The sequence below is a fragment of the Saccharothrix syringae genome (genome assembly GCF_009498035.1).
GTDB classification, from domain to species: Bacteria; Actinomycetota; Actinomycetes; order Mycobacteriales; family Pseudonocardiaceae; genus Actinosynnema; species Actinosynnema syringae.
The window spans coordinates 627,716-740,264 of record NZ_CP034550.1; the positions used below are offsets into that span (position 1 = coordinate 627,716).

Genomic DNA, 112,549 nt, shown 5'->3' on the forward strand with positions numbered 1-112,549 from the left:
TGGCGGTGATCGAGGACCCGGCGACGGCCGAGGTCACGCTGGACCCGGTGCGGATGAGGCTGCTGGCCGAACTCGCCGAGCCGGGTTCGGCGACGACGCTGGCGGCCAAGGTGGGGCTGCCGCGGCAGAAGGTGAACTACCACCTGCGCCTGCTGGAGCAGCACGGCCTCGTCGAACTGGCCGAGGAGCGCCGCAGGGGCAACATGACCGAACGGGTCATGCGCGCCACCGCCGCGTCCTACGTCATCTCGCCCGTCGCGCTGTCCGCCGTGCAGCCGGACCCGGCCCGCGCGCCCGACCGGCTGTCCGCGCGCTGGCTGCTGGCCGTGGCCGCGCGACTGGTCCGGGACGTCGGCAACCTCATCACCGGCGCGTCCAAAGCCGGTAAGCGCGTCGCCACCTTCGCCGTCGACGGCGAGGTCCGCTTCGCCTCCGCGGCCGACCGGGCGGCGTTCGCCGAAGAGCTCGCGACCACCGTCGCCGGCCTGGTCGCCAAGTACCACGACGAGTCGGCCGCGGGCGGGCGGGCGCACCGCGTCGTCGTCGCCGTCCACCCCAGCATCCCCGAGGAGTGACGATGGGTCACGCGTTCGAAGAGAGTGCCGAGGCCGAGCTGGACGGCGTGACCCCGGAGCAGGTCTGGGACGCCATCGCCACCGGCCCCGGCATCGACTCCTGGTTCATGGGCCGCAACGAGGTCGAGCCCGGCGCCGCGGTGCGGCAGGCGTTCGGCGAGTACCGGCCCGAGCACCCGGTCACCGCCTGGGAACCCGGCCGGCGCCTGGCCTTCGGCGGCGAGAAGGCCCCGGACGGCCGGTTCGTCGCCTACGAGTACCTGATCGAGGGCAGGGCCGGCGGCAGCACGGTCGTCCGCATGGTCACCAGCGGCTTCCTGCCCGGCGACGACTGGGAGGAGGAGTTCGAGGCCATGCTGGCGGGCGGCGCGATGTTCTGGCACACCCTCGTCACCTACCTGCGCCACTACGCCGGCCGCACCGCGCGCCCGGTCACCGCCTTCGGCCCGCCGATCACCGACTGGCCCGCGACGTGGACGCGCCTCGGCCACCGGCTGGGCCTGTACCGCGCGCCGCGCACCGGCGACGAGGTCACCCTCGACGGCACCCCGGGGGTCGTCTACCACGCCAACTCGCAGACCGCCGGCATCCGCACCGCCGACGCCGTGTACCGCTTCTTCCAGGGCATGGGCGGCACGCTGACCGCGATGCACCACGTCTTCACCGACGACGGCCGCGACGAGCGGGCGTGGATCGCCTGGATGGCGGACCTGGCATGACCGCGCTCCAGGGCACCCGGACGGGCACCACCAGGCTGCTCCTGGCCTGCGGCGTGCTCGCCGGCCCGCTCTACCTGGTCACCGGCTTCGCCCTGGCGCTCACCCGCGAGGGCTTCGACCTGACCCGGCACCCGTTCAGCATGCTGTCGCTGGGCGAGGGCGGCGGGCTCCAGATCGCCAACTTCGTCGTCACCGGCCTCCTCTTCCTCGCCGGCGCGGCAGGCGCGCGCCGCAGCGGCCGCGCCGGCAGGTGGGCGCCGCTCCTCCTGGGCGTGTTCGCGCTGGGCATGATCGGCGGCGGCGTGTTCACCGCGGACCCGGCCTTCGGCTTCCCGGCCGGTGCCCCCGAAGGGCAACCCGAAACCCTGTCCTGGCACGGCGTGCTCCACGGCGTCGCGTTCTTCACGGCCTTCCCGGCACTGGTCGCGGCGTTCTTCGTGCTGGCACGCCACCTCGACGGCCGCTGGTCCCGGGGAAGCGTGCTGGCCGGGGTCCTGTCACTGTCCCCACTGCCCTTCGCGGGCACCGGGTCCGGCACGGTCCTGCTCTACTGCGCGGCCGTGGTGGCCTGGCTGTGGGTGTCCGCCGTCCTGGCGAAACTGCGTTCCGAGAGCTGAGGGAGAAACACCATGGCGCACACGACGTCCAAGGACGGCACCAAGATCGCCTACAGCAAGACGGGCTCCGGCCCGGCACTGGTCATCGTCGACGGCGCCCTGTGCCACCGCGGCTTCGGCCCCGCCCCCGACCTGGCGAAGGCCCTCGCGGCGAACTTCACCGTCTACACCTACGACCGGAGGGGCCGAGGCGAGAGCGGCACCACCGGCGCGCCCGACGTCGACCGCGAGGTCGAGGACATCGCGGCACTGGTCGAAGAAGCCGGCGGCACGGCCAACCTGTTCGGCATGTCGTCCGGCGGGGCCCTGGTGGCCGAGGCGGCACACCGGGGGGTGGCGGCGGAGCGCATCGCGATCTACGAAGCACCCATGGTCGTCGACGACACCCACAGCCCCATGGCCCCTGATTTCGTGGCACGCGTCTCCCGGGCCGTGGCCGAGGACCGCCGCGGTGACGTGGTCAAGATGTTCATGCGCTACGTGGGGACGCCCGCTTTCGCCGTCGTGATGATGCAGCTCACGCCGGTCTGGAAGAAGCTCAAGCAGGTGGCCCACACCCTGCCCAACGACCTGGCCGTGGTGGGCGAGTTCCAGCACGGCACCCTGCCGCCGGCGAACCGCTGGGCGGGCGCGGAAATGTCCGCCCTGGTGATCGCGGGCGAGAAGAGCCCGGTGTACATGCGCAATGCCCAGCAGTGCCTCGCCTCGGCGCTGCCGAACGGGAAGCTGGTCGTCCTTCCCGGACAGACGCACATGGTGAAAGCCGCGGTAACGGCCCGGGTCCTGGTCGACTTCTTCACCGAGTAATTGTCCAAAGTGGACTAAATAGTCGCCCGTAATCCGACGAAAATCAAGGGTGAATTCAGATTCCTCGTATATAGTCCACAAAGGACATAGATGCAAACCGGGCCCTCGGTTCCGATTGCTCCGAATCACGCGCAATCGGGCCAGGTCGTGTCGGACTGGTTGGGCCGGGCTGCATCGCGTGCCGGGTCGGGGGCCCGCCCACGGGTGTCGGCCCCCGTGGGCGGGGCAGCCCCTGCGCGGGCGCATCCCGCGCGGGTCGGCAAGACCCGGGTCTTTCTCAAGACCCGGGTTTCCTCAAGTGCGGGCCGGGCCGGTTGACGGCGATCACCCGCCAACCGCCAGTCGGTCGTTCGCGGTCGATCGCAGCCTGACTGGTCGGCTGGTCGCCGCCCTGCCCGGCTTGCACCCGGCTCGCGTGGGCTCCCGCGTGGCTCGCGTGGCTCGCCCGCCCTGCCTGGTCCGCGCCCGGCTCGCGCCCGGCTCGCCCGCCCTGCCCGGCTCGCGTCCGGCCCGCCGGACCCGCACCCGGCCCGTCCGTCGGGGACTCGTCCGCAGACTGGTCCGCCGGCTGGTCCGCCTGCCGGGTGGCCGCTCACCACCCGACGGGAGCGGCCGGGTCGCACCGGGCCGGGCCGTCGGGTCGCCGGGCCGCTCAACCCCCTCCCGCGTTCACCGCCCCGTAAGCGCAGCAGGGGGTTGGTCGCTCGGCCCTCGATCTCATGATCTACCGATGATCGAGCACGCCGTTTTCGTACATGTTCCGGCGATGTTCACCCGATCGTGTAGCCACGAGCCCTCCGGTCCACCTCACGGCCCCCGTGATCCCCCGACCCTATCGAAGATCATCACGGCTTGCGCCCCACCGCCCCGGCGATGCAGTAGCTCACCGCGTCCAGCTCCTTCAACCGCGGCCCGTCCGGCCACCAGTCCGCGCAGATCACCAACCCGGGCTCCACCAGCTCCAACCCGTTGAACAGCTCCAGCAGCTCGGACTTCGTCGCGAACCGCCCGCTGCCCATCGGCGAGTGCAGGAACGTCTGCTCCATCCGCCGCGCGATGGCCGAGTGCTCCTCGGTCTCCGGGTCGAAGAAGTGCGAGATCCCCACGTACGACCCGGACGGCAGCGCGTCGATGTACTCCGCCATGATCTCGGCCGTCGTCGGCGAGGTGCCGTTGTAGTGGTGCAGCGTCCCCATCTGGAACAGCGCCAGCGGCTCGGAGAAGTCGATGTGCTTGCGCACCACCTCGTCGTTCAGGATCTCCTGCGGCTTGAAGATGTCCGCCGCCGAGAAGTGGGTCTGGTCGTTCTCCTCCAGCAGCGCCCGGCCGTGCGCCAGGACCACCGGGTCGTTGTCCACGTAGACGACTCGGACGTCCGGGTTGATCCGCTGGGCCACCTGGTGGGTGTTCTCGGCGGTGGGCAGGCCCGAGCCGCAGTCGAGGAACTGGGTGATACCCGTCTGGCTGGCGACGAAACGAGTGGCGCGGATCAGGAAGCTGCGGTTGTCCACGGCCAGCGTCGCCGCCTCCGGGGCGACCTGCTGCACCTGTCGCAGCACCTCGCGGTCGATCTCGTAGTTGTCCTTGCCGTTGAGGAACGCATCGTAAACCCTGGCGATGCTGGCCTTGGTGGTGTCGATGTAGACGGGGACGGCAGCGTCCGAGGACGTACCCGACATTGTGATGACCTCGCATAACGGGGAAGAAGGGGCGATGATTCGTGCACCGCATCACAGTCCACTCAGCGTAAGCGTATGGGCTCAATGCGTGAGTGAGACGCGTACGTCTGACGCGGCATGATCGGGGGTGTACGTTCAGTGACGATGCGAGTTGGCCCCGTCCGGGCGCAACCGCTGTTCGGGTGGCCTGAGCCGAACGGCCGCAGACCGGCAGTGGGCCAGGGGGGATCAGGAGCATGACGGTCGGGAGGTTCCGCGATGGCCACGAGTGAGCCGGCACCCGAGCGGGAGAGCGGTCCCACGGCGCTGCGGATCGTGCTCGGCGCCCAGTTGCGCCGGCTGCGCGAGGCGGCCGAGATCGGTCGGGCGGACGCCGGTTACGCGATCCGCGGCTCGGAGTCGAAGATCAGCCGCATGGAGCTGGGGCGCGTCGGGCTCAAGGAGCGCGACGTGAAAGACCTGCTCACGATGTACGGGGTCACCGAGGAGGAGACCCGCGACAAGTTTCTGGAGATGGTCCGCCGGTCGAACTCGCCGGGCTGGTGGCACCGCTACAGCGACCTGATGCCGGACTGGTTCCAGGACTTCGTGGGCCTGGAGGAGGCCGCCTCGCGCATCCTCACCTACGAGACCCAGTTCGTGCCGGGCCTGCTCCAGACCGAGGACTACGCCATGGCGATCATGAGCCACGGCAGACCGGAGCTGGCCGGTCCGGCGGTCAAGCGCCGGGTCGCGCTGTGGGTGCAGCGCCAGAAGATCCTGTACCGGCCGGGTGCGCCGCGGTTCTGGGCGGTGATCGACGAGTCGGTGCTGCACCGCCCCATCGGGGGTCGGCGGGTGCTGCTCGCGCAGATCGACCACTTGCTCAGCGTGACCAAGAACGGGCCCGTCACACTGCAGATCGTCCCCTACCCGTTGAGCGGCTACGCGGCCGAGGGGTCGTTCACCATGCTGCGCTTCGGCGAGCCCGACCTGCCGGACATCGTCTACCTCGAACACCTCGCCGGCGCCCTCTACCTGGACAAACTCGAGGAACTGGAAATCTACAGCCGGGTGTTCGACCGGTTGACCGTGGACGCGGAGACGCCGGACCGCAGTCGGCAGATGCTGGCCAAGATCCGAGCGGACCTGTAGGGCTTCGTCCCTTCGGGGGAAACTCACGCTCTGCATCTGCACGTGCATTTACCCCCGCTCGGGCCGGTGCTACGGTCCGTGCACAGTCAGATGCACGTGCAGATGCATCACTGGGCTTGGGAGGGTGATGTGGATGGCCATCGAGGCCCACAACGGCATGTCAGCGGCTGAGCTTGTCGGCGTCACGTGGCGCAAGAGCGCCCGCAGCGGCGCCAACGGCAACTGCGTCGAGGTCGCCGAACTCGCCGACGGCGCGGTCGCGGTGCGCAATTCCCGTTTCCCCGACGGCCCGGCGCTCGTCTACACGAGGGCGGAGATCGCGGCCTTCGTGGCCGGTGCCCGGGACGGTGAGTTCGATGACCTCCTCCATTGACCAGGTCACCACTACGACGACCACCCAGTTGCGCGAGCTGATCGCGCGGGGGTTCCAGTTCCTCCACCCCCGGGATGCCCGGGGTGAGCTCGCGGCCGTCGTCGGCGTGCGGGCGCACGACGCGGTGATCGACGTCGTGCGGCTGCACACCCCCGACGACGCGCTCGCGATGCGCATGCCCGCCGACGAGGTGAACGTCCTGGCGCCCAGCCGGTTCTCCTGGCGCCGGCACGGCCCGGCGACGAGCGTGCTCGAAGAGCTGCTGGACCTGCCGGACGACCGCATCGCCTGACGAGGCTTCCCGTCCGTGTCAGCGGTGGCGGACGGGCGAGGGGCGCCCCACCCCTCACCGACGAACCTGACCTGGAGGCGCAGCGGGAGTCGGCCGCGCCAACGTCGACGCCACGCTCGGAGCGCAACTCCGTGTTCGTCGCGTTCGGCGCGGGGGTCGAGGTCGGCTTCGACCCCCGCGCCAAACCACGAGAGCCCGGCACCCGAAGGCCGCGCGGCGCTCAAGAGCGGCACCGCGTTCAAGCACGGCGCCACCCTCAAGGGCGGCGGAGGCCGCGCAGCACCACGCCCAGACCCCGGCGGAACTCGTCGTCCGCGTCGATCCCCCTTGCCGCGGCGGCGGTTTCGGCCATCAGCGGGAACTCCGCGCCCAGTTCGGCCATCGCGGCGGTGCCCGCCCCGGACAGCGGGCTGCCGTGCTCCAGCTCGATCGCGCCGATCACGTGGCTGAGCAGGGCCCGCAACGCGATCGCCCGCTCCGTCCCGGTGAAACCGGCCCGGGTCAGCACCGCCAGCACGGCCTCGCCCCAGCGCAGCAGGCCCTGGCTGCGGTGCCGGTGCGCCATGGTCAGCGGCACCGCGTTGGGGTGCTTGCCGACCGCCGCGCGCACCCGCTCGGCCAGCACCGCGAGCTGCTTGTCCCACAACGCGTGCCGCGGCGTCGTGACGTCCACTTCGGACAGCATCAGCTCGACCGCGAGCGCTTCCAGCTCCTCGCGGTCGGCCACGTAGCGGTAGAGCGACATCGTGCCCACGCCCAGTTCCGCGGCGACCGCGCGCATGGACAGCGCGGCCAGGCCGTCGCGGTCGACCACGGCGAGCGCGGCGGCGGCGAGGGCGGTCGTGGTCAGGGATTTCGGGCGGGGCACGGCTTGACAGCGTACAAGATACGCGCATAACGTCCGTTTAAGCGTACAGTGCACGCCTAAGGGGGACGTCATGAAAGCTCGGGAGTGGCAGACCGCGACGGGTGGGACGGTGCGGGTGCCCGACCCGGAACGGTTGGTGCACCTGCAGTTCCGCCGCTTCGCCGGCTGCCCGGTCTGCAACCTGCACCTGCGCTCGATCGTGCTCCGGCACGACGAGATCACCGCGCGCGGCATCACCGAGGTGGTCGTGTTCCACTCCTCGGCCGAGGACCTGCGCCCGCACGTCGCCGACCTCCCCTTCGCCGTCGTCGGCGACCCGGAAAAGGCGCTGTACCGGGATTTCGGCGTCGAGTCCGCGCCGCGCGCCCTGCTCGACCCCCGCGCCTGGGGCGCGATCGCGCGGGGCGTCGCGCGCGACCTCGGCCCCGTGCTGCGCGGCCGCCGACCGCTGCCCCGCCCGACCGGCGGCCGCCTCGGCCTGCCTGCCGACTTCCTCATCGCCCCCGACGGCCGGATCGTCGCGGAGAAGCGCGGGCAGCACGCCGACGACCAGTGGACCGTGGATGAACTGCTCGCCCACGCACAGGCGTTGACCAGCAAGAACTGAGTTGTCCACAGGGTTGTCCCCAGATGTGGAAAGTTCGAACAGGCGTTCGATGTCATGTCCGGTGCCCCGAACGGGCGAAGGGGCCCCGCTGACGAGCAGGGCCCCTTGCCGCAACCGGGTTCAGCCGATCGGCGCCGCAATGAACCGGTCGAAGTCCTTACAGGTGCCGGACAGCAGCGCCTCGTGCGCGGACCGCGTGTCCAGGTCCACGCCGTGACCGGCCGCGGGCGTCGGGCCCGGGTGCGCTCAGCCGACCAGGCGCCGCAGCCGGTCGGGGTCGCGCAGCGGGCGGCCGTGGCCGAACAGCACCAGCTTCGGCCGCAGCTGCGCGAGCCGGCGCATCGACTCGCGGTTGCGCTCGTCGTCCTGGGTGAGGAACCTCGGCGGCGCGCTCGGCCGCAGCACGTTGAAGAACACGTCGCCGCACAGGAGCACGCCGTCGTGGTCGCGCCACAGGGCGATGTGGCCGGGGGAGTGGCCGGGCACGTCCAGCACGGTGAACCCGGCGACCTCGTCCCCCTCGACCAGGCCGCGCGCGACCGGGTGCGGGTCGGGCATCGGCATCTTCGCCAGCAGGGCGGGCAGCAGGCCCGGCGCGGGCACCGGCCGCGCGGTCTCGATGGCCTCGACGTCCCGGCGCCCGGCCCACAGCGGCACGTCGTACCGCTCGCACAGGGCGTGGCTGGAGCCGAAGTGGTCGGGGTGGGCGTGCGTCACCACGTGGGCGGACAGCGCGCGCCCGTCGAGCTGGCGGGTGATCCGCCTGCGCGCGGCCGGGGTGCCCGCGTCCACCAGCACGTCCTCGACCAGGTAGGCGTTCATGAAGTGCGGAGGCCGACCGAGCAGCTGGTGGACTCCGGGAGCCAGGGGACGCACCCGGCGATCGTAGCTCTTCCCGCAGCTCAGCGGGACGGGTCGCGGTTGAACAGGGCCCGCGACCAGGCGTACCCGACGACTGCGGGCAGCACGCACCGGCCGACCGTCCGGTAGCCGCTGTCGCCGATGGGCGTGCTGATCAGCGGTCCGCGCAGGATGTCGGTGACCGGCGTGAAGGAGGTCGTGGCCCGCGACGACCGCCTCCCGGCGTCCGGCGCGATGAGCGTGGACAGGATCCGCACGGCCGTGGTCTCCCCCTAGCGGGTCAGCAGGTGCAGGGACCGCACGCCGGTCAGGTTCGGCGAGGGCAGGAAGGTCGGCTCGCGGTCCGGGTCCACGCGCAGCCGCGGGAAGCGGTCCAGCAGCACGTTCAGCGCCACCCGGCCCTCCAGGCGGGCCAGCGGCGCGCCGAGGCAGAAGTGCACGCCGCGGCCCAGGCCCAGGTGCGGGTTGGGGTCGCGGCCGACGTCGAAGGAGTCGGCGTCGGGGAACGCCCGGTGGTCGCGGTTGGCGGCGGCGAGCCAGATCATCAGCAGCTGGTCGGCCGGGATCTCCACGCCGCCCAGCACCTGCGGCGCGGCGGTGGCGCGGGCCAGGGCGGCGAACGGGGTGAGGAAGCGCAGCGACTCCTCCACGGCCGCGGGCACGCGGTCGCGCTCCCGGCGCACCAGCTCGAACTGGTCGGGGTGCGCGTCCAGGCACAGCACGGTGTTGCCCAGCAGCATGGTGGTGGTGATGTGGCCGGCCAGCAGCAGCACGCTCGCGAAGTTGACCACCTCGACGTCGGACAGGCGCTGACCGTCCACCTCGGCCTCGACCAGGGAGGTGAGCAGGTCCTCGCGCGGCGCGCGGCGGCGTTCGGCGGCGTGCCCGCCCAGGTAGTCGAACATCTCGCTGAGGGCTTCGCCCTGGTTCTCGAACTCCGCGAGGATGCGCTCGTCGTCCTTGAGGGAGAACTGGTTGGCGTTCTCGAACAGCCGGTCGCCCCAGCTCTTGAACAGCTCCCGGTCGCCGCTCGGGACGCCGAGCAGGTCCGCGATCACGATCACCGGCAGCGGGTAAGCCAGGTCGCGCACCAGCTCGAAGTCGTCGCCCACCCCGTCGAGCAGTTCGCCGGTGAGCGCCGCGATGCGGGGTTCGAGGTCGGCGACCACCTTGGGCGTGAACGCCCTGCCGACCAGGTTGCGCAGCTTGCGGTGGTCCGGCGGGTCCATCTGGATCAGGTTGCCCTCCCGCATCGTCGCCGCCTCCGGCAGCGCGGGGAACAGCCGGGCGGTGTCCGAGGAGAACCGGGCCCAGTCGCCCAGCACCTCGGTGGCCTCGGGGTGGCCGTAGACGTTCCAGTAGCCCAGCTCCTCGTCGTAGGCGACGGGCTGCCCGGGCCGCTCGCCGCGCAGCCAGAACTGCTGCGGGTGCGTGTTCCACATGTCGTTGTCCCCCAATGTATTCGTCGTGTCAGGCGCGTCGGATGACGATGTCGCCCAGGGAAGTGCGGCCGCGCACCTCGACCCGCTCGTCGCCCTCGGCGGGCAGGTCGGTGGCGGTCAGCCGGTTGTGCACGCGGCCCGCCTGCGAGCGGACGTCCAGCCAGGCGGCCGTGCCCTCGCGGATGCCCACCTCCAGCTCGCCGGCGCGGCTCTCCAGCACCACCGAGCCGCGCACCACGTCGCCGAGCCGGATGTGGCCGGTGGAGGTCCTGGCGTGGACGTCGCCCAGCGCGGTGCCCACCCGGATGCCGCCGTTGGCGGCGTTGACCCGGACGTCACCGGTGACCTCGCCGATGTGGGTGGCGCCGTTGGAGTTCTTCACCGCGCCGGACCCGTCGAGCCTGCCGATGCGCACCTCGCCCGTCCCGGTGGTCACCTCGGTGCGGCCGGTGGTGTGGGCGACGACGACGTCGCCGATGGAGGTCTGGGCGCGCAGGGCGCCGGTGCGGTGCAGCTCGATGTGGCCGGCGGAGGTGGTGACGCGGCACTCGCCCAGCGGGCCGTCGCCGCGGAAGTCGGCCAGCGAGCCGCGGGCGACCACCGAGGAACCGGCGGGCAGCGCGACCGCCACGTCGACCGAGCCGGGGCGGCCGAACAGGACGGGGGTGCGGGGCGTGCGGACGACGAGGCGGCCGTCGGTGAAGTCGACGGTGGTGGCCTCGGCGGCCCGGACGTCCTTGTCGTTGGCAGCGTCGGTGGGCCGGACCTCGACCTCGGTGTCCGCGCGCTCGGCGGCGGTGATCCGCGCGCCGCCGACGTGCACGGTCAGGTCGAGGGTGATCGGTCGCGGCGTGTCGAAAACGGGCATGGGTGTCCCCTGGGGTCGAGTCGGTCGGCTGTCCGCGCTGCTAGCGGACCCAGCCGGTGAAGTGGCCGGTGGTGGCGGAACGGCCGGTGGACCGGCCCGCGGGTCGGTCGGGGCGGCGGGTCAGCCCGGCCGCCGCGGCGCGGACGAGCCACGCGTTGACCGAGATCCCCTCCGCGCTCGCGGCCTCCTCGACCCGCTGCTTGAGCTGGTCGGGCAGGCGCAGGTTGATCCGGGTGACCGAGCCCTCGTCGACGACCACCGGTGGTGCCACCGTGGCACTATCGTGGCTCTCGGTGGCGTCATCGGGTGCGGAGACCACGAACTCGGGGTCCCGGCCGCGCAGCCGCACGTCCACCGAGCCCGGCGCCAGGTCCCTGGTGATCTCGTCGGCGGCCGCGGACAGGGCTTCCAGCAGCGTCAACCGCACGGAGGACTCCAGCGGGGCCACCAGGCGCTCGGCCAACGCCCGGGCCTCCGCCCCGCCCGCCTCGGCGGCGGCGGCGAACTCCCGGCGGAGGTTGTCGACGTACGGCGTCAAGTCCATGGCACCACTATGGCATCACCGTGGCACCACTGCAATCCCTTGGTGGTGCCACGCGGTGTGGCGGCTCGTCGACCGGCGTGGCGCGGGTGGCGCCGGTGGGGTTGGTGTGGACCGCCGGTCTATTTCCGGAACCCGTCGAGTGGAATAGTCCAGGTCCCTGAGCTGCTTCTTCGGCAATTGATCGACGCCTCGGTGCGGGACCAGTGGGGCGACCTGTGACCAGCGACGATGCTTTGCCGCAGTTCTGCGGAATGCAAGACTTAAGTAGCTACCCGAACGGTCCAGCGCGGTCCTGCCGGTCCTGTGTGGTGGTTGAGAAGAGAACTACCCATATTGTTCCGTCGAGCGTTTTTTCGTATATCGTGTTCGCCGTGTCACAACCACCTTCGGGCGCTTCGGCCCTGCCCCCCGGGCAGTGGGTGCCGGTGCCCGACACCACCGGACCGGCCGGCGTGCCGCGGGCGTTGCGCCGCGAGGGCGCCTACCTGCCGCCGCCGCTGCCGTCGGACCTGGTGCTGCCGCCCGCGACCTACCGGGTCTGCGCCGAGGCCGAGCACGCCCTCGGCCGGCTCGACGAGGCGGTCCGCCGGTCCGAGCGGGGGCCGGGCCTGGTCCGCGCCACCCGGATCCGCGACGCGGTGGCGTCGGCGGGCATGTCCGGCACGGCGACGACCCTGCGCGAGGCGTTCGCGGCCGAGCTGTTGTCGGCGAGGGGGGCGCCCAGGCGCGACGCGCTCGGCCGCGACCTGGAGCCCTACCTGCGCGCCTACGAACTCGGGCTGGCCCGGGTCCGCGCGGGCGCCCCCGCGGACACCGCGCTGGTGGGGGAGATGAGCGCGTGCATGACCGGCCGCGACGAGCGCGGCGCCGAGGACGCGCTCCGGCGGGCCCCCGGCTGGCTCGGCGTCACCCCCAGGCGCGCCTACCTGCTCACCGCCACCGGCGCGCACCTGGTCGGGGCGCTGGAGCAGTGGAACACCTGGGTGCGCGAGGAGGACGCGCAACCACGCGTCGCCAAGGCCGCCCTGGCCCACTACCAGCTGGAGGTCCTGCAACCGTTCCCCACGGCCAACGGCCACGTCGCCCGCGCCTTCACCGCGGTCGAGCTGGTGCGGTGCGGCCTGCTGCACGACCAGGTGCTGCCGCTGTCGGTGTGGCTGCCCGGCGCGCTGCCCGAGTACCAGCGGCGGATCCGGGCGGTCGTGGACACCCGCCTGGTCCACCCGTGGGTCGAGTTCTACGCGGGCGTGATCCGCGACCAGGCGCTGGCGCAGCTGAACCTGGTGGCGGCGCTGGAGGCGCTGGCCGCCGAGCACGCCCGCCTGCTGCCCCTCAAGGGCACCCGGCCGCGGGTGGCCGTCGACCTGATCGACTGGCCCGTGGTGGACCACCAGGCGATCTGCGACCGGTACGGGGTGACCCGGCGGGCCGCGTCCGGGTACACCGCCGAGCTGGTGCGCAAGAAGATCCTCGTCCAGTGGAAGCTCAAGGGCCACCGGTCGCTGTTCGTGTGCTGGAAGGTGCTGCGCCTGCTCAGCCGGAACCCCGCCACCAGCGCCATGCCCTGAGGCCCCGACCACCCGATCCCCGAACGGGAGCGCGCCATGAACCCCTCCTCCGCGCCGCGAACGACCGGCCGCCACCAGCGCCGCCACCACCACCGCCGACCCGACCGGTCCCGATCAGGGCTGCTGCCGTGGGTCCTGCTCGGGATCGGGCTGGTCCAGGTCGCCCTGCTCGTCCGGCTCCTGCTCGTCCGGTTCCTCCCGCGGCAGTGACCGCAGCCGGGTGACCAGGTCGCGCACCCGCCGCGCCTCGCCGTCGTCCAGCCCGATCAGCGCGCCCAGGGCCCGGTTGAACGCGCGGTCCGCCGCGGCCTGGTCCCCCGACCGCGCCCAGGCCCGGCCCAGCAGGGCCCGGCACGCCGCGTGCCGCACGGGGTCCGGTGCCTCGTCGAACGCCCGGTCCGCCCGGACCAGGTGGTCGAGCGCCGCGTCCAGCCGACCGGCCTCCAGCAGCACCGCGCCCAGGTCGGCGAGCGTCCGCGCGACCCCGGCCGGGTGGTCGTGGCGCAGGTAGGTCTCCAGGGCCTCGTCCAGGCAGTCGGCGACCTCGTGCAGCAGGCCCTGGGCCCGGTAGGTGGCCGCGAGGTCGGCGAGGTTGGCGGCGGTGGCGTCCGGGTCGTCGTCGCGGCGGCGGTGGATCGCCAGCTCGAAGACGCCCAGCGCGACGGCGAGCCGATGGCTGCCGCGGGCGCGCAGGGTCTCCGCGCCCCGGCGCAGTGCCGCCGCGAGCGGAAGCGACTCGGGCAGCACGGCGGCGAGGCCGACGCCCACGTCGTACAGCCGGCGGCACCAGGCGTCGTCGGTGTCCCGCGGCACCACGGGCCACGCGTCGGCGAGCAGGTCGGCCGCGGTGCCCGGGTCGGCCTCCCGCAGGGTCGCGAGCAGGCGGTCCCGGTTGGCGGCGAACCAGGTGCGCACGTCCTCGGCGTCCCGGAACGGCGAGGGCCGCGGTCCCGCCGTGCCGGGTGCCGGTACTTGGGGCGTGTCGGTGCCTTGAGGCGTTGCGCTCGAACCCCGAGGCGTTGCGTCCACGCCTTGGGGTGTCGCGTCGGCGTGCGTCGAAGTCCCCTGCGGCGTCACCTCACCACGCGCCAACGCCTCCCGCGCCACCACCTCCCGCGCGGACCGCAGGTACCGGGACAGCTCCGGGGCCGCGTCCCGTGACTCGTCGCTCACCTGGCGCCACCCTCCCGCCCCCGACCTTCGCGCGTTGGCCACTGGTCACATCGAGTCAGCCTGCTCCCGTGCTTCTCGGAAATTCGAGTGTCACGCATTCGGGCGATCATCTACACCGCCGATCCTGGGCAACGAACCCACCCCTCCGACACGGACAGTCATCGCCGTGTCACGGGGACGACCTCGAACAGGTCGTCGAACTGCATCGGCGCGAGCGCGATCAGCGCGCCCCCGATGAACGCGGGGCCGGGTTGGAGCATGCCGCTGAGGACGCGGGTCACCGTGGAGCGGTTGACGCCCATCGCCCGGGCCAGGGCGTAGTCGGACTGGAACCCGGCCAACTGCACGGCTTTGGTGAAGGCGGTGGTGCGGAGCTTGATGGTGTGGGGCATGGCGTGCCTCGGGATCTGTCGTGTGCGCACAAAACTTGTGTGTTGGCACAACAGTAGCTCGCGCGCTCTGGCGCAACGCCTGTTTTCCTTGTGCCCCAACAACTTCCCACTTCACCGAACCGTTCGCGCGTGGCGCGTGTTGCGTCGGCACACGTACCATCGCGGCGTGACCACGCGCTGGTGGGAGTACGTCGAGACCAATCTCCGCAACCGCGGGCTGAGTCCGGGCGACCTGTCCGAGATGGCCAACGTCGACCGCAGCCGCATCAGCGAGTGGAAGAGGGGCAAGGGCGTCTCCCTGGAGACGGCCCGCGCGGTGGCCCGCGTGTTCGAGGTGAGCCCCCTGGAGGCGTGGGTCGCCGCCGAGCTGATCACCGACGAGGAGGCGCGGCTCCAGCGGGCCCGCCCCGACCCGGCGGACTTCAGCGACCAGGAGCTGATCACCGAGCTGACCCGTCGGCTCAAGCGCGCCTCCGGCTGATCCTCGTGGACCGACCGCCGTTCGGGGCGGTGGCCCTGCGCGGCCTTCGAAATAGTTGACATCAACTAGCCCGGCCTGGATAGTCAGTCCTGACTAGGAGGTGGCCGTGGCCAAGCGCAAGGTCGGGAACCTGCTCGGACTGGCGGTGCTCGGGTACCTGGTCCAACGACCCATGCACCCCTACGAGCTGAGCCGGTCCATGCGCGAGCACGGGGACGACCGCAGCATCAAGTTCACCCACGGCTCGCTCTACATGGTGTTCGGGCAGCTCGCGAAGGCCGGGTTCATCACCGAGCACGAGACGTCCCGGGAGGGGCAGCGGCCCGAGCGCACGGTGTACGCGCTGACCGACGCCGGTCGGGCGGAGCTGAAGGACTGGATGCGGGAGCTGGTCGCCGAACCGGCGCACGAGCGCCCGCACTTCGTGGCGGCGCTGTCGATGATCGGCGCGCTGCACCCGGACGAGGTCACCGGCCTCCTGAACGACCGGTTGAGCGCGTTGGGCAGGCAGCGCGACGAGGCGAGGGCGATCGTCGAGGGCGCCGACGCCCACCCGCTGTTCCTCGTGGAGGAGGAGTACCGCGTCGCGCTGCTCGACGCCGAGATCGCGTTCGTCCACGGCTTCCTGGCGCGCATCGGGGACTGGCGCGCGCTGTGGGCGGGCTTCCACGACAAGGACTTGCACGACAAGGACTTCCACGACAAGGACTTCCCGGGCAGGGACTCGCACGACAAGGACTTCCACGACGAGGGGGACTGATGAGGGTGACCGTGATCGGCGGTGGCATCGGGGGACCGGTCGCCGCCATGGCGTTGCGGCGGGCCGGGTTCGAGGCGACCGTCCACGAGCGGTACGACCGCGTGGCCGACGGGACCGGCGGGGCGTTGAGCATCGCGCCCAACGGCCTGCAGGCCCTGGACGTGATCGGGGTGGCGGACGCCGTGCGCGACATCGGCACGCCGATGACCGCCATGGCCGTGCAGAGCTGGACCGGCCGGACGCTGGCCGCGTTCGGCAGCGAACCGCCCCAGCTCCTGGTGTGGCGCGGCGACCTCCACCGCGTGCTGCGCGAGACCGCCCTGGCCCGCGGGATTGCCTTCGAGCACGGCAGGGAACTCGTCGACGTCGCGGACCGCGGCACGCACGTCACCGCGCGCTTCGCCGACGGCACCGGGGTCGACGCCGACCTGCTGGTGGGCGCCGACGGCATCCGGTCGACGGTGCGCCGGCTGATCGACCCGGCCGCGCCCGCACCGCGCTACGCGGGCCTGCTCGGGTTCGGCGCCCGCATGGCGCGCACCGGCGAGCCCCCGACCGGCGGCACCATGCGCCTGGTCTTCGGCAAGCGCGCGTTCTTCGGCTACCAGGTCCACGACGACGGCTCCGGCGGCTGGTTCGCCAACCTGCCGCGCGAGGAACCGCTGTCCACCGCCGAAGCCCGCGCCACCGATCCCGCGCGGTGGCTGGCCGTGCTGCGCGAGGTCTTCGCCGACGACCGCACCCCCGCCTGCCGGATGATCGACCGGCTCGACCCGGCCGACCTGGTGGTGACCGGCGCGCTGGAGGACGTGCCGACCGTGCCGACGTGGAGCCGGGGCCGGGTGGTCCTGGTCGGCGACGCGGCGCACGCCACCTCGCCCAGCTCCGGCCAGGGCGCGTCCCTGGCGTTCGAGAGCGCGGTGCAGCTGGCCCGCTGCCTGCGCGACCTGCCGCACGAGGAGGCGTTCCGCGCCTACGAACGGCTGCGCCGCACCAGGGTCGAGCGGATCATCGCCCAGGCCGCCCGCACGAACGGCAGCAAGGCCGCCGGTCCGGTCGCGCGCGTCCTGCGGGACCTGCTGATGCCCCTGGCGGTGAAGTTCGCCGACCCCAGGAGGTTCACCTGGCAGTTCGACCACCGGATCGACTGGGACGACGTGGTCACCGCCGCCGGGGGCGGGGTGGCCGCGGCCGGTCGCGCGGTGCGGTCGTGATCGACCGGGTCACACGGTGATCACCACCTTCGCGCGGGCGTGCTCGGTCTCCACGTGGTGGATGGCGTCGGGCACCCCGCTCAGCGGGTAGGTGCGCTCGACCACCGGCGTGACCGCACCGGACGAGACGAGTTCGCCCAACGCCACCAGGTTCTCCGCGCTGGGCTTCGCGATGACCTGCAGCAACCGGTGGTCGCGGGCGAAGCGGGCCGCCACCTGCCCCCTGACCGACAGGCCCATCGGCCCGATGAGGCTCCCGCCCGTCGACACGCCGCCGCCGGAGAGCAGCAGCGTCCCGCCGGGGGCCAACACCCGCCGCAGGTCGGTCAGGGACCGGTTGCCCACCAGGTCGAACACCACGTCGTACCGCGCGCCGCCACGCGTGAAGTCCTCCTTCCGGTAGTCGACGACGCGGGCCGCGCCCAGCGACCGCACCAGTTCCGCGTTCCGCTCGCCGCACACGCCGGTCACCTCGGCGCCGAGCGACTTCGCGATCTGCACGGCGAACGTGCCCACGCCGCCGGAGGCGCCGTTGACCAGGACCCGCTGCCCCGGCCGCACCCGGCCCAGGTCGCGTAAGCCCAGCAGCGCGGTGTTGCCCGCCAGCGGCAGCGCGGCCGCCTGCTCGAAGGTCAGGTCCGCGGGCTTGGGCGCGACCACCTCCTGCGGGGCGCACACGTACTCCGCGAACGCGCCGTTGACCTCGCCGTACACCTCGTCGCCCGGCGCGAACCGGGTGACGCCCGGACCCACCGCCTCGACGAGGCCGGCGAAGTCGGTGCCCCGTATTCGGACCTTGGGCGCGGTCAGGCCCATGCCGGACATCAGGAGGCGCGCGACGTACGGGTCGCCGCGCATGACGTGCCAGTCGCGGGCGTTCACCGACGCGGCGCGCACCCGCACCAGCACCTCCCGCCCCGCCGGCGCGGGCTTGTCGACCTCGCTCAACCGCAGCACTTCCGGCGAGCCGTACCTGTCCTGGGTGATCGCTTTCATCATGGGTCGATCCTGGCCGGGCGGACCGGACTTCCGCATCGGACCAGGGGCCGGACTTCCGGGTCGGACCAGGGTCCGATGGCGCCTCGTACTTATGGCCGGCTTATGGCCGGGAAGCGTTGCGCACGCGGTTGGTCTCGTAGGCCCACATGGCGATCTCGACCCGGTTCCGGGCGCCCAGCTTCGCCATCAGGCCGGCGATGTGCGACTTGACCGTGCTGAGCGTGATGTGGAACTGGTCGGCGATCTCGCCGTTGGTGCGGCCGCGCGCGACCGCGGCCAGCACCTGCTCCTCCCGCGCGGTCAGCGGTTCCACGGGCTGCCTCGGCGGCCCGTCGGGCCGGGCGTCGGCGAACGCCGCGAGCAGCCGCGCGGTGACGCTCGGGGCGATCAGCGCGTCGCCGTCGGCCGCGGCGCGGACCGCCTGGGCGAGCAGGGCCGGTCCCGCGTCCTTGAGCAGGAACCCCCGCGCACCCGCCCGCAACGCGCCGTAGACGTAGTCGTCCAGGTCGAACGTGGTGATCACGACCACCGCCATGGGGTCGGCCACGCCCGGCCCGGCCAGGGCGCGGGTGGCCTCGATGCCGTCGAGGACCGGCATCCGGACGTCGAACAGGCACACGTCGGGGCGCAGCCGCCGGGCCAGCTCGACCGCCCGCCGCCCGTCCCCGGCCTCACCGACGACCTCCACGCCCGGCTGGGCGCCGAGGATCATGGCCAGGCCGGTGCGGACGATCTCCTGGTCGTCGGCGACCAGCACCCGGGTGCTCACCGCCCGGCCCCGCCCCGGGGCAGCACCGCGGTCACGGTCCAGCCCCCGCCGGGACCCGGCCCGGCCTCGCAGGTGCCGCCGAGCAGGCCGGCGCGCTCGGTCATGCCGTGCAGCCCGTAACCCGACGGCGACACGGGCCCGGCCTCGCCGTCGTCGGTCACGCGCAGGCGCACCGAGGTGTCGTCGGCGGTGACCCGGACCTCGACGCGGGTCGCGCGCCGGGCGTGCCTGAGGGCGTTGGTGACCGACTCCTGGGCGAGCCGGTAGACGGCGGTGCCGACCGGCGCGGGCAGGTCGTCGACGTCCCCGTCGACCCGCACGTCGACCACCGGACCGGCCCGGTGGCCGTCCGCGAGCCGTACCAGGTCGGCCACGGTCGGGTTGGGCGACAGCTCCGCGGGCCGGTCGTCGCGCAGGACGCGGACGATGGCGCGCATCTCGGTGAGGGCGCGCGACGCCTCGGCCTCGATCACGCGCAGCGCCTCCGACGCGGCGTCGGGGCGCGTCGCGGCGACCGCCAGCCCCGCCTGGGCGCGGATGGCCATCGCCGAGACGTGGTGGGCGACGGTGTCGTGCAGGTCGCGGGCCAGCCGCTCCCGTTCGAGCAGCTTGGCCCGCTCCAGCTCGCGCGACCGCGCCCCGGACCGGTACCGGGAGGCCGCGGCGAGCGCGCCGACCGCGCCCAGCACCACCAGCCCACCCAGAGCGTCGGTCGGCTCCAGGCGCCCCAGGACTGCGGAGAGGCCGATCCTGGCCAGGACGACCGCCAGGCCCAGGACGATCTCGCGGCCCGCGCCCCAGCGGACCAGGGCGTGCACCAGGAGCAGCATGAAGGCCGTCGAGTTCAGCTCGGGCTCGACGCCCAGCAGCACCGAGACCAGGGCGCACCCGCCGAAGGCGACCACGACGACGGGCAACGGCCTGGTGCGGCGCCACAGCAGCGTGGGCGCCAGCGCGACCGTGAGCAGGACCGGGACGAGCCGCCACGGCAGGTCCGGCCGGAACAGCCCTTCGAGCACCGCGCCCGCGACGAGCGCGCACACGAGCGCCACGTCCGTCCGGGACCTCGGTGGCGGTCCGGGTGGGCGGGGTTCGTCCCACACCGACTTGAGCAGGGCGCGCACCCGGACCATGGTAGGAGTCCGAGGGCTCCGGCGGATCAGCCTGAAGTACGAGTCGCCAGGCGAAGCGGAACGCGTACCGGTCGCCTTCGAAGCGGGTGGAGCGGTAGCCGTCGGCGTGCGCGGGGACGCCGCGCCTGACGTCCTCGACCGCGTCGCCGGACGCGAGACCCCGGGTCTCGGCGAAGGTGAGGGACACCAGGGACAGCGGCCACAGCCGTGCCGGGTGCTCCCTCCTGGGGGCAGCGCCATGACCGCCCGCGCGGTCACGGCCGACCAGAGCCCCCGGACGACCAGCCACCGGGCACCAGGACGCCCGGCCGCGGATCGGTTGCGACCGGTGGGCCGGGCGCGGGTCCGCGACGGGTGGGCCGTGCGGAAACGCGCCGCCGCTCCTCGGCGGTTCAACCCCCGGACGGGAACCGCCGGGGGAGAGAAGTGCGCTCCGGTACCGGTGAAGGACATGTGGTCTGGTTGATGCTCGCGGCCGGCGACGACCGGGAACACGGCGGCGACGACGGTTACGACGCTGTGCCATCGCCCGGGTCGACCTCTCGGGCCGGTTGACCGGGGATGGACTGCAGTCGCCTGTTGAAGGTCTACGGCGACGAGTGCGCTTTCACCGCCTGTTCGACCGCGGCCACCTGGCCGGTGAGGCGTTACGAGGCGTACGGGCGCCTTCAAGAGCAGTCGCCGAGGGTCCGGCTGACCGGTCAACCACCGTGGTGGATCTCCCGGCACTGGGAGATCCACCACGGTGGTTGACGACCGGGGTCCGTGGCCGGCCCGCTCTCAGAACTCCTGCCGCAGCTCCTCGATCACGTCCCCGGCCGCGTTCCGGACGACGAGCCGCACCACCGTCGGGTGCTGCGCGTTCAGCGTCACCCCCGGCAGGACGACGGAACCGGCCACCGGGGCGGCCGTCACGGCCGGGTCGTTGGGGCTCTCCAGGGTCACCTCCGCCACGCGCGGATCGGTGACCACGGCGACCACGGCGACGGTGTTCGAGCTCAGGTAGGGCGTGCCGCCCTCGCCCGCGGACTTGGTGAAGCGGTGGGCCACCCGCACGCCGCGCAGGGTGTCGCCGGAGATCATCATCCCTGCCCACTGCGGTGCGTCGGGCCGTGCCAGGTCGACGATCTGGACGGTCCGGTCCTGGTAGCAGAGCAGCAGGAGGTCCCGCTGGTAGTGGCCCAGCTGCAAGGACCGGTCCGGGTCGAGCCCGACCGCCTGCCCGGCCCGCCACGCGGTCGCGTCCGGCACCGGCGGCGACTGGTCGGCCAGGCACTCGCCCAGCCTGTGCCCCTCGGGGCTGGTGCGCTCCTCGACGACGGGCCGCCCGTCGACCACCCCGGCGGTGGGCGTCGGCGCGGCCAGCTCGAACCGCTGGACGACCTCGGACGAGCGGGTCGCCTCCGGCTGGGCGAAGACGGGTCCCACGGGCACGAAACCGTTGGGCGCCAGGAAGACCCGGCCGGACCTCGCGGCGAGGGCGCGGTCGCCCGGCATGGTCGGGTCCGGCTTCCTGACGAGGGTGAAGGGGCGCTGGTCGTCCCCGGTGAACCCCGCCAGCGAGCCCGTGGTCGTGGTGAACGACAGGGCGAGGCCGCCGGGGTCCGCCTGCGGCGCGGACACGGTGACGGAGGCCGGGGTCGTCTCGCAGAACACGATCCCCGCGGGGGTGGTGAACGCCGTCAGGTCCACCCCGTTGCGGGTGGCGGTGGCGATCGGGGTCCACTGCCCGGAAACCGCGCCGCAGCGCAGCGCCGCGCCGTCCGGGGCGGACCCCTCGCGCACGTCGTAGTACCGGGCCGCGTCGAGCAGGGGCAGTTCCGGGATGTCGGAGGGGGGCGCCGCGGCCGGGTCCTCCGGGCCGGACCACCGCACGGCCAGCGTCGCCGCGGTCGCCACGACCACCGCGACGGCGGCGACCTTCAGCGGGCGGCGACGCGGCGGTGGCGCGTCGAAACCGGCGCGCAGGCGCACGAGCGCGGCGGCGCGCACCCCGTCGGGCAGCGGGCTGCCGGGCGGCAAATCCAGGTCAGTCAAGGGGATCCTCCTCGATCAGCTCGCGCAGCCGGGCGCGGGCGCGGGACGTCCGCGCGCGCACGCTGGGCTCGGTGATGCCGAGCAGCCGGGCGGCGTCGGCGGTGGTGACCTCGCCGAGCAGGCACAGGCGGACGACCTCCCGCTCGGCCCGCGGCAGGCGGTCGACGGCGGCCAGCACGCGCCGCAGGCGGCGTTCGGCGAAGTCGCCCTCCGCGACCGCGTCGGCGTGGTCGCGTTCGGTGGTGCTGCGGGAGAGCCGCTGCACCAGGGCGGCCAGGCGCGCGCCCGCGCGCCGTTCGTCACGGGCCAGCCTGGCGGTGACGGTGAACAGCCACGGGCGGGCCGAGTCCCTGGTCAGCACGGCCTTCCCGCGGGTGCGCCAGGCGGCGAGGAACGCGGTCGACAGCAGGTCGTCGGCCTGCGCCCACGACGCGGTCAGCCGGTAGGCGTAGTTCCACACCGCCTCGGCGTGCCGCTGGAACAGCTCGGTGAACGCGGCGTGCGCGTCCGGCCCGTCCCCGGCGATGCCGCGCCAGAGATCGGCGTCCGACCCGGGTGGTGGGCCGACACCGGGGGCGTCGTCCAACGCCAACACCCCGATCAACTCCGTTGAAGCTTCCTCCATGCACTGTATGAGGGCCGGGCGGCGCGGGTGCTGCGTCCCGGGCCTGTGGTCGGTGTCACACGCCCCGATCGGGGAAGATCTTTTTTCCGGATTCGGCGCCGAATCAATTTCCGGACCCGTTCCCGCAGGATTGCGGAAGCTGCGGAATGTTTTGTGCGCATCATTGGGCCTACCGCGACGGGAATGAGCCGCCGAAAACCCCGTCCGCGCCGGGAGGGCCCTTTGTCGCTGGTCGAGCACTGCGTCGTGGGGGTCGACGTCGAGGGGTTCTCGGCCCGGGTGGCACGCCAGCAGGTCCTGGTCCAGAAGGAGCTCGACCGGATCCTCGACGAGGCGTCCGGCGCGGCGGGGCTGCCCCGTGCGCGGTGGGAGCGCCAGCCCGCGGGCGACGGCGAGCTGGCCGTGCTGCCCGCGGGCGTCGACCTGGTCGCCCTGGTGTCGGTGTTCGTCGCCGAGCTGGAGCGCCGGCTCGCCGACCACAACGAGGACCACGACGCCGGCACCCGCATCCGGCTCCGGGTGGCCATGCACACCGACGTGGTGACGCCCGGCGCGTTCGGCTACGGCGGTCCGGGCCTGGTGGTGCTGAGCCGCCTGCTGGACTCCGACGTGCTCCGGCGGGCGCTGCGGGACTCGCCCGGCGAGAGCACCGCCCTGGTCCTCTCCGAGCCGCTGTACCGCCGGGCGGTGCTGCCGGAGCTGGGCGGCCTGCGCCCCCGGCAGTTCGGCCGGGTGCGGATCAGCCTGCCCGGCAAGGACTTCCACGAGGACGCCTACCTGCGCCTGCGCCCCGGCGCCCGGCCGGAACCGCCGCCCGCTTCGACGGCGGGGCTGCTGACCGACCTCGTCCGGAGCGCGCCCGCACCGCCCGTCCGCCGGGTCGTCGAACCGGTGGCGAGGCCGGCGCCCGCCCAGCCGCCGCTCGCGCCCGGCGTGCGGGACCTCGTGGCGGCTGTCGGCGCCGCGCTCGCCGAGGGGGACCTGGTCACCGCGGACCGGTGCACCACGCTCGCGCTGCTCGGGCAGGCCGGCCGGGTCGGGTTCCTGCGCCGCGTGGACGTGGCCAAGCTCGGCGACGGGCTGCTGGCCGAGCTGGACGACGCGTGGGCGGGCGCGTCCGGCGGCCGGTGGGGGTTCCGCGCGCAACGCGCCCGGCTCGCCGGGGTCGTGCTGTCGGGGCGGCCGTTCCTGCAGATCTCGATGGCGCTGGGCTGGCGGGAGGCGGGTGACGTGGTCCCGCTCTACGCGCGATTCGCGACCCGCGCCGGGAACGGCGACACGCCGTTCTACCCGACGCTGCGCAACCCCGACCGGGAAGCGGAACCGCTGTGGCGTGACGAATGGACGTCCACGGTGGTGGCCGCGCATGCCAGACTGCGCGACTGGGAGGCATGACCGTGGAATACGCGTTGCTCGCCGTGCTGCTCGTGGGCGCGTTCGCGGGGTGGCGGGGCCTGCACCGGGTCCCTCCCCACCACGTCGGGATCGTCACCAAGAACATCGGCCTCAGGCGCAGGCCCGGCGACGACCCGCGGGTCAGCCACCTGGGGTCGCGGGGCGTGCAGGCCGAGGTGCTGCGGGCCGACACCACGACCTGGCTGGCCCCGTTCGCCTACTCGGTGCGGACGGTCCCCGTGGTCACCGTGCCGAACGGCACCGTCGGCGTCGTCGTCGCCAGGGCGGGCCGCAACCGCGAGCCGGGCGTGCCGGTCGCCGAGGACGTCGAGTGCGACTCCTACCAGGACGGCGTGCTGTTCCTGCGCGGGGGCGGTGTGGTCGGGCGGCAGCAGCGGCCGCTGGTCGGCGGGTCGTACTCGATCAACACCGAGCTGTTCGACGTGCTCACCGTGGACAGCCCCGAGGACGCGCTGGAGCGGGAGGAGCTGACGCCCGCGTCGCTGCGCGAGGTGGAGGTGGCCGTCGGCGAGACCGGCGTGGTCGTCGCGCACCACGGTGCGAGGCCCGTGCCCGGCCGGCTCGGCCCGCCGGTCGAGGGGCACGCCGACTTCCAGCGCCCGTGGGACTTCCTCCGCAACGGCGGGTGGATGGGCGTGCAGCAGGACACGCTCGCCGAGGCGGGCCGGTACGCGATCAACCCGTGGTTCGCCAAGGTGGTCAAGGTGCCCACCCGCGTGCTGGTGCTGGAGTGGAACGCCGAGGACAAGTCGGAGTCCAACCTGGACGCCGCGCTCGACCAGGTGGTGCTGGAGGTCCAGGGGCACCGGGTGTGGCTGGACATGAAGCAGACCGTGGAGATCCCGCCGGAGGCCGCGCCCCGGCTCGTGCAGCGCTACGGCGCCGACGGGCAGGACGGGCGCGAGTCGGTGCAGCGGTTCGTGGACAAGGACCTCGCGCCCAGGGTCACCGGCTACTTCCGCCGGATCTCCGCGCACTACCGCATCCAGCAGTTCATCACCGAGTACGACGCGGTGTGCAACGAGCTGGCCGACGAGGTGCGGCAGGCGCTCGTCCCGTTCGGCGTGCGGGCGCTGGCCACCACGCTGGAGGAATTCCGGTGCGACGACGACGAGATCAACGCGATCCGCCGCAAGATCGCCCACCAGCAGGAGCTCGCCAAGCTGGAGCAGGAGAAGCTGGCCGAGCTGGAGGCGACCCTCGCGAACGAGGAGGTGCGGACCCTGATCGGCCTGCAACGGGTGAAGGTCGACGAGGCCCGCAAGAAGCTGGAGCTGATCAAGCTCACCACGATGGTGGAGCTGCTGGGCGCGCAGAACGTGGCGCTGGAGCGGATGCTGCGCGAGTGGGTCAAGGCGAACGTGCCGCAGTTCATCGGCGGCGGCGACGCGGGCACGGCCCAGGCGCTGCTCCAGGCCATGCCGTTCAGCCAGGCCAAGGACATGCTGCTGGCCATGGCCGGTGGCGTGCAGCGGCGGCTGCCGGGGGCGGCGGAGGAGCCGGGTCAGGCGGGCTGACGGACCCGCCGCAGCGCCAGGGGCAGGCCGCAGGCCGCGAGCAGGGCCGCGACGGCGAAGGTCCAGTGCGTCGCGCGCGCCACGTCCGCCGGTGAGGCGGTGGTGAGGTCGCCGGCGGTCGCGGCGAAGACGGCACCGAGGGCCGAGGCCCCGGTGACCAGCCCCAGGTTGCGGGACAGGGTCAGCAGCCCCGAGACCACCCCGCGCCGGTCCGCGGGCACGTCCCCCATGACCGCGGTGTTGTTGGCCGCCTGGAACAGCGCGTAGCCGGCGGTGAGGACGACCAGGGGCAGGGCGTAGCCGAGGACACCGGAGGACGCGGGCGTCACGGACAGCGCCGCGGTGCCGCAGACGACGCCGCCCAGCCCGACGAGCACCGGCCCCCGGGTGCCGAAGCGGTCGGTGGCGCGCCCCGCCGGGACGCCGGCGAGGGCGGCGACCGCGGGACCCGCCGACATCACCAGGCCGACCGCGGCCGGGGCGAGGCCGAGCGCCAGGGACAGGTGGAAGGGCCCCACGACCAGGGTGGTCATCACGACGGTGGAGACCAGCGCGCTCGTCACCAGCCCGGGGTCGCGGAACGCCGAGGGCGCCACCAACGGGGAGGGAACCCGCTTCTCGACGACGACGAACGTGGCCGCGCCCGCCGCCGCGACGACGAGCAACCACGGACCGGCCGCGGTCGTGGCCAGCGTGTAGGCGCCCAGGGTCAGGGCGAGCAGCACCGTGCCCGGGGTGTCGAACCGCCGGGGCGAGGGGGCGGGGTCGGGCAGCACCCGGATCACCAGGACCAGCGCGACGAGGCCGAGCGGCACGCCCACCAGGAAGACCGCGCGCCACCCGGAGGCGGCGACCAGGACCCCGCCGAGCGCGGGTCCCAGCGCCGTGCCCACCGCCGACATCGTGCCGAGCAGCCCCATGGCGCTGCCGGTGCGTTCCACCGGCACGCTCTCACGGACGAAAGCCATGGTCAGCCCCATCATGCAGGCGGCGCCGGCGCCTTGGAGCGCCCTGGCCGCGACCAGCAGCGGCAGGTCCGGCGCGAGGCCGCACAGCAGCGTGGCGAGGGTGAACGCGGCGGTGCCGGCGACCAGCAGGCGGCGCCGCCCCGCGAGGTCACCGAGCCGGCCCGCCCCGACGACCAGCGTCGTGACGGCCAGGAGGTAGGCGATCACGACCCACTGGACGTCGGCGAAGGGGGCGCCGAGACCCGAGGCCACGTCGGGCAGGGCGACGTTGGCGATGCTGGTGGCCAACGACGGCAGGAGCACGGACAACGACAACGCGATCAGCCTGGGGTTCAAGTGGGTGCTCCTCCTCGTCGAGCGATTGCACCGAAACGCTATGAACCCCTCGACCCTGCCGGAAGGCGCAAAGATGTAAACCCACTTGTGCACCAGACGCCATGTCAGCTGCTGTGCGATCCTGCCCGCATGGCCCGCCCCGACCTGAACCTGCTGATCACCCTGGACGTGCTGCTGGACGAGGGCAGCGTGACGCGGGCCGGCGAACGCCTGGCGCTCAGCCCGTCCGCGATGAGCCGGGCCCTGGCAAGGCTGCGCCGGGCCACCGGCGACCCGCTGCTGGTGAGGTCGGGCCGCGGCCTCGTGCCGACACCGCGGGCCCTGGACCTCCGCGACCGCGTGCGCCGCCTGGTGGCGGAAGCCGAGGAGGTGCTGCGGCCCGCCGCCGAGCTCGACCTGGCGACGTTGACGAGGACCTTCGCGCTGCGCGGCAGCGACGGTTTCGTGGAGCGGTTCGGTCCTGCGCTGGTGGCCTCGGTCGGCCGCGAGGCACCGGGCGTGCGGTTGCTGTTCTCGCGCAAGGAGAAGAAGAGCCTGGGGCCGCTGCGCGACGGTGTCGACCTGGAGACGGGGGTCGTGGAGCGGCAACTCCCACCGGATGTGGTGGGCGTGCCCCTGTTCACCGACCGTTTCGTCGGTGTGGTGCGCGACGGGCATCCCCTGGCCACCGGCAAGGTGACAGCGACCCGGTACACCACCGCGCGACACGTGCACGTCTCTCGGCGTGGCCTGACCGATGGGTTGGTGGACGAGGCTTTGCGCCCGGCGGTGCGCGAGGTCGTGACGGTCGTGGACGGGTTCGGCGCCGCGCTGGCGCTGGCACGGGCGACCGACCTGGTGGCCACGGTGCCCGAGCGCCATACTGCGGACCTTCGAGAGGGGATGCGCTCCTTTGAGTTGCCGTTCCGCGCCCCCTCGGTGACCGTGTCACTGCTGTGGCACGTTCGGCTTGACGCGGACCAGGCCCACCGGTGGTTGCGCGATCGGGTGATCGACGTGTGTCGGCGGGAGGTCGGGGAGGTCTAGCCGAGTTGCGGTGGTGGCTGGGAGGGCTTGAGGAGTCGAGTCCCGGGTGGACAGGTGTGGTGTCGGAGGGGCAGACGAGTGCGCTTCTGCTGGCCGGGGCCTGATCCCGCCAGTGGGTGGTGAGCGTCCCCGGCAGAACTTGAACCTGCGGCACACGGTTTAGGAAGGCGCGTGGCCCAAGGTGCGTCGCGCGTACCCTGACCTGCTGAGACCTGGACCTGATGCCTACTGCGCCGCGTCCCCAGTCCGCGAGGAGCCCGCAGATCGTGTGCCGTCTTCCAGTGACCCTCTCGTCAATGTGCCCAAGATCCGATGGCAAGACGGCGAAGCCGTCGCGGCAGCCGATCGCCGCGCCCAGCCCACCCCGGCTGCGTGACCGCGCGATCGTCCCGACCGTGACCGCGGGACTCCCCGGCTCCAACTCCGTTGCGCCCAGACGGCGTTGTCCCGATGCATCGTCATGCCCGTTGCCTCTGCGCGCCGCCTCCGGACCGGGTGCACCGACTCCGTGCACGGTCGCCGGGCGGAGCGGAGCGGGAGCCCGGCGTGCCGTGATGCGGGGAGTTGGTGCCACCGTGCCGACCGCCCGGCCGCGCGTTGCCCGCAGGCGGCGCGCCTTGATCCCATAGAGCGCAATTCGGCAGATAACCATTACTGGCTTGGTGGCACCTCCAGCATACTGCTCAGGTACTTGAGGACTGGGGGTCGGTAACGGATTACGCGCGGCATGGCGGCATGCAACCACAGCATCATAAGACTTAGAATCGTCAAATCGTCCAGTTTGAGCCAGCCGTTCATGAGAGGGAAATCGGTTCTCATCGCACCGTCGTTTCTTCAGTAGTTAAGTACGCTGTATTCGTCCAAGATGAATATTGCGTCCAGCGGTGGCAATGCTGAATCGTTTGTTGTGTCGATATGGCTTCCTGGGGCGGGAGGGACATAGGCGGCTTCGCCAAGCAGCTCTTCCAGTGCGCTTTCACTGATTGACGACGAGTAAGCGAATAGAAAGAACGGTGGGCAAGCGCCGAACCTTCTGGGGTCACTTCCAACGGCGAGCATGGACGACCCGGGTTCTTCTCTTACGCGCAAACGTTTTAGCTTTCTTCCCTTATTAATTGTGTCTGCAAGGGCGTCTTTGGTGAGCACTGACTTGACCTCTCCGACCGCCGATACGCCTTCAACTATGTATAGTCCGGAGGACGAATTTGCCATGTTGGCTGGCTGGTCTTCGTTCAGTATGAGTACGTCGGCTTGTGCACTCCTATTTCCTGCGACATCAATTACCTCTCCTTGGCTTACCGTCAAGCGCCGTGGCAGTTGACGCTCCAGGAAACTTCTGAAAAATTCTTCAACGTGTCCACCCCGTTCTCCGAGGTGATTGAAAGTCGATCTAGCTAGGTTTAATGTGTTGCGAAACTCTGCTTCATTGGCATTGAAAAGCGCCTGAAGACTGGGGTTTCTCATCTCGTTCCTTCTTGAACTCTTCTGCGTAAATGTTTTCAATCGCGCAGAGTGGAGGCGCTGGATCCTGTACCTACGCGGGCAAGCTCGTATAATCTCGTAGCATGGACTACCAGGCATCTGCGAGGCTTGCGGCTTCGCTTCTTGCTACTGAACTGCCGCGTCGCTGGAGTCACGTCCAAGGTGTGGCGAAGCGTGCTGTGAGTATATCGTCAATGTTCGAAGCAATGGATGCGGAAGTGCTGGCCTCGGCTGCCATTCTTCACGATATTGGATACTCTCGGAGAATTTCGAAAACAAATTTTCATCCACTTGATGGAGCGCTTTATCTTGCATCTATTGGAACTTCCCGGCGTTTGTGCTCTCTGGTTGCCAACCACACTTGTGCATATCGAGAGGCTGACCTGAGAGGGCTCTCGGCCGAATTGGCGGAATGGGACGACGAGAAGACGGCAGTTCGTGATGCGCTCTGGTGGGCTGATATGACTACAACGCCAGATGGACTGGTTACGAACGTTCGTGAGCGGATCGAAGAGATTCAGGCGAGATACGGGCCGGGCGACCTAGTTTCGACCTTTATACAACGGGCAACCTCTGAATTGGTGGATGCAGTGGATCGAACTGAGGAGCGGCTGAGGGCAGCTGGGCTAGGTCACTTGGCGAAGTAGGGCGTGGTGCGGGCTTGGAAGCCGTGATCGATGCGGAGGCGGATTGATGGGTGGATGTTGAGGGCGTCTAGGTCTTCGCGGGCTACCCAGTGGACTTCGCTGGATTCGTTGCTTGTGCGCAGCTCGCCTCCGGTGGGTGTGGCGCGGAAGCAGATGGAGAACTGTTGGCGGACTTCGCCGTCGGTGTAGGCGATGACGTGGGCTGGGTCGGAGTAGACGCCGATGATGTCGGTGGGGTCTACGTCGATGCCGGTCTCTTCCTTGACCTCTCGGATGACGGTGTGGCCGATGGTCTCGCCTACGTCTTGGGCGCCGCCGGGGATGGAGTAGAGGTCGTTGTCGGTGCGGCGGATCATCAGTAGGCGGCCCTGGTCGTCTTGGACGAACGCGGTCACGGCTACGACGATGTTGGTTGCGGTGGGGGCGTTGGGGTCGTGGTAGTGATCGGTGCGTGCCATGTGTCTCTGCCTACCACTTGGGTGGCTTGGCGTCGTCCCAGACGCCTTGGAAGCTCTCGGCGTAGGTCTCGAACAGGTCGCCTCCGGAGAGGCGGCGGATGTGCAGGACCGGGGCATGGGCTGCCATGAAGCCGTGGACGTGGGTGTTGACCAGTAGTTCGTCGTCAAAGCGGTAGATCGAGTTGTAGAGCGTGGTGCGGTGGCAGCGGATCTCGGCGTGGCCGGTCTCTGCCAAGGGCCTGAAGTAAGCGAGGGCGTTGCGGACCTTGGCGGCCAGGGTGCCGCGGCCGATGCCCTCTTCCTCGCTGCGGCGGGCTACCTCTCGGCTGGCGGGGTCGCCCAAGAGTAGGCGGATCTTGACGCCTGCTTCGGCCTTGCTGCGGAGGGTTTTGATCAGGCTTGGGTTGTCGGTGAGGAAGATGCCCGAGTAGATCAGGATGGAGATGTTCATGCGGGCCTGGTCGATGAGCTGGGCCCATAGCTCTTGGGGCACCGAGTGGCGGTGCGGGTAGACCTGCACGACCTCGGACTTGGTGATCTCCTTCTTGGCGTCCGGGGCGATCGCGTCCGGCCAGAGGTAGGTCTCGGACTCCCTGACCATGGCTGCGATGGCTCGGCGGTGCCTGGGGTACGGGGTCCGGTTGAGGTTGATCCAGCGTTCGACCGTCTTGGGGTCTACGCCGGTGGCCCTGGCTACTTGGGTGAGGTCGAAACCGTTGCGCAGCAACGAGTCTCGTAGGCGTTGGTTGGGCATGTGCACCCCCGCGGCACGAGTCGGGACGACTCGACGGTATCAAGGACGTCTCTAGTTGTCCCGCTGTGTGGTGCTGACGTCCCCGTTTTTCGCCGAAAGTGATCGGTGTCAAGGTGCCGGACAGCAGGTCCGGCCGATGCCGAGGCAGGAGTACGGCTGTGGTGATCACGGGTGGGAGCAGGCTCCCGGTGACTCATGACTTCGTCTTCCCGCGTGGGGCTCTGGTGATGGGGGTGGAGCCCGTCCTCAGGTTCCAGTCGGCGGAGGAGCGGGTCAAGGGGTTGCCGCCCCAGCAGGAGACGGACAAGGAGTCCGGGCTGTTGGTGTGGTCGGTGTTGGTGATCGACCAGGCGGCGGAGCGCAGGGCCGATGCGGTGGTGACGGTGAAGATCGCCGCCCCGCACCAGCCGGTGCCGCCGGAGGCGATTCCTGGGACCGATGTGCGGCCGGTGGTGTTCGAGGGGCTGACGGTGACGCCGTGGATCGATGACAAGGCGTGCTGGGGTGCTCATGTTGGTGAGCGGCATCGGTGTCGGGCGAAGCTCGGGTACAGCCTGCGTGCCTCGGGCATGGCGTCGGTGGTCACCAAGTCGGCCAAGGCCGCGTGAGGTTGGTGGGTGACCTGGTTCGCCTGCACGTCACGGCTCATCTGCCCATCAGGGTCGAGCCGTTGGCTTACGCGGGGCGGGTGGAGCTGCGTTTCGGCAACGCGTTCCCGGCGGTGTTGGTGGTGGATCACGACGCATTGCCGCGGCTGGCCGCTGCCATCGAGGAGGGGCGCGCTGCGCTTGACGGTGCTGCGGGTAAAGGGCGAGACGGTGCTGGTGGTGCCTGATGGCGTACACGGTGAAGCTTCGTTTCGATGCGTTCGACAAAGCCGTTCAGTTGGCGGGGTTCCCGTCCGATTATGCGCTTGCGCGTGCGATGAAGGTCAATCGTTCGACGGTGGTGCGGGTGAGGGCTGGGGATCTTCGGCCTGGTGCGGTGTTCATCGGTAGCGCGTTGACCGCGCTGGCTCCGATGGCCTTTGACGACTTGTTCGAGATCGTCGAGTTTCCGCGCTGACGGTGGCTCGGCTGACCGTGGGGATCGTTGTGGCTGATGTCGATGATTTGCGGTCGGAGACGACCGTGAGGAGCAGGATGTTGGGTGCCGAATTGAGGGAGGCCCGACGTCGTGCGGGGATGAAGGTTGGCGCCTTGTTGGAGGTGCTGGGTTTCTCGGCGCGGTGGTTGTCGAAACTGGAGTCCGGGCATCGGCAGACCGATGCGCGTAACGTTGCTCGTCTGCTTGGTGCCTACCACGTCGACTCTGAGACCTTCAAGCGTGTCATGGATTTGTGTCGTGATGTTGACGGCGGATATCTGATCCAGGGGCATGGCGTGGGCGGGGCCGATGAGGTGTCGGCGGTGCGTCGGCATGAGGCGGCGGCCCGGCAACTCTTCTCTTACGAGGCGGTGGGGGTTCCGGCGCTCGTGCAGTCAGAGGACTATATGCGCGAGCTGTTCGGGCGGAGTGTCCATCTGTCGGCGGACGAGGTCGAGCGGTGCGTAGCTGCGCGGAAGGCACGGCAGAAGGTGTTGAACGTCGGTGTGCCGGTCAAGCGCACGTTCGTGGTTCGGGAGTTGACCTTGCGGCACCTGAGTGGTGATCGTGAGGTGGCGTGGGGTCAGTTGATGCATCTGTTCTGGCTCGGCAACACCAGGAAAGTGGATGTTCGGGTTGTCGGGCAGGATGCGTCATTCGGCTACTGGGATCTGTACTCGTTCACGCTGATGCGGTCGCCGCAGTTTCGGCCGGTAGTGCATATTGGTGCTACGCCGTACAGTCTGCTCTTCGACGAGCCGCGAGACACTGGCTTCTACGAGGAGTCGGCTCGGTTGCTGCTGGCCAATGCGATGGGCGTGGAGGAGTCACGGGCGTTCATCGCGCACTTGGCTGAACACGTGGGCGAATCAGTGAGTGCATGACTCTCAACTGATCTTCTCTCGCTGGTTGGTGTGAGTCGCCGGAAACTGTCCGACAGTCTTGGCGGGCCTTGGACTGTTCCCGGCGACTCACGTGACCGGCACACATTGGCTGATCAAAGGGGTCCGGTCGTGTCGAGGGTATCTGGCGTCGGGGGACGTGCGTCAAGTCCTGCGGTTACCCTGAATGTGTGGAAGTTGCGTAATGGCCGCCCCTGTGGGGCGTGCGAGAAGTTCGGTGTCTATGCGCCTAACCAGCTTGTTTGCTGTGCGTGTCCGGGATGGCTGCCGTTGATTTCCACCCCCGCCGGGGGTGCGTGATGAGCGGCGGGGAGTAGGTGGATCCGGCTCCGTTCGTGGGCGCTCGGCCGGGTAGGGCGAAGTGGATCGCTGCCGTGGTGGCGCTGGTGTGGCTGCTGGTGCCGGCGTCGGCGGCCTGCTCATGCGGCTGCGGACGTGGCCAAGTATGACCGGCTCCGCCGATGCCCTCGCAGTCCTATATGGACATGAAGTGGTCGGAGGCGGCTGCGACGACGCGGAGGAGCACTGTGGATGCTCTGGCGACGGCTGGGGCTGTGTTCGGACGGCTGCGAAACGTTGATGCTCGGGAAGTCTAAGGTCGGCGGCGGGCAAGTGGTGGACGGACTCCGAGAGGGGCACGACCGGCGCGGGGCCTGCAGCACCGGGGCCAGGGGGCCGGTGCCCGTCCAGTCGGTCCTGATCGGCCCCCTGCGGGACCACGTCGACCGGTGGGGCACCGCGCCTGACAGCGGGGTGTTCGCTTGCCGGGTAGCCGTATGACGTGCGTCACGTCGCGGTCTCGCCATGGCTCGGAAGTACGTAGGCGGGCGACGGTGAACAAGACCATCGAAGGATTGTTCGACGAGTGACCCGCCAAGGCCCTCGGACCCCGTTCGAAGCTCGGAGCAGTCCGGAACCCCGGGGAACAGGGGCCGATCACAGCCCGCAACCCACGGAAAAGATCAGGCCCCGAGCGCAAAGATGCAGCTCAGGGCCTGATTCACCCGGCGAAAGGTGAGTGCCCCCGGCAGGATTCGAACCTGCGACACACGGTTTAGGAAACCGATGCTCTATCCCCTGAGCTACGAGGGCGCGACACGCAGCCTACCCGGTCCCCCACCCCCGCAGCACCGAAGGGGGTGTCACCCGCCCGGCCGCAGCTTCGTGCACCCCCGGTGAGATCCGGCCCCACCACCCGTGGGCTGTCCGGGCGAAGTGGCCCCGCCCGTCTTCTCCCCGCGCGCCCCCGTGAGGTACAGAGGGGGCACCTCCCCTCTGACGAAAGCCATCGCATGAGCAGTCGACCCTGGCCCGACTTCCGCCCCGGCCCCCTCGGCTCCGCCCGCGCCTGGTGGCGCCGCGTGCGCACCAAGCCGGACGAGTACACGTTCGTGCCCGCTGCCACGACCCACCAGCACCCGTTCGAGTCGCCGTTGCCCAGCGCGGTCTACGGGCTCGACTTCCACGTCAAGATGACGATCCACTGGCGGGTCGACCTGACGACCGGCGTGCGGCACAACTCGCCGCGCAACGCGGCCGTCAACGACGTGATCCAGCGGGCCCGGGCGTTGACCGAGCGGACGATGCTCGTGCACCACGTGCCGCTCCAGCACCAGCTCGGGGACGAGCTCGCGGCCGAGCGGCAGGTGGAGGGCACGCACGTGTGGGCCCGCGCCGACGGGGTGTCGCTGACCGTCAACGACTCCGACCTGGCCATGGCGCGCAAGCACATCGAGCTGCTGCAGACCACCACGATGCGCCAGGCCGAGCGGGACGCGGAGCGGGCCGAGATCAAGTACCTGCGCGACGAGGTGCTGACCGACCTGTCCAGCGCGACCATCTGGTGGCTCATGCGCAACGGCTACCAGGTCGAGCAGGCCGTCTCGTTGAGCAGGCACCTCGCCGAGCTGGTCGAGATCGCCGCCGACCGCCGGGACCGGCACTGGGCGGACACGCTGGTGACCAGCTTCGAGAGCGCCCTGCCGCGCCTGGACGACGGCCACCGCACCGACGTGCGCCTCCACCTGGCCAAGGCGCTGGGCATCTACGGCGGTTCGACCGTGGCCGCCGAGTTCGCCGAGCAGGTGGGGTTGCCCGGGCAGAGCTACGAGCTGCCGCCCAACCACCACGAGCTGCCGCCGCGCGTCAACGGGGCCCACCACGCGAACGGGGCCAGGCCGCTGCCGTAGCGCCGCCGGGCACCGGTCCACAGCGGACGGTGCCCGGCACCGCCACCGGCCCGAAAAGGTGGAAGACCCCGGTCCCTGGGGGTGGACCGGGGTCTTCCTGCGGACCGGCCTACGAGACGTAGACCTCAAGCTCGTAAACCGAGTATCCGTAACTCGTCGCCCTTTGGATACCCGTCATTCGTACGAATCGTGCCGGCTGGGGTGTGAACGCCACGACGTCCTGCCCGCCGTCGCCCGCGGTCGTCTCGTGCACCGTCCGCCACTGCGCCCCGTCGACCGACAGCTCGACCCGGTAGGCCCTGGCGTGCGCGGCTTCCCACGACAGCACCACGCGCCCCACCGTGCGCTCCCCGCCCAGGTCGACGCGCAGCCACTGGCCGTCCGACCAGTCGCTGGCCCACCGGGTGTCCGCCCTGCCGTCCACCGCGTTGGCGGGCGGCGACTCGTACCACCCGCGTTCATGGCTGCTCGCGGTGGCGGTGGCGCCGGTGGCCAGGTTGCGCACCTCCATCCCGCGGCGGGACGGGAACTGCACGACCTGCTGGTAGGTGGGCCGGTTCTGCCAGTTCACCTTGTCGTGCGTGATGCCGCCCATGGCGCGGTGGATGATGCTGTCGGCGCACCACTGGTCACCGGCCGCGCACGAGGAGTCGCCGGGGTACACCGCCGTGGCGGGCACGGCCGCCGCCGCGCGCAGGCTGTCGAGCAGCACCTGGCGGCACGCCGCCAGCGCCCCGCCGCCGCAGTAGCGCTCGCCCAGCGGCCCCTGGACGTCCTCGCCGAGCACGGACCGCAGGTCCTTGTGCACGTAGCTCCACCACCCGTTCTGGAACGAGGAGCCCTTGTGCGGCGCGGTGCCGTGCGCGTCCGACGGCGGTTCGTCGACCTGGAGGGCCCGGGTGAGCTGCCCGTACAGCGCGTCGCCGAGCCCCGGCTTGAACTCGGCCTCGACCAGCCTCGGCCACCACGCGTCGAGCACCCTGATGGCTGCGGCGTGCGCGTACGCCTTGCTGCCGCGCGAGGTCTCCTTGCGCAACGACCCCGAGCGCTGCCAGTCGCGCAGCTGCGTGACGACGGCGGCCAGCGCCGGGTCGGTGACCGGGGCGCTGTCGATGACCCGCAGCGCCAGCGGCAGCACCTGCTCGGCCCGCAGGTCGGCCACGCCCGCCTCGGCCATCACGCGGGTCAGTGACGCCCGCGTCACCGGGCCGCGCGCGATCAGCGCCCGCACCCGGTCGTCGAGCAGGTCGCCGCGGTGCACCGAGCCCATGCCGTAGCCCGACGCCGAGTAGTCCAGCGCCTGCTTGTTGTTCCAGCTGATGTAGTAGTCCTGGTTCACCGACTGCGGGTGCTGCGCGAACGGCGTGTAGCTCGCCGTGTTGCGGTCGGCGTCCCAGCCCTCCCACTCGTACGCGGGCTCGGCCTTCACCGGCAGGTGCGGGTCCACGGCGGCCTTGCGCACCGGGTTCGCGCCCGAGTTGAAGTACGCGGTGTCGCGCGAGTCCACATAGAACCAGTTGAACGCGTAGCCGATGCGCTCGGCGGCGCGCTGGAAGTCCTGCGCCGACCGGATCGCGCCGGGGTCGTTGAACTCCTGGAACCCCAGGATCGAGTCGACCTCGTGCTGGTAGGTGGACCGCAGGGAGGTGTAGGCGACGAACCTGCCGCCCACCCGCGCGCGGCTCTGCACCAGCCCGTACTTCGTCCGGTACACCACCAGGGTGTACGAGCCGGCGGGCGTCGGGTCGGCGACCGTCGGCTTCCACGCGTTCCTGCGCTCCAGCCGCTCCATCGGCAGGCACTGGCCGTGGAAGAGGTAGTGCTTCGAGGACGCCGTGGGCGCCGCGCCGCCGGGCTCGCACAGCTCCACCGCGTAGGTGTCGGTGATGTCCTGGCCGGCGGAGGTGGCGCTCCACGAGTAGTCGACGCCCCGGCCCAGCTGCACGTACATCGACACGCCCGCGAACGACACGCCGCGCGCCCGCAGGCCCGGTCCGTTGAGCTCCTGGAGCATCAGCAGCTGCGGCGCGAAGTAGCCGGTCTGCGGGCCCCACACGGCGATCGGGTTGCCGGAGTCGGTGTGCGCGCCGGACACCGCCAGCGCGTTGGACATGCCCTGCTTGCGGGTCAGCAGGTCGCGCGGCAGCACGCCGTCGGCGAACAAGCCCTCCAACGCCTTCAGGTCGTCCGGCACGTCCACAGTGGACTGTCCTGCTGCGACCTGGTCGTAGACCATGGGTTCCGGCGTCACCGCGCCGCCGTCGGGCAGCGCCACGCCCTGCGGCGCGGCGGGCGTGGTCGCGTACGGGAAGCGCTGCCCGGCGTGCAGGGTCAGCACGGCCTCCGGGTCGTTCTGCTCCCGGAACGACCGCCACACCCGGTCGCCGGCCTCGGCGCCGTAGCGGTTCTGCGCGGCGAGCTTCACCAGCGCGTTCTGCACCTCGCCGCCGCCGCCCGCGCCGAACAGGCCGCCGACCACGGCGGCGATGGCGACCATGTCCGTCGGCTGGAACGGCTGGATGTCGTTCCAGTTGGTGATGGCGTCGGCGTGCCCGGTCAGCACGTACTCGCCGGGGAAGTACCGCCCGTTGACCGCGGCGGTGATGTAGGCGTTGATGCCCGCGACGTAGTCGCGCACGTCCTGCAGCGCCTGCGCGCCGCGCGGGCCCTGGGTCGCCACCTGGTCGATCTGCCGCTGCAGGTCGGCCTCGGTGTAGGGGATCTGGCTGAAGAAGCTCTGCTCCAGCGCCCGGTTGCCCTCGGCGCCGCCGGCGAACCCGGTCAGCTGCCCGCGCCCGAGGTGGCGGAACAGGTCCATCAGCCACAGCCGGTCCTGCGCGGCGGCGTACCCGGCGCCGAACTCGGTGCCGGACCGGGTGGTGCCGTAGACGTGCGGCATCCCGATGGCCTTGTCGCGGACGATGGTCACGTCCTCGCGCGGCCGGATGGTGCTCTCCACCTGGTCGGCGGGCACGCCGAAGGAGGCGTCGTTGAAGAACGCGCCCAGCTGCTCGTTGGTCAGGCCGCCGTAGCCCGACGGCAGGGCGTCGTACTTGCCGAGCTGGTCCGCGGCGTGCGCGGGCCGGGTGCCGAACACCTGGTGGGCGAGGATGTCGGTGAGGGTGGCGTTGCCGTTCTGGCCCGGCGGCAGCACGTCGTTGCACTGGCCCAGGCAGTAGTCGTCGGGGGTGAAGGCTGTGGTCCGGATCGGCTCGGCCCGCGCCACCGGTGGTGCGGTGACGGCGGCGGCGGCGAGTAAGCACACGACGGCGAGCGATCGGGCGGCTCTCCGCATGACGCGAAGCTCCTTCCAGGCAGGGATCGTGTGATGCACGTTACTCATCCGTAAACAATCGCGAAAGACCTTCGCGTTTGACCTGCGACCACTACGCCCGGTAGCCGGTTGACCTCGGAATTCGCCTGGCAACTGTCAACGGCCTCGACGTCGTCTTTCCGTGGTGAGATAACGGTGAATTAACGTCAGCTTGCGTGTTCGTGCGCGATGCTGAACGGGTACGAACACGAAACGCCAACGCGGGGAGGCGTCGTGATCAAGGTGATGCTGGCCGACGACGAAGACCTCGTCCGGTCCGGCCTTCGCATGATCCTCAGCAGCGCCGGCGACATCGAGGTCGTGGCCGAGTGCGACGACGGGCACCTGGTGGCCGACCTGGCGCGCCAGCACCGCCCGCACGTCCTGCTGCTGGACATCCGGATGCGGTCCTCCGACGGGTTGATGGCGCTGCGCAAGCTGCGCGCCGTGCCGGACCCGCCGCGGATCGCCATGCTGACCACGTTCGACGTGGACGAGTACGTCTCGGAGGCCCTGCGCCTGGGCGCCTCGGGCTTCCTGCTCAAGGACACCGAACCCGAGCAGCTGGTCCGGGCGGTGCGCGACCTCGCCTCGGGCGGCGCCGTGCTCGACCCCGGCGTGGCGGCCAGGGTGCTGGCCGCGGTGGCGGACGGCGAGCGGGCCGCGGAACCCGCGCGGCGCCTGCTGGCCTCGCTGTCCGAGCGCGAGCGCGAGGTGCTGGTGCTGATCGGGCAGGGCATGTCCAACGCCGAGATCGGCGGCACCCTGCACCTGTCCGAGGCGACCGTGAAGGGCTACGTCTCCTCGGTGCTGGGCAAGATCGGCGCGGTGAACCGCGTGCAGGCGGCGCTGGTCGCCTTCCGCGGCGGCCTGATCGCCTGAAGCCCCGACCGGCCCCGACGCCGACCGGGCCGTCGGTGACGACCCGGTCGGCGCGCGGTCGTCAGGCGCCGAAGAACGCCAGCAGCTCGCCGGCCACGGCGTCCGGCCGCTCCTCGGCGAGGTAGTGCCCGCTGCCCCGGACCACCCTGATCGCGGGGTCGACGACGTGCCGGCGCAGCGGTACCGCCAACTGGTCCGGGTTGTCCTCGTTGACCAGCCCGAGCACCGGCAACGCCAGCCGCGGGTGCGCCCGCCGGTCGAGGACGTCCTGGGCGAACGCCCGGTACCAGCCGTTGGCCGCCCGGACCGCGTCCGGGGACGAGTACGCGTCCGCGTAGATCGACCGGTCCCGGTCGGCGATGGCGCCCTGGTCCTTCAGCATCAGCCCGCACAGGTGGTCGACCAGCAGCCGGAACCGGCCGGCGAGCAGCGCCTCGGGCAGCAGCGGCACCTGGTTGAAGGCGAACCACCAGAGGAAGAACGGCTGGTCGGGGCGCGGCACCAGGGTGAGGTCGTACATGCTCTCGTCCGGGTGCGCCACGTCGAGCAGGGCCAGCCTGCGGACCGCCTCGGGGTGGTTGGCCGCGAGGCTGTGGCCGACCATCGCGCCGATGTCGTGGCCCGCGACGTCCACCCGGCCGAGGCCGAGCACCGCGATCAGCTCGCGGACGTCGCGGGCCATGGTCTTCTTGTCGTAGCCGGTCGCGGGCTTGGCCGAGCCGCCCATCCCGCGGATGTCGACCACGACCACGCGGTGCCGCCGGGCCAGCGCGGGCATGACCTTGCGGAACTGCCACCAGGTCTGCGGCCAACCGCCCATCAGCACCAGCGGTGAGCCCTGGCCGCCGATGACGTAGTGCAGGCGCGTGCCGTTGACGTCCGCGTGCGCGCTGCGGAAGCCGAGCGACCGGGCCAGCGCGGCGTCGGAGGGGACGGGGGTCGGGCGGGGTTCGGCGGCGCGGGCGACGCCGCCGGTCGCGGCCAGGGCGGCGGCCGTGGCGCCGGAGGTCAGCAGTGCTCGTCGATCCATGGTCGAAGATCCATTCTAGACTGGTCGTTCCAATATTCGGGCAGCACGCGGCGCCGGCGGTGCCGGCGGAGTGGGCGGAGCGGGTCTAGTCGAGCAGGGACAGCGCGTGGTCGACCGAGTCGCGCAGGCGCCGCGGGTCGGGGCGCTTGGCGATCACCCGGATGCCCTGCGCCACCGTGACGAGGAACCGGGCCAGCGCGTGCGGGTCCCGGTCCGCGGGCAGCTCGCCCTGGTCGCGGGCGCGCACCAGGGCGCCCGCGATGGCCGCCTCCAGGCTGTTGAGGCCGATGTCCACGCGCCGGGCCGCGAGTTCGTCGTGCGGCAGGCACTCGACCGCGGTGTTGGTGACGAAGCAGCCCTTGCGGTCGGGGTCGGCCAGCGCCTCGTCGGCGAAGGAGCGGATCAGCTCCCGGACCGCGGGCAGCGCGGGGCCCGACGGCGAGAGCGCGTAGGCCGCCCGGCCGCCGACCTCCTCGCAGTACCGGTCCAGGGCGCGCAGGTACAGGTCGTGCTTCGTGCCGAAGGTGGCGTAGATGCTGGCCCGGCCGATCCCCAGGTGGTCGACCAGGTCCTGGACCGAGGTGGCCTCGTACCCCTTGCGCCAGAACAGGTCCAGGGCCGCCCGCAGGGCCGCGTCCGGGTCGAACTCCTTCGTCCTGGCCATGCCGCCACGGTAGCCGTACCAGAACGATCGGTCAACAAAGCGGGCCGTGGTCAGTTCCCGCTGACGACCTCCGACACCAGGGGCTCCACCTCGACGCGGTTGCGGCCGTGGCGCTTCGCGCGGTAGAGCGCCATGTCCGCCGCGGCGAACAGCTCGTCCAGCCCGGCCGGCCCGGCGGCCACGCCGATGCTCACGGTGGGCCGCCGGACCGTGCCCAGCACCACGGTCCAGTCGTGGTGGTCGACCGCCGCGCGGATGCGCTCGGCCACCGCCGGGCCCACGTCGTGCGCGCCGCCGGCGTCGCCGAGCAGCACCACGAACTCGTCGCCCGCCCACCGCGCGACCAGGTCGTCGGCCCGGCACTCGCGGCGCAGCAGCTGGGCGATCTCGCGCAGCGTCGCGTCGCCCGCCGCGTGCCCCGCGTCGTCGTTGACGCCCTTGAAGCGGTCCACGTCCACCAGCACCAGCCACGGCACCCGGCCCTTGGCGGCCGTGCTCTCCAGCAGGGTCGGCGCCGCGCGCTCCAGGCCGAGCCGGTTGGCCAGCCCGGTCAGCGGGTCCCGAGCCGCGGCCTCCTGCGCGGCCACCGCCACCCGCTGGGCCTGCACGGCCACCCGCCGCTGCTCCAGCGCCTGCGCCAGGCCCTCCTGGAGCGTCTCGGTGGCGGTCTTGCCCGCCGCGACCGAGCAGCGCAGCGCCGCCGCCTCGCCCACGTGGTCGCTCATCCGCGCGCAGATGTCGGCCAGGTCCAGGGAGAAGCGCAGCAGCAGCGACGGGTCGTTGATCGCCTCGGACGCGGCCACCGCCCGGCTGGCCAGGGTGCGGGCCTCGACCAGCTCGTCCTGCTCCCGCCGGACCACGGCCAGCACCCAGTTGGCCACCGCCATCGCCCACTTGTCGTCGGCCGCCCGCGCCTGCCGCAGCGTCTCCGCGGCGTGCTCCTCGGCCTGCGCCAGCTCGCCGACGCCGGCCAGCGAACGGCTGTACGCGCCCAGCAGCGCGCGCCGCATCTGGGGGTCCCGGGCCAGCCCCAGGCCCTCCTTGAGGTGGCCGCGCGCCTCCTCGAAGATCGCGGGCGCCAGCTCCGGCGGCGAGGAGATGGCGCGGAAGTTCAGCGTGCCGCCCAGCGCCTGGAGGCAGTGGCCCAGCACCTCGGCGCCCAGCTCGGACTGCGCGGCCGCCCGCCGGGCCACCTGCACCGACAGCCGGAGCATGTCCACCGCGGCCCGCCGGTTGCCGATGCCCTCCAGCAGGTAGCCCAGCGCGTGCATGGCCTGCGCCGCGGCCGGGTTGTCGGTGGGCTCGCCGTCCAGGTCGGTCCAGCCCTCGGCGGCCAGCTCCAGGGCCAGCGGGATGCGGCCGAGCCGCCACGCCAGCTTGGCCCGGTTGACCAGGGCCGCGGAGCGCTGCCACCGGTCGGCGGCGACCGGCAGGCGGTTCACCACCCGGTCGAACAGGGTGTTCGCCTCCGGCAGGCGCCCGGCGTTGAGCAACGCCTTGACCTCTAGGTCCGGTTGCCACGCCCGGTCGGGGGGAGGCGGCTCTGGCTGCTCCACTCGCGCTGACACTCCATTCCGACTCGGCGGGACGGGTACGCGGGCCCGCCCGCCGCCGGCACGGTTAACACAGGCTACCGGCCCGGACGCCGGGTGTACCGCTCCTGGTGCAGGACTTCTTCCAGCGGCAGCCGGTTGCGCCAGCCGTGCCGCTCCAGGTCCGGGGCGTCCGGCAGCCGCTCGACGGGGCCGACGCACAGCCAGGCCACCGGCCGCACCGGCCGGGGGATGCCCAGCAGCCTGCGCAGCACCTCCTCGCGGTAGAAGCTCACCCAGCCCACGCCCAGCCCCTCGGCGGTCGCGGCCAGCCACAGGTTCTGGATGGCCAGGCAGACCGAGTACAAACCCGCGTCGGCGATGGCGTGCCTGCCCAGCACGGCCGGCGAACCGCGGTCGGGGTCGTAGGTGACGACCACGCCGAGGGTGGACTCCAGGATGCCCTCGACCTTGATCCGCTCGAACAGCTCCGCCCGCTCCGGGTCGAGCCCCGCGGCGAACACGCTGCGCTCGGCCTGGACGTGGTCGCGGAAGGCGCGCCGGGTGTGCTCGTCGCGGACCAGGATGAAGTCCCACGGCTGGGACAGGCCCACGCTGGGTGCGGCGTGCGCGGCGCCGAGGACCCGGCGCAGCACCTCCGGCGGGATCGGGGCGCCGGTGAACTCACCCCGGGTGTCCCTCCGGCGGTGCAGCACGTCGTAGAAGCTCATTCGGACGATCGTGCCTCACGCGATCCAGTGAACTTGCCGCCGAGGGGGTGGCGTCCGTCTCAACCGGGCGTTCAATGGTCGGTCATGATTGGCACAGCGCACGGCTCCGCGCTCGGTTTCGCCGGTGGTGTCGCGGTGACCGCCGCGGCGGGCAGTTGGCCGGTGTTCGACCTGGTCCTGCTCGTCCTGGTGGTCGGCACCGTCTCGTGGTGGACGACGGTGGCCGGTTCGGCGCTCACCGTGGTGCAGTGCTGGGGCCTGTACGCGAGCTTCGTGGTGGGCCACGACGGGCACCTGGTGCTCGACTGGCCCGCGCTGGCGGTGCTGGCCGTGGCGGGCTGCGCCTCGCTGGGCGGCCTGGTGCGGCAGCGGGTGCCCGCCGCACCGGCGCCGCGGTCCTCTGTGGAGTCCGGCGGGCGCTAGCCGATCGGTCCCTGCGCCTCGCCGTCCGGGGAGGCGCGCCACTGGTCGAACGGCCGGTCCAGCCGCCAGCCCGCGCCGTCGTGGGTGAGCACGCGGTCCTCGCACGTGTCGAGGTTGGACAGCGACTCGAACAGCTCCACGCTCCAGCCGAACAGCCGGCGGCACAGCAGCCGGATGGTCAGCCCGTGCGAGACCACCAGGGCGGTGGACGGGTGGCCCGGCGCCCGCATCCGCGCCTCCAGGTCGGTCAGGAACGCGGCCAGGCGGTCGTCCACGTCGGCGCCGGACTCGCCGTTGGGCAGCCGGAAGAAGAAGTGGCCGTAGGCGTGCCGCTGGTGCTTGAGCACCTCCTGCTGGACCGGGTCCTGGAGGTTGCCCCAGTCCTGCTCGCGCAGCCGCGGCTCGGCCACGGTGCGCTCGGCCAGCGCGCCCAGCCCCAGGTGCCGCAGGGTGTTGCGGGTCCGCACGTACGGGCTCACGTAGACCGCGGCGGGCTCGCCGCCCAGCAGCTCCCTGATCCGCGGCCCCGCCCGCCGGGCCTGCTCCTCGCCCAGCCCGGTGAGGGGCAGGGCGTGGTCCGGGACGCGGCAGTACGCCAGCTCGTCGACGTTGCCCAGGCTCTGCCCGTGGCGCAGCAGGATGATCCGCACCCGTCCATGGTGCCGGTGTTACAGTCCGGCCCGGAAACCAGCCCCGAGGTGTTACAAGGAGGGGGTCCGCATGATCTCCGCGGTGATCGGTGGCGGCACGATGGGAGCCGGGATCGCCCACCTCCTGCTGGCCGGCGGCCACGACGTGGTGCTGGTCGAGGCGGGCGCGGACCGGGTCCTGGCGGCGCGGCGGGCCGTCGAGGCGTCGCTGGCCAGGGCCGCGGACCGGGGCAGGCTCGACGGCGTGCCCGGTGAGCTGCTGGAACGCCTCACCGTGGTGGAGCGCCTGGAGCCGGTGGCCGCCGAGCTGGTCGTCGAGGCCGTGCCCGAGGACGTCGGGCTGAAGCGGCGCGTGCTGGCCGCGGCCGCGAGCGCCTGCCCCGACGCCGTGCTGGCGTCCAACACCTCGTCGCTGTCGATCTCCGCGCTGGCCGAGGGCCTGCCCGGCGAGCGGGTGCTGGGCATGCACTTCTTCAACCCCGTGCCGGTGCAGCAGCTGGTCGAGCTGGTCCACCACGACGGCGTGTCGCCCGAGGTCGTGGCGAAGGCCCGCGCCTGGGCCGAGGAGCTGGGCAAGACCGTCATCGAGGTGCGGGACGCGCCCGGCTTCGCCACCTCCCGGCTCGGCGTCGCGGTGGGCATGGAGGCCATCCGGATGCTGGAGGAGGGCGTCGCGAGCGCCGAGGACATCGACACCGGCATGCGCCTGGGCTACGGCTGGCCGATGGGGCCGCTGCGGCTGACCGACCTGGTCGGCCTGGACGTCCGGCTCGCCATCGCCGAGCACCTGGCCGCCGAGCTGGGCCCCCGGTTCGCCCCGCCGGCGCTGCTGCGCGAGAAGGTCGCCGCGGGCCACCTGGGCCGCAAGACCGGCCAGGGGTTCTTCACCTGGTAGGCAGGGTGGTGTGCGCATCCGCGAGCTGACCGGGGACGACGTCGGGGAGGTCGACCGGCTGCGCCGGGTCGCCTTCGGCCGGTCGGACCCCGGACCGCCCCGCCCCGGCCGCCGGTGCCTGGTCGCCGAGCTGGGCGGGCGGGTCGCCGGGGTGCTCACGATCGGCGAGTACCACCAGTTCTGGGGCGGCGCGACGGTGCCCATGGGCGGCGTCGGCGGGGTCGCCGTCGACCCGCACGCGCGCGGGCGCGGGGTGGCGGGCGCGCTGCTCGACGCGGCCCTGCGGGACATGCGCGAGCGCGGCCGGGCGCTGTCGGTGCTCTACGCCGCGGTCCCCGCGCTCTACCGGTCGCGCGGCTGGGAGCGGGCCGGGGTGTTCGAGTACCTGGACCTCCCGCCCGACCGGCTGCCCGCGGCCGGGCGGCCGGCGTCGCGCCCCGCCGTGGCGGGCGACCTGCCCGCGTTGCACGCCTGCTACGTCGACCTGGCGTCCACGGTCAACGGCATGCTCGACCGCAGCGCCCCCGCCGTCGAGGTCGGGGACGTGCTCGACCTGGACGTCGTGTCGGTGGTCCCGGGCCACGACGGCGAGGTGCGCGGGTACCTGACCGCGACGCGCCGCCCCGACGGGCTGCGGGTGCTCGACCTGGTCGGCCGGGACGCGGCCACCCAGCTCGGGCTGCTGCGCGAGGTGCGGAGCCGGTCCGGGCCGCTGGACCGGGTGTCCCTGCGGGTCGTCGACCCGGCCGTGACCGGCCTGCTGACCGACCAGGCGATCGAGTTCACCGTGGCCGCGTCCGCCTGGCTGCTGCGGGTGGTGGACCTGCCGGCCGCCGTGGCGGCGCGGGGCTGGCCCGCCGCCGGGGGGCTCACCGCGGCCGTCGACCTGGAGGTGGTCGACGGGCACGCGCCGTGGCACGCGGGGCGGCGGCGGCTCGTGGTGGAGGACGGCCGGGTGCGCGTGGAGCCGGGCGGCAGCGGTGAGGTGCGGTTGCACGCCCGCGCGCTCGGGCCGTGGTTCAGCGGCATGCAGGACAGCCACGCGCTGCGCCGCGCGGGCCTGCTGGACGGCGACGGCAGGCTGCTCGACCGGCTGGTCGGCGCACCGGGCGTGCCCCGACTGGCCGACTTCTTCTAACCTGGGCAGCCGTGCTGCTCACCGCCCTGGAGCTGGTCGGGATCGCCGCGTTCGCCGCCTCCGGCGCGCTCGCCGCGGTCCGGGCCAGGCTCGACGTGTTCGGGGTGACCGTGCTGGCCCTGACCACGTCGCTGGGCGGCGGCACGATCCGGGACGTGCTGCTGGGCGTGCACCCGCCGGTGGCGCTGGTGCGCTGGCCCTACCTGGCCGTCGCCGCGGTCACCGGGCTGGTGGTCTTCCGCTTTCACCCGACCGTGGCGAAGTTGCGCCGGTCCGTGCTGCTGCTCGACGCGTTCGGCCTCGGCCTGTTCGTCACGGCGGGCACCACGACCGCGCTCGCGCTGGGCGCGCCGCCCTACGCGGCGTGCCTGGTCGGCATGACCACCGGCATCGGCGGCGGCGCGCTGCGCGACGTGCTGCTGCGCGAGATCCCGCTGGTCCTGCGGCGGGAGATCTACGCGGTCGCGGCGCTGGCGGGCGCGTTCGTGGTCGTCGTCGGTGATCAACTGGACCTGCCCGCGGTCCCGGTGAGCCTGGCCGGTTCGGCGGTCATCGTGGGCCTGCGGCTGCTGGCCCTGTGGCGGCACTGGAACGCCCCGGTGGCCCCAAGACTTGACGGGTAGCTCACATCGGCTTCTCAGGCGCCTCTCAGGACCACGGGCAAAACTGATCCCATGCGCATCCTCGTTGTCGACGACGACCGGGCCGTGCGTGAGTCGCTCCGGCGCTCACTGCAGTTCAACGGCTACCAGGTCGACCTGGCCGGCGACGGCCAGCAGGCCCTGGAGTCCGTCGTCAACCAGCGCCCCGACGCCATGGTGCTGGACGTGATGATGCCCAGGCTGGACGGCCTGGAGGTGTGCCGCCGGCTGCGCAGCACCGGCGACGACCTGCCGATCCTGGTGCTCACCGCCCGGGACGCGGTGTCCGACCGGGTGTCCGGCCTCGACGCGGGCGCCGACGACTACCTGCCCAAGCCGTTCGCGCTGGAGGAGCTGCTGGCCAGGCTGCGCGCGCTGCTGCGGCGGGCCGCCGCCGAGGACGCCAAGGGCGGGCAGGCGGGCGCGGTGCTGCGGTTCGCCGACCTGGAGCTGGACCCCGGCACGCGCGACGTGCGGCGCGGCGACCGGTCGATCAGCCTGACCCGGACCGAGTTCGCGCTGCTGGAGCTGTTCCTCGCGCACCCCAAGCAGGTGCTCACCCGCGGTCGCATCCTGGAGGACGTCTGGGGCTACGACTTCCCGACCTCGGGCAACGCCCTGGAGGTCTACGTGGGCTACCTGCGCCGCAAGACCGAGGCCGGTGGCGAGCCCCGGCTGCTGCACACCGTGCGCGGCGTCGGCTACGTGCTGCGGGAGACCCCTCCGTGATCGACTCAGCGTCGGTGCGCGACGCCGCCAACGAGCGCCTCCAGCGCGTCTCGCTGCGGGCCCGGGTCACCCTGCTGGCGGCGTTCTGCGTGGCGGGCGCCGTGGCCGTGGTCTCGCTCGGCGCCTACATGACGGTCAGCCGGAACCTGCACGACCAGCTGGAGGACAACCTCCGGCAGCGCGCGCAGGCCGCGGTGACCGCGCCCAAGGTCAACAACGACGTCACCGAGATCCCCGGCGCCTTCCTGGCCGCGGGCGACATCCGGATCGGCGTGCTGGACACCGACGGGCAGATCTACTACCCCAAGGGCACCAGCCCGCCGCCGACCCAGCCCGCGGACCTGGAGGTGGCGCGCGGGGCGGTGCAGGAGAACTTCTGGACCGACACCCGCACGGGCTTCCAGGTGCTCGCCCTGCCCTACGGCGACGGGCAGGCGATGCTGATCGCCCAGTCCACCAAGCCGCTCAACACCACCCTGGGCAAGCTGTCCGTGGTGCTGTTCGTGATCAGCGGCCTGGGCGTGCTGGTCGCGGCGGCGGCGGGCACCGCGGTGGCGCGCACGGGCCTGCGGCCGGTGCAGCGGCTGACCGAGGCCACCGAGCGGGTCGCGCTGACCGGCGACCTGCGGCCGATCCCGGTGTCCGGCGACGACGAGCTGGCGCTGCTGTCGCAGCGGTTCAACGCGATGCTCGGCGCGCTGGCCGAGTCGCAGGAGCGGCAGCGCAGGCTGGTCGCCGACGCGGGCCACGAGCTGCGCACCCCGCTGACGTCGATGCGCACGAACCTGGAGCTGCTGCTGGCCTCCGAGCGGCCCGACGCGCCGACCCTGTCGGACCAGGACAAGGCCGAGATCCACGCCGACGTGCGGGCCCAGCTCGACGAGCTGACCACGCTCATCGGCGACCTGGTGGAGCTGGCCCGGGAGGACGCGCCGCAGGTCGTGCACGAGCCGGTGGACCTGGTCGAGGTGGTCGAGCGCGCGGTGGACCGGGCCCGGCGGCGGGCGTCGGACGTGCGGCTGGCCGTCGAGGTCCAGCCGTGGTCGCTGCTGGGCGACTCGTCCGCGCTGGAGCGCGCGGTGCTGAACCTGCTGGACAACGCGGTGAAGTTCAGCCCGCCGGGCGGCGAGGTGCGGCTGTCGCTGCGGCAGCTCGGCGACGGCAGCGCGGTGGTCGAGGTGGCGGACTCCGGTCCGGGCATCGCCGAGGCCGACCTGCCGCACGTGTTCGAGCGCTTCTACCGCTCGCAGGAGGCGCGCACGCTGCCCGGCTCCGGCCTGGGCCTGGCGATCGTCAAGCAGGTCGCGGAGCGCCACGGCGGCATGGCCTACGTGGGCCGGGCGCCGGAGGGCGGCGCGCTGTTCGCGCTGCGCCTGCCCGGGCGCCCGACGCCCCTGCCGCCGATGCCCGCGACCAGCTCACCGTCGGGTGACGCGCATCGGTAAACCGAACACAGAGTCAACAACAACGACCAGGCTGTGGCGCAGGGCACGCGTCCTGGTGCCGCCGGCGAGTGCTCTTGTTGGACTGTGTTGACGTTTGCGGACCACTCGACCACCCTTGCGGACATGACGACTTGGCCCACCGGTCTGCGCGGCCCGGCCTGGGGTGCCGACTACAACCCCGAGCAGTGGCCCGAGGCGGTGTGGGCGGACGACGTCGCGCTGATGCGGCGGGCCGGGGTGAACCTGGTGAGCGTCGGCGTCTTCTCGTGGGCCCTGCTGGAGGTGGCGGAGGGCCGCTACGAGTTCGGCTGGCTCGACCGCGTGCTGGACCGGTTGCACGAGGGCGGCATCCGGGTCGACCTGGCCACCGCGACCGCCTCGCCGCCGCCGTGGCTGACCACCGCCCACCCGGAGGTGCTGCCCGAGACGGCGGAGGGCGTGCGGCTCTCGCACGGCTCCCGGCAGTCCTACTGCCCCAGCTCGGCCGTCTACCGGGAGAAGGCGGTCGCGCTGGCCGGCGCGCTGGCGCGGCGCTACCGGGAGCACCCCGCCCTGGCCGCCTGGCACGTGGGCAACGAGTACGGCTGCCACGTCCCCCGCTGCTACTGCGACCGGTGCGCCGAGGCGTTCCGCGCGTGGCTGCGGTCCCGCCACGGCGACCTGGACGCGCTGAACGAGGCGTGGGGCACCGCGTTCTGGAGCCAGCACTACACCGCGTGGGACCAGGTCCTGCCGCCGCGCGCCACCCCCGCCCTGGGCAACCCCGGCCAGCTGCTCGACTTCGACCGGTTCTCCTCCGACGCCCTGCTGGAGCTGTTCAAGGCCGAGCGGGACGTGCTGCGCGAGGTCACCCCCGGCGTGCCGGTGACCACCAACTTCATGGTGACCTGGACGTTCGGCGCGCTGGACTACTGGCGGTGGGCCGACGAGGTCGACTTCGTGGCCAACGACCACTACACCCGCGCCGACGACCCGGAGCGGCACGTCGAGCTGGCCTTCTCCGCCGACCTGGCGCGCGGGCTCGCGCGCGGCCGCCCGTGGCTGCTGATGGAGCACTCCACCTCGGCGGTGAACTGGCAGCCGCGCAACCTCGCCAAGCAGCCCGGCGAGCTGCGGCGCAACTCGTACCAGCACCTCGCCCGCGGCGCGGACGGCACGCTGTTCTTCCAGTGGCGGCAGTCGCGGGCGGGCGCGGAGCGCTACCACTCGGCGATGGTCCCGCACGCGGGTCCCGACACGGCCGTGTTCGCCGAGGTCGAGCGGGTCGGCGCCGAGTACGCGCGCATCGCCGAGCTGGTCGGCTCGACCGTCGAGGCGGCGCCGGTCGCGGTGGTCTACGACTGGGAGTCCGGGTGGGTGCTCGGGCAGCCCGCCCACCCCACGGTCGACTTCTCCCACCGCGAGCACGCGCTCGCGCTCTACCGCGCCCTGTGGCGGGCCGGCGTGGCGGTCGACTTCCTGCCGCCCGGCGCGCCCCTGGCGCCCTACCGCGCGGTCGTGCTGCCCGCGCTGCACCTGGTCGACGACGCCGGCCCGTACGCGGACTACGTCGAGGGCGGCGGCCGGCTGCTGGTCACCTACCTCTCCGGGATCACCGACACCCGCGGCCACGTGCACCTCGGCGGCCACCCCGGCGCGTTCCGCGACCTGCTGGGCGTGCGGACCGAGGAGTTCTTCCCGCTGGCCGCCGGGCAGGAGGTGGCGCTGGACGACGGCTCGTCGGCGCGGGTGTGGACCGAGCACCTGCGCGCGGGCGACGCGGAGGTGCTGGCCTCCTACGTGGACGGCCCGCTGCCGGGCGTGCCCGCGGTCACCCGCCGCGACGTCGGCGAGGGCGCCGCCTGGTACCTGGCGTGCGGCCTGACCGGGGCCGGGCTGGACCGGTTGGTCGAGGCCGTGCTGGACCACGCGGGCGTGCCGCGCGGTACCGCGGGCGTCGAGGTCGTGCGTCGTCGGGGTGCGCGGGCCGGCGCGCCCGTATCGTGGCTGGTCGCGGTGAACCACGGGGGCGGCGATGCGGAGCTGCCCGCGGTGGGCGTCGAGCTGCTGTCCGGGGAGCGGGTGCCCGGGCGCGTGGTCGTGCCCGCCGGCGGCGTGGTCGTGGTCAGGGAAGAGGTGTGACGTGCTGGCGCGGCAGAGGCAAGCGGTGATCCTGGAGGAAGTCCGCCGGACCGGCGCGGTGCGGGTGAGCGACCTGGTGGTGCGGCTCGGCGTCTCGGACATGACGGTGCGCCGCGACCTGGACGTGCTGGCCGCCCGCGGCCTGGTGGAGAAGGTCTACGGCGGTGCCACGTCCGTGGTCGGCCGCAGCACCGACGAGCCCGGCTTCGAGGCCAAGTCGGTGCGCTCGCTGCCGGAGAAGGAGGCCATCGCCGCGTTCGCCGCGGGCCTGGTCCGCCCCGGCACCGCGATCGGGCTGTCCGCGGGCACCACCACGTGGACGCTGGCCCGGTTCCTGGACGACATCCCCGACCTGACCGTGGTGACCAACTCGATCCGGGTCGCCGACGTGCTCCAGCAGAGCGGGCGCACCGACCGGACCGTGGTGCTCACCGGCGGGGTGCGCACGCCGTCGGACGCGCTGGTCGGGCCGGTGGCCGTGCAGGCGCTGCGGTCGCTGCACCTGGACGTGGTGTTCCTGGGCGTGCACGGCATGGCCGAGCGCTCCGGCTTCACCACCCCCAACCTCAACGAGAGCGAGACCGACCGCGCGCTGGTCGACGCGGCCGGTCGCGTGGTGGTGGTCGCCGACCACACCAAGTGGGGCACCGTCGGCATCTCCACCATCGCCGCGCTGGACGAGGCGGACGTGCTGGTGACCGACGAGGGTTTGGCCGAGCAGGCCCGGGTAGTGCTGGGGGAGCAGGTCGGTGAACTGGTCCTGGCGCACGTGCCGGGGCGGGGAGAGGAACTGGCGTGAGGCGCACGGCGGGCAAGCTCGCGGACGGCCGGGAGATCATCTACTACGACGACACCCCGGACGCGCCACCGCGCGACGCGGTGGACACCCGGGACCTGCCGCCGTCGCAGCCCCTGTCGGAGGTGCGGCGCGACCCGCTCACCGACGAGTGGGTGGCGATGGCGGCGCACCGGCAGACCCGCACCTACAAGCCGCCCGCCGACCTGTGCCCGCTGTGCCCGTCCACCCCGGACAAGCCGACCGAGATCCCCGAGCCGTCCTACGACGTGGCGGTGTTCGAGAACCGCTTCCCGTCCTTCGCCCAGGGCGTGCCGGACCTGCCGTCCACTGTGGAGGGCATGCCGATGGTGGCGCGGGCGCCCGGCCGCGGCCGGTGCGAGGTGGTGTGCTTCACCTCCGACCACAACAGCTCGTTCGGCGAGCTGCCCGCGTGGCGGGTGCGCACGGTGGTGGACGTGTGGGCGGAGCGCACGACCGCGCTGGGCGCGCTGCCCGGGGTGGAGCAGGTCTTCCCGTTCGAGAACCGGGGCGAGGAGATCGGGGTGACGCTGCATCACCCGCACGGGCAGATCTACGGCTACCCGTTCGTGACGCCCAAGACCGAGCGGATGCTGTCCGTGGCGGCGGCTTACCGGGAAGAACACGGCCGCCCGCTGATGGGTGACATCTTGGCGGCCGAGCGGGCCGCGGGCACGCGGGTCGTCGCGTCGGGTGGGCACTGGACGGCGTTCGTGCCCGCCGCGGCGCGCTGGCCGGTCGAGGTGCACCTCGTGCCGCACCGCCAGGTGCCCGACCTGCCCGCGCTGACCGAGGAGGAGCGGGACGACTTCGCCGCGCTCTACCTGACCGTGCTGCACCGCCTCGACGGCCTCTACCGGCGGCCGCTGCCCTACATCGCGGCGTGGCACCAGGCACCCGTGCGCACCGGCCGCGACCTGGCGTGGCTGCACCTGGAGGTGTTCTCGGTGCTGCGGACCGCGGACAAGCTCAAGTACCTGGCCGGGTCGGAGTCCGGCATGGGCGTGTGGGTCAACGACGCGACGCCCGAGCAGATCGCCGAGCGGCTACGCGGCTAGGAAGCGCCGCGCCGCGGCCGCGCCGGCGGCGGCGTCCAGGTCGGGCCCGACGACGGCGGCCACCAGCTCCTCGGTGACGTCGGCGTCGGCGGCGATCAGGGCGTCCACCGCGGCGGGGTCGGCGTGGTCCCCGGTGAAGTCGGCGATGAGGTCGCGGCAGCGCCCGGTGTCGGCGAACGGCGGGTCGAGCGCGCCGAAGCCGTCGTCGACGTCGTAGTCGGCGCGCAGCCACGTCCCGTCGGCGAAGCCGTAGGCGAAGCCCACCCACTGCCCGGACGCCTCGGCGGCCCGCACCGGCGGCGCCCACCAGTCGGGCGCGCCGGCCAGCAGGTCGGTCTCCGGTTCCCCGAAGTACTCGGCGGCCCGGTTGTGGTAGGTCTCGGAGTACTCGTGGTCGTGCCCCACCAGCACGGCCCGCCCGCCGCCCGTGAAGTGCAGGTCGGCCCAGTTGCCGCCGCCGTCGTCGTAGTGCCACACCGACCCGGCGGCGTGGCAGTTGGCGTCCCAGCCGCGGGCCGCGCACACCGCGGCGAAGGCGGCCCACCGGGCCCGCATCCGGGTCGGGGGCGGCAGCTCCACTTCACGCATGCGCCCATGGTCCCAGCAGGTGGTCGTCACGATGCGTGAGCCCGTCACCGCCGGGGCGCGCCGCGATCGGGGAGGTGATCACCGGGACGTCCCCTGACGTGCGCTTGCCCGCTGTGGTGCGAAGTTCGTCCGCTTTATCGGGGGCGGGCGACGACTCACAACTGATGCCCAGTTTCGTTTAAGGCTCCTCTCAGGCGGGCACCGCAGAGTGGTGGACATGACCGAGAGCGAGCAGCCGCGCGATTCCCAGCAGCCGAGCCCGTGGGCCCGTGGTGGCGCCGAGCGAGGTCGTGATTACGCCGGTGACCAGCAGCAGGGTGCTGGGCAGCCGGACGTCGGCGGACCGGTGGCAGGGACCGGTCGGCCGGACACCGGGTCGGCCGGTGCCGTGCAGGGCGGCACCGGCCACCCGGAAGGCTTCGGCTCCCGCTTGGGGGAGCCGGGTGGCGCGGGGTCGGGCGGGGCCGGCTCCGCGCCCGACGCGGGGTCGCCGGCGGGTGCCGGTGAGCCCACGACCGGGTCGCCGGCGCGCGGGGGCGTCGGCCACCCGGAGGGCTTCGACCCGTCGGCTCCGGCCGGTGGGGCGGGCACGGGCGCGGTCGGCGCCGGTGCGATGACGACCGGGGCGGGTGGTGGCGTGCAGGGCGACGCCGCCCGCCCCGGCACGGGTGTGGCCGGGACCGGGCAGGGCGGTCCGGGCCAGACCTCCGGCGGGGGCGCCGGTGCCGTGCAGGGCGGCACCGGCGCCACGCCGACCGGTCAGGTCGGTGCCGCGCAGGGCGGCGTCGACCAGGCCGGGACCGGCTCGTTCGGTGCCGCGCAGGGCGGTGCCGGGGTGCCGGGCGCGGGGCAGGATGCCTGGCACGGTGGCTTCCACCCCGGGCAGACCGGTCCGCACGGCGTCTCGCCGACCCGCGTGGACCTGGGCTCGCCGTACGCCACCCCTTCGGACGCGGCGCAGCCCCACGGGCCCGGTCAGCCGACCGGTGGACCGGGCCCCTACTACGCACCGCCCGGCGGCGGGGTCCTCACCCCGCCGCGCCGGGGGCGGGGGAAGGTGGTCGCGGGCGTCGCCGCGCTCGTGCTCGCCGTCGGCGGCGTCGCGGGCGGGGTCGGCGGCTACCTCGGCTACGAGGCGGCCGACCGCGCCGAGCCCGTGGTCAACGCGCTCAACCAGCAGCCGGCCGCCCAGCAGACCGACACCGCGCCCGCCGGCTCCATCGAGCAGGTGGCGGCGAAGGTGCTGCCGACCGTGGTCCAGGTGCAGCTGCGCGACGGCTCCGGCTCCGGCTTCGTGCTCAGCTCCGACGGTCTGGTCCTGACCAACAACCACGTGGTCGAGTCCGCCGCGAGGGGCGGCCAGATCAAGGTGCAGCTCCAGGACGGCCGCTCGTTCGACGCCCGCATCGTCGGCCGCGACCCCACGTCCGACCTGGCCGTGCTCAAGGCCGAGGACGTCTCCGACCTGCCGACCGCGGAGCTGGGCAGCTCGGCGGACCTGAGGATCGGCCAGCAGGTGGTGGCCGTGGGGTCGCCGTTCGACCTCAACGGCACGGTGACCTCGGGCATCGTCAGCTCGCTGAACCGCCCGGTGCGCGCCGGCGGTGAGCAGGGCAGCGAGACGACCGTGCTCAACGCCATCCAGACCGACGCCGCGATCAACCCCGGCAACTCCGGCGGCCCGCTGGTGAACATGCGGGGCCAGGTGGTCGGCATCAACTCGGCCATCTACAGCCCCAACTCGACCCAGTCGCAGGCCGGTTCGGTCGGCATCGGCTTCGCCATCCCGGTCGACCAGGCCCGGCGCATCGCCAAGGAGCTGTCCGAGACCGGCAAGGCCACCCAGACCGTGCTGGGCGTGTCGGTGACCGACGCCCCCGACGGCGGCGCGCAGGTCGGCGACGTCACCGCGGGCGGCGCCGCCGAGGCGGCCGGCATCAAGGACGGCGACGTGATCACCAAGTTCGGGGACCGGCCGATCGAGAGCTCCGACGCCCTGGTGGCCGCCGTGCGGTCCCGGGCTCCGGGGGAGAAGGTGCAGCTCACCACCAGGGACGGGCGGACGGTCCAGGTGACCCTCGGCAGCCAGACGGTGGAGCCCCGCTAGCTCCCGCCCGGGAACGGCCGGGCCGGCTCCGAGGGCTCGGGAGTCCTGGGCCGGCTCGGCTCGCCCGGGATTCCGGGGCTGGCTCGGACCGGCCAGGGTTTCCGGGCCGGGCGGACCACTCGGATCGCCCGGTTCGCAGGACCCGGTTCGCAGGACCCGGTTCGCAGGACCCGGTTCGCAGGACCCGGCTCGCAGGACCCGGCTCGCAGGACCCGGCTCCCGCCCCGAGCCGGACGCACCACCCCGGTCCCCCCGGACCAGGCGCAACCCAAGACCCCGGCTCGCGTGCCCCGAGCCGGTACCGAGGCCGCATACCGGCAGGCCGCCCCTCACCTGCCGGCGTGCGGCCTCCTGCGTTGCGCCGCTGCGGCAGTCCAGGTTGGACGGTCGGGAACCCTTGCCCTGTCTACCGGATCATGAAGGCTGCCCCGGTTCTTACGGACCGCTGACGAATCCCGCCGGCGCGGCGTGGTGGCGGCGCGGGCGACCTACGGTGGTGGCGGTGTTCGCGCCGGCCGGCCGTCGGGATCGCGCATGGCCGAGGTGGGGTGTATCCGGTTGTCGTCCACCGCGTGGCCGGTGGTGCTCGGGCCCGCCCGACCGCGACCATGAGCGTGGGTGCGGTCGGTGACCGCGCTCGTCGACCAACGGGTGGGGTACTGGTGGAAGAAGCAGTCGGACGTGTGCTCGTCGTCGACGATGACGTGACGGTGCGTGACGTCGTGCGCCGGTACCTGGAGTTGGCCGGGCACGAGGTCGAGCTGGTCGGCGACGGGGAGGGCGCGTTGCGCAGGTTCGCCGAGCGGGAGCCGGACCTCGTGGTGCTGGACCTGATGCTGCCCGGGATCGACGGCCTGGAGGTGTGCCGGCGGCTGCGGTCGCGCAGCGCGGTGCCGGTGGTGATGCTCACCGCGCGTGGCGAGGAGGAGGACCGCATCGCGGGGTTGAGCCTCGGTGCGGACGACTACGTCACCAAGCCGTTCAGCCCGCGTGAGCTGGCGCTGCGCGTGACGTCGGTGCTGCGGCGGTCGCGGGTGGTGCCGGTGCGCTCGTCGTCGGTGCTGGTCGACGGCGGGCTGCGGATCGACGTGGGCGCGCGGTCGGCGTGGCTGGACGGGCGCGAGCTGGCGCTGACCACCCGCGAGTTCGACCTGCTGGTGTTCTTCGTCAACAACCGGGGCGTCGCGTTCGACCGCGCCGAGCTGCTGTCGCGGGTGTGGGGCTGGGAGTTCGGCGACCAGTCCACCGTGACCGTCCACGTGCGACGGTTGCGGGAGAAGGTCGAGGCCGACCCGGCCCGGCCGGAGCGCATCGTGACCGTGTGGGGCGTCGGCTACCGGTACGGGGGCGGTGCGTGATGCTGGTGGAGATCGGGCACGTCCTGCCGTTCGCGGTGCTGTTCTCGTTGCCGCTGGCGCTGTTGGGCGCGGTGCTGCTGCGGAGGCTGTCCAGCGGGTCGATGGCCACCGCGCTGACCGTGCTGGCGATCGTGCCGGTGGTGTCGACCATCGGCGGCGTGCTCGCGGTCAGCGGGTTCATGTTCACCCCGATCCTGACCACCACCCTGCTGGTGTGCCTGCTGGTGGCGGTGGTGACGGTGCCGACGGCGGTGCTGCTGGGGCGTGCGCTGGCGCGCCGCAGCGTGTGGGAGCGGGAGGCGCGGGCCCGGGAGCGGGCCGCCGAGGCGTCGCGGCGCGAGCTGGTCGCGTGGATCAGCCACGACCTGCGCACGCCGCTGGCCGGCATCCGGGCGATGGCCGAGGCGCTGGCGGACGGCGTGGTGTCGCGGCGCGACGAGGTCGCGGACTACGCGGGACGGATCTCGGCGGAGGCGTCGGCGCTGTCGCGGATGGTGGACGACCTGTTCGAGCTGTCCCGGATCACCGCGGGCGCGCTGCGGCTGACGCTGTCCGACGTGCCGCTGGCGGACGTGGTGAGCGAGGTGGTGGCGGCGGAGGGGCCGGTGGCGTCGCGCAAGGGCGTGGTGCTCAAGGCGGACGCGGCGACGTGGCCCGTGGTGCTGGGCAGCGACCCGGAGCTGGCGCGGGTGGTGCGCAACCTGCTGTCCAACGCCATCCGGCACACCCCGCCGGACGGGACGGTGGCTGTCCGGGTCGAGGTGGACGGCTCGTCGGCGCTGCTGCGCGTGGACGACTCGTGCGGCGGCATCCCCGAGGCCGACCTGCCCAGGGTGTTCGACGTGGCGTTCCGGGGTGCGCCGCACCGGCGGCCCGTGGGGGGCGGGCTGGGCCTGGCGATCGCGCGCGGCCTGGTGGAGGCGCACCGGGGCACGATCGCCGCGCACAACCACGGGCCGGGGTGCCGCTTCGAGGTGCGGCTGCCGCTCAGCGCGGGGGAGCAGCGCCGGGTTGGCTGATGCCGGTGGAGGGGGTGGTGGGGCGGGGCGAGGTGGGCTGCCGGAGCTTGGGGCGAGGGGGGCTGCCAGGGGCTCGGGGTGGGCGGTCGGGGCTCGGGGCGAGGTGGGCCATCGGGCACGGGGCGGACTGCTCGGCGTCCGATGTGGTGGGCCGGTCCCGGTGCCGGGTCGGGTGTCGGACCTGGGGCCGGCGGTCGCGCGCGGCCGCAGCGCGACGTCACGGAACCCTCGGATCCGGAACGGGATACGGTGATCTGCATGGAACGCAGCGCGCAGCGCCTGGGACGCGCCCTGGTCGTGATCGTTGACGACCGGGTTGCGCACGGTGAGCACGACGACAGCACGGGGCCGCTGGTCACCGAGCTGCTGGAAGAAGCAGGGTTCATCGTCGACGGCACCGTTGCGGTGGAGGGCGAGGTCGCGGGCATCCGCGCCGCGCTGAACACCGCGGTCATCGGTGGCGTCGACCTGGTGGTCACCGTCGGGGGTACAGGTCTGTCGCCGCGCGACGTGACACCGGACGCCACGCAAGGTGTGCTCGACCGCCCGATCAACGGCATCGCCGAGGCCCTGCGCGCCTCGGGACTGGCGGCGGGCGCGGTGGACGCGGGCATCTCGCGCGGTGTGGTCGGTGTGTCGGGCAGCACCCTGGTGGTGAACCTGGCGGGGTCGCGGGCGGCCGTGCGCGACGGCATGGCGACGTTGTCCGCGCTGGTGCCGCACGTGATCGAGCAGCTGTCGGGTCTCGACGAGTCGTGACCGGGGCGGGAGCCGGGGCCGGGGACGACGCCGCTGGTGCCGCCGGCGCCGGTGCCGCCGGCGAGGGGGAAGCGGAGGCCGTGAAGGCTTCGGAGGCTGCCGCTTCCGCCGCGCGGGAGGCGGCACGGCGTCGTCGACTGGCCGAGGTGTTCGGCGACGTGCTCCCGGAGGCGTCGTCGGACGAACCGCGCCCCGCGGCGCGGGGGGACGAGTGGTACGAGGAGAACCGCCCGCCCCACCACGGTTGAGCAGGGGGCCGGGTCACCGCGTGCGGTGACCCGGGCCACCCGGCCACTGGTCGGTGATCACTCGATCGGGTGCCACCCGCCACCCGGCACCGGCCGGCTGCTGCTCGACCGGCCGGATGCTGCTTGGTCGCGACCGGCTGTCGCTCGACCGGCCGACCGTGCTCGACCGGCCGGCAACCGGTGGTCAGCTCTCGCGCGGGGGCCGCCTCACCGCCACGTCCGCGGACGTGGCGGCGGTGGTGCCCGGTGCGGTGCGCGCGCCTCCCTGCTGGGTGGCCAGCAGGTCGCGGATCTCCTTGAGCAGTTCGACGTCGGTCGGCTCGTGCGGGCCGGCCTCCTCGCCCCGCTTGCGGCGCTCCTTGATGGTGTTCATGGGCAGCACGAAGATGAAGTAGACCACCGCGGCGACGATCAGGAAGTTGATCGTCGCGGTGATGACCGCGCCGAAGTCCATCACCGTCTTCTCGTTGTCGCCGAGCTGGACGGCCAGGCCGTTGACGTTCGCGCCGCCGAAGGACGCCACGATCGGGTTGATCAGCTTTTCCGTGAACGACTTCACGATGTCGTTGAACGCGGTACCGATGACCACGGCCACGGCCAGGTCGATCACGTTCCCGCGCATGAGGAAGTCCTTGAAGCCCTTGATCACGAGCGAGCTCCTGTCCGGGTAGTCGTGCTGGGGAGGGCATGTCGGGCGAGCGGAGGTTAGCGACTACCGGATTTCCCCGCCGACGCACGGGTACGCGCACGGGGGTGGGGGTGGCCGGGAGTTGGCGCCGCTCGGACAGGTGCCGGGCTGCGCGGGTGTTGAGACGACGCGGGTGGTCGGGTGCCGAGGTGGCGGGGGCCCGGGACTCGGCGCGGGTCACTCGGCGCAGGTCACTCGGCGCGGGATTGCTCAGCGCAGGTCACTCGGCGCAGGATTGCTCAGCGCAGGTCACTCAGCGCGGGACCGTTCAGCGCAGGGTCATCGCGACCGGCCCGGCCAGCGACTCGCCGGCTATCCGCCGGGCCGCCGCGTGCTCCACCGAGACCACCACGACCTCCCCGTCGCGCACCGCGACCACCGGGACGTCCGCCGCCAGCACCCGCGCCTCCGCCCCGACCACGTCGACCCGGCTGCCCGGGCGCAGCAGCCCCGCCACCCCGGCGTCGGCCAACCGCACCGCCACCGACGACACGTCGGGGTCGGTCGGCGCCAACCGCGCGTCGGTCAGCGGCTCGCCCGCCCGCACGGCACCGGTCGGCGCGCGCCCCAGCGCGTCGGTCCGCGCCACCGCGCCCGACGGCACCAGCGGCGGGGGCATGGCGACCTCGCGGACGTCGGCCGCGGTCAGGGGCGCGTTCGGGGGCAGGTCGTGCGCGGCGACCAGGACCTGGGCCGCGGGGCCGTCCGGCAGCACCGCCACCACCGCGGCCAGCAGGGCCAGCAGCAGGGCGAGGGACCTTCTGAGGTGGAGGATCATGATCTCGACGCTAGGCGGGTGTCGAGGTCGGGAACAGCGCGAACCCCCGAGCTGTGGACAACTCGGGGGCCGTGGGCGAAAGGCGGCTCAGGAAGCGGCGGCGGCCGGTGCCGAGGACGAGGGGGAAGAGGACGAGGAGGAACCGCTCTTGGACGAGGACTCGCTCTTCGAGGAAGTGGAGGACGAGGACGACGACTCGCTCTTCGCGGACGACGAGCCCGCGCGGCTGTCCGTCCGGTAGAAACCGCTGCCCTTGAACACGACGCCCACCGCGCCGTACAGCTTGCGGAGCCTGCCGGAGCACTGCGGGCACTCGGTCAGCGCGGAGTCGGAGAAGGACTGCACCGCTTCGAACCGGTGGTCGCACTCGGTGCAGGCGTACTGGTAGGTCGGCACGGGTGGCCCTCCAACGAGTCCGGTTTGGCACTCCAGCGTGGCGAGTGCTAACCCCAATGATGCGTCACCCGGCATAGGCCGCGCAAACGTCACAGGTCAACGTCACAGCGGCAGCCGCACCAGGCCCAGCGACGGGGTCAGCACCGCGTGCACCCGGACGTCGTGGGGCTCCTCCGGCAGCGAGGGCACGAACTCCGGGTCCCGCACAACCCCCACCAGCGGACCTGTGGACAACCTCAGCGCGCGGTCGTAGTACCCGCCGCCCTTGCCCAGGCGGACGCCGGCGTGGTCGACCGCCAGCGCGGGCACCAGCACCAGCGCCGCCGAGGCCACCGCGCCGACCCCCAGCAACGGCCCCGCCGGCTCCCGCAGCCCGAACGCGCCCGCCCGCAGCGAGCCGTCGTGGACGGCCCAGTCCAGCTCCGCCCCGGCCACCACCGGCAGCAGCACCCGCAGCCCGTGCGACCGCAGCGCCTCCACCATCGCCAACGACCCCGGCTCGAACCGCGAAGCGAGGTACGCGCACACGGTCTGACCGGCGGAAACGCCGAAAGCAGCAACGGCGAGCAGCACTTCGGCCGACATGTCCGGCACCGGCTCGTTGCGCCGAAGGGCTCGCAACCGTGCGCGCAGCGTGAGCTTCCGATCACGTTCACCGGACGTCATGGCAGGTCACCCTAAGCGCGCCGTTACGCTCGCGGGTCATGAGCGCCTTCCAGACAGCAATCGTGCCCGCGGCGGGACTGGGCACGCGCTTCCTCCCCACCACCAAGGCGGTGCCCAAGGAGCTGCTGCCGGTGGTCGACACGCCCGGCATCGAACTGGTCGCCACCGAGGCCGCCGAGGCCGGGGCGAAGAAGCTGGTGATCGTGACCTCCCCCGGCAAGGACGCGGTCGCGGAGTACTTCCGCCCGCAGCCGGAGCTGGAGCAGACGCTCGAAGCCCGCGGCAAGACCGAGCTGCTGGACAAGGTCCGCCGCGCGCCCAACCTGCTGACCGTCGAGACGGCCATCCAGGACAAGGCCCTGGGCCTGGGCCACGCGGTCGGCTGCGCCGAGGGCAACCTGACCGGCGAGGACGAGGCCGTGGCCGTCCTGCTGCCCGACGACCTGGTGCTGCCCACCGGCGTGCTGGGCCGGATGGCCGCGGTGCGGGAGCGGTTCGGCGGCACCGTGCTGTGCGCGTTCGACATCCCCAGGGAGCAGATCTCCGCCTACGGCGTCTTCGACGTGCGCGAGACCGGCGACGACGACGTCAAGCAGGTCGTCGGCATGGTGGAGAAGCCCAAGGCCGAGGACGCGCCCTCCACGTTCGCCGCGGCCGGCCGCTACCTCCTCGACCGCGCGATCTTCGACGCCCTCAAGCGCATCACCCCGGGCGCGGGCGGCGAGCTCCAGCTCACCGACGCCATCGCCCTGCTGATCAACGAGGGGCACCCCGTGCACGTCGTCGTCCACCGGGGTGGGCGACACGACCTGGGCAATCCGGGGGGTTTCCTCAAAGCTGCGGTTGACTTCGCACTGGAGCACCCGGACTACGGGGCCGAGCTGGGGGAGTGGTTGCGGGAACGCCTCGACAACTCCTGAACGAGGGTCAACACATGAGGTCAGTGGACGAGCAGCTCGCCAGGGTCGTGGCCGCCGCCGTGCGGCCCGCCCCGGTGCGGGTGGCGATCTCCGAGGCGCAGGGCCTGCTGTGCGCGGAGGAAGTGGTCGCCGAGCGGGCGTTGCCGGGGTTCGACCAGGCGGCGGTGGACGGCTACGCGGTGCGCAGCGTGGACGTGCAGGCCGCCAACGAGGAACCGGTCGAGCTCCCGGTGGTCGGCGAGATCCCGGCGGGGTCGCGCCAACCCAGGCGGTTGCAGCCCGGCCAGGCGGTCCGGGTCGCGACCGGCGCCCCGCTGCCGACGCTGGCCGACGCCGTGGTGCCCGCGGGCTACACCGACGGGCACCCGGCGAAGGTGACCGTGCAGCGCCCCGTGCCGTCCGCGGCGTACGTGCGGCGCACCGGCGAGGACGTGCAGACCGGTGACGTCGCCGTCCGCCGCGGCGCGTCCATCGGCGCCGCCCAGGTCGGCCTGCTGGCCGCGGTCGGGCGCAACAAGGTGCTGGTCCACCCCAGGCCGCGGGTGTCGGTGATCTCCGTCGGCGAGGAGCTGGTGGACGTCGACCGCACCCCCGGCCAGGGGCAGGTCTACGACGTGAACTCCTACGCCCTGGCCGCCGCCGCGCGGGACGCGGGCGCGGAGGTCAGCCGGGTCGGCATCCTGTCCGCGGACCCGCGCCGGCTGCGCGAGGTCGTCGAGGGCAGGCTGCTGCTGTCGGAGATCGTGGTCGTCGCGGGTGGCGTCGGGGGCGCCATCGGCGACGAGGTGCGCGCCGCGCTGGCCGACCTCGGCGACCTGGACTGCACGCGCGTGGCCATGCACCCCGGCTCGGTGCAGGGCTTCGGGCGGCTCGGGCCGGACGCCGTGCCCACGTTCCTGCTGCCCGCGAACCCGATGAGCGCGCTGGTGGTGTTCGAGGTGCTGGTGCGGCCGCTGATCCGGGCCGCGCTGGGCAAGCGCAACCCCTACCGGCGGGTGATCAGCGCGCGGCTGCTGTCGCCGCTGACCTCGACGAAGGGGCGGCGCGGCTTCCTGCGCGGCCAGTTGCTGCGCGACGCGGACAGCGGCGAGTACCTGGTCCAGCCGCTGGGCACGTCGGGTGCGCACCTGCTGGCCTCGCTGGCCGAGGCGAACTGCCTGATCGTGGTCGACGAGGACGTGACGGACGTGCCCGTCGGCGAAGAGGTCCTGGTCAGCTTCCTGGCGCAAAGGGGATAGATGGCTCTGGCGTGGGAGGGCGGGCGACACCCCGGCTGGCCCGCGCGCCTGGGACCGCTGCGGGTGGACGCCGGTCTGGTGGCGTTGCGCCCGCCGAAGCTGTTCGACGCCTCGGTCTGGTCGCGCATCCGCCTGCGCGACCGGGCCCACCTGGAGGAGTGGGAGCCCACCGCGGTCGACGGGTGGCACGAGCGCAACGCGGCGCTGGCCTGGCCCGGCCAGTGGTCGGCGCTGCGCTCGTCGGCCCGGCGCGGCCAGGCCATGCCGTTCGTGATCACCGTGGACGGCGACCTGGCCGGGCAGATCACCGTGGGCAACATCGTGCGCGGCTCGCTGCGGTCGGCGTGGGTCGGCTACTGGGTGGCCGCCGACCGGGCGCGCGGCGGCGTGGCGACGGCGGCGCTGGCGCTCGTGGTCGACCACTGCTTCGGCGAGGGCGGCCTGCACCGGCTGGAGGCCACCGTGCGCCCGGAGAACGCGGCCAGCCTGCGCGTGCTGACCAAGGTCGGCTTCCGCGAGGAGGGCCTGTTCCGGCGCTACCTCGACGTGGCGGGCGACTGGCGCGACCACCTGTGCTTCGCGATGACCGCGGAGGAGGCGTCCCCGGAGGGCTTGGTACGCCGTTTGGCGGCGCAGGGGTACGTCCGAAACGCCTGACATCAGGGCTGCGCGGCTTATTCGGATCACCCGAAAGTGGGTGATACACCACACTTTAGTACGTATGCCGGACGGCGAGCCTCCGACACACGTGTGACTGTTGTGACTAGCGTGGCGAGCGCACCGAGCGCGCCGCGAGGTAGGGGGAGGTGACGGGGATGCCGAGTTCGCTGATCGTCGTGGGACTGGTCGTGGCCTGGTTGGTCGTCCTCGTCCCCATGGTCGTGCGCAAGCGCGCCGATGCGTCGCGCGGCAGCATGGAAGAGGAGTACGACGCCATGCCCGACGACGCGTTCGACGACTACGACGAGTACGACGAGGTGGAGTACGCGCCGCGGCCCTTCCGCGCCGGGCGGGGCGGGTTCGACCCGGAGAGCGCGGCCATCGCGGCCCAGGCCAAGTACGCGTTCCGCCGCCGCGTCGTCGCCACCCTCCTGCTGCTGGCCCTCGCGGCCGGCCTCGTCGCCGGCCTCCTGCTGCCGCTGGTGTGGTGGGCGCACGCGGCCCTGGACGTGACGCTCGTCTCCTACCTGGCGTACCTGCGCCGGCAGGTGAAGATCGAGGAGGACGTCCGGGCCCGGCGGCAGGCGCGCTTCGCGCAGGCGCGCCACCGGCGCGAGCGGCGGCCGCTCGCGGAGCCCCGGCGCGCGGACGACGTCGTCGAGGACGCCGACGAGGTGCGGGAACGGGGCGAGGCCGGGCTGGCGCCGCAGCCGCGCTTCCGCCACGAGGTCCGACCCGGCACGGTCGTGGTGGACGCCGACGACGAGGACCCGGTGTTCGACGAGCTGGACGGGCCGGAGGCGCTGCCGTACCGGCGGGCGGTGGGCGAGTAGAGGGGGGTGGCAGAACCACCCCCCTGGGCCTGATATGCTTCCCCCGCACGACAACGGAACGACAACTGAACACGGGGCTGTAGCGCAGTTGGTAGCGCGACTCGTTCGCATCGAGTAGGTCAGGGGTTCGATTCCCCTCAGCTCCACGAGTCGATGGGCGAGGTGTGTTCGCGGGAAGCGCGAACCATCTCGCCTCGTCGCATTTCCCGGGGGTGCAACCCCCCAGACCCCGCCCGGAGGGCTTCGCCCCCGGACCCCCGGCTTCGCTTCCGGACCCCCGGCTTGGCCCCCGGATTTCCGGCTTTGCCCCTGGGCTTCGCGTGTGTTGTGAGGCGGGGCTCGCCGCTCGTCCACCACGTCTTCCCCGCGCGTCGCGGGATCTTTGGGTCAGGGCTTTTCGTAGCGGCGCATCAGGATGTCCAGGCGGGCCCGGTGGTGGGTCGGGCGCAGGCGGTGGCCCGCGGTGAGGGTGGCCAGGCCGTGGAGGGTGCTCCAGAACAGTTCGGTTGAGGTTTCCGGGTCGTCGGGGGTCAGGGGTTCCACGGCGGTCAGGAACTCGGTGTACGCGGCGCGCAGTTCGGGCGGTGTCTCGTCGCTGCCGAACGCGATGTCGGTGCGCTGCACGAACATGGCGTCGTACAGGGCCGGGTGCGCGGTGGCGAAGGCCAGGTAGGCGTCGGCCACGGCGCGCAGCGCGGCTCGTGGTTCGCGGTGCGCGGTGCGGGCGGCGCGCAGTTCCCCGGCCAGTTCGCCGAAGCCCTGGATGGCGACCGCCCGCACGATGGCGTCCTTGCCCTTGAAGTGGCTGTAGAGCACCGGCTGGCTGTACTCGACGCGCTCGGCCAGGCGGCGGGTGGTGACCGCCTCCCACCCCTCGGCCTCGGCCAGGTCGCGGGCCGCTCCGATGATCAGCTGGTGGCGTTGCGCGCGTTCCCGCTCACGGCGGTCGTGGATCGACACGAGCTGAATCTAGCACTGCTAGACATCCGAGCGACGATTCTCTAGTGTCGCTCTGGAAGCTAGCAGTGCTAGAAAAAACCTGGGAGCGATCATGACCCTCAAGCGGATCAACACGGTGCTGGCCCTGCTGGTGGTCCTCGCCGGCCTCTACTTCGGGCTTTCTTTCCTGCTCGACGGCCAGGGCGCGGCGTCCGGGTTCGGCATCACGCCGTGGCCGCGGGGGGAGTCCTCGGGCTACTTCGTGGTCAAGGCCGTCAGGGACTTCGCCTACGCGCTGGTCGTCCTGGTCCTGCTGCTGCTCCGCCAGCGCCGCGCGCTCGGCTGGGTCGTGCTGGCCGACGCGATCATCCCCGTCGGCGACGCGATCGCCGTGGTCACCCACGGGGGCACGGTGGCGACCGCCCTGGCCGTGCACGGCTCCGCCGCCGTCCTGGTCGTCGCGATCGCCGGGTCGCTGCTGTGGGAGCAGCGGCGGGCCACGGCCTAGCTACAGGCGGGCCACCAGGCCGGCGCCGTCCTCGTCGCCGTGGCCGTCGGCGACGTGGCGCTCCATCAGGGACAGGAACGGCGTGATCAGTTCGGGGCTCACGCCCTGGCCCGCGGCCGTGTCGGTCAGGGTGCGGGCGCTCGCCACCTGCATGGCCAGGTTGGACACCACTCCTTCCGCGTGGTTGCCGCTCTCCAGGTGTTCGGCGGTGCGGTGGACGTGTGGTGCCATGGCGGTGAGCCAGTCGACGAGCAGGGGCGCGAACGCGGTCGGCGCGATGTCCTCGTCCCGGATCAGGGCGAACGCGTGCGTGATCCCGGCGAACATCCCGTACATCGCGCTGAGCAGCGCCACGTCGTGCAGGGCGGCGAAGCCCGGGTCCTCGCCGACGTAGTTGGTCCCCGCCGGCACGGCCAGGGTCCGCCGGTGGTCCTCGAACAGGGCGCCGGAGCCGCTGTAGAACACGTAGGCGCCGGACCGCGGGTGCCCGATCATCGGGGGGACGGCCATGATGCCGCCGTCGAGGAAGCGGGCGCCGCGCTCGCGCGCCCACGCCGCCCTGGCCCGGGCCTGCGCCGGGGTGCCGGTGGTCAGGTCGACCAGGTCCTTGCCCGCGAGGTCGACGCCGGCGAGGGTCTGCTCGACCGAGGCGTCGTTCAGCAGGCACAGCACCACGAGCCGGTTGGCGGCCACCGCGTCCGCGGGCGTCGCGGCGACGTCGGCACCCAGGCCGTCGGCCTTGCCGGGGGTGCGGTTCCAGGCGGTCAGCGGGTGGCCGGCGGCGAGCCAGGCGCGGGCCAGGGCGGTGCCCATCGCGCCGAGGCCGAGGAGGGACAACGGGGTCTTCGTCATGCGCCGAGGTTCGCGCCGGCGCGCCCGGTCGATCAAGTACGCACTTGGTCGTGCGTGGTTACCCTGGGGGAAGTCGGCAGGTCGGAGGGGGCGGCATGAGCAGGCCGGGGGCGCACGAGTGCGGGCTCGACGCGGCGATGGGGGTGATCGGGGGCAAGTGGAAGGTGTCGATCCTGTGGGCCCTGGGCCGGCGCCCGTGGTGCCGGTTCGGCCAGCTGCGCCGGTTGCTGCCCGGGGTGACCGAGAAGGTCCTCGCCTCGCACCTGCGCGAGATGGAGCGCGACGGCCTGGTGCGCCGCGAGGCGCACGACGAGGTCCCGCCGCGGGTGGAGTACTCGCTGACCGAGCGCGGGGTGGAGCTCAACAAGGCGCTGGAGCCGCTGGGCGAGTGGGGGCGGCGCAACGTCCTGGCTCGCGCCTGACCGGGGTGCCCAACCGGTGGGCGTGTCCGGGTGGACGTGCGCCCCGGTCGCGTTCAGGGCGTCGACCGGCCCGGCCCGCGGGGCCCGCCAGGGCGCACCCGGCGGCCTGAATCCTCGTCCCGCGGTGGAACCGCAGCTCACGACGTCCGACCGGCGTTGTCGGTGGGCGCGACTACCATCGGTTCGGTGCGTTTCGTGGCCGACCTCCACATCCACTCCAAGTACTCGCGGGCGTGCAGCCGGGACTGCGACCTCGAACACCTCACCTGGTGGGCGCGGCGCAAGGGGATCTCGCTCGTGGGCACGGGCGACTTCACCCACCCCGCCTGGTACGACCACCTGACCGAGACCCTGGTGGAGGCCGGGCCCGGGGTGTACCGGCTGCGCGACGACCTCGACCGCGACATCGACCGCACCCTGCCGCCGTCGCTGGCGGCGCGGCCGGTGCGGTTCGTCCTGTCCGTCGAGATCTCCACGATCTACAAGCGCGACGGCCAGACGCGCAAGGTGCACCACCTGGTCTACATGCCGGACCTGGAGTCCGCGGCGCGGTTCAACGCGCGCATGGCCAGGATCGGCAACATCGCCTCCGACGGGCGGCCGATCCTCGGCCTGGACTCGCGCGACCTGCTGGAGACGACGCTGGAGTGCGGCGGCTACCTGGTGCCCGCGCACATCTGGACGCCGTGGTTCGCGGTGCTCGGGTCGAAGTCCGGGTTCGACGCCGTGGCCGACTGCTACGCCGACCTTGCCGAGCACATCTTCGCCGTGGAGACCGGTCTCTCCTCCGACCCGGAGATGAACTGGCGGGTGTCCAGTTTGGACAACTACCGCCTGGTCAGCAACTCCGACGCGCACTCGCCGCCCGCGCTGGGCCGCGAGGCCACGGTGTTCGACACCGACCTGGACTACCACGCGGTCAAGCGCGCGCTGGAGACCGGCGACGGGTTCGCCGGGTCGATCGAGTTCTTCCCCGAGGAGGGCAAGTACCACGTCGACGGGCACCGCAAGTGCGGCGTGCGCATGGAGCCGAGGGAAACCCTCCGGCACCACGGCACCTGCCCCGTCTGCGGCAAGCCGCTGACCGTCGGCGTGCTCAGCCGGGTGGAGGAGCTGGCCGACCGCGACGACGGCGGGCGGCCCGCGGGCGCGGCCGGGTTCACCAGCCTGGTGCCGCTGCCCGAGATCGTGGGCGAGATCCTCGGCGTGGGGCCCAAGAGCAAGAAGGTGCTGTCCCAGGTCGACAGGCTGACCGCGGCGCTGGGGCCGGAGCTGGAGATCCTCCAGGACGTCCCGGTCGACGACATCGCGGCGCACTCGCCGCTGCTGGGCGAGGCCGTCACGCGGCTGCGGCGCGGCCAGGTGGTACGGGACTCGGGCTACGACGGCGAGTACGGCGTGATCCGGGTCTTCGAGCCCGGTGAGCTGGCCCGGCGCTCGGCGTCGTTAGCCCTGTTCGACGCGGCACCCGCCGCGCCCGCCGCCCCCGTCCCGCACGCACCGCGGCCCGCGCCGGAGCCCGCACCCGCACCCGCACCCGCGCCGGCACCCGCGCCCGCCGGCGGGTCGCTGCTCGACGCCCTGGACCCCGAGCAGCGGGCGGCCGCGGCCGTCGAGGGCGGGCCGCTGCTGATCATCGCCGGGCCCGGCACGGGCAAGACCCGCACGCTGACCCACCGGATCGCCGACCTGGTGACCCGGCGCGGCGTGCCTGCCTCGCAGTGCCTGGCGATCACCTTCACCCGCCGGGCCGCGGAGGAGATGGCCGAGCGGCTGGCCGCGCTCGCCCCCGACCACGCGCCCGACCTGACCATCGCCACGTTCCACTCGCTCGGCGTGCTCGTGCTGCGCGAGCACCACGGGGCCGTGGGGCTGTCGGCGTCCTTCGGCGTGGCCGACCCGGAGCGGCAGCTGGCCGTGGCGCTGACCGAGGCGGCGGACGAGAAGCAGGCGCGGGAGCTGGTCGCGACCCGCGACGAGCGGTACCTGGCCGCGCTGCGGGCGCAGGACCTGGTCGACTTCGACGACCTGGTCGCGCTGCCCCTGGCGCTGCTGGAGGGCTCGCCCGAGCTGGTGGCCGCCTACCGGGACCGGTGGCGGTGGGTGTCGGTGGACGAGTACCAGGACGTGGACGAGCGGCAGTACCGGCTGCTGCGCCTGCTCGCGCCGCCGGACGGGAACCTGACCGCCATCGGCGACCCCGACCAGGCGATCTACCGGTTCCGCGGCGCGGACGTCGGGTTCTTCCTGCGCTTCCGCGAGGACTTCCCGACCGCCCGGACCGTGCACCTGACCCGCAACTACCGGTCGTCGGCGGCCGTGGTGGAGGGCGCGCTGGAGGTCATCGCGCCCTCGTCGCTGGTGCCGGGCCGGGAGCTGACGCCCGTGGTCGACCACGGCGACGCGCCGGTCGGCGTGCACCACGCGGCGTCGGAGGCGGCCGAGGCCGCGTTCGTGGCCCGCACGATCGAGCAGGTGCTGGGCGGCGCCTCGTTCCACGCCCTCGACAGCGGCCGGGTGTCCTCCGACGGCACCCGGGGCCTGGGCTTCTCCGACTTCGCCGTGCTCTACCGGACCGACCGGCAGTCCCGGGCCCTGGTGGACGCGCTGACGAGGTCGGGCCTGCCGTTCCAGAAGCGCTCGCACGACCGCCTGGCCGACCGCCCCGGCGTGGCGCGGGTCGCGCACGAGGTGCCGCGCGCGCCGGGCGCGACGGTGCTGGAGCGCGTGCGCGCCGCGGCCGGTGCCGACCACACCGCGTACGAGCTGCTGAAACCGCTGGCCGCCGAGTGCGGCGAGGACGTCGGGCGGTTCCTCACCACCCTGGCGCTGGGCGTCGAGGTGGACACCTGGGACCCGCGGGCCGACCGCATCTCCCTGCTGACCCTGCACGCCTCCAAGGGCCTGGAGTTCCCGGTGGTGTTCGTGGTCGGCTGCGAGGACGGCCTGCTGCCGATGCGGTGGCCGGGCGACGACGACCCGGAGGCCGTCGACGAGGAGCGCCGGCTGCTGTTCGTCGGCATGACCCGGGCCCAGCGGCACCTGTTCCTCAGCCACACCACCACCCGGCCGAGGTCGCCGTTCCTGGCCGCGCTCACCTCGTTCGAGCAGGTCGGGGCGGCCCGGCCGCGGCGGCCGCGCAAGGGCACCCAGCTCAGCCTGCTGTGAAGAAATTGGACCAGACCATAACGCGGCGTTAGGACCCGACTGGTACATCCCCCGCCCCCTCCCCGCCGGCTAGCGTCGGTGCACGGCCCCGCATCCCGTGTCACCACCCCCTGCGAGGAGACAGCGGATGACTCGACGCACCGTCGCCGCGATGGCCGCGGCGGTCCTGGGCGCTGCCGGCGTGGCAGCGGCCCTGACCACCACCGCGACCGCCGGTCCACCCCTGCGACCGGACCTGGACGGCGGCCTGGTCGCCGCCATGGCGCGCGACTTCAGGATCACCCCGGACCAGGCGCGCGACCGCATCGCCCGGGAGACCGCCGCGGCCGGGACCGAGGGCGCGCTCAAGGCGCGCCTGGGCCCCGGGTTCGCGGGCGCCTGGCTCAACGCCGACGCCACCGAGCTGGTGGTCGGCGTCACCACCGACGCCCAGATCCAGGTGGTCCGGGACGCCGGCGCCACGCCGAAGCGGGTCGCGCGGACCCTGGCCCAGCTCGACGCGCTCAAGGCCGGGCTGGACCGCAACGCCCGCAACGCGCCCGCCACCGTGCCCGGCTGGTACGTCGACACCCCGACCAACGAGGTCGTCGTGCTCGCCCGCGACGTCGCGGCCGGCCGCGCCTTCGCCGAGGCGGGCGGCCTGACCGACGCCGAGTTCCGGGTCGAGCCCACGACCGAGCGGCCGCGCCCGCTGATCGACGTGATCGGCGGCAACGCTTACTACATCGGCAGCGGCTCGCGCTGCTCGGTCGGGTTCGCGGTCGAGGGCGGCTTCGTCACCGCCGGCCACTGCGGCCGCACGGGCGCGACGACCACCCAGCCCAGCGGCACGTTCGCCGGTTCGAGCTTCCCCGGCAACGACTACGCGTGGGTCCGCACGGCCGCGGGCAACACCGGCCGGCCGCTGGTCAACCGCTACCCCGGCACGGTGTCGGTGCGCGGTGCCACCGAGGCCCCGGTGGGCGCCTCGATCTGCCGCTCCGGCTCCACCACGGGCTGGCGCTGCGGCACGGTCCAGCAGAAGAACGCCTCGGTGACCTACCCCGAAGGCACCATCACCGGCCTGACCCGCACGAACGCCTGCGCCGAGCCCGGCGACTCCGGCGGTTCGTGGCTGTCCGGTGACCAGGCGCAGGGCGTCACCTCCGGGGGTTCCGGGAACTGCACGTCCGGCGGGACGACCTACTTCCAGCCGGTCGGCGAGATCCTCCAGGTGTACGGCCTGCAGCTGATCGTCGAGGGCGGCTCACCGACGAGCACCACCACGCCGACCTCGACGACCACGAACCCGGGCCAGACCACCTGGCAGCCAGGCGTCGCGTACGCTGCCGGCTCCCTCGTGACGTACGACGGCGTCGGGTACACGTGCTTGCAGGGGCACACGTCCCAACCAGGCTGGGAACCACCGGTGGTGCCGGCTCTGTGGGAGCGCGTGGGTTAGCGGCGACCGCACGCGCGGGGAGGGGCCCGGCTTGCCGGCCGGGCCCCCCTTTCCGCGTCGCCACCAGGCAGTACCCGGTTCCGACCCACCACCTCGTCCGCGAACGGCCGTCGGCGCGCCCCGCACCCGTACCCTGAGAGGCGACGAGAAGGGGTGGTGCGCGTCGTGGAGCTGGCCGAGTCGCTGCTGACGTGGCTGCACGGCTGGGTGGGCGTGGGGCTGTGCCCCGGCGACTGGGCTTGGACCGCCACCGCGTTCGGCGCGCTGGTCGGCGTGCTGCCGACGCTCGCCGCGCTGCTGTCGATCACCGTGCGCCGGGTCGTCGGCAACTCCTACGGGCCGGTCACCGGCGCGATCTTCGCCGTGCTCGGCGTGACCAGCACCCTGGTGCTGCCGTGGGTGGCGTTCTCCGGCGCCTACAAGCTGCTGAGCACCGGCCGGCTGCCCGGCGCCGCGTCGCTGGACGAGGCGCCGTGCGCGGGGTTCACCCAGTTCGACTACCTGATCGGGTCGCCCTCCGTCCTGGAGGTGTTCCAGGGCGGCAACGTCCTCTACATGGTGGCCGGCGGCGCGACGATCGCGCTGGCGCTGCTGTGCCTGCTGTTCGTCATGCTCCAGGCCGGTTCGACCTTCCGGCTGGGCCCGAGCTGGCCGCGCCGGGTGTTCTGGCCGCCGTTCCTGGTGCTGCTGGTGGCCGTCTCCGCACTGCCCGTGATGCTGCTGGGCCACCTGCTGCTCGGTTTCTTCCCGGTTGCGCTGTTCGGCTCCCTCGTGGTGCGGGTTTTCGGGTTGACTACCGCCATGCTCAACCGCCCCGGTCGCGATCGCGGGACCCCCGACCCGCAGCCCGCGGCGTCCAGGACGCCGCAGAACTCCTCGCCGCACCAGTCCGCCGGCCACCAGTCGTCCGGTCACCAGTCGTCCGGCCACCAACCGGTGCACCAGTCCTCGGGACACCAGCCGCCGCCGTACCAGCCGGACAAGCCGCCGCCGTACCAGTCGGAGAAGCCGCCGCCCTACCAGCCCGCGCAGATCCCGCCCTACCAGCCCGCGCCCTACCGGCCGGTGCCGCCGCCGAACCGGCAGTACCCGCCGACGCGGGTCGCCGAGGTCCGCCCGGAGCCGCCCAGGCCCACGCGCGTGGAGCAGCAGCCGACCCCGCAGCCGAGCAGGCTGGCCGACACGCCCGGCCCGCTGCCGTTCGGGCCCGGCGCGGTGTCCTCGGGCTCCAACCCGGCGCCGGTGGCGAACTCCGGCAAGGTGTGGAACCCGGCGGGCGGCCGGTTCCGCCGCATCCGCCAGCTCGGCCGCGGCGGGTTCGGCACGGTCTGGCTGGCCGTGGACGAGCAGCTGGCCCGCACGGTCGCGGTCAAGCTCGCGCACGCCCCGGACAACGAGACCGAGCAGCGCATGGTCCGCGAGGCACGCGCCCTGGCCGCCGTGCGGCACCCCAACTGCGTGCGGGTGTTCGACATCGTCCAGGACCCGGACGGCCTGGCCATCATCATGGAGTACATCGACGGCCGGCCGCTGTCGGAGGTGGTGCTCAACAGCGGCCTGCTCGCCGACACGCTGGCCGCCCGGCTGTGGGTCAACATGGCCGACGCGCTGGCCGCCGCCCACGACCAGGGCGTGCTGCACCGGGACGTGAAGCCGTCCAACGTCATCGTGGACACCCACGGCACCGCGCACCTGATCGACTTCGGCATCGCCCGGTCGAAGGGCGACAGCACGCTCACCGCCACCGGGATGATGGTCGGCACGCCCGACTTCCTCGCCCCGGAGACCGCCCGCGGCGAACCCGCGAGCCCGGCCTCCGACGCCTGGCAGCTGGCCGCCACGGTCAGCTACGCGCTCACCGGCCAGCCGCCGCGCGGGTCGCGGGAGAACCCGATCTCCGCGCTGATGGCCGCCGCGCAGGGCGAGCCGTGCGTGAAGCTGCCCCAGCACAGCGCCCACACCCGGCTGCTGACCAGCGCGCTGGACCCCGAACCGGCCAAGCGGCCGTCGCTGACCGCGGTCCGCGCGGAGCTGGGCGCGTGGCTGTCGCAGGCGGGCCTGAGCAAGGAGGGCCCGGTCACGAGGATGATCGACCGGCCGGAACCGCCGACCCGACCCGTGCGCTGACCAGGGCCGCGACCCCGACCACCAGGGGCACGGCCAGCAGCGGGCCGGCGCACGCCAGCACCGCGCAGGTGGCGGCCAGGGCGATCGCCGCCGCGCGGTCGCGCAGCAGCTTGACGGCGGCGGCCGCGCCCGCCGCCGTCACCGCGGCCAGCGCGGTGGACGCGACCCGCATCACCGCGTCCAGCCCGACGTGCCACCGCAGCACCGCGGCGGTGAGCAGGGCGCACAGGACCAGCAGGCCGGTCAGGCCGTGCCGGCCGCCCAGGCGCGCCCCGCCCGCCAGGTAGGTGTTCACCGCGCCGAGCGTGAGCAGCGCGGCCGCCACCGCGGTGACCGGCCGGGCGGCCGGCCCGAAGGCGCGTTCCAGCAGGTCGGCGAGCGGGACGTCGCTGGTGGTGCCGGCCGTGGTGACGGCGAGCCCGAGGTAGAGGACGGCGACCACGGCCAGGGTGCGCCGGGTGGCGCGGCGCGGGTCGGCGAACTCGTCGGCGAGGTTGCTCGCCGCCTCCCACCCGGAGAAGGCGAAGAACAGCACCACCGCCGCCGTCCCGATCGCCGCCCACCCGTGCGGCGCGAACGGCCGGAAGTCGTCCGCCCCGACGTCCGCCGCGCCGACGGCGACCGCCACCACCAGCAGCCCGGACAGCAGGACCACCAGCAGCACCTGCGCGCCCGCCGACACGCGCAGGCCCGCGTAGTTCGCGGCGAACCCGGTGGCCAGCAGCAGGAGCCCGGCGACCACCGGGTCGCCCCGGCCGAGCGCGTGCACCACGTACTCCCCGCCCACCAGCGCGCCGCCCAGCACCCCGAACGGCACGCCGACCAGGTAGAACCACCAGGCGACCGGCCGGGCGGCGCGCGGCCCGAACGCCGCGCCGACGAACCCGGCGACCCCGCCCCGGTACCGCTCGCCGAGGGTGGCGAAGCAGGTCGCGATCGGGACGCTGAGCAGCAGCAGCGCCACCCAGGCCAGGACCGAGGCGGGCCCGGCGGCGTCGTTGGCCAGGGCGGGCAGCACCAGGACCCCGGGGCCGAGGACCGCGCCCAGGTACATCGCGGTGAGCCTCATGCCATCAGGGGGAGGTCGCGGGTCAGCCTGCCGACCTCGGCGCGGGGCCCGTACAGGGCGACGGCGACGAACCCCGGGTCGGTCGCGGCGGACAGGGCCTCGACGTACTCGCCGTAGGTCCGCGCCCGGCGGGCGACCTCGGTGAAGCCGATCCGGAGCACGTCCCCCGCCCGGTACAGGGCCTTGAGCCGGTCGGCCGGCGCGGTGAGCACGGGGACGGGGTGGGTGTTGAGGCCGGGGTGGAGCGTGCCGTCGGCGTCCTTCACGTCCTCGCCGAGCAGGTCGGCCAGGCGGGCGCCGAGGGTCAGGCCGAGGACGGCGGCGGCGTTGGCGGCGAGGTTCGGCGGCAGGTCGTCGCGCAGGACGAGGGCGATCTTGGTGGGCAGCACGAGGGCGTCCGTTCGTTCGATGGGATGCCCATGAAGTTATTCACCCGCGCGTTGTTGTCCACGTTTTCCGAACTTGATTCGGTCGGAGGCGGGATGATCGGTGCGTGGACGAACTTGATTCGGAGATCATCAGGAACCTCCAGTCGGATGCGCGGCTGACGAACCGCGAGCTGGCCAGGCGGCTGGGCGTGGCACCGTCGACGTGCCTGGAGCGGGTGCGGTCGCTGCGCGAGCGCGGCGTGATCAGGGGCTACCACGCGGACGTGGACCTCGGCGCCCTCAACCGCCCGGTGCAGGCATTCGTGGCCGCCCGGCTGCGCCCGATGAGCCGCCCGGTGATCGACGGCTTCAAGGCCGCGATCGGCACGCTGCCGGAGGTGACGGCGATGTACGTGGTGGCGGGCGACGACGACTTCCTGATCCACGTGGCGGTGCGCGACCTGGAGCACCTGCACGCGTTCCTCATCGACCGGCTGAGCAGGCGGCGGGAGGTGATCAGCTTCCGCAGCTCGGTGATCTACGAGGCCATGCGCAACCCGGTGCTGACCGAGCTGCCGCGGTGAGCGGGTCCGCTGCGACGGGGCGGACGAGCGGGAACGCCGGGCGACCTCCGCGCCGCTCGCGGTGATGTCCGCGGTGCGCGAGTTCGGGCGCACCCTCACGCAGCCGCTGGGCGCGCCCGCGACCGGGCGCGGAACCGGGCGGAACCCGTTCACCGATTCCGCGCCCGGCGCGGTGGACGACTTCTACGGGGCGGTGGCGCAGAACCCCGGGCCGTGGGCCGCGGCGGCGCCGCGCGTGCGGCCCGAGGAGGTGTTCGCGCCGCCCGCCGACGTGCCGGCCGCCCTGGTGCCCACCGCACCGTCCTCCCAGGACGGCGCGGTCAGTTCCACGACGGCAGCCACTTCTGGGCGTCCCACATCTCGGGGGTGATCGGGTCGCCGTTGAGGATCGGCCACAGCCAGACGAAGTTGGCCACCACCAGCCCGACGTAGAGGGCCACCGCCAGCCGGCCGGTGCCGCGGCGCTCCGGGCCGTCCGTGCGGCGGCCCAGGAGCTCGCCCAGCGCGAGCGCGATGCCCAGCACCAGGAACGGCGCCATCGGCATGGCGTAGAAGTAGTACATCTGCCGGTCGACGTTGATGAACCACGGCAGGTAGCCCGCGGCGTAGCCGACGAGCACCGCCGCGTACCGCCAGTCCAGCCGGGTGATCGCCTGCCACAGCGCCCACGCCAGCACCGGGAACGCCAGCCACCACATGGCGGGCGTGCCGATCAGCATGATCGCGCCCACGCAGGTCGCCGCGCCGCAGCCGGTCACCGCGCCCTCGAAGTAGTAGAGCATCGGCCGCAGGCCCATCGGCCACGTCCACGGCTTGGACTCCCACGGGTGCCGGTTGGTCTCCGAGGTGACCAGCCCGGTGTGGAAGTCGTAGACGTTGGACGTGTAGTACCAGAGCGCGCGCAGCGGGTCGGGCACCCACGAGTCGTCGGGCAGCTTCGCGCCCACCACGTGCCGGTCGATGGCGGTCTCGCTGCCGAACCACGCCCACCACGTGGCCAGGTAGGCCAGCACCGGCACGAGCGCCAGGGCGAACAGCGACGGCAGCAGGTCCTTGGCGATCGTGCCCAGCCACGGCCGCTCCACGCCCGCCGCGCGCCGCGCGGTCAGGCTCCACAACACCGACAGCACGCCGAAGAACAGGATGAAGTAGGCGCCGGACCACTTCACGCCGCACCCCAGGCCCAGCGCGATCCCCGCGGCGAAGCGCCACCAGCGGAAGCCCAGCCACGGGCCGAACGGCGAGTTGCCCACCCAGCCCTCGCGCACGGCGACGGCCAGCCGGGCGCGCACCTGGTCCCGGTCGGCCACCAGGCACGCGAACGCGACCACCACGAACAGCGTCAGGAAGGAGTCGAGCATGCCCATCCGCGACTGCACGTGGCTCAGGCCGTCCGCGATCAGCAGCACGCCGGCGATCGCGGCGAGCAGGTCCGACCGGGTCAGCCGCCGCGCGATGCGCACCACCAGCACGATGGTCAGCGTGCCCGCGAGCGCCGCGGTGAACCGCCAGCCCACGCCGTCGTAGCCGAACAGCCACTCGCCGATGGCGATGAGCTGCTTGCCCAGCGGCGGGTGGACGATCAGCTCGTAGCCGGGGTTGTCCTCGTAGCCGCCGTTGCGCAGCACCTGCGCGGCCTGCGGCACGTAGTGCTTCTCGTCGAAGATCGGGGTGCCCTTGTCGGTCGGGAACCCCAGGTTCCAGAACCGCACCACGCCGCCGACCAGCGCCACGGCGAGGGTGACCAGCCACCCCCGCAGGGCGTCGCCGACCGGGCCGGGGTCGAGCAGGCGGGCCCGCGACTCGCGGTCGTTGCCCGGTGGCGGGCTCGCCGGCGGCACGTCGCCGGGGGAGACCACGTCGTCTGCGGACTGCGGTGCGATCAGGCTCACGAGCCCGATCGTAGGGTGAAGGGTGTGAGACCTGTATCGGGATCAGGCCGTTTGGTGCTGGCGGCTACTCCGCTCGGAGACGTCCGGGACGCGTCGCCGCGCCTGGTCGACGCACTCGGCTCGGCCGACGTGGTCGCCGCCGAGGACACCCGGAGGCTGCGGTCGCTGGCGGCCGCGCTCGGCGTCGCCCCGTCCGGGCGGGTGGTGAGCTTCTACGACCAGAACGAGCGGGAGCGGCTGCCCGGCCTGCTGGAGGCGCTGCGCTCGGGGGCGACCGTGCTGCTGGTGACCGACGCGGGCATGCCCAGCGTGTCCGACCCCGGCTACCGGCTGGTGGCGGCGTGCGTCGAGGAGGACGTCCGGGTGACGTGCCTGCCCGGCCCGTCGGCGGTGACCACGGCGCTGGCCCTGTCGGGCCTGCCCTCGGACCGCTTCTGCTTCGACGGCTTCCCGCCGCGCAAGTCCGGGGAGCGGCGGCGCTGGTTCGCCGGGCTGGCCGCCGAACCCCGGACCTGCGTGTTCTTCGAGTCCCCGCACCGGCTGGCGGACAGCCTCGCGGACGCGGTGGCGGTGCTGGGCCCGGACCGGCGGGCGGCGGTGTGCCGGGAGCTGACCAAGACCTACGAGGAGGTCCGCCGGGGCAGCCTCGGCGAGCTGGCCGGATGGGCGGCGGAGGGGGTGCGCGGCGAGATCACGGTGGTGCTGGCCGGTGCCGAGCCGTCCGCCGGGCCCTCGATGGAGGCGCTGGTGGCCGAGGTGAAGCAGCGCGTGGCGGACGGCGAGCGCCTGAAGGCGGCGGCGGCCGAGGTCGCGGCGGCGGCGGGGGTGAGCAAGAAGGCCCTCTACGACGCCGCGGTCAGCGGCTCCTGAGGCAGAGGCCCCGTCCGGGTGAACTTCCGCTCCCGGTGGTCCCTCGCGGGCGGGTACGGCCGCACACCGACGATCCGCGCGCCACCGCCGGCCCGCGACCACCAGCCCCCACCCGCGAAAACCCGGTGGCCCGGCCTCCGTAGGCTTAGCACATGAGTGCCTCCGTGCTGACCGCGGTGGCGTGGCCCTACGCCAACGGCCCCCGCCACATCGGTCACGTCTCCGGTTTCGGTGTCCCCTCCGACGTGTTCTCCCGCTTCATGCGCATGTCGGGCCACCGGGTGCTCATGGTCTCGGGCTCCGACGAGCACGGCACGCCCATCTCGGTCCAGGCCGAGAAGGAGGGCCTGACCACCCGCCAGCTCGTCGACAAGTACCACCGCGTGATCACCGAGGACCTGCACGGCCTCGGCCTGTCCTACGACCTGTTCACCCGCACCACCACCGGCAACCACTACCACGTCGTCCAGGAGCTGTTCCTCGCCCTCTGGCGCAACGGCTACGTCGTGCCCAGGACCGAGATGGGCGCGATCAGCCCGTCCACCGGCCGCACCCTGCCCGACCGCTACATCGAGGGCACCTGCCCGATCTGCGGCTACGACGGCGCCCGCGGCGACCAGTGCGACAACTGCGGCAACCAGCTCGACCCGGCCGACCTGAAGAACCCGCGCTCGCGGATCAACGGCGAGACCCCGAAGTTCGTCGAGACCGAGCACCTGTTCCTGGACCTGCCGCAGTTCATCGACGCCCTCGGCGGCTGGCTGCAGACCCGCACCGAGTGGCGGCCGAACGTGCTCAAGTTCAGCCAGAACCTCATCGGCGACCTGCGCCCGCGCGCCATCACCCGCGACCTGGACTGGGGCATCCCCATCCCGCTCGACGGGTGGCGCGACCAGCCGATGAAGCGGTTCTACGTCTGGTTCGACGCGGTCATCGGGTACTTCAGCGCCTCGGTCGAGTGGGCGCGCCGCAGCGGGGACCCGGACGCGTGGCGCGAGTTCTGGACCGGTGACGCCCAGGGCTACTACTTCATGGGCAAGGACAACATCGTCTTCCACTCGCTGATCTGGCCCTCCCTGCTGCTGGGCCAGAACGGCGAGGGCGCCAGGGGCGGCGAGCCCGGCTCGTTCGGCCGGCTGAACCTGCCCACCGAGGTCGTCTCGTCCGAGTTCCTCACCATGAGCGGTTCGAAGTTCTCCACCTCCCGGGGCACGGTCATCTACGTGACCGACTTCCTCCGGGAGTTCGGCCCGGACGCGCTGCGCTACTTCATCTCGGTGGCCGGGCCGGAGAACCAGGACACCGACTTCACCTGGGAGGAGTTCGTCCGCCGGACGAACTTCGAGCTGGCCAACGAGTGGGGCAACCTGGTCAACCGGTCGATCTCGATGGCCCACAAGAACGTGGGCGCGGTGCCGAACCCGGTCAGGCCCGCCGACGCCGACCACGACCTGCTGAACCTCAGCCGGGGCGCGTTCGACGTGGTCGGGGCCCACCTGCGCCGCTCCCGCTTCAAGCAGGCGGCCACCGAGGCGATGAAGGTGGTCGGCGCGGCCAACCGCTACCTGTCCGACCAGGAGCCGTGGAAGCTCAAGGACGACCCGGAGCGCCGGGACACCGTCCTGCACACCGCCCTCCAGGTCGTCCAGGACGCCAACGCCCTGCTCACGCCGTTCCTGCCGCACTCCGCGCAGAAGGTGCACGAGCTGCTGGGCGGCACCGGCGTGTGGGCGGCGCAGCCGCGGGTGACCGAGGTCGCCGACCTCGACGTCGCCGACCGGGAGTACCCGGTGCTGACCGGCGACTACGCGGCCGAGCAGGCCACCTGGGCGTCCACGCCCATCGAGGTCGGCCGCCCGCTGGCCAAGCCGACCCCGCTGTTCGCGAAGCTCGACCCGGAGCTGGGCGAGAAGGGCCCCGAGTGGGCCCCGATCGTCCCGTGACCAAGCGCGCGGGCGAGCGGCCACCGGCACCGGAACCCCTCCCGGTGCCGGTGGTCGACGCCCACACCCACCTCGACGCCTGCGGCGCCAAGACCCCGGAGGACGTCAAGGCCCTGCTCGACCGGGCGGGCGCGGCGGGCGTGGACCGCGTGGTCACCGTCGCCGACGACCTGGACTCGGCCCGCTGGGTCGTCGAGGCGGCCGGCTGGGACGACCGGGTCTTCGCCGCCGTCGCGCTGCACCCCACCCGCACCGCGGACTTCGGCGAGGCCGAGCAGGCCGAGCTGGCCCGGCTCGCCGCGCACCCGCGCGTGGTGGCGATCGGCGAGACCGGCCTGGACTACTACTGGGACTACTCGCCGCCCGAGGCGCAGCAGGTCGCCTTCCGGTGGCACGTCGAGCTCGCCAAGCGCACCGGCAAGCCGCTGATGATCCACGACCGGGACGCCCACGAGGACGTCCTCACGGTGCTCGACGCCGAGGGCGCGCCGCCCGAGGTGGTCTTCCACTGCTTCTCCGGCGACCTCGACTTCGCCCGGCGCTGCGTGGACCGCGGCTTCACCCTGTCCTTCGCGGGCACCGCGACCTTCCGCAACGCGCACGCGCTGCGCGAGGCGGCGCGCTGGGTGCCGGGCGATCACGTGCTGGTCGAGACGGACGCGCCGTTCCTCACCCCGCACCCGTACCGGGGTCGCCCGAACGAACCATACTGCGCGAACTACACGCTCCGGGATCTCGCGACGCTGCGTGAGGCCGATCTGGCCGAACTGGCCGCGATGATCACCCGGAACGCCGAACGGATCTTCGGGCTTCGTGACGCGGTGCGGTCGTAGTTCCCCTTGCGACGAACGGACTACGGGGTTCCACCGCCATGGGGGTGAGCGAACTCACAAAGTCGAGTAGGGGTGTTTGCACAACCCCCCGCCACCCGTTACGGTCCCGTGACCGTGCCCCTTGTATCCAGAGGGGGCGCACCCGCGGTCGGGGCGGGTCGACAGCACCAGAAGCGAGAAGGCCGAACAGCACGGGAGTTGCCGGGGATCAGTAGCTGACCGCCGACATCACCGCGCGCGTTGCGGGACTTCGCGCCTTCAGGAGGTATGGAACCCCGTGAACTCGTTCAACGAGGACACCGACTGGTTTACGCCCGTGAAAGACGTCCCGGCCACCGGGGTGGGCGTCCTGGACCGACCGGCCACGCCGATCGAGTGGGACAACTCCGGCTGGGAGACGGCCGTCTTCACGATCACGCCGAACGACGTCATGGAGGTCCTCGGACCGGACGCCGACGAGCTGCTGGCGAACGCCAACGTCGACGTCGACGAGCTGATCAGGCTCATCAACGCCGAGACCACGCTCCTCCCGCCGATCATCATCCCGGACGAGGTCTCCCAGGACCGCGTCGCGGGCGCGTTGGCCGTCGAACAGCCCGACGCCCCGCCCGCCGTCCTGGTCGAAGCCGCCGGGAAGTGGAAGCGCCGCTTCCTCAAGGCCGCGGTCGCCACCGTGCTGGTGACCATCTCCGGTGGCGGCGCGACCGCCATCGCCATGGACAAGTCCGTCACGGTCGACGTGGACGGCGAGGCCAAGACGGTGCGGACCTACGAGTCCACCGTCGGCGAGATCCTGGCCGACGAGGGCATCACCGTCGGGGACCACGACGCGCTGAGCCCGAGCCCCCAGGCCAAGGTCGGCGACGGCGGCAAGATCACGCTCGACCGCGGCCGCCTGGTCAGGGCCACCGTCGACGGCGAGCAGCGCGAGGGCTGGGTCCGGTCGGTGACCGTCGACGAGGCCCTCGACCAGCTCGAGATCGACGACCGGGGCGCGTGGGTCTCCCACGACCGCGGCATGGACGTGCCGCTCCAGGGCATGGACCTGGAGGTCAAGAGCCTCAAGACGATCACGCTCTACGACGGCGGCAACGCGCCGCGCCAGATCCAGACCACCGCGGTGACGGTCGACGAGCTGCTCAAGGGCGAGAACCTCGCCCTCGGCCCGGACGACAAGCTCGAAACGGCCCTGGACCTGCGCGTCACCAACGGCGCCGAGGTCCACATCAGCCGGACGGGTGTCTCGGTGATCAACGCGACGGAGCCGGTGCAGCCGCCCGTCGAGGAGATCAAAGACGACACGATGATGAAGGGCGAGAAGCAGGTCGTCGAGCCCGGCGCGGCCGGCGAGCAGATCGTCACCTACCGCGTCACGGTCAAGAACGGCCAGGAGATCGGCCGGGAGAAGCTGGGCGCCAAGGTCACCAGGGAGCCCGTGGCCCGCAAGGTCAAGGTCGGCACCAAGCTCCCGCCGGACGGCGCGGTGTGGGACTCGCTGGCCAAGTGCGAGGCCGGCGGCAACTGGGCCATCAACACCGGCAACGGCTACTACGGCGGCCTCCAGTTCAACAAGGGCACCTGGGACGCCTACGGCGGCGGCCAGTACGCGGCCTACCCGCACCAGGCCACCCGCGAGCAGCAGATCGCCGTCGCGACCAAGCTGCGCGACGCCCGCGGCAGCTACTCCGCGTGGCCCGGGTGCCAGGCCAAGCTGGGCCTGCCGTAAGAATGCACGCGTGACCAATGCTTCGTCGTCGGCCGGGCCGGGGAGTTCGCTCCTCGGCCCGGCCGACGTCCGTCGGCTGGCCGCCGACCTCGACGTCCGCCCCACCAAGAAGCTGGGGCAGAACTTCGTGCACGACCCGAACACGGTGCGCCGCATCGTGGCCTCGGCGGACCTGCGGCCGGACGACGTGGTGCTGGAGGTCGGACCCGGCCTGGGCTCGCTGACCCTGGCGCTGCTGCCCGCGTGCCGGGCCCTGGTGGCCGTGGAGATCGACGGGGTGCTGGCCGGCCGGCTGCCGCTCACCGTCGCCGAACGCGCGCCCGGCCTGGCCGACCGGCTCGCCGTGGTGCACGGGGACGCGATGCGCGTCACCGCCGACCGGCTGCCCCACGCGCCCACCGCGCTGGTCGCCAACCTGCCCTACAACGTGGCCGTGCCCGTGGTGCTGCACCTGCTGGCCGAGCTGCCGTCGCTGCGCACCGGCCTGGTGATGGTGCAGTCCGAGGTGGCCGACCGGATGGCCGCCGGGCCCGGCAGCAAGGTCTACGGGGTGCCGAGCGTGAAGCTCGCCTGGTACGCCGACGCCCGCCGCGCCGGCCCGGTGTCGCGCTCGGTGTTCTGGCCGGTACCCAACGTGGACTCCGCGCTGGTCGCGTTCGAGCGCCACGCACCGCTGTCCACTGTGGATCAGAAGTGGCTCTTCTCGTTGGTGGACGCGGCTTTCGCGCAGCGGCGCAAGACCCTGCGCGGTGCGCTGGCCGGGTGGGCCGGCTCGCCCGCCGAGGCCGAGCGGCTGCTGCTCGCCGCGGGCGTCGACCCCGGCGCGCGGGGGGAGCAGTTGGGCGTCGACGACTTCGTCCGGATAGCCGAGGTCGCCTCGGCCCGGTAGTCGCCGATCCTTCGGCCATCAGTGTGATTTGCCGGACGTTCCTGTTACGGGCTTGCGTCGCCAGGGGTCCTTCGGGTGTACTCGACGTGCCATCCCGAGCGGCCGAGAGACCTGGCTCCACGACGCCGCAGCAACCACCCCGCCACCGGGGCAGGTGCTTCAGCCAGGAACGATGGAGGATCACGTGCCCAGGATGCGAATGCTCACCCGGAGGCGGGTCGTCGACCACGGCCGCCGCACGGTGTCGGCCTGTCGCAGCTGACGAGCTACCGCCTAGCCCGTCCGCACCCTCCTCTCGGCGTCCCCCTCCGCGGGACACATCCCTGAGCTTCGAAGCCTCCGGCCCACGCGCGCCACGAGCGCGCGCGGCCGCATGCAGTCGTGGAGTGAAAACGTGATCACGGTCGAGAACCTCACCAAGTCCTTCCCCGGCAGTACCGGGCAGGTTCGCGCGCTGGACGGCGTGAACCTGGACGTCGACGCGGGCACCGTGCTCGGCGTCGTCGGCCCCAGCGGCGCCGGCAAGTCCACCCTGGCCCGGTGCGTCGCCCTGCTGGAGCGCCCCGACAGCGGCGCGATCCGCGTCGACGGCACCGACCTCGTCTCCCTCGACGGCACCGCGCTGCGCGCCGCCCGCCGGCGCATCGGCGTCGTGCCGCAGGGCGACTCGCTGCTGCGCCAGCGCACCGCCGCGGGCAACGTCGCGCTGCCGCTGGAGGCCGCGGGCGTGGCCGGGCCGCAGCGCCGCACCCGCGTCGCCGAGCTGCTGGACCTGGTGGGCCTGACCGACAAGGCCGGCAGCTACCCCGACCAGCTCTCCGGCGGCCAGCGCCAGCGCATCGCGGTGGCCCGCGCGCTCGCCGCGTCGCCGTCGGTGCTGCTGGCCGACGAGCCGACCTCCGCGCTGGACCCCGAGACCACCGGCTCGGTGCTCACCGTGCTGGACCGGGCGCGCGCCGAGCTGGGCGTGACCGTGCTCGTGGTCACCCACGACATGGGCGTGGTGCGCCGGATCTGCGACGACGTCGCGGTGCTGGAGGACGGCCGGGTCGTGGAGCACGGCAAGGTGCTCGACCTGGTCTCCGACGCCGGCAGCCGCACGGCCGCGTCGCTGCTGCCCGCCGTGGACCAGAACCCGGCGGCCGAGAAGGCGTACGACCGCGTCGCCGACGTCGTGCTGGTCGGCTTCGCCGCGGTGGGCGCGCTGCTGCCCGAGGCCACCGGCCGGTTCGGCGTCGAGCTGAACCTGCTGGGCGGCGGCCTGACCCGGCTGGGCGAGACCCCGGTCGCCCGGTTCCGCGTCGGCCTGAACGGCGAGCGCGCGGACTCGGCGCTGGAGTGGATCTCGGAGGCCGGAGGCGCGGTGCGCCGGACCCTCGCGGGTCCGCAGGGAGTTGCTGCGTGAGGTCTGCAACACCCTGGTCCACCGTGTTCGACACCGTGCTCGCCGCGACCGGTGAGACGTTGTACATGGTGGGCGTCTCCACCCTGATCGCGGTCCTGCTCGGCACCCCCGTCGGCGTCTGGCTCCAGCTCACCGCACCCGGTGGGCTGAAGCCGCGCCCGGTGCTCCACAAGGTGCTCGGGTTCGTCGTGGACCTCGGTCGCTCCATGCCCTTCCTGGTCCTGCTGGTGGTCCTCACCTCGCTGACCAGGCTCCTGCTCGGCAGCACCATCGGACCGACCGCCGCCATCGTGCCGCTGGCCGTCGGCGCCATCCCGTTCGTGGGCAGGCTGGTCCAGAACGTGCTGTCCGAAGTGCACGTCTCGGTGGTCGAGGCGGCGGTCACGACCGGCGCCTCGACCACCCGGATCGTCCGCAGCGTCCTGCTCCGCGAATCGCTGCCCGCCCTGGTGAACGCGGTCGGCGTGACCGCCATCGCCCTGCTCGGCTACTCGGCGATGGCCGGCGTGGTCGGCGGCGGCGGCCTCGGCGACCTCGCCGTGCGCGAGGGCTACCAGCGGTTCAACGAGCGCTACCTGTGGACCACGGTGGCCGTGCTGGCGGTCGTCGCCACCGCGATCCAGTTCACCGCCAACCGCGTGGCCCGGGCCGTCGACCGACGCCGCCACGCCTCCGTCTGACCCCTCCGTCCCAAAAGGAACGAAATGCGTATTCGTGCTGCCCTGCTGGCCGTGCTGCTCACCGCTGTGGGCTGCGGGAGCGGTGGTGAGACCGGCGCGGCATCGGACCCGAACGCGCCGCTCAAGGTCGGCGTGAGCCCCGTGCCGCACGCCCAGGTGCTCAAGTACGTCGCGGACAACCTGGCCGCCTCGAAGAACCTGAAGATCGAGGTCGTCGAGTTCACCGACTACGTGCAGCCGAACACCGCGCTGGTGGACGGGTCGCTGGACGCCAACTACTTCCAGACCGTGCCCTACCTCGACACGTTCAAGGCCGAGAGCGGCGCGACCCTGGAGTGGATCGGCCCCGTGCACCTGGAGCCGCTGGGCCTGTACTCCAGCAAGCACAAGTCGCTGGCCGACCTGCCCGCCGGGGCCCGGGTGGCCGTGGCCAACGACGCCACCAACGAGGCGCGCGGCCTCAAGCTGCTCCAGGACAACGGCCTGATCAAGGTCCGGGCGGGGGCCGAGAAGACCGCGACCGTCCGCGACATCGAGGACAACCCGAAGAACCTGGAGTTCGTCGAGCTGGAGGCCGCCCAGCTGCCCCGCTCGCTCGACGACACCGACGCGTCCGTGATCAACGGCAACTACGCCATCGACGCGGGCCTCAAGCCGGCCGACGACGCCCTGGCGCTGGAGAAGACCGAGGGCAACCCCAACGCCAACGGCCTGGTAACCCGCGCCGAGCTCAAGGACGACCAGCGGATCAAGGACCTCCTCGAACTCCTCCAGTCCCAGCAGGTCAAGGACTACATCAAGGAAACCTTCGCCGGCTCCGTCCTGGCCGTCTGACCCACCCAACCGCACGACACGCCGGCCCCAACCGCACGACACGCCGGCCTCGGACGCATGACACGCCGGCCTTGAGCGCATGACACGCCGGCCTTGAGCGCATGACACGCCGGCCTTGAGCGCATGACACGCCGGCCTTGAGCGCATGACACGCCGGGACAAAACCGGGAACTCGGGCGTGTCATGCGTTCAGACCTCGCGTGTCATGCGGTCGAGGCCCGCGTGTCGTGCGGTCGGGGCCGGTGAGTTGTGCGTTCGGGTCCCCCGTGCCGGTCGGCGCGGGGGACCCGCCTGCTTCCGGTGCTGGTCAGGGGTGGGTTGGAGCGGGCAACCGGGAAACGCCCGTACGCTTCATGGCGTGCTCGCAGTCGTACCGCCCCCGGTCACCGTCCGCGTCCCGGCCAAGGTCAACCTGCACCTGGCCGTCGGCGATCAACGCGCGGACGGCTACCACGACCTGGTGACGGTCTTCCAGGCCCTGTCGCTCACCGACGAGGTCACCGTCGCCGTGGCCGACGACCCCGGGGTGGAGGTGCGCGGCGAGGGCGCCGACTCGGTGCCCACCGGCGCGTCCAACCTCGCCTGGCGGGCGGTGCGGGTGCTGGCCGAGCACGTCGGCCGCGACCCGGAGGACCCGAAGGTCCGGATCTCGATCCGCAAGGCCATCCCGGTGGCGGGCGGCATGGCGGGCGGCAGCGCGGACGCGGCGGCGACGCTGGTCGGCCTGGCCGCGCTGTGGCGGCTGGAGGTCGGCAAGGACGAGCTGGCCGAGCTGGCCGCGAAGATCGGCGCGGACGTCCCGTTCGCCCTCTACGGCGGCACGGCCCTGGGCACCGACCGCGGCGACCGGATCGTGCCGGTGCTGGCGCGGCACACGTTCCACTGGGTGCTGGCCTTCGACCGGCGCGGCCTGCCCACGCCCGAGGTGTTCGACGAGCTGGACCGGCTGCGCGCGGAGGGCGACCCGCCGCGCGTCGGGCCGGCCGAGGCGGTGCTGGAGGGCCTGGCGTCCGGTGACCCGCGCCAGCTCGCCCTGCTGCTCGGCAACGACCTCCAGGCGGCGGCGGTGTCGCTGCGGCCGAACCTGCGGCGCACGCTGCGCGCGGGCGTGAACGCGGGCGCGCTGGCCGGTATGGTGTCCGGCTCGGGCCCGACCTGCGCGTTCCTGTGCACGGACGGCGACTCGGCGGTCCGGGTGGCGGCCGAGCTGGCGGGCGCGGGGGTGTGCCGGACGGTGCGCGTGGCCCAGGGCCCGGTGCACGGCGCCCGCGTGGTCGGCACCGACGAGGCGTCCCGGCCGACCCCGCCCGAAGTGCACGCCTGAGCGCGCGAAGCTCGTTGTTGCCCACGTTTCGACGAAGGTGCTGGTAGTGGCCAACCTGGTCAATCTTGAGAACGTCTCCAAGTCGTTCGGCGTGCGCCCGCTGCTGGACGGCGTGTCCCTCGGTGTCGGCGCGGGCGACCGGATCGGGGTGGTCGGCCTCAACGGTGGCGGCAAGACCACCCTGCTGGAGGTGCTGGCCGGCGTCGCCGAGCCGGACGAGGGGCGCGTCAGCCGCAACCGCGACCTGCGCATGGCCGTGGTGACGCAGCGCACCGAGCTGCCCGAGGGCTCGACCGTGCGCAACGCCGTGCTCGACCCGCTCGGGTACGGCGCCGAGCACGAGTGGGCGGCGGACGCCCGGGTGCGCTCGATCCTCGACGGCCTGGGCATCACCGGCTTCGGCCTGGACTCCCCGGTGGGCACCATGTCCGGTGGCGAGCGGCGCCGGGTCGCGCTGGCCGCGGCGCTGGTGCGCGACCTGGACCTGGTGGTGCTGGACGAGCCGACCAACCACCTGGACGTGGAGGGCGTGCGCTGGCTGGCCGAGCACCTGCTGGCCCGGCGCACCGCGCTGGTCGTGGTGACCCACGACCGGTGGTTCCTGGACACGGTGTGCAGCCGGACGTGGGAGGTCGTCGGCGGTCGGGTCGAGCAGTACGAGGGCGGTTACGCGGACTGGGTGTTCGCCCGCGCCGAGCGCGCCCGGCTGGCCGACGCGATCGAGGAGAAGCGCCGCAACCTGGCCCGCAAGGAGCTGGCGTGGCTGCGCCGCGGCGCGCCCGCCCGCACGTCCAAGCCGCGCTACCGCATCGAGGCGGCCGAGGCGCTGATCTCGGACGTGCCGCCGCCGCGCGACTCGGTGGAGCTGATGGCCTTCGCCAAGCGCCGGCTGGGCCGCACGGTGCTGGAGCTGGAGGACGCGACGCTGTCCGTGCCCGACCGCGTGCTGGTGCGCGACCTGACGTGGCGCATCGGCCCCGGCGACCGGGTGGGCATCGTCGGCGTGAACGGCTCGGGCAAGACCACGCTGCTGCGCGCCCTGGCCGGCGAGCAGGAGCTGGACACCGGGCACCGCGTCCAGGGGCAGACGGTCAAGCTCGCGCACCTGAGCCAGGAGCTGCACGACCTCGACGGCTCGCTGCGCGTGCTGGAGGCGGTCGAGCAGGTCGCCCGGCGGGTGGTGCTGGGCAAGCAGGAGCTGTCCGCGTCGCAGCTCGCCGAGCGGTTCGGGTTCTCGTCCCAGCAGCAGTGGACGCCGGTCGGCGACCTGTCCGGCGGCGAGCGGCGGCGGTTGCAGCTGGCCCGGCTGCTGATGGCCGAGCCGAACGTGCTGCTGCTCGACGAGCCGACCAACGACCTGGACATCGACACCCTCCAGCAGCTGGAGGACCTGCTCGACTCGTGGCCGGGCACGCTGGTCGTCATCTCCCACGACCGGTACCTGGTGGAGCGGGTGTGCGACCGGGTGGTGGCCCTGTTCGGCGACGGCGGGCTGACCGACCTGCCCGGCGGCATCGAGGAGTACCTGCGGCGCCGGGACCGGCAGCGGGAGGCGGCCGCCGCCCCGGTGGCCAAGCCCGCCGCGGCCCCGTCGTCGGCCGCCGACCAGCGCGCCGCCCGCAAGGAGCTGGCCCGGCTGGAGCGGCGGTTGGAGGTGCTGCAGAAGAAGGAGGCCGAGCTGCACGCCAAGCTCGCCGAGGCGGCCACCGACCCCGGTCGGCTGCTGGCGCTGGACGCGGAGCTGAAGGCCGTGCTGGCGGAGGCGGAGGACGTCGAGGCGCAGTGGCTGGAGGCGGCGGAGGCGGCGGAGGGCTGACGCGGCGGGGTGGCCGGGACGTTCGACGAACACGTCCGAGGGGCCGGCGTCCACCGCGCCGGTCCTGCCGCACCGCACCGGCGTGTTCGACGACTCGCCGCTGACCGACTTCGGGCCCGTCGACGTCGACGAGCCGGCGACTTCACCGACCTCCGGGTGGCGGGCAGCGCCCGGCCGGACCCGGCGGAGCTGTCGGCCGGGCTCGTGTCCACCCAGCCGACCCACCGGCGCGGCGTCAACGCCGCCCCGCTCCCGCGACGACCCGGCCGTCCGCCCCGGAGTCCGCCGGCGTGGCACGGGGCCGTTCGCGTCGCCGCGGCCGGCCCCGCCGCTACCTGCCCCGCTTGCGCAGCTCCGCCACCAGCAGCGGCATCAGCTCGTCGACGAACGCGCAGTCGTAGCCCTGGCCCGGCATGAGCGAGTGGGCGAACCTGGTCTTGGCCACCTCGGCCGACGACGCGCCGACCATGCCGTCCAGGGCGATGCCGACCTCCTCCAGCAGCCGGTCCACCTGCGAGGTCCGGTAGCCGCGCGCCGCGGGTCCGGCCAGGGGCACCTTGAGCCGGCGCAGCTGCTTCCAGGACGTGATCGGGGGCAGCGAGGCCGGGTCCGGCGGCCCGTCGGCGAGCTGCTTCTCCACCCTCGCCAGGAACGCGTCCACCTCGGTCTCGTCGTACCCGCGCCGCCCGAACATGGGGCGGCTGAAGCGGACCTCGCGCACCTCCCGCGCGGTCAGGTCGTCCTGCCCGAGCAGGGTGTTCTCCACGCGGTCCAGGAACCGGTCGACCTGGGACTCCTGGTAGCCGCGGCGGCCGCGCGGCGGTTTGCCGAACGACGCGGTCCGCACGTCCCGCGCGGTCAGCGGCCGGGTGCCGGGGCCGGGGCGCGGCCGCACCGGCGGCGTGATCGGGTGCACGGGGGCGAGCCCGGGTGACGAGGCGGAGGCGGGCCGGAGCCCGGGTGACGAGGCGGAGGCGGGCCGGAGCGCGGGCGACGAGGCGGAGGCCGGCTTGAACCCGGGCGACGAGGCGGACGCGCGCTGCACGGGCGGGCGCGAGTCGGGCTTGCGCTGGGAGGCCGGCGGCGGTCGGCGCTCCAGCGTCACCACGACCAGGTCGAGGAACGTGTCCACGTCGTCCTCGTCGTACCCGACCATGCCCGGCGGGGCGTAGCCGAACCGCTTCTCCTGCACCTCCAGCGCGGTCAGGCCGTCCCGGCCCGCCAGGGTGTCCTCGATCCGCTCCAGGAACGCGTCGATCTCGCCCTCGTGGTACCCGCGGTTGCCGGGGCGGGGCTTGTGGAACCGCACGCCGCGCACGTCCTGGGGCGTCAGCCCCGGCGCGGGGCGCATCCCGGTCGACGTGGCGTGCGCGCCCCGGGCGGGCGCGGCGGCCTGGCGGCGCTGCGGCGTCGAACCCAGGGTCTCCGCGACGAGGTCCATGAAGGCGTCGACCTCGGTGGCGTGGTAGCCGGGCACCGCGGGTCTGAACCGGACCGTGCGCACGTCCCGCTCGGTCACGTCGTCCCGACCCAGCAGGGTCGCCTCGACCCGGTCGAGGAAGGCGTCCACCTGGCCCTCGTCGTACCCCGGCCGGCCGGGAGGGGGGCGGTGGAAGGCGACCTGCCGCAGATCCTGCGCGCTCAACAGCGGCGCCGGATGCGCAGGCGTGTGCTGACGAGCGTCGAACCCGGCCACCCAATTACCTCCTTCGTGTGATGTACCGGGGAGTATCGCGGGACGGGGCCCCGTATGTTTCGCCCTATCGGCTCAATGATTGCCCTCGTGCCGATCTACCCTGGCGCTCATGAGCCGGTTCGTGGACACGATGGTGGCAACCGCCGCGGGCGCCCTGGGGCGAGCGCGTGGCATGACCACGGGGGAGCCGGGCGACCCGGTCCGCCGGTCGTGGCTGGAGGTGCACGAGCGCGCCACCCGCGCGGCGGGCGCGCTCGTGGCCGGCGGCGTGGCGCGCGGCGACTCGATCGCCGTCCTCGCGGGCGACCCGGCGGCCATCGCGCCGACCGTGCAGGCGGTCTGGCTCGCGGGCGCGAGCACGACCATGCTGCACCAGCCCACCGCCCGCACCGACCTCGCCGAGTGGGCCGAGGACACCCTGCGCGTGCTGAACATGATCGACGCCAAGCTGGTGCTGCTCGGCGCCCCGTTCGACGCGCTGGCGGGCGTGCTGGAGCAGCACGGCGTGGCCTACCGCAGGCTGGAGGAGCTGGACGGCGACCCGCTGCCCGCGCCGGTCGAGGTCGACGAGGACCTGCCCGCCCTGCTCCAGCTCACCAGCGGCTCCACCGCCGACCCGAAGGCCGTCCGCATCACCCACGGCAACCTGTGGTCCAACGCCACCGCCATGCGCACCGCGGCCGCGCTCGACCCGGAGTCCGACGTGATGGTGTCGTGGCTGCCGCTGTTCCACGACATGGGCATGGTCGGCTTCCTGACCGTGCCCATGCTGTTCGGCATCGACCTGGTCAAGGTCACCCCCGCCGACTTCCTGGCCCGCCCGACCCTGTGGCCGGACCTGATCAGCCGCTACGGCGGCACCATCACCGCCGCGCCGAACTTCGCCTACGCCATCGTCGCCCGCCGCACCCGCAACGTCGACGACGGCGCGTTCGACCTGTCCAGGCTCCGCATCGCGCTCAACGGCGCCGAGCCCATCGACCCGGCCGCGGTGCGGGCGTTCACCGACGAGGGCGCGCGGTTCGGCCTGCGCCCGGAGTGCGTGCTGTGCGCCTACGGCATGGCCGAGACCGCGCTGGGCGTGGCCTTCGCACCGGTGTTCACCGGCATGGCCGTGGACGTGGTCGACCCCGAGGAGCTGGAGGCGGGCAAGCACGCCGTGCCGGTCGACCCCGGGCACCCCAACGCGCGGGCGTTCCCGCTGCTCGGCCCGCCGCTGCCGGGCCTGGAGGTGCAGGTCGTGGACGAGGCCGGCGCGGTGCTCGGGGAGCGGCGCGTCGGCCGGCTGCGGGTGCGCGGCGAGGCCGTGACCCCGGGCTACCTCACCGTGGACGGCCCGGTGGCCACCCGGGACGCCGAGGGCTGGCTCGACACCGGCGACGAGGGCTACCTGGTCGACGGGCAGGTCGTGGTCTGCGGGCGCCGCAAGGACGTGATCATCATGGGCGGCCGCAACATCTACCCGACCGACATCGAGCGCGCCGCCACCTCGGTCGAGGGCGTGCGCGCGGGCAACGCGGTGGCGGTGCGGCTGGACGCGGGCACCCGGCGCGAGCGGTTCGCCGTGGTGGTCGAGTCCAGGCTCGCCGGCGACGACGAGGCGGTGCGCGCCCTGTCCAAGGAGGTCGGCGCGCGGGTCGTGGACGCGGTCGGGCTGCGGCCGTTCTCGGTGGTCGTGCTCAAGCCGGGCAGCCTGCCCAAGACCCCGTCGGGCAAGCTGCGCCGCGCCGCCGCGGCGTCCCTGGTGCCCGCCGCCGGGTGACGCCGGCCGAGCGGGCGCTCGCCCACGTGGCGGCGCGGTCGGCGGGCCCGCCCCTCGACCGCGCCCTGCGCGTGACGCTCCACTTCCACCCCGAGCGGGTGGTGCCGGGCCTGGTCGAGACGGGCGCGTACGCGTCCCAGTTCGTCACCGGCACGGGCAACGGCGGGCTGACCGCGTTCCCGGGCGGGGACCGGTGGCGCTGGGAGAGCCGCATGTTCGGCGGCGCCTACGACGACGCGCCGGCGCACGAGCGGCCGGTCTACGGCGGGCTCGACATCCGGCGGAGCCCGTACGGTGCGTCGCCGCGCTTCGGCTCGTCACACCTCCGATTGCGCCCGGAGGTGTTGGAGCGCACCACTTTCTGCTACCCCGACAGCGTCGAGGAGCCGGAGCTGTTCGGGGTGGCCGACCGGATGTCCCTGGTCGAGGTCGCCCTCGCCGACGACCGGGACGCGCTGGACGACTACGTCGAGGCCCACGTCCACGGCCGGGTGGCGGTGGCGGCCGACGTCGAGGCGCTGGTGCTCGACCCGTCCTACCGCGGCACGCCCGTCGAGGCGGCCGCGCGGCGCCTGCCCTGCGCGGTCGAGTGGCACCCGGGCTTCCGCCTGCACGTCGACGAGCTGCGCCGCCACCCCGACTACCGCGGGCCCCGGTTCACCGCGCTGGGGGAGGAGGTCGCGGTGGAGGGGTGGCTCACGCCCGAGGTGATCGGGAGCCGCGCGGGCGACTACGAGGCCCAGGACCTGAAGAGGGTCTGGCACCTGCTCGCCCGGTTCGGGCGCGTGGCGGACGACGGCCCCGGTGGCGTCGACCGGTGATCGGCGGGGTGGGGCCATGACGCCGACCGGGATCCGCCCCGCCCGGCCGGGGGACCTGCCCGCCGTCGCCGGGCCGCGGTGGGCGCGGGAGAGCCGCGGCGCCGTCCCGACGGCCCCGGAGGGGTTCGCGCCCCGCTGCTCGGCGTGGGTGGGCGAGAACCGGGCGGCGCACCGGTGCACGGTCGCGGTCCGCGGCGGCCGGGTCGTCGGCACGGCCTGGTCGGCGCACCCCGCTCGGCGCGCCCGCGTTCAGCGCGCCCGCGGTTCAGCCCACCCCGCTCAGTGCACCTTGTTCTGGGCGCCTTCCAGCCCCAGCTCCAGCAGCGCCTCGACCGCGTCGGCCGTGCGGTCCAGCTCGAAGGCCAGCTCCTTGCGCTCGACCGCGGAGAAGTCGCGCAGCACGTAGTCGGCCGGGTCCATCCGGCCCGGCGGCCGGTCGATGCCGAAGCGCACCCGGTGGTAGTCCTTGGTGCCCAGCGACTTGGTGATCGACCGCAGCCCGTTGTGCCCGTTCTCCCCGCCGCCGAGCTTGAGGCGCACCGTGCCGAACGGCAGGTCCAGCTCGTCGTGCACCACGACGATCGACGCGGGCGGCACCTTGTAGAACTTCGCGGTGCCCGCCACGGGCCCGCCGGAGGTGTTCATGTAGCCGCGCGGCTTGGCGAGCACGACCCGGCGGCCGGCCAGCCGGCCCTCGACCACCTCCGCGCCGCCCTTGTGGGCCTTGAACCGGCCGCCCACGCGGTCGGCGAGCACGTCCAGCACCAGGAAGCCCACGTTGTGCCGGTTGCCCTCGTACTTGGGGCCGGGGTTGCCCAACCCCACGACCAGGTGCAGCTCATCGGCCACGGAACCGCAACTCCTGCTCAAGCTCGTCCAACAGGGCGTCGACCTCGCGCACCCGGTACCCGCGCCGCAGGCCCGACGTGGTGCTGAACCGGGTGTGGCGGACCTCGCCGGAGGTCATCCGGCCCCGGCCGTCCAGCGTGGCGGCGGCCCGGCCGAGGAACGCGTCGACCTCGCCGCGATCGTAGCCCCCCGCCGCCCGGGGCAGCTTCACCGCCAGCAGGGCGTCCCCGGTCTGCAGGGTCGTCGGCGGCACGTGGCCCGCGCGCAGCTGGTGCTCCAGGGCCGCCAGGAAGTCGTCCACGGCGCGCTGGTCGTAGCCGCCGGGCACCTCGTTGAACACGACCGCGCGCACCTGGTCGGGCAGCAGCGGGGTGCGCCCGGCCAGCGCGTCGGCGATGCGCAGGGCGAACGCGTCGACCTGCGCGGGGTCGTAGCCGCGGCCCCGCTTGTGCGGGAACCGCATCCGCCGCACCTGCGCCGGGCTGAGGTACGGGAACGGCACGCCACCCCAGCCGTGAGGCGGGGGAGGCGTGCCGTCCGAACTGCCCGACGTGATGGGCTCAGCCTTCTTCGGTGGCCTCGACGACGTCGCCCTGGGCGGGCTGCTCGGCGGTGTCGCCCTCCAGCTCCGCGGCGCTCGGCGCGGCGCCGACGGCCAGGACCAGCGCCTCGGCGTCGCCGGCCAGGGTGACGCCCTGCGGCAGCTGCAGGTCGGAGGCGTGCACCTGGGTGCCCGCCTCGGCGCCCTCGACGGACAGCTCGACCTGCTCGGGGATGTGCAGGGCCTCGGCCTCCACCTGGATGGTGGTCAGGTCCTGCGTGACCAGCGTGCCCGAGGCGGGCTCGCCGGTGACGAGCACGGGCACCTCGACGGTGACCTTCTCGCCCCGCTGCACCAGCAGCAGGTCGACGTGCTCGATGTAGTTCTTGATGGGGTGCGTGGTGACGGTCTTGGTCAGCGCGAGTTCGCTGGCGTTGTCGATGTCCAGCGTGAGAACTGCGTTCTGACCGTGCTCACGGACGACACGGGCGAACTCGAGCGCCGGCAGGGCCAGGTGCTTCGGGTCGGAACCGTGGCCGTAGAGCACCGCGGGGATCTTGCCGGCGCGGCGGGTGCGGCGGGCGGCGCCCTTGCCGAACTCGGTGCGCTGCTCTGCGGCGAGACGGACCTCGGACACGGTGGGGCTCTCCTAACGGTCTGGCCTTTGTACGTCGGGCGGGGTGCGAAGCGGGCTGTCGGCCTTCGACGGCGGGCGGCGCGGAGGGTGGACACGCGCGGCATCACGACACCGCCGCGTCGATCACGCCGAGCATGGAGCTCGCCCTCGCCGAGGCAACCCGACCAGTGTAGGCCGGGCGCCTGGCGCGGCCCAACCGGGGGCACTTCCCGGTCGGGTGGTTCGGCAAACGCGCAGGTCGGGACACGCTGCGTGGAATTAATGTCCGAAATGGCCGATTGCCCTGCGTCAACCGGGTGATGAGCCGATCGGGTGGTGGATCGTCACCCTCCAGGGGTAGCCGAAGGGGCGACCGGCCTCGACCGCGAGGTTCGGGGACACACGATCCGGTGAGTTCAGGAAGGAACGGCATGTCGTCAACGACACTCGCCGCCGTCGACCTCGGCCAGGGCGTCTCGGACGCCTGGCGGGCGGTGATCACCTTCGTGCCCAGGTTGGTCGGCTTCCTGCTGATCCTGCTGATCGGGTGGTTCGTGGCCAAGGCCCTGGCCAAGGTCGTGGACAAGGTGCTGGAGCGCGTCGGGTTCGACCGGGTGGTCGAGCGCGGCGGGGTCAAGCAGGCGCTGGCCCGCTCCGAGTACGACGCCTCCGACGTCATCGCCAGGCTCGTCTACTACGCCGTGCTGCTGATCACGCTGCAGGTCGCGTTCGGCGTGTGGGGCCCGAACCCCGTCTCCGCCCTGCTCACCGGCATCGTGGCCTGGCTGCCGCGCGCCGCCGTGGCCGTCGTGATCGTCGTCGTGGCGGCCGCGATCGCCAAGGCGGTCAAGGAGCTGGTGGGCAGCGCCCTGGGCGGCCTGTCCTACGGCCGGGTCGTGGCCAACGCGGCGTCGATCTTCATCATCGGCCTCGGGGTGATCGCCGCGCTCAACCAGATCGGCGTCGCCACCACCGTGACGACCCCGGTGCTGATCACCGTCCTGGCCACCCTCGGCGGCATCGCCGTGATCGGCGTCGGCGGCGGCCTGGTCCGCCCGATGCAGCAGCGCTGGGAGCGCTGGCTGAGCCGCGCCGAGACCGAGATCCCGCAGGCCAGGGCCCACGCGGAGGCGTACCGGCGCGGCCGCGAGGACGCCCACCGGGCCACCACCGCGCCGAACCCCGCCGACGCCCCGACCCAGCACATCCCGGCGACCGGCCGGATGACGGGCGACCTGCCGACCGCCGGCGGTCCCGCCCGCGACCTCTGACCACCCGTGCACCGCACGGGTGGACCGGAAGGACCGACTGCACTCGACCCGCACGCACGGCCGGCCCCGGGGGCCGGCGCGGGGGGAGGAATGACGGACAGCTCATGACCAACGTCCTGGAACGCGCCACCCACTGGCACCACCGCGAGGTCCTCGACCCGAACGGCGACAAGATCGGCACCGTCGAGCAGGTGTGGTTCGCCGACGACGACAGCGGCCCCGGCCGGGTGTCGGTCAACACCGGCCTGTTCGGGCTGCGGCGGTCGTTCCTGCCGATCCGGGGGCTGACCGAGGGGCCCGGCGGCGAGCTGCGCACGCCCTACCGCGAGGACCAGGTGAAGGACGCGCCGAACGTGGACGCCTCCGACGACCACCTCGACAGCGACGAGGAGCGGCGGCTCTACGACCACTACGGCCTGGGCGCCGGGCAGCGGCAGGCCGGCACGACCGACCACGGGACCGCCCGCCACGCGGCTCGCGACACGGCTCGTGACACGGTCGCCCGCCACCGCGCGGACCACGCCACGACCCGCTCGGAGGAGCACCCGCGGGTGGGCGCCGAGCGGCGCGAGGCGGGCCGGGCCCGGCTGCGCGAGTACGCGGTGACCGGCACCGAGCAGGTGCCCGGCCCGGCCACCCCCGAGGCCGGGCACGAGGTGACGCCGCGCGAGGAGCGCACCGACACCGACGCCTCCCGCCACGGGCGCTGACACCCCGCACGACGAGGGGCCCCGACCGCACCCGCGGCCGGGGCCCCTCCGCGTCGGGCGGGCGTCAGGCGTTGCCGTCGAACAGCGAGGTCACCGAGCCGTCCTCGAAGACCTCCTGGATCACGCGCGCCAGCAGCGGCGCGATCGGCAGCACCGTCATCGCCTCGAACCGCTTCTCGGCCGGGATCGGCAGCGTGTCGGTGAACACCACCTCACGCGCGCCGCACTCCTGCAACCGCTCCACCGCCGGGCCCGACAGGACCGGGTGGGTCGCCGCGATGACCACGTCGGACGCGCCCTCGGCGAGCAGCTGCTCGACCGCCTTGGTGATGGTGCCGCCGGTGTCGATCATGTCGTCGATCACCACGCACAGGCGGTCCCGCACCTGGCCGACCACGCGGTTGGCCACGACCTCGTTCGGGCGCAGCGGGTCGCGCGTCTTGTGGATGAACGCGATGGGCGCGCCGCCCAGGGTGTCCGCCCACTTCTCGGCCAGCTTGGTGCGGCCCGCGTCCGGCGAGACCACGGTCAGCTCCTGGCCCGCGTACTTGTTGCGGATGTGCTCGGCGAGCAGCGGCATGGCCCACAGGTGGTCCACCGGGCCGTCGAAGAAGCCCTGGATCTGCGCGGTGTGCAGGTCGACGGCCACCAGCCGGTCGGCGCCCGCGGTCTTGAACAGGTCCGCCACCAGGCGGGCGGAGATCGGCTCGCGGCCGCGGTGCTTCTTGTCCTGCCGCGCGTACGGGTAGAACGGCATGATCACGGTGATCCGCTTGGCGGAGGCGCGCTTGAGCGCGTCCACCATGATCAGCTGCTCCATCAGCCACTGGTTGATGGGCGCGCAGTGCGACTGGACCACGAACGCGTCGCAGCCGCGCACGCTCTCCTCGAAGCGCACGAAGATCTCGCCGTTGGCGAAGTCGTACGCCGACTGCGGGGTGACCGACACGTTCAGGTGCTTGGCCACCTGCTCGGTCAGCTCGGGATAGGCCCGCCCCCCGAACAGCATCAGGTTCTTCTTCGGCGTCCCGGCCATCGTGGGGTTCACGTCAGCGCCCTTCTTCGGTTGTGCCTGCATTCTCGGGCGTGGAGGCGCGTTCCGCCGCCTCGGCGGCGGCCGTGCCCGGCCGCCGGGAGACCACCCAGCCCGCGAAGTTCCGCTGCGGGCCGCCGGAGACCGCCAGGGCCCCCGGCGGCACGTCCCGCCGCACCACGGTCCCGGCGCCGGTGTACGCGCCGTCCCCCACGGTCACCGGCGCGACGAACATGTTGTCCGAGCCGGTGCGGCAGTAGGACCCGATCGTGGTGCGGTGCTTGTTCACCCCGTCGTAGTTCACCGTGACGCTCGCCGCGCCGATGTTGGAGTGCTCGCCGATGGTGGCGTCGCCGATGTAGCTCAGGTGCGGCACCTTGGAGCCGGTGCCGATGTCGGAGTTCTTGACCTCGACGAACGCGCCGATCTTGCCGTCGGCGCCCAGCCGCGTGCCCGGCCGGAGGAACGCGAACGGCCCCACGGACGCGCCCGCGCCGACCTCCGCGCCGGTGCCGTGCGTGCGCACCACGGACGCGCCCGCGCCGACCACGCACCCGCTCAGCGTGGTGTCCGGGCCGATCACCGCGCCCTCGCCGACCACGGTGCCCGCGCGCAGCTGCACGCCGGGCTCGACCAGCACGTCCCGGCCCAGCCGCACGTCCGCGTCGAGCCAGGTGGTGGCCGGGTCGACCACGGTCGCGCCCGCGCGCATCGCGGCCTCGACCAGGCGCCGGTTCAGTTCCGCGCCCAGGCGCGCCAGCTGCACCCGGTCGTTGACGCCCTCGACCAGCCACGGGTCGGCGGTGACGAGCGCGCCCACGCGCCCGCCATCCGAGCGCGCGATGGCCAGCACGTCGGTCAGGTACAGCTCGCCCTGGGCGTTGTCGGTGGACAGCCGGGAGAGCCCGTCGCGCAGCACGGCCGCGTCGAACGCGTACACGCCCGAGTTGACCTCCGCGATCGCGAGCTGCTCCGCGGTGGCGTCCTTCTGCTCGACGATGGCCTCGACCTCGCCGGAGGCCGACCGCACGATCCGCCCGTACCCGGTGGGGTCGGCCACCCGGGCGGTCAGCACGGTCACCGCGTTGCCCTTCGCGCCGTGCTCGGCGAGCAGCGCGCGCAGGGTCCCGGAGTCGAGCAGCGGGGTGTCGCCGTAGGTCACCACGACCGTGCCGCCGAGGTCGGCGGGCAGCTCGGCCAGGCCGCAGCCGACCGCGTGCCCGGTGCCCTTCCGCTCCTCCTGCACCGCGGTGGTGACCTTGCGGTCCAGCGCGGCGGACAGCGAGTCCAGGTGCTCGGTCACGGCCGCGCGGCCGTGGCCGACCACGACGGCCAGGTGGTCCGGATCGGTCCCCGCGGCCGCGCGCACCGCGTGCTCCACGAGGGAGCGGCCGGCGATGCGGTGCAGGACCTTGGGGGTGGCTGAGCGCATGCGGGTGCCTTCACCCGCCGCGAGGACGATCGTGCTGACCGGGGTGGGGACACCCTCTAGCATCAGCGCTCTCCCTAGCTAGGTGCGTGCCTTGCAGCGGGAGGGCCTGGCGTCCCGCCAGGTGCTGATACTAAGCCTCCGCGGACGGCTCGCCCTCCACGGCGGCAACCTGGCAGCCACCTCTGCGCTTCGCCGCGTACATCGCGGAGTCGGCCCGGGCCAGCGCCGCGTGGGCCGCCTCGCGGGGCCGCACGGAGATCACGCCGACCGACAGCGTCACGCCCCTGGACAGGTCGGAGGGCAGGTCCGCCACCGCGTCCACGGCCCGGCCCAGCGCCGCCTCGGCGGCGTGCAGGGGCGCCCCGGGCAGCAGCACGACGAACTCGTCGCCGCCGTAGCGGGCCACCAGGTCGTCACCCCGCAGGGCCTGCCGGAGTGTGCTGGCAATCACGCGCAGCACGTCGTCGCCCTCGGCGTGCGAGTGCTTGTCGTTGACCACCTTGAACCCGTCCAGGTCGACCAGCGCGATGGCCATCGGGTGGGTCTGGGCGTTGATCAGCGCGGCCAGGCGGTCGTCCAGCGCGCGGCGGTTGGGCAGCCCGGTGAGCGGGTCCTGGAGGGCCTGCTGGGCGATGGCGCCGTGCGCCCGGGTCAGCCGCTCGTGGTCGCGGCGGGTGAGCAGGGTGGCGGTGCGGGCCTCCTGCATCAGCCACAGCTCGACCTCCAGCGCGTTGGCGTAGGTCTGGAGCGCGGAGATGGTGCGCTCGCCCTTCGGGCCGGACATGCGGGCGAACTCGCGGGTCAGGCACAGCATCAGGGTCGGCTCGGAGGTGTCGTGCTCCAGCCGGCCGCGGGCGTCGTGCAGCACCTGCAGCGCCTGCTGCGGCAGCTCCTCCAGCTCCAGGCAGCGGGCCAGCGCGATGGAGACGATGATCAGCTCCCGCGCGTACATGGCCAGCTCGCGCAGGCTCCACAGCCGCGAGATGTGCTCGGCGCCGGGCTTGGCCAGCGCGTGGGCCGCGCCGATCACCGGCACCTGCTCGGCGGCCGAGCGGTCCCGGCGGCCCGGGTGCAGCGACTCGCGGAACGGCAGCTCGGCGGCGGTGGCGATGGCCGAGGCGGTGGCGAACCGGTCGGCGGCCTCCTCCAGGTTGTCCACCCGCTCCAGGCGCAGGCCCCAGCCGATGAGCAGGCGGGCGCGGTTGACCAGGTGCACGTAGATCAGGTGCGGGTTGGCGCTGTCGCGGATCGCGTTGTGGGCGCGCGCCAGCACCTCGTTCGCCATCTCGTAGACGCCCAGCTGGGTGAGCACCAGGCCGGTGGTCTGGAGCGCGGAGGCGAGCAGCCGGTCCCAGGTGCGCTTGTCCATCACCGGGTCGGGGCTGAGGTCCTCCTCCAGCATGGCCAGGCCGCTGGCGACCTCGGTGAGCGCCTTGTCCTCGAACCCGCCCAGCAGGTACCGGCGGCCGCGCAGCGCGTGCGCCTCGGCCTCCAGCACCACCAGGCCGTGCCGGCGGCAGTGCGCCAGCATCTCGTCCAGGACCGAGTCCGACAGGTCGACCAGGCCGGGGGTGACGATCCGGACCACCGCCGCCGCGCGCAGGAGCTGGCCGACGATCCTCGGCTCACCGCGGCCCTGCGCCTCGGCCAGGATCTCGTCGACCTCGTGGGCGGCGTCGAGCTGGTCCGACAGGTGGCTGCTCTGGGCCACGGCCACGAGCTCGCTCGCGCGGCCGACCAGCCACGCGTCGGACATCTCGTGGAGCGCCGGCGCCACGTTGCCCTGCTCGTCGACCGCTTCCCCGTGCAGCGACTTCCACCCCCATGCAGACGCAGGGCGGCCGACCCGGACGCCCCGACCCGACCCTCGCTCCGCCACCAGGATTCGAACCTGGACCATCGGAACCAAAATCCGAGGTGCTGCCTTTACACCATGGCGGAACGGCCGAGGGCGACCCCGGCCGCGCGAACACATGTTGTCACGAGTGCCCCTCGAAGGTCAGCACCACCACTCAACTGGCGGCACGCCCTCGGTAGCGCGATCATGACTTATCGTGTTTCCCCAGGTCAACCCCTGTGGGTGACGACGGTCTTTTAGTGCAGGCACACCGGTGTTGAACCTTGAACAGTCATGCCCACAACTACCTTGCGTAGCCGGGCGGCGACCCGACCGGCTCAACGGGCACCCCCGACCGACCCCAGGAACTCCGCCAGCACCTCCTCGTACGCCCCGGGGTCCACGTTCCACTCGGCGGTGTGCTCGGCCCCCGGCACCTCGACGTACCGCACGGGCCAGCCCAGGCGGGGCGCGGCGGTGGCCAGGTCCCGCGACGCGCCCACGGGCACGGTGCCGTCCGCGCCGCCGTGGAACAGCAGGGTCGGCGGGCGGTGCGCGGGCGGGTGCTCGACCAGCTCGAAGCGGTGGAACTCCAGGTCCGCCCGCCAGTCCGAGACCAGCTCCGCCACCGGCGCCAACCGGCCGGGCAGCCCCCGGTCGCGCGCCTGCGCCTCCAGGGTCTTCCGCCAGCTCACCACGGGCGCGTCGAGCACCGCGGCCACCACCGCGCCGGCCTCCGCCGAGCGTCCCAGGAACTGCCCCACGATCGCGCCGCCCATCGACCACCCGTACAGCACGACCTCGCGCGCGCCGTGCGCCCGCGCGTACCGCACCGCGGCCTCCACGTCCCGCCACTCGGTGTCACCCAGGTGGTACAACCCGTCGGGCGAACGGGGGGCTCCCTCGTCGTTGCGGTAGGTCACGGCCAGAACGGGTAACCCGAGGTCGTGCAGCGTCGGTACGACCCGCAGCGCCTCGGTCCGGGACCCGCCCCGACCGTGTACGGCGACGACCCAGGTGGGCGACGTCGCCGGGACGAGCCACGCCGGGGCGTCGCCGAGTTCGGTCGGGATTCGCACGTCCGTGTAATCCAGGCCGTGGGCGGTGCGGGGGTCGGTCGACCACACCGCCGCCTCCAGCCGCACCGACGTGCCGTCGGGCGGCGCCTCGCCCTCCAGCTCGCGCACCACGGTGCCCCCGGACCGCCCGGTCACCGCGCCGACCCTCGCCCCGCCGCCCGGCCACGCCAGCCCCCACGTGCCCGGCAGCACCGTGACCCGGGACTCAACCAGCGAGACCGTCCCGCCGGCCGAGGAGATCACCACGTCGTGGTAGCCCGGGCGCGCCTCGGCCGGCTCCAGCAGCTCGCCGCTGTAGTACCAGCCCGCGCCCAGCACACCCCCGCCCAGCAGCACCGACACGGCCGCCAGCGCGATCAGGACGATCCGCGGGCGGCGCCGGCCGCGGACGTTCGGAGATCCCATCACCGAATGATGCCCCCGGCTTGATCGACACGCCCGGCTTCCTGAGAACACGCCGTGACTTTCCGCCCAACTGTGGCGGGACCGGCGCCACCTAACTTACGCTTCCGTAAGTTACGGTTCCGTAAGTAGCTTTGACGACGATGAGGTAGATGTATGACCAGCACCCTTGAGAGCAGGCCGCAAGGTCCCCAAGAACGAGGGCCCAAGCCCTTGGTCGACGGACGACGCGGGCACGTTGAGCAGTTCAGCGTGTACGTGTTCGTCATCGTGCCGTTCCTGGCGCTGCTCGCGGCCGTTCCGCTCGCTTGGGGCTGGGGCCTCGGCTGGGTCGACGTGGCGCTGTTCGTGGCCTTCTACTACATCGCGGGCCTCGGCGTGACGATCGGCTACCACCGCTACTTCACCCACGGCTCGTTCAAGGCCAACCGCGCGCTGAAGATCGCGCTGGCGATCGCGGGCAGCATGGCGCTGCAGGGCCCGGTGATCGTCTGGGTCGCCGACCACCGCCGCCACCACGCCTTCTCCGACCGCGAGGGCGACCCGCACTCGCCGTGGCTGTTCGGCACCGGCCCGGTCGCCCTGGCCAAGGGCTTCTGGCACGCCCACATGGGCTGGCTGTTCGAGCGCGACCAGACCAACGCCGCCCGCTTCGCGCCGGACCTGCTGGCCGACGAGGACCTGGTGCGCATCGACAAGCTGTTCCCGCTGTGGACCACGATCAGCCTGCTCGCCCCCGCCGCGCTGGGCGGCCTGATCACCATGTCCTGGGCCGGCGCGCTGAGCGCGTTCTTCTGGGCGGGCCTGGTCCGGGTGGCGTTCCTGCACCACGTGACCTGGTCGGTGAACTCGATCTGCCACATGGTCGGCGACCGCCCGTTCGCCGCCCGCGACCGCTCCGCCAACGTGTGGGCGCTGGCCATCCTGAGCTTCGGCGAGTCCTGGCACAACCTGCACCACGCCGACCCGACGTGCGCCCGGCACGGCGTCAAGCGCGGCCAGATCGACACCTCCGCGCGGCTCATCTGGGTGTTCGAGAAGCTGGGCTGGGCGACCAACGTGCGCTGGCCCACCGAGCAGCGGCTGGCCCGGATCACCGCCAAGAAGTGACCTGGGCACCCGCCCCTCGCGCCCGGCGCGGGGGGCGGGTGTTTAGTGTGGGGTGGGTGGCAGGCAGACGGCGCGACGACGAGGCACCGGTGCCGCGGGTGCGGATGACCGGCAAGGAGCGGCGGGAGCAGCTGCTCGACGTGGCGCGCGCGCTGTTCGCCGAGAAGGGTTTCGAGGTCACCTCGATCGAGGAGATCGCGCACCGGGCCGGCGTGTCCAAGCCCGTGGTCTACGAGCACTTCGGCGGCAAGGAGGGCATCTACGCGGTCGTGGTGGACCGCGAGATGCAGTCGCTGATGGACCACATCGTCAACGCCCTGTCCGGCGGGCACCCCCGCGAGCTGCTGGAACAGGCCGCGTGCGCGTTGCTCGACTACATCGAGGGCTCCACCGACGGCTTCCGCATCCTGGTCCGCGACTCGCCGGTGGCCTCCTCCAGCGGCACGTTCTCCTCCCTGCTCAACGACATCGCCTCCCAGGTCGAGTCGATCCTGGGCCTGCACTTCTCCCGGCAGGGCTACGACCGCAAGCTCGCCCCGCTCTACAGCCAGGCCCTCGTCGGCATGGTGGCGCTGACCGGCCAGTGGTGGCTGGAGGTGCGCAAGCCGAAGAAGGACGAGGTGGCCGCGCACCTGGTCAACCTGGCGTGGAAGGGCCTGTCGCACATGGACCACAAGCCCCGGCTGCGCACCCGCCGCTGAAGGAACCCGCCGCCGACCACCCGGCGGGACCCCTCAGGCGCGGGTGATCCTGAGCAGCTCGTCGCCCCGGCCGTTGGACGTGGTCACGTACAGCGCGCCGTCCGGCCCCAGCTCCGCGCCGCGCAGCCGGCCGTGCGTGCCGTCCAGCTCCGGCGGGACCGCCACCGAGTGCACGCCGCCCTCCTGGGTGACGGTGAACAGCAGCAGCTTCGTGCCCTTGAGCGCGGTCACCGCCAGCACGCCGGCCAGGTCGCCCCACTGCTCGCCGCGCAGGAACGCCGCGTCGCAGATCGCCTCGGTCGGGTCGCCCGACGACCACGCGGCGGGCACCGCGTCCGGGAACCGCTCCAGGTCGGTCATCGGCACGTCCTCGTCGTAGCCGCCGACCGTGCCGCCCCGCGAGGGGTCCCAGCCGTAGTTGCCGCCCGGCTTGAGCGCGTTGACCTCGTCGTCGACGTCGGGGCCGTGCTCGGCGGTGAACACCACGCCGTCCTCGCGCACGGCCACGCCCTGGACGTTGCGGTGGCCGTAGGTGTAGATCCGGTCGCCGAACGGGTTGCCGGGCACGCCCTCGCCGGTGTCCAGGTCGACCCGCAGCACCTTGCCGCCGAGGCTGCCCCGGTCCTGCGGGACGTTCGCCCGCGCCGTGTCGCCGGTGCCGATCAGCAGGTTGCCGTCGTTGTCCAGGGCCATCCGGCAGCCGGAGTGCCGCCCGCTGGGGTTGCTGGGCAGGCCGGCCAGCAGCGGGTCCCGGACCCGGGTCGCCCGGTCGCCGTCCAGGACCCAGGTGACCAGCCGCACGTCCTCGGCGGTGTTGAAGCAGGTGGTGAACCGCCGCGAGGTGGCGAAGTCGGGGTGCACGACCAGGCTCATCAGGCCGCCCTCGCCGCGCGCCGCCACGTCGCCGAGGTCGGCCGCGACCTCGCCGACCCGCCCGTCCTTCCCGACCAGGGCGATCCGGCCGGGGCGCTGGGGCACGAGCATGCGCCCGTCGGGCAGGAAGCCCACGTCCCACGGGTGGGTCAGGCCGGACGCCACCACCTCGACCTTCAGGCCCTCGGGTGAGGTGGTGGGCGGCGCCGTCCCGGCGCTCTCGGCGGAGCACCCGGCCAATACGACGACAGCGGCAAATCCGACGACGCGGCGCATGGCGAACAGCATGCCAAGCCTGATGTGCGTTCGCCGTCTGCCGGCACCGCGGCGCACCGCCGGCTTCGGGTCCGCTTCGGGCCGTCGGTCCTCCCGACATCGACACGAACGAGTGATCTGGCTCCACTGGCCCGCCGGTGGGCGGGCCGGCCGGCGCAATCCACGGGCACCACGTCGGCGGGGGTCGTAGGCTTGACGACCAGAGAACCCCTCCCGGCGGCTCCGAGGTCCCGGGCAGGGGTCTGTCGTCTCTCTCCCCCCACTCCTCGACACGCCTCCGGGAGCCACCGCGATGCCCCAGCCCGGCCCGCTGTCCGGCCTGCTGACCGCCGTCCTGCCCGACAAGGCGCTGCGCGCCCTCGTCGACTCCGTCGGCGTGCCCGGACTGGAGCTGGAGGGCCCGCCCGCGGCCCGGCCGCTGGTCGCCGCGGCCCTGGCGAGCAGCACCCCGGTGCTGGCGGTCACCGCCACCGGCCGCGAGGCCGAGGAGCTGCGCGACGTCCTGTGCGACCTGATCGGCCCCGGCCAGGTCGCGCTGTTCCCGTCCTGGGAGACGCTGCCGCACGAGCGCCTGTCGCCGCGCGCGGACACCGTCGGCGCCCGCCTGCAGGTCCTGCGCCGGCTGGCCCACCCCGGCGACGACCCGCTGCGCGTCGTGGTCACCACCGTCCGCAGCCTGATCCAGCCGATGGCACCCGGCCTGGGCGAGCTGGCGCCCGTCGACCTGGCGGTCGGCGCCGAGCACGACTTCGAGCAGCTGCTCACCGACCTGGCCGACCTGGCCTACACCCGCGTGGACATGGTCGAGAAGCGCGGCGAGTTCGCCGTGCGCGGCGGCATCCTGGACGTGTTCCCGCCGACCGCCGAGCACCCGCTGCGGGTGGAGTTCTGGGGCGACGAGGTCAGCGAGATCCGCCCGTTCTCCGTCGCCGACCAGCGCTCCCTGCCGCACGAGGTCGCCTCCTTCACCGCGCCGCCGTGCCGGGAGCTGCTGCTCACCGACCAGGTCAGGGCGCGGGCGGCCGAGCTGGCCGCGGCGCACGAGGCCGACGCCCAGCTGCACGAGATGCTGGAGAAGCTGGCCAACGGCATCGCGTCGGAGGGCATGGAGGCCCTGATCCCGGCCCTGTGCGAGGGGCGGCTGCAACTGCTCACCGACGTGGTGCCCGAGGGCACGCACGTGGTGCTCAACGACCCGGAGAAGATCCGCGCCCGCGCCCACGACCTGGTGCGCACCGGCCAGGAGTTCCTGGAGGCGTCCTGGATGGCCGCGGCCGGCGGCGGCAAGGCGCCCATCGACCTCGGCGCCTCGGCCTACCGGGGCCTGGACGAGGTCGCGGGGGCCGCGCGGGCGGCCGGCCGGCCGTGGTGGACGCTGAGCCGGCTCACCACCGAGGGCGCCGACGTGCTGCGGATGGAGTTCAAGCACGTCGAGGCGTACCAGGGCGACGTCGAGCGGGCGTTCGCCGACCTGCGCGCGCACACCGCGTCCGGCGGCACGGCCGTGCTCGTCGTGCCCGGCGCGGGCACCGCCCAGCGCGCCACCGAGCAGCTGCGCGAGGCCGAGGTCGACGCCACCTGCGCGGACGCCCTCACCGAGGCGCCGCGGCCGGGCACCGTCACCGTGGTCCGGGGCGCGCTGGAGGACGGGTTCGCGCTGCCCGAGCTGGCCCTGGTCGTGCTCACCGAGACCGACCTGACCGGCGGGCGCGGCGGCACGTCGACCAAGGACATGCGCCGCATGCCCAGCCGCCGCCGCAACGCGGTGGACCCGCTGGCGCTCAAGGCAGGCGACTTCGTGGTGCACGAGCAGCACGGCATCGGCAAGTACGTGGAGATGGTGCAGCGCACGGTCGCCGGCGCGACCCGCGAGTACCTGGTGCTGGAGTACGCCTCGTCCAAGCGCGGCCAGCCCGGCGACCGGCTGTTCGTGCCCACCGACCAGCTCGACGAGGTGTCCCGCTACGTCGGCGGCGAGCTGCCCACGCTCAACAGGCTCGGCGGCAGCGACTGGAAGAACACCAAGGCCAAGGCGAAGAAGGCGGTCAAGCAGATCGCCGCCGAGCTGGTGCAGCTCTACGCCGCCCGCCAGTCCGCGCCCGGCCACCCGTTCGGGCCCGACACGCCGTGGCAGCGGGAGCTGGAGGACGCGTTCCCGTTCACCGAGACCGCGGACCAGATGGCCGCGATCGACGAGGTCAAGGCCGACATGGAGCGCGGCGTCCCGATGGACCGGGTGATCTGCGGCGACGTCGGCTACGGCAAGACCGAGATCGCGGTGCGCGCGGCGTTCAAGGCCGTGCAGGACGGCAAGCAGGTGGTGGTGCTGGTGCCCACCACGCTGCTGGCCCAGCAGCACCTGAACACGTTCACCGAGCGCATGCGGGCGTTCCCGGTCAAGATCAGGGGCCTGTCGCGGTTCACCGACCCGACGGAGGCCGAGCAGACCGTCGCGGGCCTGGCCGACGGCGAGGTCGACATCGTCATCGGCACCCACCGCCTGCTCCAGAAGGGCCTGCGCTACAAGGACCTGGGCCTGGTCGTCGTGGACGAGGAGCAGCGGTTCGGCGTCGAGCACAAGGAGCACATCAAGGCGCTGCGCACGCACGTGGACGTGCTCACCATGTCCGCCACGCCGATCCCGCGCACCCTGGAGATGTCGCTGGCGGGCATCCGCGAGATGTCCACCATCCTCACCCCGCCCGAGGAGCGGCACCCGATCCTGACCTACGTCGGCCCGTACGACGACAAGCAGGTCGGCGCCGCGATCCGCCGCGAGCTGCTGCGCGACGGCCAGGTGTTCTACGTGCACAACCGGGTGTCGTCGATCGAGAAGGCCGCCCGCCGCATCCGCGAGCTGGTGCCCGAGGCCCGCGTGGTCACCGCGCACGGCCAGATGAACGAGGACAAGCTGGAGAAGATCATCCAGGGCTTCTGGGAGCGCGAGTACGACGTGCTCGTGTGCACCACGATCGTGGAGACCGGCCTGGACATCTCCAACGCCAACACCCTGATCGTGGAGCGCGGCGACATGCTGGGCCTGTCCCAGCTGCACCAGCTCCGCGGGCGCGTCGGCCGCGGCCGGGAGCGCGGCTACGCCTACTTCCTGTACCCGCCCGAGGCGCCGCTGACCGAGACCGCGCACGACCGGCTGGCCACCATCGCGCAGAACACCGAGCTGGGCGCGGGCATGGCCGTGGCCATGAAGGACCTGGAGATCCGCGGCGCGGGCAACATCCTGGGCGCCGAGCAGTCCGGGCACATCGCCGGCGTCGGCTTCGACCTGTACGTGCGGCTGGTCGGCGAGGCCGTGGAGGCGTTCCGGCGGCACGCGGGCGCGGGCACGGACGCGGAGGAGGAGCTGGCCGAGGTCCGGGTCGACCTGCCGGTCGACGCGCACATCCCGCACGAGTACGTGCCGGGCGAGCGGCTGCGGCTGGAGGCGTACCGCAAGATCGCGGCGGCGGGCGACGAGGCGGCGCTGGAGGCGGTGCGCGACGAGCTCAGGGACCGCTACGGCACCCCGCCGCTGCCGGTGGACCGGCTGCTGGCCGTGGCCCGGTTCCGGCAGCGGTGCCGGGAGCACGGCGTGACCGAGGTCGCGATGATGGGGCAGAACATCCGGTTCGCGCCGATGGACCTCAAGGACAGCCAGCTGGTGCGGCTGCGGCGGCTGTTCCCCAAGGCGGTCCACAAGCAGGCGACGTCCACCGTCACCGTGCCCAGGCCGACCGAGGGCGCGGCGGGCGGCCGGATGGGCGCACCGCAGCTGCGCGACCAGGAACTGCTCGACTGGTGCGCGCACTTCCTCGACTCCCTGGTGGTGAGCCCCGTCACGGGGACTTCATCGCGGTCGTGAGAAGGTACCGGTCGTGAGGACTGTGCAGAGGCGCTTCACCCTGATCGGCGCGGCCGTCGCACTGCTCGTGGCCGGCTGCGGCTCCGGACCGGCCCAGGTCGGCTCGGCCGCGATCGTCGGCGACACCGCGTTGCCGCTGGAGACCGTGCAGCAGCGGCTGGACGTCGTGCTCAAGAAGGAGCCCGAGGCCCGGAAGATGCACGACCAGCGCAAGCTCGACACGGTGGCGCGGCAGCTGGTCACGCTCGGCGTGCAGCACCAGCTGATCGAGCAGGCCGCCGCGCGCGAGGGCGTCACCGTGTCCGAGGAGGAGGTGGCCGAGTCCGTCGAGCAGGCGGGCGGCGCC

The 112,549-nt window shown here is 73.0% G+C and carries 108 protein-coding genes, 3 tRNA genes and 1 riboswitch (2 of these 112 cut by a window edge); of the genes, 66 read left to right on the forward strand and 45 right to left on the reverse strand.

The features are described from left to right. The 4 genes in view from EKG83_RS02960 to EKG83_RS02975 are tightly spaced (at most 12 nt apart) and all read left to right on the forward strand, a layout consistent with a single transcriptional unit that may run on beyond the window. On the forward strand, positions 1–575 hold the 3' portion of the coding sequence (locus EKG83_RS02960; protein WP_194282992.1) for an ArsR/SmtB family transcription factor. 10 nt of this gene lie to the left of the window's left edge; the window shows 575 of its 585 coding nt (coding positions 11–585); its start codon lies beyond the left edge, outside the window; the stop codon is at positions 573–575. A gap of 2 nt (positions 576–577) precedes the next feature. Further along, positions 578–1,294, forward strand: coding sequence for an SRPBCC family protein (locus EKG83_RS02965; RefSeq protein WP_033429885.1), 717 nt, complete (start codon positions 578–580; stop codon positions 1,292–1,294). After that, positions 1,291–1,911: a DUF998 domain-containing protein gene (locus EKG83_RS02970; RefSeq protein WP_033429886.1), complete on the forward strand. Its 621-nt coding sequence runs from the start codon at positions 1,291–1,293 to the stop codon at positions 1,909–1,911. Before EKG83_RS02965 ends, EKG83_RS02970 begins: the two co-directional genes overlap by 4 nt. A gap of 12 nt (positions 1,912–1,923) precedes the next feature. After that, a complete protein-coding gene (locus tag EKG83_RS02975; protein WP_033429887.1) occupies positions 1,924–2,718 on the forward strand; it encodes an alpha/beta fold hydrolase in 795 nt (264 codons plus the stop codon). Positions 2,719–3,563: 845 nt separating this feature from the next. Here EKG83_RS02975 and EKG83_RS02980 read toward each other — a convergent pair. Continuing rightward, the gene (locus EKG83_RS02980) at positions 3,564–4,397 is read right to left on the reverse strand and encodes an SAM-dependent methyltransferase (protein ID WP_033429888.1); all 834 of its coding nucleotides are present in this window, start codon (positions 4,395–4,397) and stop codon (positions 3,564–3,566) included. 258 nt (positions 4,398–4,655) lie between these two features. On the opposite strand from EKG83_RS02980, the gene EKG83_RS02985 reads away from it, so the two are divergent. From EKG83_RS02985 to EKG83_RS02995, 3 genes are all read left to right on the forward strand, one after another. Continuing rightward, the gene (locus EKG83_RS02985; protein WP_033429889.1) at positions 4,656–5,531 is read left to right on the forward strand and encodes a helix-turn-helix domain-containing protein; all 876 of its coding nucleotides are present in this window, start codon (positions 4,656–4,658) and stop codon (positions 5,529–5,531) included. 133 nt (positions 5,532–5,664) lie between these two features. After that, positions 5,665–5,904, forward strand: coding sequence for a DUF397 domain-containing protein (locus EKG83_RS02990; protein WP_033429973.1), 240 nt, complete (start codon positions 5,665–5,667; stop codon positions 5,902–5,904). Then, positions 5,888–6,196, forward strand: coding sequence for a hypothetical protein (locus tag EKG83_RS02995; RefSeq protein WP_051765285.1), 309 nt, complete (start codon positions 5,888–5,890; stop codon positions 6,194–6,196). Before EKG83_RS02990 ends, EKG83_RS02995 begins: the two co-directional genes overlap by 17 nt. A 256-nt stretch (positions 6,197–6,452) precedes the next feature. Here EKG83_RS02995 and EKG83_RS03000 read toward each other — a convergent pair whose 3' ends face one another. Further along, a complete protein-coding gene (locus tag EKG83_RS03000) occupies positions 6,453–7,064 on the reverse strand; it encodes a TetR/AcrR family transcriptional regulator C-terminal domain-containing protein (protein ID WP_033429890.1) in 612 nt (203 codons plus the stop codon). Positions 7,065–7,134: 70 nt separating this feature from the next. Here EKG83_RS03000 and EKG83_RS03005 point away from each other — a divergent pair, with 70 nt between their 5' ends. Then, on the forward strand, positions 7,135–7,671 hold the full coding sequence (locus tag EKG83_RS03005) for a peroxiredoxin-like family protein (protein WP_033429891.1): 537 nt from the start codon (positions 7,135–7,137) through the stop codon (positions 7,669–7,671). A 246-nt stretch (positions 7,672–7,917) separates the two neighbouring features. Here EKG83_RS03005 and EKG83_RS03010 read toward each other — a convergent pair whose 3' ends face one another. Genes EKG83_RS03010 through EKG83_RS03030 form a run of 5 tightly spaced genes read right to left on the reverse strand, consistent with a single transcriptional unit; the run spans position 7,918 to position 11,386 of the window. Continuing rightward, on the reverse strand, positions 7,918–8,547 hold the full coding sequence (locus tag EKG83_RS03010) for an MBL fold metallo-hydrolase (RefSeq protein ID WP_033429892.1): 630 nt from the start codon (positions 8,545–8,547) through the stop codon (positions 7,918–7,920). 26 nt (positions 8,548–8,573) lie between these two features. After that, positions 8,574–8,789, reverse strand: a complete 216-nt coding sequence (locus tag EKG83_RS03015) for a hypothetical protein (RefSeq protein ID WP_033429893.1) — start codon at positions 8,787–8,789, stop codon at positions 8,574–8,576. A 15-nt stretch (positions 8,790–8,804) separates the two neighbouring features. Beyond that, on the reverse strand, positions 8,805–9,974 hold the full coding sequence (locus EKG83_RS03020) for a cytochrome P450 (protein WP_033429975.1): 1,170 nt from the start codon (positions 9,972–9,974) through the stop codon (positions 8,805–8,807). Positions 9,975–10,002: 28 nt separating this feature from the next. Then, positions 10,003–10,842 (reverse strand): DUF4097 family beta strand repeat-containing protein, encoded by an 840-nt coding sequence (locus EKG83_RS03025; protein ID WP_033429894.1) that lies wholly within the window; start codon positions 10,840–10,842, stop codon positions 10,003–10,005. A gap of 40 nt (positions 10,843–10,882) precedes the next feature. Beyond that, on the reverse strand, positions 10,883–11,386 hold the full coding sequence (locus tag EKG83_RS03030) for a toxin-antitoxin system HicB family antitoxin (protein WP_033429895.1): 504 nt from the start codon (positions 11,384–11,386) through the stop codon (positions 10,883–10,885). Between the two features lie 371 nt (positions 11,387–11,757). On the opposite strand from EKG83_RS03030, the gene EKG83_RS03035 reads away from it, so the two are divergent. After that, positions 11,758–12,954 carry a Fic family protein gene (locus EKG83_RS03035; protein ID WP_170191801.1) on the forward strand — a complete coding sequence of 399 codons (1,197 nt, stop codon included), beginning with the start codon at positions 11,758–11,760 and terminating at the stop codon, positions 12,952–12,954. A 114-nt stretch (positions 12,955–13,068) separates the two neighbouring features. Here EKG83_RS03035 and EKG83_RS03040 read toward each other — a convergent pair whose 3' ends face one another. Together EKG83_RS03040 and EKG83_RS03045 are read right to left on the reverse strand one after the other, a co-directional pair. Continuing rightward, complete coding sequence (locus EKG83_RS03040; protein ID WP_153277850.1) at positions 13,069–14,127, reverse strand: tetratricopeptide repeat protein; 1,059 nt, start codon at positions 14,125–14,127, stop codon at positions 13,069–13,071. Between the two features lie 158 nt (positions 14,128–14,285). Further along, complete coding sequence (locus tag EKG83_RS03045) at positions 14,286–14,519, reverse strand: hypothetical protein (RefSeq protein WP_033429898.1); 234 nt, start codon at positions 14,517–14,519, stop codon at positions 14,286–14,288. Between the two features lie 166 nt (positions 14,520–14,685). Here EKG83_RS03045 and EKG83_RS03050 point away from each other — a divergent pair, with 166 nt between their 5' ends. The 3 genes from EKG83_RS03050 to EKG83_RS03060 all read left to right on the forward strand — a co-directional run bounded on the left by EKG83_RS03050 (position 14,686) and on the right by EKG83_RS03060 (position 16,974). Further along, on the forward strand, positions 14,686–15,000 hold the full coding sequence (locus tag EKG83_RS03050; RefSeq protein ID WP_228122486.1) for a helix-turn-helix domain-containing protein: 315 nt from the start codon (positions 14,686–14,688) through the stop codon (positions 14,998–15,000). Positions 15,001–15,106: 106 nt separating this feature from the next. Beyond that, the gene (locus tag EKG83_RS03055) at positions 15,107–15,760 is read left to right on the forward strand and encodes a PadR family transcriptional regulator (protein ID WP_153277851.1); all 654 of its coding nucleotides are present in this window, start codon (positions 15,107–15,109) and stop codon (positions 15,758–15,760) included. Then, positions 15,760–16,974 carry an FAD-dependent oxidoreductase gene (locus EKG83_RS03060; protein WP_033429899.1) on the forward strand — a complete coding sequence of 405 codons (1,215 nt, stop codon included), beginning with the start codon at positions 15,760–15,762 and terminating at the stop codon, positions 16,972–16,974. Before EKG83_RS03055 ends, EKG83_RS03060 begins: the two co-directional genes overlap by 1 nt. A 9-nt stretch (positions 16,975–16,983) precedes the next feature. On the opposite strand, the gene EKG83_RS03065 is transcribed toward EKG83_RS03060, so the two are convergent. From EKG83_RS03065 to EKG83_RS03085, 5 genes are all read right to left on the reverse strand, one after another. Beyond that, positions 16,984–17,973, reverse strand: a complete 990-nt coding sequence (locus tag EKG83_RS03065; RefSeq protein ID WP_322746628.1) for an NAD(P)-dependent alcohol dehydrogenase — start codon at positions 17,971–17,973, stop codon at positions 16,984–16,986. Positions 17,974–18,073: 100 nt separating this feature from the next. Further along, a complete protein-coding gene (locus EKG83_RS03070) occupies positions 18,074–18,742 on the reverse strand; it encodes a response regulator (RefSeq protein WP_033429900.1) in 669 nt (222 codons plus the stop codon). Next, on the reverse strand, positions 18,739–19,866 hold the full coding sequence (locus EKG83_RS03075; protein WP_033429979.1) for a sensor histidine kinase: 1,128 nt from the start codon (positions 19,864–19,866) through the stop codon (positions 18,739–18,741). The genes EKG83_RS03070 and EKG83_RS03075 overlap by 4 nt, the downstream gene beginning before the upstream one ends. A gap of 789 nt (positions 19,867–20,655) precedes the next feature. Then, entirely contained in the window at positions 20,656–21,912 is a 1,257-nt protein-coding gene (locus EKG83_RS03080; protein ID WP_153277852.1) for a hypothetical protein, read from the reverse strand. Further along, the gene (locus EKG83_RS03085; RefSeq protein ID WP_084716244.1) at positions 21,905–22,537 is read right to left on the reverse strand and encodes an RNA polymerase sigma factor; all 633 of its coding nucleotides are present in this window, start codon (positions 22,535–22,537) and stop codon (positions 21,905–21,907) included. The genes EKG83_RS03080 and EKG83_RS03085 overlap by 8 nt, the downstream gene beginning before the upstream one ends. A gap of 222 nt (positions 22,538–22,759) precedes the next feature. On the opposite strand from EKG83_RS03085, the gene EKG83_RS03090 reads away from it, so the two are divergent. Then, a complete protein-coding gene (locus EKG83_RS03090) occupies positions 22,760–23,932 on the forward strand; it encodes a hypothetical protein (RefSeq protein ID WP_051765287.1) in 1,173 nt (390 codons plus the stop codon). Further along, complete coding sequence (locus EKG83_RS03095) at positions 23,929–25,470, forward strand: SPFH domain-containing protein (RefSeq protein WP_051765289.1); 1,542 nt, start codon at positions 23,929–23,931, stop codon at positions 25,468–25,470. Before EKG83_RS03090 ends, EKG83_RS03095 begins: the two co-directional genes overlap by 4 nt. On the opposite strand, the gene EKG83_RS03100 is transcribed toward EKG83_RS03095, so the two are convergent. Further along, entirely contained in the window at positions 25,458–26,774 is a 1,317-nt protein-coding gene (locus EKG83_RS03100; protein ID WP_033429903.1) for an MFS transporter, read from the reverse strand. The two genes, EKG83_RS03095 and EKG83_RS03100, sit on opposite strands and share 13 nt — an antisense overlap. Before the next feature lie 129 nt (positions 26,775–26,903). Here EKG83_RS03100 and EKG83_RS03105 point away from each other — a divergent pair, with 129 nt between their 5' ends. Next, positions 26,904–27,800, forward strand: a complete 897-nt coding sequence (locus EKG83_RS03105) for a LysR family transcriptional regulator (RefSeq protein WP_033429904.1) — start codon at positions 26,904–26,906, stop codon at positions 27,798–27,800. Positions 27,801–28,634: 834 nt separating this feature from the next. On the opposite strand, the gene EKG83_RS03110 is transcribed toward EKG83_RS03105, so the two are convergent. After that, positions 28,635–29,264, reverse strand: coding sequence for a DUF6602 domain-containing protein (locus EKG83_RS03110; RefSeq protein ID WP_153277853.1), 630 nt, complete (start codon positions 29,262–29,264; stop codon positions 28,635–28,637). Positions 29,265–29,365: 101 nt separating this feature from the next. Between EKG83_RS03110 and EKG83_RS03115 the strand changes: the two genes are divergently transcribed. Next, on the forward strand, positions 29,366–29,929 hold the full coding sequence (locus EKG83_RS03115) for an HD domain-containing protein (protein ID WP_084716246.1): 564 nt from the start codon (positions 29,366–29,368) through the stop codon (positions 29,927–29,929). Here EKG83_RS03115 and EKG83_RS03120 read toward each other — a convergent pair. After that, on the reverse strand, positions 29,914–30,387 hold the full coding sequence (locus tag EKG83_RS03120) for an NUDIX hydrolase (RefSeq protein ID WP_033429905.1): 474 nt from the start codon (positions 30,385–30,387) through the stop codon (positions 29,914–29,916). The genes EKG83_RS03115 and EKG83_RS03120 overlap by 16 nt on opposite strands. A 10-nt stretch (positions 30,388–30,397) precedes the next feature. Next, positions 30,398–31,141 carry a DUF5919 domain-containing protein gene (locus EKG83_RS03125; protein ID WP_033429984.1) on the reverse strand — a complete coding sequence of 248 codons (744 nt, stop codon included), beginning with the start codon at positions 31,139–31,141 and terminating at the stop codon, positions 30,398–30,400. A 188-nt stretch (positions 31,142–31,329) separates the two neighbouring features. Here EKG83_RS03125 and EKG83_RS03130 point away from each other — a divergent pair, with 188 nt between their 5' ends. The 4 genes from EKG83_RS03130 to EKG83_RS03145 all read left to right on the forward strand — a co-directional run bounded on the left by EKG83_RS03130 (position 31,330) and on the right by EKG83_RS03145 (position 33,111). Beyond that, positions 31,330–31,749, forward strand: coding sequence for a hypothetical protein (locus tag EKG83_RS03130; protein ID WP_211269054.1), 420 nt, complete (start codon positions 31,330–31,332; stop codon positions 31,747–31,749). 5 nt (positions 31,750–31,754) lie between these two features. Continuing rightward, positions 31,755–31,976: a hypothetical protein gene (locus tag EKG83_RS03135; protein ID WP_033429985.1), complete on the forward strand. Its 222-nt coding sequence runs from the start codon at positions 31,755–31,757 to the stop codon at positions 31,974–31,976. Then, a complete protein-coding gene (locus tag EKG83_RS03140; protein WP_033429907.1) occupies positions 31,976–32,206 on the forward strand; it encodes a hypothetical protein in 231 nt (76 codons plus the stop codon). The genes EKG83_RS03135 and EKG83_RS03140 overlap by 1 nt, the downstream gene beginning before the upstream one ends. A gap of 77 nt (positions 32,207–32,283) precedes the next feature. Beyond that, the gene (locus EKG83_RS03145; protein ID WP_153277854.1) at positions 32,284–33,111 is read left to right on the forward strand and encodes a helix-turn-helix domain-containing protein; all 828 of its coding nucleotides are present in this window, start codon (positions 32,284–32,286) and stop codon (positions 33,109–33,111) included. A gap of 1,037 nt (positions 33,112–34,148) precedes the next feature. Here the strand turns inward: EKG83_RS03145 and EKG83_RS03150 are convergent. Continuing rightward, positions 34,149–34,221: transfer RNA gene (locus EKG83_RS03150), tRNA-Arg, on the reverse strand. A 200-nt stretch (positions 34,222–34,421) separates the two neighbouring features. Here EKG83_RS03150 and EKG83_RS03155 point away from each other — a divergent pair. Next, positions 34,422–35,318: a hypothetical protein gene (locus EKG83_RS03155; RefSeq protein ID WP_228122487.1), complete on the forward strand. Its 897-nt coding sequence runs from the start codon at positions 34,422–34,424 to the stop codon at positions 35,316–35,318. A 109-nt stretch (positions 35,319–35,427) separates the two neighbouring features. Here the strand turns inward: EKG83_RS03155 and EKG83_RS03160 are convergent, their stop codons facing one another. Continuing rightward, positions 35,428–38,613: a penicillin acylase family protein gene (locus tag EKG83_RS03160; protein ID WP_051765290.1), complete on the reverse strand. Its 3,186-nt coding sequence runs from the start codon at positions 38,611–38,613 to the stop codon at positions 35,428–35,430. Positions 38,614–38,865: 252 nt separating this feature from the next. Here EKG83_RS03160 and EKG83_RS03165 point away from each other — a divergent pair, with 252 nt between their 5' ends. Then, positions 38,866–39,513 carry a response regulator gene (locus EKG83_RS03165; RefSeq protein WP_033429911.1) on the forward strand — a complete coding sequence of 216 codons (648 nt, stop codon included), beginning with the start codon at positions 38,866–38,868 and terminating at the stop codon, positions 39,511–39,513. A gap of 61 nt (positions 39,514–39,574) precedes the next feature. Here the strand turns inward: EKG83_RS03165 and EKG83_RS03170 are convergent, their stop codons facing one another. From EKG83_RS03170 to bluB, 4 genes are all read right to left on the reverse strand, one after another. Continuing rightward, positions 39,575–40,543, reverse strand: a complete 969-nt coding sequence (locus EKG83_RS03170; RefSeq protein ID WP_033429912.1) for an alpha/beta fold hydrolase — start codon at positions 40,541–40,543, stop codon at positions 39,575–39,577. Between the two features lie 85 nt (positions 40,544–40,628). Next, a complete protein-coding gene (locus EKG83_RS03175; RefSeq protein WP_033429913.1) occupies positions 40,629–41,207 on the reverse strand; it encodes a TetR/AcrR family transcriptional regulator in 579 nt (192 codons plus the stop codon). Positions 41,208–41,257: 50 nt separating this feature from the next. Next, positions 41,258–42,763, reverse strand: a complete 1,506-nt coding sequence (locus tag EKG83_RS03180) for a diguanylate cyclase (protein ID WP_033429914.1) — start codon at positions 42,761–42,763, stop codon at positions 41,258–41,260. A gap of 74 nt (positions 42,764–42,837) precedes the next feature. Next, a complete protein-coding gene (bluB, locus tag EKG83_RS03185; RefSeq protein WP_051765292.1) occupies positions 42,838–43,470 on the reverse strand; it encodes a 5,6-dimethylbenzimidazole synthase in 633 nt (210 codons plus the stop codon). An 84-nt stretch (positions 43,471–43,554) separates the two neighbouring features. Here bluB and EKG83_RS03190 point away from each other — a divergent pair, with 84 nt between their 5' ends. Beyond that, positions 43,555–43,893, forward strand: coding sequence for a hypothetical protein (locus EKG83_RS03190; RefSeq protein WP_153277855.1), 339 nt, complete (start codon positions 43,555–43,557; stop codon positions 43,891–43,893). Here the strand turns inward: EKG83_RS03190 and EKG83_RS03195 are convergent. Then, positions 43,890–44,543: a histidine phosphatase family protein gene (locus EKG83_RS03195; RefSeq protein WP_033429917.1), complete on the reverse strand. Its 654-nt coding sequence runs from the start codon at positions 44,541–44,543 to the stop codon at positions 43,890–43,892. The two genes, EKG83_RS03190 and EKG83_RS03195, sit on opposite strands and share 4 nt — an antisense overlap. A 70-nt stretch (positions 44,544–44,613) precedes the next feature. Here EKG83_RS03195 and EKG83_RS03200 point away from each other — a divergent pair, with 70 nt between their 5' ends. From EKG83_RS03200 to galT, 8 genes are all read left to right on the forward strand, one after another. Then, positions 44,614–45,438 (forward strand): 3-hydroxyacyl-CoA dehydrogenase family protein, encoded by an 825-nt coding sequence (locus EKG83_RS03200; RefSeq protein ID WP_033429918.1) that lies wholly within the window; start codon positions 44,614–44,616, stop codon positions 45,436–45,438. A 10-nt stretch (positions 45,439–45,448) separates the two neighbouring features. Then, entirely contained in the window at positions 45,449–46,576 is a 1,128-nt protein-coding gene (locus tag EKG83_RS03205; protein WP_033429919.1) for a GNAT family N-acetyltransferase, read from the forward strand. A gap of 11 nt (positions 46,577–46,587) precedes the next feature. After that, positions 46,588–47,199: a trimeric intracellular cation channel family protein gene (locus tag EKG83_RS03210; protein WP_033429920.1), complete on the forward strand. Its 612-nt coding sequence runs from the start codon at positions 46,588–46,590 to the stop codon at positions 47,197–47,199. 51 nt (positions 47,200–47,250) lie between these two features. Then, positions 47,251–47,946, forward strand: a complete 696-nt coding sequence (locus EKG83_RS03215) for a response regulator transcription factor (RefSeq protein ID WP_033429921.1) — start codon at positions 47,251–47,253, stop codon at positions 47,944–47,946. Then, complete coding sequence (locus EKG83_RS03220; RefSeq protein ID WP_051765294.1) at positions 47,943–49,391, forward strand: sensor histidine kinase; 1,449 nt, start codon at positions 47,943–47,945, stop codon at positions 49,389–49,391. The genes EKG83_RS03215 and EKG83_RS03220 overlap by 4 nt, the downstream gene beginning before the upstream one ends. 123 nt (positions 49,392–49,514) lie before the next feature. Next, positions 49,515–51,512 (forward strand): beta-galactosidase, encoded by a 1,998-nt coding sequence (locus tag EKG83_RS03225; protein ID WP_051765296.1) that lies wholly within the window; start codon positions 49,515–49,517, stop codon positions 51,510–51,512. 1 nt (position 51,513) lies between these two features. Continuing rightward, positions 51,514–52,311, forward strand: a complete 798-nt coding sequence (locus tag EKG83_RS03230) for a DeoR/GlpR family DNA-binding transcription regulator (RefSeq protein WP_033429922.1) — start codon at positions 51,514–51,516, stop codon at positions 52,309–52,311. Continuing rightward, complete coding sequence (gene galT / locus EKG83_RS03235; RefSeq protein WP_033429923.1) at positions 52,308–53,387, forward strand: galactose-1-phosphate uridylyltransferase; 1,080 nt, start codon at positions 52,308–52,310, stop codon at positions 53,385–53,387. Before EKG83_RS03230 ends, galT begins: the two co-directional genes overlap by 4 nt. On the opposite strand, the gene EKG83_RS03240 is transcribed toward galT, so the two are convergent. After that, positions 53,376–53,975: a hypothetical protein gene (locus EKG83_RS03240; protein WP_033429924.1), complete on the reverse strand. Its 600-nt coding sequence runs from the start codon at positions 53,973–53,975 to the stop codon at positions 53,376–53,378. The genes galT and EKG83_RS03240 overlap by 12 nt on opposite strands. Positions 53,976–54,192: 217 nt before the next feature. Here EKG83_RS03240 and EKG83_RS03245 point away from each other — a divergent pair, with 217 nt between their 5' ends. The 5 genes from EKG83_RS03245 to EKG83_RS03265 all read left to right on the forward strand — a co-directional run bounded on the left by EKG83_RS03245 (position 54,193) and on the right by EKG83_RS03265 (position 59,466). Beyond that, positions 54,193–56,082 (forward strand): S1C family serine protease, encoded by a 1,890-nt coding sequence (locus EKG83_RS03245; RefSeq protein ID WP_407690757.1) that lies wholly within the window; start codon positions 54,193–54,195, stop codon positions 56,080–56,082. A gap of 662 nt (positions 56,083–56,744) precedes the next feature. After that, the gene (locus tag EKG83_RS03250) at positions 56,745–57,440 is read left to right on the forward strand and encodes a response regulator transcription factor (RefSeq protein WP_033429925.1); all 696 of its coding nucleotides are present in this window, start codon (positions 56,745–56,747) and stop codon (positions 57,438–57,440) included. Continuing rightward, positions 57,440–58,459, forward strand: coding sequence for a sensor histidine kinase (locus EKG83_RS03255; RefSeq protein ID WP_033429926.1), 1,020 nt, complete (start codon positions 57,440–57,442; stop codon positions 58,457–58,459). Before EKG83_RS03250 ends, EKG83_RS03255 begins: the two co-directional genes overlap by 1 nt. A 258-nt stretch (positions 58,460–58,717) precedes the next feature. After that, positions 58,718–59,218 (forward strand): MogA/MoaB family molybdenum cofactor biosynthesis protein, encoded by a 501-nt coding sequence (locus tag EKG83_RS03260; protein ID WP_033429927.1) that lies wholly within the window; start codon positions 58,718–58,720, stop codon positions 59,216–59,218. Further along, positions 59,215–59,466 (forward strand): hypothetical protein, encoded by a 252-nt coding sequence (locus EKG83_RS03265; protein ID WP_033429928.1) that lies wholly within the window; start codon positions 59,215–59,217, stop codon positions 59,464–59,466. The genes EKG83_RS03260 and EKG83_RS03265 overlap by 4 nt, the downstream gene beginning before the upstream one ends. Positions 59,467–59,650: 184 nt before the next feature. Here EKG83_RS03265 and mscL read toward each other — a convergent pair whose 3' ends face one another. The 4 genes from mscL to EKG83_RS03285 all read right to left on the reverse strand — a co-directional run bounded on the left by mscL (position 59,651) and on the right by EKG83_RS03285 (position 61,994). Beyond that, positions 59,651–60,115: a large-conductance mechanosensitive channel protein MscL gene (gene mscL / locus EKG83_RS03270; protein ID WP_051765303.1), complete on the reverse strand. Its 465-nt coding sequence runs from the start codon at positions 60,113–60,115 to the stop codon at positions 59,651–59,653. A gap of 307 nt (positions 60,116–60,422) precedes the next feature. Further along, positions 60,423–60,932, reverse strand: coding sequence for an SAF domain-containing protein (locus EKG83_RS03275; protein WP_051765305.1), 510 nt, complete (start codon positions 60,930–60,932; stop codon positions 60,423–60,425). Between the two features lie 87 nt (positions 60,933–61,019). Next, positions 61,020–61,328, reverse strand: a complete 309-nt coding sequence (locus EKG83_RS03280; RefSeq protein WP_084716249.1) for an FmdB family zinc ribbon protein — start codon at positions 61,326–61,328, stop codon at positions 61,020–61,022. A gap of 102 nt (positions 61,329–61,430) precedes the next feature. Then, positions 61,431–61,994: a 5-formyltetrahydrofolate cyclo-ligase gene (locus EKG83_RS03285; protein WP_033429929.1), complete on the reverse strand. Its 564-nt coding sequence runs from the start codon at positions 61,992–61,994 to the stop codon at positions 61,431–61,433. Positions 61,995–62,032: 38 nt separating this feature from the next. Between EKG83_RS03285 and EKG83_RS03290 the strand changes: the two genes are divergently transcribed. The 5 genes from EKG83_RS03290 to EKG83_RS03310 all read left to right on the forward strand — a co-directional run bounded on the left by EKG83_RS03290 (position 62,033) and on the right by EKG83_RS03310 (position 65,791). Continuing rightward, positions 62,033–62,914: a UTP--glucose-1-phosphate uridylyltransferase gene (locus EKG83_RS03290; RefSeq protein WP_033429930.1), complete on the forward strand. Its 882-nt coding sequence runs from the start codon at positions 62,033–62,035 to the stop codon at positions 62,912–62,914. Between the two features lie 14 nt (positions 62,915–62,928). Continuing rightward, positions 62,929–64,152, forward strand: a complete 1,224-nt coding sequence (glp, locus tag EKG83_RS03295) for a molybdotransferase-like divisome protein Glp (RefSeq protein WP_084716250.1) — start codon at positions 62,929–62,931, stop codon at positions 64,150–64,152. After that, positions 64,153–64,809 carry a GNAT family N-acetyltransferase gene (locus EKG83_RS03300; RefSeq protein ID WP_033429931.1) on the forward strand — a complete coding sequence of 219 codons (657 nt, stop codon included), beginning with the start codon at positions 64,153–64,155 and terminating at the stop codon, positions 64,807–64,809. A 158-nt stretch (positions 64,810–64,967) separates the two neighbouring features. Then, positions 64,968–65,645 (forward strand): divisome protein SepX/GlpR, encoded by a 678-nt coding sequence (gene sepX, locus EKG83_RS03305; protein WP_033429932.1) that lies wholly within the window; start codon positions 64,968–64,970, stop codon positions 65,643–65,645. 73 nt (positions 65,646–65,718) lie between these two features. Further along, positions 65,719–65,791 (forward strand) — tRNA-Ala (locus EKG83_RS03310). A gap of 241 nt (positions 65,792–66,032) precedes the next feature. Here EKG83_RS03310 and EKG83_RS03315 read toward each other — a convergent pair. After that, positions 66,033–66,605 (reverse strand): TetR/AcrR family transcriptional regulator, encoded by a 573-nt coding sequence (locus tag EKG83_RS03315; protein WP_033429933.1) that lies wholly within the window; start codon positions 66,603–66,605, stop codon positions 66,033–66,035. Between the two features lie 91 nt (positions 66,606–66,696). Here EKG83_RS03315 and EKG83_RS03320 point away from each other — a divergent pair, with 91 nt between their 5' ends. Then, entirely contained in the window at positions 66,697–67,092 is a 396-nt protein-coding gene (locus tag EKG83_RS03320) for a DUF4267 domain-containing protein (RefSeq protein WP_033429934.1), read from the forward strand. Here EKG83_RS03320 and EKG83_RS03325 read toward each other — a convergent pair whose 3' ends face one another. Continuing rightward, positions 67,093–67,944, reverse strand: coding sequence for an NAD(P)-dependent oxidoreductase (locus EKG83_RS03325; RefSeq protein ID WP_033429935.1), 852 nt, complete (start codon positions 67,942–67,944; stop codon positions 67,093–67,095). It abuts the gene before it with no gap. Positions 67,945–68,039: 95 nt separating this feature from the next. Between EKG83_RS03325 and EKG83_RS03330 the strand changes: the two genes are divergently transcribed. The 4 genes from EKG83_RS03330 to EKG83_RS03345 all read left to right on the forward strand — a co-directional run bounded on the left by EKG83_RS03330 (position 68,040) and on the right by EKG83_RS03345 (position 75,102). After that, positions 68,040–68,366 carry a winged helix-turn-helix transcriptional regulator gene (locus EKG83_RS03330; RefSeq protein ID WP_033429936.1) on the forward strand — a complete coding sequence of 109 codons (327 nt, stop codon included), beginning with the start codon at positions 68,040–68,042 and terminating at the stop codon, positions 68,364–68,366. Between the two features lie 186 nt (positions 68,367–68,552). Beyond that, the gene (locus tag EKG83_RS03335; RefSeq protein WP_033429993.1) at positions 68,553–71,534 is read left to right on the forward strand and encodes a UvrD-helicase domain-containing protein; all 2,982 of its coding nucleotides are present in this window, start codon (positions 68,553–68,555) and stop codon (positions 71,532–71,534) included. Between the two features lie 127 nt (positions 71,535–71,661). Continuing rightward, positions 71,662–72,975, forward strand: a complete 1,314-nt coding sequence (locus EKG83_RS03340) for an alpha-lytic protease prodomain-containing protein (RefSeq protein WP_033429937.1) — start codon at positions 71,662–71,664, stop codon at positions 72,973–72,975. A 153-nt stretch (positions 72,976–73,128) separates the two neighbouring features. Further along, a complete protein-coding gene (locus EKG83_RS03345) occupies positions 73,129–75,102 on the forward strand; it encodes a serine/threonine-protein kinase (RefSeq protein ID WP_063741296.1) in 1,974 nt (657 codons plus the stop codon). On the opposite strand, the gene EKG83_RS03350 is transcribed toward EKG83_RS03345, so the two are convergent. Next, positions 75,053–76,171, reverse strand: a complete 1,119-nt coding sequence (locus EKG83_RS03350; protein ID WP_063741297.1) for an APC family permease — start codon at positions 76,169–76,171, stop codon at positions 75,053–75,055. The genes EKG83_RS03345 and EKG83_RS03350 overlap by 50 nt on opposite strands. Further along, the gene (locus EKG83_RS03355; RefSeq protein ID WP_153277856.1) at positions 76,168–76,560 is read right to left on the reverse strand and encodes a DUF2000 domain-containing protein; all 393 of its coding nucleotides are present in this window, start codon (positions 76,558–76,560) and stop codon (positions 76,168–76,170) included. Before EKG83_RS03355 ends, EKG83_RS03350 begins: the two co-directional genes overlap by 4 nt. Before the next feature lie 104 nt (positions 76,561–76,664). On the opposite strand from EKG83_RS03355, the gene EKG83_RS03360 reads away from it, so the two are divergent. Both EKG83_RS03360 and EKG83_RS03365 read left to right on the forward strand, forming a co-directional pair. After that, a complete protein-coding gene (locus EKG83_RS03360) occupies positions 76,665–77,123 on the forward strand; it encodes an Lrp/AsnC family transcriptional regulator (RefSeq protein ID WP_033429939.1) in 459 nt (152 codons plus the stop codon). 64 nt (positions 77,124–77,187) lie between these two features. Then, the gene (locus EKG83_RS03365; RefSeq protein WP_153277857.1) at positions 77,188–77,493 is read left to right on the forward strand and encodes a hypothetical protein; all 306 of its coding nucleotides are present in this window, start codon (positions 77,188–77,190) and stop codon (positions 77,491–77,493) included. Here EKG83_RS03365 and EKG83_RS03370 read toward each other — a convergent pair. Beyond that, positions 77,444–79,015 carry a dolichyl-phosphate-mannose--protein mannosyltransferase gene (locus tag EKG83_RS03370; RefSeq protein WP_033429940.1) on the reverse strand — a complete coding sequence of 524 codons (1,572 nt, stop codon included), beginning with the start codon at positions 79,013–79,015 and terminating at the stop codon, positions 77,444–77,446. The genes EKG83_RS03365 and EKG83_RS03370 overlap by 50 nt on opposite strands. 51 nt (positions 79,016–79,066) lie before the next feature. Between EKG83_RS03370 and rsmI the strand changes: the two genes are divergently transcribed. The 10 genes from rsmI (at position 79,067) to EKG83_RS03420 (ending at position 91,335) form a co-directional block, all read left to right on the forward strand. After that, positions 79,067–79,885, forward strand: a complete 819-nt coding sequence (gene rsmI / locus EKG83_RS03375; RefSeq protein WP_407690775.1) for a 16S rRNA (cytidine(1402)-2'-O)-methyltransferase — start codon at positions 79,067–79,069, stop codon at positions 79,883–79,885. A gap of 152 nt (positions 79,886–80,037) precedes the next feature. Then, complete coding sequence (gene metG, locus EKG83_RS03380; protein WP_033429942.1) at positions 80,038–81,828, forward strand: methionine--tRNA ligase; 1,791 nt, start codon at positions 80,038–80,040, stop codon at positions 81,826–81,828. Then, on the forward strand, positions 81,825–82,661 hold the full coding sequence (locus tag EKG83_RS03385) for a TatD family hydrolase (protein WP_033429943.1): 837 nt from the start codon (positions 81,825–81,827) through the stop codon (positions 82,659–82,661). Before metG ends, EKG83_RS03385 begins: the two co-directional genes overlap by 4 nt. Positions 82,662–82,938: 277 nt before the next feature. Next, positions 82,939–84,387 carry a resuscitation-promoting factor gene (locus EKG83_RS03390; RefSeq protein WP_033429944.1) on the forward strand — a complete coding sequence of 483 codons (1,449 nt, stop codon included), beginning with the start codon at positions 82,939–82,941 and terminating at the stop codon, positions 84,385–84,387. A gap of 10 nt (positions 84,388–84,397) precedes the next feature. Then, positions 84,398–85,276, forward strand: coding sequence for a 16S rRNA (adenine(1518)-N(6)/adenine(1519)-N(6))-dimethyltransferase RsmA (gene rsmA / locus EKG83_RS03395; RefSeq protein ID WP_051765308.1), 879 nt, complete (start codon positions 84,398–84,400; stop codon positions 85,274–85,276). Positions 85,277–85,362: 86 nt separating this feature from the next. Continuing rightward, positions 85,363–85,455, forward strand: a riboswitch (SAM riboswitch). Between the two features lie 215 nt (positions 85,456–85,670). Next, complete coding sequence (locus tag EKG83_RS03400; protein ID WP_033429945.1) at positions 85,671–86,681, forward strand: methionine ABC transporter ATP-binding protein; 1,011 nt, start codon at positions 85,671–85,673, stop codon at positions 86,679–86,681. Next, positions 86,678–87,361, forward strand: a complete 684-nt coding sequence (locus tag EKG83_RS03405) for a methionine ABC transporter permease (RefSeq protein WP_033429946.1) — start codon at positions 86,678–86,680, stop codon at positions 87,359–87,361. The genes EKG83_RS03400 and EKG83_RS03405 overlap by 4 nt, the downstream gene beginning before the upstream one ends. A gap of 24 nt (positions 87,362–87,385) precedes the next feature. Beyond that, a complete protein-coding gene (locus tag EKG83_RS03410; RefSeq protein WP_033429947.1) occupies positions 87,386–88,195 on the forward strand; it encodes a MetQ/NlpA family ABC transporter substrate-binding protein in 810 nt (269 codons plus the stop codon). A 358-nt stretch (positions 88,196–88,553) separates the two neighbouring features. After that, the gene (locus tag EKG83_RS03415) at positions 88,554–89,519 is read left to right on the forward strand and encodes a 4-(cytidine 5'-diphospho)-2-C-methyl-D-erythritol kinase (protein ID WP_033429948.1); all 966 of its coding nucleotides are present in this window, start codon (positions 88,554–88,556) and stop codon (positions 89,517–89,519) included. A 46-nt stretch (positions 89,520–89,565) separates the two neighbouring features. Beyond that, the gene (locus EKG83_RS03420) at positions 89,566–91,335 is read left to right on the forward strand and encodes an ABC-F family ATP-binding cassette domain-containing protein (protein WP_033429949.1); all 1,770 of its coding nucleotides are present in this window, start codon (positions 89,566–89,568) and stop codon (positions 91,333–91,335) included. A gap of 331 nt (positions 91,336–91,666) precedes the next feature. Here EKG83_RS03420 and EKG83_RS49375 read toward each other — a convergent pair whose 3' ends face one another. Beyond that, positions 91,667–92,980, reverse strand: a complete 1,314-nt coding sequence (locus tag EKG83_RS49375; protein ID WP_322746629.1) for a DivIVA domain-containing protein — start codon at positions 92,978–92,980, stop codon at positions 91,667–91,669. A gap of 160 nt (positions 92,981–93,140) precedes the next feature. On the opposite strand from EKG83_RS49375, the gene EKG83_RS03435 reads away from it, so the two are divergent. Both EKG83_RS03435 and EKG83_RS03440 read left to right on the forward strand, forming a co-directional pair. Then, on the forward strand, positions 93,141–94,793 hold the full coding sequence (locus EKG83_RS03435) for a fatty acyl-AMP ligase (protein WP_033429950.1): 1,653 nt from the start codon (positions 93,141–93,143) through the stop codon (positions 94,791–94,793). Further along, positions 94,790–95,614 (forward strand): DUF3626 domain-containing protein, encoded by an 825-nt coding sequence (locus EKG83_RS03440; protein WP_033429951.1) that lies wholly within the window; start codon positions 94,790–94,792, stop codon positions 95,612–95,614. Before EKG83_RS03435 ends, EKG83_RS03440 begins: the two co-directional genes overlap by 4 nt. A 279-nt stretch (positions 95,615–95,893) precedes the next feature. Here EKG83_RS03440 and pth read toward each other — a convergent pair whose 3' ends face one another. Genes pth through EKG83_RS03455 form a run of 3 tightly spaced genes read right to left on the reverse strand, consistent with a single transcriptional unit; the run spans position 95,894 to position 97,641 of the window. Then, on the reverse strand, positions 95,894–96,463 hold the full coding sequence (gene pth, locus EKG83_RS03445; RefSeq protein WP_084716251.1) for an aminoacyl-tRNA hydrolase: 570 nt from the start codon (positions 96,461–96,463) through the stop codon (positions 95,894–95,896). Beyond that, complete coding sequence (locus EKG83_RS03450; protein ID WP_051765310.1) at positions 96,453–96,965, reverse strand: DivIVA domain-containing protein; 513 nt, start codon at positions 96,963–96,965, stop codon at positions 96,453–96,455. Before EKG83_RS03450 ends, pth begins: the two co-directional genes overlap by 11 nt. Before the next feature lie 58 nt (positions 96,966–97,023). Next, positions 97,024–97,641, reverse strand: a complete 618-nt coding sequence (locus EKG83_RS03455) for a 50S ribosomal protein L25/general stress protein Ctc (protein ID WP_033429953.1) — start codon at positions 97,639–97,641, stop codon at positions 97,024–97,026. Positions 97,642–98,051: 410 nt separating this feature from the next. Between EKG83_RS03455 and EKG83_RS03460 the strand changes: the two genes are divergently transcribed. Next, positions 98,052–98,891 carry a mechanosensitive ion channel family protein gene (locus tag EKG83_RS03460; protein WP_084716252.1) on the forward strand — a complete coding sequence of 280 codons (840 nt, stop codon included), beginning with the start codon at positions 98,052–98,054 and terminating at the stop codon, positions 98,889–98,891. A gap of 104 nt (positions 98,892–98,995) precedes the next feature. Then, positions 98,996–99,601 carry a DUF2382 domain-containing protein gene (locus EKG83_RS03465; RefSeq protein WP_051765312.1) on the forward strand — a complete coding sequence of 202 codons (606 nt, stop codon included), beginning with the start codon at positions 98,996–98,998 and terminating at the stop codon, positions 99,599–99,601. Between the two features lie 64 nt (positions 99,602–99,665). On the opposite strand, the gene EKG83_RS03470 is transcribed toward EKG83_RS03465, so the two are convergent. The 5 genes from EKG83_RS03470 to EKG83_RS03490 all read right to left on the reverse strand — a co-directional run bounded on the left by EKG83_RS03470 (position 99,666) and on the right by EKG83_RS03490 (position 105,387). Then, on the reverse strand, positions 99,666–100,637 hold the full coding sequence (locus tag EKG83_RS03470; protein ID WP_033430003.1) for a ribose-phosphate diphosphokinase: 972 nt from the start codon (positions 100,635–100,637) through the stop codon (positions 99,666–99,668). A gap of 13 nt (positions 100,638–100,650) precedes the next feature. After that, positions 100,651–102,129: a bifunctional UDP-N-acetylglucosamine diphosphorylase/glucosamine-1-phosphate N-acetyltransferase GlmU gene (glmU, locus tag EKG83_RS03475; RefSeq protein WP_033429954.1), complete on the reverse strand. Its 1,479-nt coding sequence runs from the start codon at positions 102,127–102,129 to the stop codon at positions 100,651–100,653. Between the two features lie 67 nt (positions 102,130–102,196). After that, complete coding sequence (locus EKG83_RS03480) at positions 102,197–103,843, reverse strand: GGDEF domain-containing protein (RefSeq protein ID WP_033429955.1); 1,647 nt, start codon at positions 103,841–103,843, stop codon at positions 102,197–102,199. A gap of 93 nt (positions 103,844–103,936) precedes the next feature. Next, positions 103,937–104,007 (reverse strand) — tRNA-Gln (locus tag EKG83_RS03485). A gap of 234 nt (positions 104,008–104,241) precedes the next feature. After that, positions 104,242–105,387: an alpha/beta hydrolase family protein gene (locus EKG83_RS03490; protein ID WP_051765314.1), complete on the reverse strand. Its 1,146-nt coding sequence runs from the start codon at positions 105,385–105,387 to the stop codon at positions 104,242–104,244. 153 nt (positions 105,388–105,540) lie between these two features. Between EKG83_RS03490 and EKG83_RS03495 the strand changes: the two genes are divergently transcribed. Together EKG83_RS03495 and EKG83_RS03500 are read left to right on the forward strand one after the other, a co-directional pair. After that, positions 105,541–106,494 carry an acyl-CoA desaturase gene (locus tag EKG83_RS03495; RefSeq protein ID WP_084716253.1) on the forward strand — a complete coding sequence of 318 codons (954 nt, stop codon included), beginning with the start codon at positions 105,541–105,543 and terminating at the stop codon, positions 106,492–106,494. Positions 106,495–106,598: 104 nt separating this feature from the next. After that, entirely contained in the window at positions 106,599–107,195 is a 597-nt protein-coding gene (locus EKG83_RS03500; protein ID WP_051765325.1) for a TetR/AcrR family transcriptional regulator, read from the forward strand. A 33-nt stretch (positions 107,196–107,228) separates the two neighbouring features. Here EKG83_RS03500 and EKG83_RS03505 read toward each other — a convergent pair whose 3' ends face one another. Next, a complete protein-coding gene (locus EKG83_RS03505) occupies positions 107,229–108,344 on the reverse strand; it encodes a PQQ-dependent sugar dehydrogenase (RefSeq protein WP_033430005.1) in 1,116 nt (371 codons plus the stop codon). Between the two features lie 292 nt (positions 108,345–108,636). Between EKG83_RS03505 and mfd the strand changes: the two genes are divergently transcribed. After that, on the forward strand, positions 108,637–112,203 hold the full coding sequence (gene mfd, locus EKG83_RS03510) for a transcription-repair coupling factor (RefSeq protein WP_033429958.1): 3,567 nt from the start codon (positions 108,637–108,639) through the stop codon (positions 112,201–112,203). 13 nt (positions 112,204–112,216) lie between these two features. After that, on the forward strand, positions 112,217–112,549 hold the beginning of the coding sequence (locus EKG83_RS03515) for a SurA N-terminal domain-containing protein (RefSeq protein WP_051765316.1). It continues 603 nt past the right edge of the window; the window shows 333 of its 936 coding nt (coding positions 1–333); its start codon is at positions 112,217–112,219; the stop codon falls past the right edge of the window.

Bases quoted from the DNA above. Each gene is read 5' to 3' on its own strand.
- EKG83_RS03115 (WP_084716246.1), top strand. From the start codon at position 29,366: ATGGACTACCAGGCATCTGCGAGGCTTGCGGCTTCGCTTCTTGCTACT.
- glp (WP_084716250.1), top strand. From the start codon at position 62,929: ATGAGGTCAGTGGACGAGCAGCTCGCCAGGGTCGTGGCCGCCGCCGTG.
- EKG83_RS03145 (WP_153277854.1), top strand. From the start codon at position 32,284: ATGTTGGGTGCCGAATTGAGGGAGGCCCGACGTCGTGCGGGGATGAAG.
- EKG83_RS03435 (WP_033429950.1), top strand. From the start codon at position 93,141: ATGAGCCGGTTCGTGGACACGATGGTGGCAACCGCCGCGGGCGCCCTG.
- EKG83_RS03120 (WP_033429905.1), bottom strand. From the start codon at position 30,387: ATGGCACGCACCGATCACTACCACGACCCCAACGCCCCCACCGCAACC.
- mfd (WP_033429958.1), top strand. From the start codon at position 108,637: ATGCCCCAGCCCGGCCCGCTGTCCGGCCTGCTGACCGCCGTCCTGCCC.
- EKG83_RS03105 (WP_033429904.1), top strand. From the start codon at position 26,904: ATGGCCCGCCCCGACCTGAACCTGCTGATCACCCTGGACGTGCTGCTG.
- EKG83_RS03290 (WP_033429930.1), top strand. From the start codon at position 62,033: ATGAGCGCCTTCCAGACAGCAATCGTGCCCGCGGCGGGACTGGGCACG.
- EKG83_RS03225 (WP_051765296.1), top strand. From the start codon at position 49,515: ATGACGACTTGGCCCACCGGTCTGCGCGGCCCGGCCTGGGGTGCCGAC.
- glmU (WP_033429954.1), bottom strand. From the start codon at position 102,129: ATGCTAGAGGGTGTCCCCACCCCGGTCAGCACGATCGTCCTCGCGGCG.
- EKG83_RS02965 (WP_033429885.1), top strand. From the start codon at position 578: ATGGGTCACGCGTTCGAAGAGAGTGCCGAGGCCGAGCTGGACGGCGTG.
- EKG83_RS03095 (WP_051765289.1), top strand. From the start codon at position 23,929: ATGACCGTGGAATACGCGTTGCTCGCCGTGCTGCTCGTGGGCGCGTTC.
- EKG83_RS03285 (WP_033429929.1), bottom strand. From the start codon at position 61,994: ATGACGTCCGGTGAACGTGATCGGAAGCTCACGCTGCGCGCACGGTTG.
- EKG83_RS03160 (WP_051765290.1), bottom strand. From the start codon at position 38,613: ATGCGGAGAGCCGCCCGATCGCTCGCCGTCGTGTGCTTACTCGCCGCC.
- EKG83_RS03330 (WP_033429936.1), top strand. From the start codon at position 68,040: ATGAGCAGGCCGGGGGCGCACGAGTGCGGGCTCGACGCGGCGATGGGG.
- EKG83_RS03065 (WP_322746628.1), bottom strand. From the start codon at position 17,973: ATGATGAAAGCGATCACCCAGGACAGGTACGGCTCGCCGGAAGTGCTG.
- metG (WP_033429942.1), top strand. From the start codon at position 80,038: ATGAGTGCCTCCGTGCTGACCGCGGTGGCGTGGCCCTACGCCAACGGC.
- EKG83_RS03505 (WP_033430005.1), bottom strand. From the start codon at position 108,344: ATGCGCCGCGTCGTCGGATTTGCCGCTGTCGTCGTATTGGCCGGGTGC.
- EKG83_RS03175 (WP_033429913.1), bottom strand. From the start codon at position 41,207: ATGGCCAGGACGAAGGAGTTCGACCCGGACGCGGCCCTGCGGGCGGCC.
- EKG83_RS03410 (WP_033429947.1), top strand. From the start codon at position 87,386: ATGCGTATTCGTGCTGCCCTGCTGGCCGTGCTGCTCACCGCTGTGGGC.
- EKG83_RS03240 (WP_033429924.1), bottom strand. From the start codon at position 53,975: ATGCGTGAAGTGGAGCTGCCGCCCCCGACCCGGATGCGGGCCCGGTGG.
- EKG83_RS03500 (WP_051765325.1), top strand. From the start codon at position 106,599: ATGACCGGCAAGGAGCGGCGGGAGCAGCTGCTCGACGTGGCGCGCGCG.
- EKG83_RS02990 (WP_033429973.1), top strand. From the start codon at position 5,665: ATGGCCATCGAGGCCCACAACGGCATGTCAGCGGCTGAGCTTGTCGGC.
- EKG83_RS03170 (WP_033429912.1), bottom strand. From the start codon at position 40,543: ATGGATCGACGAGCACTGCTGACCTCCGGCGCCACGGCCGCCGCCCTG.
- EKG83_RS03110 (WP_153277853.1), bottom strand. From the start codon at position 29,264: ATGAGAAACCCCAGTCTTCAGGCGCTTTTCAATGCCAATGAAGCAGAG.
- EKG83_RS03340 (WP_033429937.1), top strand. From the start codon at position 71,662: ATGACTCGACGCACCGTCGCCGCGATGGCCGCGGCGGTCCTGGGCGCT.
- EKG83_RS02970 (WP_033429886.1), top strand. From the start codon at position 1,291: ATGACCGCGCTCCAGGGCACCCGGACGGGCACCACCAGGCTGCTCCTG.
- bluB (WP_051765292.1), bottom strand. From the start codon at position 43,470: ATGAGCTTCTACGACGTGCTGCACCGCCGGAGGGACACCCGGGGTGAG.
- EKG83_RS03060 (WP_033429899.1), top strand. From the start codon at position 15,760: ATGAGGGTGACCGTGATCGGCGGTGGCATCGGGGGACCGGTCGCCGCC.
- EKG83_RS03020 (WP_033429975.1), bottom strand. From the start codon at position 9,974: ATGTGGAACACGCACCCGCAGCAGTTCTGGCTGCGCGGCGAGCGGCCC.
- EKG83_RS03325 (WP_033429935.1), bottom strand. From the start codon at position 67,944: ATGACGAAGACCCCGTTGTCCCTCCTCGGCCTCGGCGCGATGGGCACC.
- EKG83_RS03490 (WP_051765314.1), bottom strand. From the start codon at position 105,387: ATGGGATCTCCGAACGTCCGCGGCCGGCGCCGCCCGCGGATCGTCCTG.
- EKG83_RS03045 (WP_033429898.1), bottom strand. From the start codon at position 14,519: ATGCCCCACACCATCAAGCTCCGCACCACCGCCTTCACCAAAGCCGTG.
- EKG83_RS03245 (WP_407690757.1), top strand. From the start codon at position 54,193: ATGACCGAGAGCGAGCAGCCGCGCGATTCCCAGCAGCCGAGCCCGTGG.
- EKG83_RS03005 (WP_033429891.1), top strand. From the start codon at position 7,135: ATGAAAGCTCGGGAGTGGCAGACCGCGACGGGTGGGACGGTGCGGGTG.
- EKG83_RS03125 (WP_033429984.1), bottom strand. From the start codon at position 31,141: ATGCCCAACCAACGCCTACGAGACTCGTTGCTGCGCAACGGTTTCGAC.
- EKG83_RS03140 (WP_033429907.1), top strand. From the start codon at position 31,976: ATGGCGTACACGGTGAAGCTTCGTTTCGATGCGTTCGACAAAGCCGTT.
- EKG83_RS03085 (WP_084716244.1), bottom strand. From the start codon at position 22,537: ATGGAGGAAGCTTCAACGGAGTTGATCGGGGTGTTGGCGTTGGACGAC.
- EKG83_RS03350 (WP_063741297.1), bottom strand. From the start codon at position 76,171: ATGAGGCTCACCGCGATGTACCTGGGCGCGGTCCTCGGCCCCGGGGTC.
- EKG83_RS03495 (WP_084716253.1), top strand. From the start codon at position 105,541: ATGACCAGCACCCTTGAGAGCAGGCCGCAAGGTCCCCAAGAACGAGGG.
- EKG83_RS03320 (WP_033429934.1), top strand. From the start codon at position 66,697: ATGACCCTCAAGCGGATCAACACGGTGCTGGCCCTGCTGGTGGTCCTC.
- EKG83_RS03300 (WP_033429931.1), top strand. From the start codon at position 64,153: ATGGCTCTGGCGTGGGAGGGCGGGCGACACCCCGGCTGGCCCGCGCGC.
- EKG83_RS02980 (WP_033429888.1), bottom strand. From the start codon at position 4,397: ATGTCGGGTACGTCCTCGGACGCTGCCGTCCCCGTCTACATCGACACC.
- EKG83_RS02975 (WP_033429887.1), top strand. From the start codon at position 1,924: ATGGCGCACACGACGTCCAAGGACGGCACCAAGATCGCCTACAGCAAG.
- EKG83_RS03460 (WP_084716252.1), top strand. From the start codon at position 98,052: ATGTCGTCAACGACACTCGCCGCCGTCGACCTCGGCCAGGGCGTCTCG.
- EKG83_RS03470 (WP_033430003.1), bottom strand. From the start codon at position 100,637: ATGGCCGGGACGCCGAAGAAGAACCTGATGCTGTTCGGGGGGCGGGCC.
- EKG83_RS03365 (WP_153277857.1), top strand. From the start codon at position 77,188: ATGTCCGCGGTGCGCGAGTTCGGGCGCACCCTCACGCAGCCGCTGGGC.
- EKG83_RS03275 (WP_051765305.1), bottom strand. From the start codon at position 60,932: ATGATCCTCCACCTCAGAAGGTCCCTCGCCCTGCTGCTGGCCCTGCTG.
- EKG83_RS03260 (WP_033429927.1), top strand. From the start codon at position 58,718: ATGGAACGCAGCGCGCAGCGCCTGGGACGCGCCCTGGTCGTGATCGTT.
- EKG83_RS03465 (WP_051765312.1), top strand. From the start codon at position 98,996: ATGACCAACGTCCTGGAACGCGCCACCCACTGGCACCACCGCGAGGTC.
- EKG83_RS03255 (WP_033429926.1), top strand. From the start codon at position 57,440: ATGCTGGTGGAGATCGGGCACGTCCTGCCGTTCGCGGTGCTGTTCTCG.
- EKG83_RS03200 (WP_033429918.1), top strand. From the start codon at position 44,614: ATGATCTCCGCGGTGATCGGTGGCGGCACGATGGGAGCCGGGATCGCC.
- EKG83_RS03190 (WP_153277855.1), top strand. From the start codon at position 43,555: ATGATTGGCACAGCGCACGGCTCCGCGCTCGGTTTCGCCGGTGGTGTC.
- EKG83_RS02995 (WP_051765285.1), top strand. From the start codon at position 5,888: ATGACCTCCTCCATTGACCAGGTCACCACTACGACGACCACCCAGTTG.
- EKG83_RS03025 (WP_033429894.1), bottom strand. From the start codon at position 10,842: ATGCCCGTTTTCGACACGCCGCGACCGATCACCCTCGACCTGACCGTG.
- EKG83_RS03215 (WP_033429921.1), top strand. From the start codon at position 47,251: ATGCGCATCCTCGTTGTCGACGACGACCGGGCCGTGCGTGAGTCGCTC.
- EKG83_RS03030 (WP_033429895.1), bottom strand. From the start codon at position 11,386: ATGGACTTGACGCCGTACGTCGACAACCTCCGCCGGGAGTTCGCCGCC.
- EKG83_RS03155 (WP_228122487.1), top strand. From the start codon at position 34,422: ATGAGCAGTCGACCCTGGCCCGACTTCCGCCCCGGCCCCCTCGGCTCC.
- sepX (WP_033429932.1), top strand. From the start codon at position 64,968: ATGCCGAGTTCGCTGATCGTCGTGGGACTGGTCGTGGCCTGGTTGGTC.
- EKG83_RS02985 (WP_033429889.1), top strand. From the start codon at position 4,656: ATGGCCACGAGTGAGCCGGCACCCGAGCGGGAGAGCGGTCCCACGGCG.